Origin of the sequence: Neokomagataea thailandica NBRC 106555 (assembly GCF_001598495.1) — a bacterium.
GTDB lineage: Bacteria > Pseudomonadota > Alphaproteobacteria > Acetobacterales > Acetobacteraceae > Gluconobacter > Gluconobacter thailandicus_A.
The window spans coordinates 1-81,822 of record NZ_BCZB01000017.1 but is presented as its reverse complement, the minus strand read 5'-3'; the positions used below and the strand labels follow the sequence as shown (position 1 = coordinate 81,822).

At 53.9% G+C, this 81,822-nt stretch carries 69 protein-coding genes and 1 tRNA gene; 29 read left to right on the top strand and 41 right to left on the bottom strand.

Annotated elements, in window-relative coordinates; genetic code table 11:
• Nucleotides 1–13: 13 nt before the first annotated feature.
• Together clpB and NTH01S_RS07410 are read right to left on the bottom strand one after the other, a co-directional pair.
• On the bottom strand, nt 14–2,611 hold the full coding sequence (clpB, locus tag NTH01S_RS07415) for an ATP-dependent chaperone ClpB (RefSeq protein ID WP_068171800.1): 2,598 nt from the start codon (nt 2,609–2,611) through the stop codon (nt 14–16).
• 89 nt (nt 2,612–2,700) lie between these two features.
• On the bottom strand, nt 2,701–3,780 hold the full coding sequence (locus NTH01S_RS07410; RefSeq protein WP_068171797.1) for an aldo/keto reductase: 1,080 nt from the start codon (nt 3,778–3,780) through the stop codon (nt 2,701–2,703).
• A gap of 171 nt (nt 3,781–3,951) precedes the next feature.
• Here NTH01S_RS07410 and NTH01S_RS07405 point away from each other — a divergent pair, with 171 nt between their 5' ends.
• Nucleotides 3,952–4,866, top strand: a complete 915-nt coding sequence (locus NTH01S_RS07405) for a hypothetical protein (protein ID WP_068171793.1) — start codon at nt 3,952–3,954, stop codon at nt 4,864–4,866.
• 95 nt (nt 4,867–4,961) lie between these two features.
• Nucleotides 4,962–6,398 carry a DUF2252 domain-containing protein gene (locus NTH01S_RS07400; protein WP_068171791.1) on the top strand — a complete coding sequence of 479 codons (1,437 nt, stop codon included), beginning with the start codon at nt 4,962–4,964 and terminating at the stop codon, nt 6,396–6,398.
• Between the two features lie 78 nt (nt 6,399–6,476).
• Here NTH01S_RS07400 and NTH01S_RS07395 read toward each other — a convergent pair whose 3' ends face one another.
• The 5 genes from NTH01S_RS07395 to NTH01S_RS07375 form a co-directional block, all read right to left on the bottom strand.
• Complete coding sequence (locus tag NTH01S_RS07395; RefSeq protein WP_068171789.1) at nt 6,477–7,811, bottom strand: histidine kinase dimerization/phospho-acceptor domain-containing protein; 1,335 nt, start codon at nt 7,809–7,811, stop codon at nt 6,477–6,479.
• The gene (locus tag NTH01S_RS07390) at nt 7,808–8,479 is read right to left on the bottom strand and encodes a response regulator (protein WP_068171785.1); all 672 of its coding nucleotides are present in this window, start codon (nt 8,477–8,479) and stop codon (nt 7,808–7,810) included. The genes NTH01S_RS07395 and NTH01S_RS07390 overlap by 4 nt, the downstream gene beginning before the upstream one ends.
• A gap of 294 nt (nt 8,480–8,773) precedes the next feature.
• Nucleotides 8,774–11,830, bottom strand: a complete 3,057-nt coding sequence (locus NTH01S_RS07385) for an efflux RND transporter permease subunit (RefSeq protein WP_068171781.1) — start codon at nt 11,828–11,830, stop codon at nt 8,774–8,776.
• 2 nt (nt 11,831–11,832) lie between these two features.
• Nucleotides 11,833–13,005, bottom strand: coding sequence for an efflux RND transporter periplasmic adaptor subunit (locus NTH01S_RS07380; protein ID WP_068171778.1), 1,173 nt, complete (start codon nt 13,003–13,005; stop codon nt 11,833–11,835).
• Entirely contained in the window at nt 13,002–14,264 is a 1,263-nt protein-coding gene (locus NTH01S_RS07375) for a TolC family protein (protein ID WP_068171775.1), read from the bottom strand. Before NTH01S_RS07375 ends, NTH01S_RS07380 begins: the two co-directional genes overlap by 4 nt.
• A 141-nt stretch (nt 14,265–14,405) precedes the next feature.
• Between NTH01S_RS07375 and NTH01S_RS07370 the strand changes: the two genes are divergently transcribed.
• The 10 genes from NTH01S_RS07370 (at nt 14,406) to hflX (ending at nt 27,390) form a co-directional block, all read left to right on the top strand.
• A complete protein-coding gene (locus tag NTH01S_RS07370; protein ID WP_068171772.1) occupies nt 14,406–16,139 on the top strand; it encodes a DUF885 domain-containing protein in 1,734 nt (577 codons plus the stop codon).
• 23 nt (nt 16,140–16,162) lie between these two features.
• Nucleotides 16,163–17,509 carry an anthranilate synthase component I family protein gene (locus NTH01S_RS07365; RefSeq protein WP_068171768.1) on the top strand — a complete coding sequence of 449 codons (1,347 nt, stop codon included), beginning with the start codon at nt 16,163–16,165 and terminating at the stop codon, nt 17,507–17,509.
• A complete protein-coding gene (locus tag NTH01S_RS07360; RefSeq protein ID WP_068171765.1) occupies nt 17,506–18,303 on the top strand; it encodes an aminotransferase class IV in 798 nt (265 codons plus the stop codon). Before NTH01S_RS07365 ends, NTH01S_RS07360 begins: the two co-directional genes overlap by 4 nt.
• A gap of 105 nt (nt 18,304–18,408) precedes the next feature.
• The gene (locus NTH01S_RS07355; protein ID WP_068171762.1) at nt 18,409–20,109 is read left to right on the top strand and encodes an EAL domain-containing protein; all 1,701 of its coding nucleotides are present in this window, start codon (nt 18,409–18,411) and stop codon (nt 20,107–20,109) included.
• A 41-nt stretch (nt 20,110–20,150) separates the two neighbouring features.
• A complete protein-coding gene (gene dusB, locus NTH01S_RS07350) occupies nt 20,151–21,245 on the top strand; it encodes a tRNA dihydrouridine synthase DusB (protein ID WP_068171760.1) in 1,095 nt (364 codons plus the stop codon).
• Between the two features lie 32 nt (nt 21,246–21,277).
• Nucleotides 21,278–22,024 carry a helix-turn-helix domain-containing protein gene (locus NTH01S_RS07345; RefSeq protein ID WP_245642261.1) on the top strand — a complete coding sequence of 249 codons (747 nt, stop codon included), beginning with the start codon at nt 21,278–21,280 and terminating at the stop codon, nt 22,022–22,024.
• Complete coding sequence (locus NTH01S_RS07340; RefSeq protein ID WP_068171753.1) at nt 22,021–24,405, top strand: sensor histidine kinase NtrY-like; 2,385 nt, start codon at nt 22,021–22,023, stop codon at nt 24,403–24,405. The genes NTH01S_RS07345 and NTH01S_RS07340 overlap by 4 nt, the downstream gene beginning before the upstream one ends.
• Nucleotides 24,406–24,414: 9 nt before the next feature.
• A complete protein-coding gene (ntrX, locus tag NTH01S_RS07335) occupies nt 24,415–25,815 on the top strand; it encodes a nitrogen assimilation response regulator NtrX (RefSeq protein ID WP_068171750.1) in 1,401 nt (466 codons plus the stop codon).
• A 28-nt stretch (nt 25,816–25,843) separates the two neighbouring features.
• Nucleotides 25,844–26,086 carry an RNA chaperone Hfq gene (hfq, locus tag NTH01S_RS07330; protein ID WP_068171747.1) on the top strand — a complete coding sequence of 81 codons (243 nt, stop codon included), beginning with the start codon at nt 25,844–25,846 and terminating at the stop codon, nt 26,084–26,086.
• Entirely contained in the window at nt 26,083–27,390 is a 1,308-nt protein-coding gene (hflX, locus tag NTH01S_RS07325) for a GTPase HflX (RefSeq protein WP_068171744.1), read from the top strand. Before hfq ends, hflX begins: the two co-directional genes overlap by 4 nt.
• A 63-nt stretch (nt 27,391–27,453) precedes the next feature.
• On the opposite strand, the gene NTH01S_RS07320 is transcribed toward hflX, so the two are convergent.
• A complete protein-coding gene (locus tag NTH01S_RS07320) occupies nt 27,454–27,669 on the bottom strand; it encodes a helix-turn-helix domain-containing protein (protein WP_068171743.1) in 216 nt (71 codons plus the stop codon).
• A 125-nt stretch (nt 27,670–27,794) separates the two neighbouring features.
• Between NTH01S_RS07320 and NTH01S_RS07315 the strand changes: the two genes are divergently transcribed.
• The gene (locus NTH01S_RS07315) at nt 27,795–28,865 is read left to right on the top strand and encodes a quinone-dependent dihydroorotate dehydrogenase (protein WP_068171740.1); all 1,071 of its coding nucleotides are present in this window, start codon (nt 27,795–27,797) and stop codon (nt 28,863–28,865) included.
• Between the two features lie 55 nt (nt 28,866–28,920).
• Here NTH01S_RS07315 and NTH01S_RS07310 read toward each other — a convergent pair whose 3' ends face one another.
• Nucleotides 28,921–29,148: a hypothetical protein gene (locus NTH01S_RS07310; RefSeq protein WP_068171737.1), complete on the bottom strand. Its 228-nt coding sequence runs from the start codon at nt 29,146–29,148 to the stop codon at nt 28,921–28,923.
• Between the two features lie 7 nt (nt 29,149–29,155).
• Nucleotides 29,156–29,854 carry a histidine phosphatase family protein gene (locus NTH01S_RS07305; protein ID WP_068171734.1) on the bottom strand — a complete coding sequence of 233 codons (699 nt, stop codon included), beginning with the start codon at nt 29,852–29,854 and terminating at the stop codon, nt 29,156–29,158.
• A gap of 295 nt (nt 29,855–30,149) precedes the next feature.
• On the opposite strand from NTH01S_RS07305, the gene rfbB reads away from it, so the two are divergent.
• The 6 genes from rfbB to NTH01S_RS11880 all read left to right on the top strand — a co-directional run bounded on the left by rfbB (nt 30,150) and on the right by NTH01S_RS11880 (nt 34,949).
• A complete protein-coding gene (gene rfbB, locus NTH01S_RS07300; RefSeq protein WP_068171731.1) occupies nt 30,150–31,205 on the top strand; it encodes a dTDP-glucose 4,6-dehydratase in 1,056 nt (351 codons plus the stop codon).
• Nucleotides 31,202–32,098, top strand: coding sequence for a glucose-1-phosphate thymidylyltransferase RfbA (rfbA, locus tag NTH01S_RS07295; protein ID WP_068171728.1), 897 nt, complete (start codon nt 31,202–31,204; stop codon nt 32,096–32,098). Before rfbB ends, rfbA begins: the two co-directional genes overlap by 4 nt.
• Nucleotides 32,099–32,216: 118 nt before the next feature.
• The gene (gene rfbC, locus NTH01S_RS07290) at nt 32,217–32,780 is read left to right on the top strand and encodes a dTDP-4-dehydrorhamnose 3,5-epimerase (protein ID WP_068171726.1); all 564 of its coding nucleotides are present in this window, start codon (nt 32,217–32,219) and stop codon (nt 32,778–32,780) included.
• Nucleotides 32,781–32,788: 8 nt separating this feature from the next.
• Nucleotides 32,789–33,673 carry a dTDP-4-dehydrorhamnose reductase gene (gene rfbD / locus NTH01S_RS07285; protein WP_068171723.1) on the top strand — a complete coding sequence of 295 codons (885 nt, stop codon included), beginning with the start codon at nt 32,789–32,791 and terminating at the stop codon, nt 33,671–33,673.
• A 60-nt stretch (nt 33,674–33,733) separates the two neighbouring features.
• Nucleotides 33,734–34,726, top strand: coding sequence for a glycosyltransferase (locus NTH01S_RS07280; RefSeq protein ID WP_068171721.1), 993 nt, complete (start codon nt 33,734–33,736; stop codon nt 34,724–34,726).
• A gap of 76 nt (nt 34,727–34,802) precedes the next feature.
• Complete coding sequence (locus NTH01S_RS11880; protein ID WP_169802059.1) at nt 34,803–34,949, top strand: hypothetical protein; 147 nt, start codon at nt 34,803–34,805, stop codon at nt 34,947–34,949.
• Here NTH01S_RS11880 and NTH01S_RS07275 read toward each other — a convergent pair.
• From NTH01S_RS07275 to NTH01S_RS07260, 4 genes are all read right to left on the bottom strand, one after another.
• Nucleotides 34,946–35,407, bottom strand: coding sequence for a hypothetical protein (locus NTH01S_RS07275; protein WP_157070905.1), 462 nt, complete (start codon nt 35,405–35,407; stop codon nt 34,946–34,948). The genes NTH01S_RS11880 and NTH01S_RS07275 overlap by 4 nt on opposite strands.
• 74 nt (nt 35,408–35,481) lie before the next feature.
• On the bottom strand, nt 35,482–36,300 hold the full coding sequence (locus NTH01S_RS07270; RefSeq protein WP_068171715.1) for a metal ABC transporter permease: 819 nt from the start codon (nt 36,298–36,300) through the stop codon (nt 35,482–35,484).
• On the bottom strand, nt 36,287–37,003 hold the full coding sequence (locus NTH01S_RS07265; protein ID WP_068171711.1) for a metal ABC transporter ATP-binding protein: 717 nt from the start codon (nt 37,001–37,003) through the stop codon (nt 36,287–36,289). Before NTH01S_RS07265 ends, NTH01S_RS07270 begins: the two co-directional genes overlap by 14 nt.
• On the bottom strand, nt 36,987–37,766 hold the full coding sequence (locus NTH01S_RS07260) for a metal ABC transporter solute-binding protein, Zn/Mn family (protein ID WP_169802058.1): 780 nt from the start codon (nt 37,764–37,766) through the stop codon (nt 36,987–36,989). Before NTH01S_RS07260 ends, NTH01S_RS07265 begins: the two co-directional genes overlap by 17 nt.
• Nucleotides 37,767–38,010: 244 nt before the next feature.
• Here NTH01S_RS07260 and NTH01S_RS07255 point away from each other — a divergent pair, with 244 nt between their 5' ends.
• Complete coding sequence (locus tag NTH01S_RS07255; protein WP_068171706.1) at nt 38,011–38,496, top strand: aminoacyl-tRNA deacylase; 486 nt, start codon at nt 38,011–38,013, stop codon at nt 38,494–38,496.
• Here NTH01S_RS07255 and NTH01S_RS07250 read toward each other — a convergent pair whose 3' ends face one another.
• From NTH01S_RS07250 to tauD, 6 genes are all read right to left on the bottom strand, one after another.
• A complete protein-coding gene (locus tag NTH01S_RS07250; protein ID WP_068171704.1) occupies nt 38,497–38,946 on the bottom strand; it encodes a MarR family winged helix-turn-helix transcriptional regulator in 450 nt (149 codons plus the stop codon).
• A 13-nt stretch (nt 38,947–38,959) separates the two neighbouring features.
• Nucleotides 38,960–40,531, bottom strand: a complete 1,572-nt coding sequence (locus tag NTH01S_RS07245; protein ID WP_169802057.1) for a TolC family protein — start codon at nt 40,529–40,531, stop codon at nt 38,960–38,962.
• A 13-nt stretch (nt 40,532–40,544) separates the two neighbouring features.
• On the bottom strand, nt 40,545–42,758 hold the full coding sequence (locus tag NTH01S_RS07240; protein WP_068171697.1) for an FUSC family protein: 2,214 nt from the start codon (nt 42,756–42,758) through the stop codon (nt 40,545–40,547).
• Nucleotides 42,755–43,813: an HlyD family efflux transporter periplasmic adaptor subunit gene (locus tag NTH01S_RS07235; protein WP_084367117.1), complete on the bottom strand. Its 1,059-nt coding sequence runs from the start codon at nt 43,811–43,813 to the stop codon at nt 42,755–42,757. The genes NTH01S_RS07240 and NTH01S_RS07235 overlap by 4 nt, the downstream gene beginning before the upstream one ends.
• Nucleotides 43,789–44,082 carry a YtcA family lipoprotein gene (locus tag NTH01S_RS07230; RefSeq protein WP_068171694.1) on the bottom strand — a complete coding sequence of 98 codons (294 nt, stop codon included), beginning with the start codon at nt 44,080–44,082 and terminating at the stop codon, nt 43,789–43,791. The genes NTH01S_RS07235 and NTH01S_RS07230 overlap by 25 nt, the downstream gene beginning before the upstream one ends.
• 338 nt (nt 44,083–44,420) lie before the next feature.
• Nucleotides 44,421–45,365, bottom strand: coding sequence for a taurine dioxygenase (gene tauD / locus NTH01S_RS07225; protein WP_370664312.1), 945 nt, complete (start codon nt 45,363–45,365; stop codon nt 44,421–44,423).
• Between the two features lie 118 nt (nt 45,366–45,483).
• On the opposite strand from tauD, the gene NTH01S_RS07220 reads away from it, so the two are divergent.
• Together NTH01S_RS07220 and NTH01S_RS07215 are read left to right on the top strand one after the other, a co-directional pair.
• Nucleotides 45,484–47,913, top strand: coding sequence for a TonB-dependent receptor (locus tag NTH01S_RS07220; protein WP_068171691.1), 2,430 nt, complete (start codon nt 45,484–45,486; stop codon nt 47,911–47,913).
• A 186-nt stretch (nt 47,914–48,099) separates the two neighbouring features.
• Nucleotides 48,100–50,361, top strand: coding sequence for a TonB-dependent receptor (locus NTH01S_RS07215; protein WP_157070904.1), 2,262 nt, complete (start codon nt 48,100–48,102; stop codon nt 50,359–50,361).
• 183 nt (nt 50,362–50,544) lie between these two features.
• On the opposite strand, the gene NTH01S_RS07210 is transcribed toward NTH01S_RS07215, so the two are convergent.
• The 5 genes from NTH01S_RS07210 to NTH01S_RS07190 form a co-directional block, all read right to left on the bottom strand.
• Nucleotides 50,545–50,620: transfer RNA gene (locus NTH01S_RS07210), tRNA-Ala, on the bottom strand.
• A gap of 112 nt (nt 50,621–50,732) precedes the next feature.
• Nucleotides 50,733–51,338 (bottom strand): Maf family protein, encoded by a 606-nt coding sequence (locus tag NTH01S_RS07205; protein WP_306307472.1) that lies wholly within the window; start codon nt 51,336–51,338, stop codon nt 50,733–50,735.
• Between the two features lie 108 nt (nt 51,339–51,446).
• Complete coding sequence (locus NTH01S_RS07200; RefSeq protein ID WP_068171688.1) at nt 51,447–51,884, bottom strand: hypothetical protein; 438 nt, start codon at nt 51,882–51,884, stop codon at nt 51,447–51,449.
• Nucleotides 51,881–53,083, bottom strand: a complete 1,203-nt coding sequence (locus NTH01S_RS07195; protein ID WP_068171809.1) for a nicotinate phosphoribosyltransferase — start codon at nt 53,081–53,083, stop codon at nt 51,881–51,883. Before NTH01S_RS07195 ends, NTH01S_RS07200 begins: the two co-directional genes overlap by 4 nt.
• Nucleotides 53,084–53,217: 134 nt before the next feature.
• Nucleotides 53,218–54,600 carry a class II 3-deoxy-7-phosphoheptulonate synthase gene (locus NTH01S_RS07190; RefSeq protein WP_068171684.1) on the bottom strand — a complete coding sequence of 461 codons (1,383 nt, stop codon included), beginning with the start codon at nt 54,598–54,600 and terminating at the stop codon, nt 53,218–53,220.
• 438 nt (nt 54,601–55,038) lie between these two features.
• On the opposite strand from NTH01S_RS07190, the gene NTH01S_RS07185 reads away from it, so the two are divergent.
• The gene (locus NTH01S_RS07185) at nt 55,039–55,446 is read left to right on the top strand and encodes a hypothetical protein (protein WP_068171682.1); all 408 of its coding nucleotides are present in this window, start codon (nt 55,039–55,041) and stop codon (nt 55,444–55,446) included.
• A gap of 52 nt (nt 55,447–55,498) precedes the next feature.
• Here the strand turns inward: NTH01S_RS07185 and NTH01S_RS07180 are convergent, their stop codons facing one another.
• The 3 genes from NTH01S_RS07180 to NTH01S_RS07170 all read right to left on the bottom strand — a co-directional run bounded on the left by NTH01S_RS07180 (nt 55,499) and on the right by NTH01S_RS07170 (nt 58,673).
• The gene (locus tag NTH01S_RS07180; RefSeq protein ID WP_068171678.1) at nt 55,499–56,107 is read right to left on the bottom strand and encodes a YceI family protein; all 609 of its coding nucleotides are present in this window, start codon (nt 56,105–56,107) and stop codon (nt 55,499–55,501) included.
• A 216-nt stretch (nt 56,108–56,323) separates the two neighbouring features.
• Complete coding sequence (gene gorA / locus NTH01S_RS07175) at nt 56,324–57,715, bottom strand: glutathione-disulfide reductase (RefSeq protein WP_068171676.1); 1,392 nt, start codon at nt 57,713–57,715, stop codon at nt 56,324–56,326.
• Nucleotides 57,716–57,785: 70 nt separating this feature from the next.
• Nucleotides 57,786–58,673: a ferredoxin--NADP reductase gene (locus tag NTH01S_RS07170; protein WP_068171673.1), complete on the bottom strand. Its 888-nt coding sequence runs from the start codon at nt 58,671–58,673 to the stop codon at nt 57,786–57,788.
• A 204-nt stretch (nt 58,674–58,877) separates the two neighbouring features.
• Between NTH01S_RS07170 and NTH01S_RS07165 the strand changes: the two genes are divergently transcribed.
• Together NTH01S_RS07165 and NTH01S_RS07160 are read left to right on the top strand one after the other, a co-directional pair.
• Entirely contained in the window at nt 58,878–61,346 is a 2,469-nt protein-coding gene (locus tag NTH01S_RS07165) for a helicase-related protein (RefSeq protein ID WP_068171670.1), read from the top strand.
• A gap of 12 nt (nt 61,347–61,358) precedes the next feature.
• On the top strand, nt 61,359–61,553 hold the full coding sequence (locus NTH01S_RS07160) for a DUF1737 domain-containing protein (protein ID WP_068171667.1): 195 nt from the start codon (nt 61,359–61,361) through the stop codon (nt 61,551–61,553).
• A gap of 34 nt (nt 61,554–61,587) precedes the next feature.
• Here NTH01S_RS07160 and NTH01S_RS07155 read toward each other — a convergent pair whose 3' ends face one another.
• The 7 genes from NTH01S_RS07155 to tsaE form a co-directional block, all read right to left on the bottom strand.
• Entirely contained in the window at nt 61,588–61,980 is a 393-nt protein-coding gene (locus NTH01S_RS07155; RefSeq protein WP_245642259.1) for a helix-turn-helix domain-containing protein, read from the bottom strand.
• An 880-nt stretch (nt 61,981–62,860) separates the two neighbouring features.
• Entirely contained in the window at nt 62,861–63,559 is a 699-nt protein-coding gene (locus NTH01S_RS07150; protein ID WP_068171661.1) for a GcrA family cell cycle regulator, read from the bottom strand.
• A gap of 157 nt (nt 63,560–63,716) precedes the next feature.
• Nucleotides 63,717–64,934, bottom strand: coding sequence for a ribonuclease D (gene rnd, locus NTH01S_RS07145; protein WP_068171658.1), 1,218 nt, complete (start codon nt 64,932–64,934; stop codon nt 63,717–63,719).
• A 106-nt stretch (nt 64,935–65,040) separates the two neighbouring features.
• A complete protein-coding gene (gene trxA / locus NTH01S_RS07140; RefSeq protein WP_068171654.1) occupies nt 65,041–65,367 on the bottom strand; it encodes a thioredoxin TrxA in 327 nt (108 codons plus the stop codon).
• Between the two features lie 63 nt (nt 65,368–65,430).
• A complete protein-coding gene (addA, locus tag NTH01S_RS07135) occupies nt 65,431–69,051 on the bottom strand; it encodes a double-strand break repair helicase AddA (RefSeq protein WP_068171652.1) in 3,621 nt (1,206 codons plus the stop codon).
• Nucleotides 69,048–72,188, bottom strand: coding sequence for a double-strand break repair protein AddB (gene addB / locus NTH01S_RS07130; RefSeq protein ID WP_068171649.1), 3,141 nt, complete (start codon nt 72,186–72,188; stop codon nt 69,048–69,050). Before addB ends, addA begins: the two co-directional genes overlap by 4 nt.
• 5 nt (nt 72,189–72,193) lie before the next feature.
• Nucleotides 72,194–72,643, bottom strand: a complete 450-nt coding sequence (gene tsaE, locus NTH01S_RS07125; protein WP_068171647.1) for a tRNA (adenosine(37)-N6)-threonylcarbamoyltransferase complex ATPase subunit type 1 TsaE — start codon at nt 72,641–72,643, stop codon at nt 72,194–72,196.
• A gap of 159 nt (nt 72,644–72,802) precedes the next feature.
• Here tsaE and NTH01S_RS07120 point away from each other — a divergent pair, with 159 nt between their 5' ends.
• The gene (locus NTH01S_RS07120; protein ID WP_068171644.1) at nt 72,803–73,267 is read left to right on the top strand and encodes a DUF2147 domain-containing protein; all 465 of its coding nucleotides are present in this window, start codon (nt 72,803–72,805) and stop codon (nt 73,265–73,267) included.
• A 106-nt stretch (nt 73,268–73,373) separates the two neighbouring features.
• Here the strand turns inward: NTH01S_RS07120 and NTH01S_RS07115 are convergent, their stop codons facing one another.
• Nucleotides 73,374–74,459, bottom strand: a complete 1,086-nt coding sequence (locus NTH01S_RS07115; protein ID WP_068171641.1) for a glycosyltransferase family 4 protein — start codon at nt 74,457–74,459, stop codon at nt 73,374–73,376.
• A gap of 45 nt (nt 74,460–74,504) precedes the next feature.
• On the opposite strand from NTH01S_RS07115, the gene NTH01S_RS07110 reads away from it, so the two are divergent.
• Together NTH01S_RS07110 and NTH01S_RS07105 are read left to right on the top strand one after the other, a co-directional pair.
• Entirely contained in the window at nt 74,505–75,527 is a 1,023-nt protein-coding gene (locus NTH01S_RS07110) for an NAD(P)/FAD-dependent oxidoreductase (protein WP_068171807.1), read from the top strand.
• 204 nt (nt 75,528–75,731) lie between these two features.
• Complete coding sequence (locus NTH01S_RS07105; protein WP_068171637.1) at nt 75,732–76,985, top strand: D-amino acid dehydrogenase; 1,254 nt, start codon at nt 75,732–75,734, stop codon at nt 76,983–76,985.
• Nucleotides 76,986–77,030: 45 nt separating this feature from the next.
• Here the strand turns inward: NTH01S_RS07105 and NTH01S_RS07100 are convergent, their stop codons facing one another.
• The 5 genes from NTH01S_RS07100 to NTH01S_RS07080 form a co-directional block, all read right to left on the bottom strand.
• Nucleotides 77,031–77,837: a hypothetical protein gene (locus tag NTH01S_RS07100; protein ID WP_157070903.1), complete on the bottom strand. Its 807-nt coding sequence runs from the start codon at nt 77,835–77,837 to the stop codon at nt 77,031–77,033.
• Nucleotides 77,838–78,519: 682 nt separating this feature from the next.
• Nucleotides 78,520–78,873 (bottom strand): DUF3147 family protein, encoded by a 354-nt coding sequence (locus NTH01S_RS07095; RefSeq protein WP_068171802.1) that lies wholly within the window; start codon nt 78,871–78,873, stop codon nt 78,520–78,522.
• A gap of 100 nt (nt 78,874–78,973) precedes the next feature.
• A complete protein-coding gene (groL, locus tag NTH01S_RS07090; RefSeq protein WP_068171631.1) occupies nt 78,974–80,614 on the bottom strand; it encodes a chaperonin GroEL in 1,641 nt (546 codons plus the stop codon).
• Between the two features lie 52 nt (nt 80,615–80,666).
• Entirely contained in the window at nt 80,667–80,957 is a 291-nt protein-coding gene (locus tag NTH01S_RS07085) for a co-chaperone GroES (RefSeq protein WP_068171628.1), read from the bottom strand.
• 127 nt (nt 80,958–81,084) lie between these two features.
• A complete protein-coding gene (locus NTH01S_RS07080; RefSeq protein WP_068171624.1) occupies nt 81,085–81,279 on the bottom strand; it encodes a DUF4169 family protein in 195 nt (64 codons plus the stop codon).
• 106 nt (nt 81,280–81,385) lie between these two features.
• Between NTH01S_RS07080 and NTH01S_RS07070 the strand changes: the two genes are divergently transcribed.
• Nucleotides 81,386–81,822: SDR family oxidoreductase (locus tag NTH01S_RS07070; protein WP_157070902.1), on the top strand; the 437-nt coding region annotated here is incomplete at its 3' end.

Here is an 81,822-nt window from a genome sequence, read left to right as displayed (position 1 = left end):
TTTGCCTCACGGGTCAACCGCTAATGGAAACCCCATCAAGCGTCAGCCCCTTCTCATCCGCAGAAACGGCGAGAGTATCACCATCGTGAATTTTGCCTTCCAACAAAAGACCCGCCAGTGGGTTCTGCAAACTACGCTGAATAACCCGCTTCAATGGCCGCGCACCATAAACAGGGTCATAACCAGCCTCAGCCAACCACTCCGTACCTTTCTCATCCAAAGTGAGATTAACCTTCCGATCTTCCAGTAGCTTCCGCAGTCGCTCCAACTGGATATCGACAATCCGGCCCATATCCACACGCTGCAAACGCGAGAACAGAATGATTTCATCCAAACGGTTCAAGAATTCCGGACGGAAATGCGCCCGCACAACCTGCATCACCTGATCTTGCACAGCTTCTGGTGTTTCACCATCCGACTGATTAGCCAAAACATCAGAGCCCAAATTGCTTGTCAGCACGATGATGGTATTGCGGAAATCCACCACTCGCCCCTGACCATCCGTCAGACGCCCATCATCCAGCACTTGAAGCAGGATATTGAAAATATCCTCATGCGCCTTCTCAACTTCGTCAAACAGAATGACCTGATAAGGGCGACGGCGCACCGCTTCGGTCAGCACACCACCTTCATCATAACCAACATAGCCCGGAGGAGCGCCGATCAAGCGTGATACAGCATGCTTCTCCATGAACTCACTCATGTCGATCCGCAGCAAGGCACGCTCATCATCGAACAAGAACTGCGCCAAAGCCTTGGTCAATTCCGTCTTACCAACACCCGTAGGACCTAAGAAGAGGAACGAACCAATTGGGCGGTTCGGATCTTGCAAGCCCGCACGTGCACGCCGCACAGCATTGGAGACCGCCACCAGAGCCTGCTCTTGCCCGACAACACGATCACGCAACACGCTTTCCATGCGCAGCAGCTTCGCACGCTCGCCTTCAAGCATCCGGTCAACCGGCACACCCGTCCAGCGCGACACAACCGACGCAATACCCTGATCCGTCACGCTATCCGCAAAAAGCCCTTGCTTTGAAGCAACAGCTTCTTCCTGCTGCGCCTTCGCAATCTCAGCTTCCAGCTTAGGGATAGCGCTGTACATCAGTTCAGACGCACGGCCCAAATCCCCCTTACGCTGCGCAATCTCAACATCAGAACGCGCCACATCCAATTGCTCTTTAAGCTTCTGAATAGCGTTCACACGGTCTTTCTCAGCATGCCAAGACGCACTCATCGCGTCCGACCGCTCTTCCAGATCCGCCAATTCTGCTTCCAGAACCTCCAAACGCTGCTTAGATGCTGCATCTTCTTCTTTGCGGATCGCCTCACGCTCAATTTTCAACTGGATAATCCGACGATCCAACTCATCCAGCGCTTCCGGCTTGCTATCAATCTGCATCCGCAAACGGCTTGATGCCTCATCGATCAGATCAATCGCTTTATCCGGCAAGAAACGGTCCGTGATGTAGCGGTTCGATAATGTCGCGGCCGCAACCAGCGCATTATCCGTAATCCGCACACCATGGTGCAGCTCATACTTTTCTTTAATACCGCGCAGAATTGAGATCGTATCCGCCACCGTTGGTTCACCAACGAACACCGGCTGAAAACGACGGGCCAAAGCCGCATCTTTCTCAATATACTTACGATACTCATCCAGCGTTGTCGCACCCACGCAATGCAGCGTTCCACGCGCCAATTCTGGCTTAATCAAGTTCGACGCATCCATCGCACCGTCAGAGCGCCCTGCCCCAACCAGCGTATGCATCTCATCAATAAAGAGAATGATCTCTCCCTCAGCCGTCTCAATTTCTTTGAGCACAGCCTTCAGACGTTCTTCAAACTCACCCCGATATTTGGCGCCCGCGACCAATGCGCCCAAATCCAAAGACATCAGCTTCTTATTACGCAAAGCTTCCGGCACATCGCCGTTCACAATACGCAGCGCCAAACCCTCAACAATGGCCGTTTTACCAACACCCGGCTCACCGATCAGGACAGGATTGTTCTTACTCCGGCGCGCCAAAACCTGAATGGCCCGACGAATTTCTTCATCACGCCCAATCACCGGGTCCAACTTGCCGGCTTGCGCAACAGCCGTCACATCACGCGCATATTTCTTCAGCGCATCAAACGTGCTTTCAGCCGAGGCACTATCAACCGTCCGCCCTTTACGGATTTGCGCAACAGCACTTTCCAGAGCCTTCGCCGTAGCTTTCCCTTCGGCCAAAGCTTTACCTGCAGGCGTAGAGCTACCAGCAATCGCAACCAACAAACGGTCTTGTGCTACAAAACTATCGCCCGAAGCCGTCGCGGCTGACTGCGCCGCATCAAGCACGCGCACTAAGTCAGAAGTCGTTTGCGGCTGACCTGCACCACCACCCTGCACCTTTGGCAACTTCGCCAAAGCAGCGTCATTGGCCGTCTGTACAACTTTCGGATCACCACCCGCAGCACGGATCAGCCCAGAGGCTGCCCCCTGCTCATCATCCAACAGCGCCTTAAGCAAATGTTCTGGCGTTAATTGCTGATGGTAATCACGCAGCGCAATCGTTGAGGCTGCTTGTAAAAAACCCTGACTACGTTCGGTAAATTTTTGAATATCCATGATACTTAACCCTTTCATGCCCCTGTCAAAGGCGACATTCCGTATTCAACCGCCCCCGAAGGCAGCGGCTGTACAAAAGATGTAAGCGTTCACTTTGTCTTTTCAAGAGCCTGACGTGCACGTTGCGCCGGTCCATGCAGCACTAAATCCGCAGGTGATAAACGCTCAAACGCAGCGCGCTGCTGATGCCAATAGGGATAAATCAACGCCGGGGCACTCACACGCTCCAACGCCTCAACTTGCTCATCCGTCAAATGCACATCAACAGCCGCCAAATTATCCAAAAGCTGGCTCTCTTTACGTGCCCCCAGCACAACCGACGTCACGCCAGAACGCCCCAACAACCACGCCAGCGCAACACGCGCAGCAGAAACACCATGCTCCTCCCCAACGCGCACCAAGACTTCAACCGTATCGTACAATTTTTCACTATCGCGCACTTCAGGCTCACTCCACCCTTCAACGCGCCGCGTATCTTCTGGAGCAGCCTGATTACGGCGGAATTTCCCGGATAAAAGCCCACACGCCAGCGGACTCCAAACCTGCACCCCCAACCCTTGATCAACCGCCAAAGGCAGAAGCTCATATTCCGCATCTCGGGCTTCCAGCGAATAATAAATCTGCTGGCTCACCGGCGCTATCAAGCGATCCCGCTCCGCCACCGATAATACTTTCATCGCTTGCCAACCTGAGAAATTGGAAATCCCCGCATAACGGATCTTCCCCTGCTGCCGCAGCGTCTGCAGCGCTTCTAGCGTCTCATCAACAGACGTCAGCCCATCCCATTCATGCAAATAATACAGATCAATATGGTCACGCCCCAAACGCCGCAAACTATCCTCACAAGCATTTAAGATATGATGCCGGGACAACCCCTGTTCATTCGGCCCCTCCCCCGTCGGGAAGCGCACCTTACTCGTTACCAACAATTCACGGCTGCGGCCCTGTAAGGCTTTCCCCAAAATCTCTTCGGCCACGCCCGCAGAATACGCATCCGCCGTATCAAACATGTTCACACCATGCTCAACACATATATCCACCATACGGGCTGCTGCGGAAACATCCGTATTCCCTGTGGACGCAAATCCCCCCTGCCCCCCAAACGTCACAGACCCAAAATTAAAGGCTGAAACCCGCAACCCTGAACGCCCAAGCTGACGATACTGCATGACAAACGTACTCCCCTGTCACTGCGTGGCTCCCCTCACTACGCCACAAAGACCCGACAAGTTCACGCCCTGATCTCTACACGCCGCATATTGTGAAGTTCCCTCGCCCCCTTCGACAGATGCTGCACTCTGTTTTATGCTCAACATTCCTGCCATTGACCGGGGGCTTCAATGCGCCGCTTTTTACCGCTTCTGTTACCGATCGCACTCTCTGGCTGCTTTGACATGCCACACCCCTTTTCCAATCCGGGTGACCAAGCCAAATATCTTGCCGCGACGAACCTGCCCCCGTCCCGGTTAGATGTTCCTGCCCCCAACCTTGCAGGTCTTACCAGCGCTTCATCCACTATTCTCGCGCATGAACTCGCCACAGCCATGGTCAGCCAATCAGTGCCTGCCATTGCCCAAACACCCCGCCCCGGTGACTGGTGGGTTCAAATCACAGCAACCCCACAAGGCGGCAGCATCATCCCCCATTATACCCTCATGACACCCAAGGGAGAGGCACGAGCAGAGCGCGATGGCACTCCCATCAGCGCCGCAAATTGGACGCAAAACGACCCATTGCTAATGAAAACAATGGCAACTGAAGCCGCCCCAGCCATCACAGACCTACTTACTGGCATCCAAGCTTCTCTCATGGCGCAAGATCCCAATAGCCTCATGCACCGCCCCGCCAAAACATGCTTTGAAGGCGTACAAGGTGCACCCGGTGACGGAAACGTTGCCCTTGGCCGTGCCTTCTACTCCGCCTTCCCAAACAATACGGATACAATCCAAACCGATTGTTCAAAAGTCGATTTCATTATTCGTGGCGTTGCCAAACTCACCGCGCTCAAAACGCCACCTTCAACAGAGCAAATCGAAATTGCATGGCGCGTACGCACCCCTAAAGGCGAAGAACTCGGTGCTGCAACACAGCTCCATGCTGTTCCGGCTCATTCGCTTGATGGCGCTTGGGGCGATACCGCCATCGCCGCAGCCTCAGAAGCGGCCGATGCCGTACATACCATCATCACAAACTATTCAGGCCGCGAACACACACCGCTACCCAGCACCAATACCACCCCATCCAAGGGCTCTTAACACCCACCACTTGTCATATATCGGCACCACCTTCAGGATACTCCAATAATAAGCCGATATGTTTAGCTCCTTTTTCTACTTCATGAGGTACCTCAATGTCCGAACAACCCCCTGTAAAAGACGCCACATCTTCCATCAAAACCCGTACCGAAAGCCATAATAGGGGCGTCAATCTCCGCAAACGCCTCCCACGCTCCGCACAAGCCGAATGGCGCGCCCCCGAAGGCCGCCGTTCCGCTGTTGAGATCTTGGCTGAACAAGGCGAAAATCGCATCGCTGAACTCGTTCCCGTTCGCTACGAACGGATGCGCGTTTCCCCCTTCACCTTCTTGCGCGGCGCAGCAGCCGTCATGGCCGCAGACTTAGCCAACACCCCAAGCGCTGGCCCGCGCGTTCAGTCCTGTGGTGACTGCCACTTGGCCAATTTCGGCACCTATGCCTCCCCAGAAGGCGTGCCTGTTTTTGACATTAATGACTTTGACGAAACACTCGAAGCCCCCTTCGAATGGGACGTGAAACGCCTTGGCGCCTCCCTGATCCTCGCCGGTGAAGATGGCGGCCTTTCTCCAAAAGCATCCCGTGCACTCGCTGAGAATATGACGCTCAGCTATGCCCAACACATGACGCGCTTGGCCGATAAAAGCCCGCTCGAAATTTGGGCAGACCGCATTGATTTCCGTGATGCTATTGCTGACTTTGATGATAAAAAAGTCCGCGCACGCGCAGAAAAGCTGTTGTCTCAGCGCCTCAGCGCCGCCAAGGGCTATTTCGGCCTTATCCTCGGTGACGAAAGCGCACCGAAGCTGAAAGAAAAGCCTCCTCTGGTCATGCGCATTCCGGGCCGCGAAGATATTATTCGCAAAGCCTTTGACCGCTACCTGAAATCCCAGCCACCAGAACGTGCTATCCTCCTGCGCCGCTACGCGCTGAAGGACGTCATGTTCAAAGTCGTCGGCGTCGGCAGTGTCGGGACTTTCTGTGCAATCGGCCTGTTCGCCACGCCAGATGGCGAATACCTGCTGCTGCAAATTAAAGAAGCACAAACCTCCGTCCTCGCACCCTTCGCCGGCGCATCCCCGTTCAAAAACCAAGGCGAGCGCGTCGTCACCGGTCAGCGCGTCATGCAGGCCGTCACAGATGTCTTCTTGGGCTGGACACACACCAAGGCAGACCCCACAACAGACGCACCGGACCTCACAGGCAGCGGGCGTCAGTTCTATGTGCGCCGCCTGAAAGATGGCCGCTTGGCCGATATCGGTGCCGATGTCGCACAAGAAGGCTTGGCCGATTACGCCAAACTCTGCGGCCGTACTCTCGCACGTGCCCATGCTCGTTCCGGCGATGTCAGCCAGATTGCGGGTTACCTCGGCAAAGGCAAAGCCTTCGCAGATGCCATTACCACCTTCTCCGAGGCATACGCCGCACAAACACACGCGGATTGGGAATTGTTCACCGCAGCACTCGATAGCGGCGCCCTCAAAGGCCCCAGCACCGACAGCACAGGAACAGACGATAAGCCAGCCAGCGAATAAACTCTGGCCCTTTAAAAGGTTGATGGTGCCGCCACGGTGGCACCATCACACCACGGTTCAACACAACATACACAGCAATCAGCGCTGAAACTGCACACACACGCGCACTGGCTCCGCCGTATGCAGCGTAGGAGCGCGGAAATCCACTTCCGCATTCATCTGACGCGCTACCCCCATCACAATCGCCAGCCCGAGGCCACTCCCCTCAACATCACTCACACCACGCACAAAAGGCCGTGTGAGTTGCTCAAAGCACGGTATCTCCGCGCCCTCATAACCATTTTCAACCGTCAACAAGGCCTCAGTACTCACCCTAATCAGCACATCTGATCCGGTAGGGCTGTAATGCAGAGCATTTTCAAAAATATTGCGCACCAAAATACCAGCAGCATCAATATCCCCTTGCGCCATCACACACTCAGGCACATCCCCCACAAAAATGAGGCGCTCACGCTCCGGAATTTCAGCCCGCACAAGCGAGACCAAACCAACAAGGTCAAACACGCCACTGCTAAACGCCACCCCCGATGATACACGAGAGAACTGTAATAGCTTATCCGTTGTCCGGCCAATACGCCGCGCCTGTTGCACTAAACCCGCCACGCTCTCCGCATGTTCAGTTCCCTCAACACCCAACTGCAATAGCTGGGCTTGCGCTAAAAGAGAGGCAATCGGGTTGCGCAATTCATGCGCCGCATTGGCCGCAAAAGCCCTTTCCGTCGCAAGAGCCATCGTCAAACGCTCCAACAATGAATTCACAGCACTATGAATAACGGCGAGTTCCGGCGGCAACGCCAAGGGACGTACAGGCGTCAAATTCCGCCCACCACGCGCGGCAATCTCACTTTGCAGCACAGCCATGGGACGCAATGAGCGCCGCACAATCAGCCGCACCATCAACCAAATCACCGGAAACAACACCAAAAGCGGCGCAATCGAAAAAGCCACCGCCCGCGCAACCGCTTCTGAACGATGAAACGCTGGCTCACCCACCAAAATCACATACCGCCCAGAGAGCGATAACGTCACATACACCCGAAATCCGGCGCTATCATACAGCCCATTAGACAATGCCACATCAAAACACGTCTCCGGCGCATTTTGTGAGCGCACCAAAACCCGCCGATCCAATGTCACAATCTGATAGGCTAAAGTACGCTGCCCTGCATGGGCCAACCACGCCACCTCAGGCGCTTTCTCCGTAGGCTTCCCACCAGCATGAACATCCAAACGCTCATAGGTTGAAACCACAAACTCAAGCCGCTCAGCCACTTCCTGCAAGGAATTATCCAGCCGTTCTGTCACCTCAAAATGAGTAAAAGACCCAAGCCATAACCCCAATAACAATAACCCGATGGACACACCGCCCATCACCCCCGCAACAATGCGCGAGGCTAAACGCCGCTGCCTCATCCTGTTTTACCATCCATCGATAAAACATACCCACGCCCACGCACTGTACGAATACTCTCCGCACCAATTTTTTTGCGTATACGGCTCACATATACTTCAATCGCATTGCTCTCTATCGCTTCACCCAGCGTATAGAGCGCATCCTCTATGTGCTCACGTGAGCATACAGCACCCGGCCGCCGCGCCATCAATTCCAAAACAGCCCATTCCCGCGCCGTCAAAACGACCTCGTCCTCACCACGCAGCACCTGAGAACGCCCCAAATCAATCTGGACCTCCCCCACGGCCAACATCGTCTCCGGCAATGCCACATACCGACGGGCCACTGCATCAACCCGAGCCATCAGTTCATCCAAATCAAAGGGTTTGACGATATAATCATCCGCCCCATCCGATAGCCCCGCAATACGATCACTCACCTGATCAAATGCCGTCGTAATCAAAACAGCGGTTGGCCAACCCTGCGCTCGAATTTCGCGCAGGAGCTCTCGCCCATGGCCATCTCTCAGACCCAAGTCCAATAAAACGAAATCATACCGCGCCACATGCAGCGCCGCACGCGCATCCGCAAGCGTAGTAAACCAATCGGTCACATGCCCCGCACGCTGCACCCGCGCCTTCACGGCCGATCCGAGCCCCTTCTCATCTTCCACGATCAGAATACGCATCGTCTCTTCCTTTTACACAGCATCACCTAAACACAGAGTAACAGCGCACTCCACCATACAGGCTCATGAACATCTGCCCCAAAGGGATCTGTGTAAACAGTACGCTCATAGCTCCCTATGGAAAGGAAGGAGCATGTTTTTCCAGCGTATATAATAGCCCGTCATCACCACGAGTTGTGGGCGCATAAAGTAACCCGCCCTATCTGCGCTCACATCAAGAAGCGAATAGCCGCCTCAACACGAAGAGAACAGAGCGCCCACCCGTCCTAAATGCTAACACAACACCTCTCGACTTTATTTTTTCCGCCCGAAGAACAGCGCATACACACTCGGCAAAACCAAAAGAGTCAGCAAAGTCGACGAAATCAATCCACCAATCACAACACTCGCCAAAGGCCGCTCAACTTCCGCACCAGCCCCTCCCGAAAAGGCCATCGGGAAAAATCCTAAAGTCGCAACCAAGGCCGTCGCCATAACAGGGCGAAAGCGTGACCGTGCAGCGGCAAAAGCAGCCTCCCCTGCTAGCATACCCGCCTGGCGATACACACCAATCTGACTAACCAGCACCACGCCATTCAAAATGGCCACGCCAAACAAAGCAATAAACCCAATGCCCGCCGCAATACTAAACGGCAAACCCCGTAAGGCGAGCATAAGCACCCCACCTGTGGCAGCCGCAGGCAAATTCCCAAACACCAACGCCGCAGCCCCCGGCGACCCCAGCGCGACCACTAACAAAACATAAATCAACGCCAGCGCGATCGGCACTACCACACCCAAACGGTGCATAGCAGATTCCAAATTCCGGAACTGCCCGGCCCAACTCATGCGGTAGCCATGTGGCAAAACCACACCGCGGCCCACCGCCTGCTGCGCATCATGCACGAAAGAAGCCACGTCCCGTCCACGTACATTCGCTTGCACAATGACACGACGGCTCAACCCATCATGATCAATTCGCGGCGGCCCATCCACAGCGTGGATCTGCGCCACTTCACCCAGCAAGACCCAACCTTGCCCATCCGCGCGCCGCACCTGCAAACGAGCAATCTTTTCCGGCGTTTCTGTCGCACTACTGACAAACTGCGCTTGCGTAGGAATAATCGCCCCCCGCTGCGTCACTGGCTTACCAATATGACCGCCAACAGCTTCGACCTCTGCCAAAATATCCGAGACAGATACCCCAAGCCGTGATGCTGCATCGCGGTTCACATCAATCCGTAAGAAAGACACATCACCATCCCCCTGCACCGCCACATCCGCCGCACCGGGAATATGTTTCAACACAGCCGCCGTGTGATCCGCCAAACGCATAATCTGCCCAAGGTCATCACCATAAACCGAGATGGCCACTTGGCTCCGCACACCAGCCAGCAAATCATCCATGCGCATCTGAATAGGCTGAGACCATGAATAATCCGCATCTGGCAAATCATGCAGCAGCGCCGCATTCATGGCCTGCACCAAACGCTCTTGCGTTTGACCCGGCCGCCACTGATCACGCGGCTTCAAGAAAATAAAGCTATCCGTCTCAGACGTTCCCATCGGATCCGTCGGAATAGCCGATGTGCCCGTATTACTCACAACCGTCTGTACTTCTGGAAAGCGCCGCAAAATTTTCTCTTGCTGCGTCACCCCCTGCAAAACCGTTTCTAAAGACGCACTCGGCAGCCGCATAGACGTAACAATGAGCGCCCCTTCTTCCAACTGAGGCACAAACTCTCCGCCCAGACGGGACGCAACAACAGCCGAAAGCATTAAGGCGCCCAGCACCACCATCAACACCAAACGAACCTTTTGGCCACACCAAGCTAATGCCCGCTCATAATAACGGCGAAGCCACGCGATAAGCCGCGTTTCCCGCTCCTCCGGGCTGCGGCGCAACATCAAAGCTGCGACCACCGGCATCCCTAACAGCCCGTATAATAAGGATACCACCAAGGCCATGATGACGGTCTGCGCCATCGGGCGGAACATTTTCCCTTCAATGCCCTGAAGCGTCAAAATAGGCAGATACACCATAATAATCACCGTGATCGCAAAGATCACAGGCCGCGCAACAAGGCGCACAGTTTCTGCCGCCATCCGTGGGAGTGCCGCAGGGTCACGGTTCCTTTTGCGCTCCACCATCAAGTGCTCCACAATCACCAGAGCACCATCCACAATCATGCCAAAATCAATCGCCCCAAGGCTCAGCAAATTGGCAGAGACCCCAAAAAAGCGCATCCCCACCATCGCACAGACCAACGAAACCGGTATCACACTGACAATCGCCAGTGACGCCCGCCAATCCCCCAGCACGACAAGCAAAACACCAAAAACCAATACCGCGCCCAGCGCCAAATTCTCTTTAATGGTCCCTAATGTCTGCCCCGTTAAAGTCGCACGACTATAAAATGGATCTAACGTCACACCCGGCGGCAAAGCCTGCTGTATGCCCGGCAGTGCCCCCCGAATAGCCGCCAAAGTCGCGTTCGAGCTGGCACCAATTTGCATCAGCACAACGCCATTAACAATTTCACCCTTACCATCACGCGTTACAGCCCCTAACCGGGTCCGCGCTGCATGTGAAATCTCCCCAAGGTCGCGCAAACGCACCACATGCCCAGCCGCCCCCATCTTCACGGGGATAGACCCAAACACATCCAAGCTCGTCACCAGTGCGCGGCCCACCACCACTTGGCTCTCCGCTTGCCGGGCAATCCACCCACCACCAGACGCGGCATTATTTGCTTCCAGCGCCTGATCTACATCCGCCACCGTGACGTTAAAAGCCCGCAATCGCTCCGGCCGGAGCGCCACATTAAAGGTTTCCTCCGCGCCGCCATTCACGTTCACATCAGCCACACCCGGCACGAGCCGCAGCATCGGCGCAACAGTCCATGTCATCATGCGATTAAGCGCCATGGGAGAATACCCATCGCCCTTAATCTCAAGTTGCATGATCTCGCTCATACCCGTCGCACGTGGGCCAATATGAATTTCCGCCCCCGGCAACGTAATAGCGGACCGCAAACCAGACATCCGCTCGACAACCCGCGCCCGGTCCAAGTCAATATCGGTAGCATCTGCAAATTGCAGATAAACCGCACTCACCCCCGTGCGTGAGACAGACCGTACATCTTCCAGCCCCGGAATACCCGTAAACGCCGCCTCAACGGGTACCGTCACCAATGTCTCAATTTCTTCCGTCGCCAGCCCCGGCACCGTCACAGACACCATCACCTGCTGTGGCGAAATATCCGGCACAGGCTCCACTGGCAGCCCCGGTATCAACGCCGTCCCCGCCACCACTACAGCAATGATAAAGCCCAGAACCAAAAAGCGATTTTTTTGCAATACACCCAGCATGCTTAGTTCTCACCACCGTCAGACATCGCCAAAAGCGCCTTCAGTGCCAAGCTGCCCTGCGCCATCACGCTTTCCCCAGCCGTAAGCCCCCCCGTGACCACAGCACCATCTGCCGTCTGCAACGCCACCTGCACCACGCGCGGTTCAAACTGCTCAGCCCCATGCCGTACAAAGACCACATCATGCCCAGACACATGCTGTATTGCTGCCAAAGGCACCCGCAGTCCTGTTGCTTTGCGGGTCGTGTCTAATGCCGCGTCTAACATCATGCCCGGCGGCATGTTTTTCCCTTCCCCCGCAGGAAACTCCCCAATCACACGCACCAGCCCAGTCTGGGGATCAGCCATCGGATCAATCGTAGTCAAACGCGCATCCATAAAATGCGCCTCTGGCCGCCCAGCGGGACGAACCCGCATATGCCCACCGACAACCAACTGCTCCGCATCATCTGGCAGAACATCTGCCGTGACCCACGCAGAAGATGTATCCACCAAATCAATGGCCACCGTATTGGAATCAATATCCATCGCCGTCCCAACATGGACAGCCCGCACCACGGCATCCATTGGCGCAATCAGTACTGAGCTTTCCTCATGCTCAATCCGTTCCGAGACCGAGTTGAACTCTTCTTTCAAACGATGCTCCAACATCCCTAAAGATGCTTCCCGCGATGCCACCAAATCCCGAGCTTCAAACATCGCAGCCCGCCGCCGGTCCACCTCACCTTGCGCAAGAGCCGCCCCAGCCAATACCACACCACGCCGATAGGCCGCGCTCGCTTCCGCCAATGACGCCCGCGCAGCATCGAGACCGACCTGAGCCTGCCTCAAATCCAACGACAAACCATGCAAAGAATGGTCCACATAACGCAGCAAAATTTGCCCACGCTGCACACGCTGCCCCGGCGTCACCAATACCGCGTCCACCTTACCCTCGCCCCGTGGGCGTAAAGCGGTCTCATGCGCCACATTCACATCCACACGCGCCAGAGCAGACACGCTCTCAACAAGGCTTCCTTCTGTTACAGGAGCAAAGACAGCCCCTTCAGCCTGCTGAGCATCACGTGACATGCTCAGCATCTTCAGCGCATCAGCCGCATCCGCACAGCCACCCGATATCACGCCAAAAGCCGCAAAAGCCGCCATCACAGAATATCTAAAAATCCGACGGCTCATGGTGTTTCTCCACCCGAAATCATCAAGCGCACAATCGCGCCATGCCAAGAAATTTCTGCATTTTTCAAAGCCAAACACGCCCCCAGCGCCCCTTGCCTGGCCCGCAGGACCTCAACCAGCGCACTCTCCCCAACACGCCAAGCACGCGTGACTTGCTCCGCTCGGTCTGACTGTGCCGCACATTGATCACGTGTCGTACTCACCACCGCTAAAGACGTCTGTAAGCGCATCAACGTATGAGTGTATTCATCCTCAACAATACGCCGAGCTTGCTCATGATCCCGCGCAGCATTCGCCTGCACGCGCACTTGCTGCATCAAACGCGGCGTGTATTGCGCAGAACTCGGCAATTGCACCGTCGCCTGCACACCAACTGAAGTATCCCACAACGCTTCAAATTGCTTCTGACGGATCACCTGCACACCAGCCGTTGGGGTTGGCATCCAAGAATGACGCACAACATCAAGCTCCGCCCCTGATGCTTTTTCTACCGCATCCGCATAAATCACGCGGGGATCACGCTCGACAATCAACTGACTTTGTAACCGCCCAAGCCGAGCAAGATCACGCCCATCAATACCTTCAATATCCGGCACTTGGCGCGTCCCCGTTAACCGCAGCATATCTGCCTGATACCCCGCCAGATTTTCAACGATTTCAGCGCGTTGCTGGTGCAACTGCCCGACAAAACCAACCAACGCATCATGCTCCGTGCGCGGCTCTTCCCCCACGCGCAACCGCCGGACCGATTGCCCTAACAATGCCTCTGCCGCCTGCGCTTCTTCTTGCACGACGACAAACTGCTTTTGGGCAATAGCGGCTCCAACCGTCACATCCAAAAGCTGCATGGCCTGCGCCATACGCTCCATATCACTATTAGCCCGCGCCACACCCGCATCCGCCAAGGCACGCCGCTCCGTTGCGCGCCCTTGCCCCGGCAACCAAAACGGCATGGAGAACTGCCCCTGATAGGTCGTATAACCTTGATTGCTGCCAATAAAATGATCATCCGTATATTGCGCGTTCACCACCATCCCCGCAGGAAACCATGAGCGCGCCGCATAGGCTTCTGATAAGGACGAACGCTCCGCCGTATGTAATGCTGTTTGTGCCGGGTCCCGCTCCCAAGCAGACCGTACCGCGTCATGGAAAGACCACTCACCCGCCCAAGCCACGCCAGACTGAAACACCGCCAAAAGAGCGACAACACCAAACACAGTTTGTTTGGTACGTTGGTTGATTAATTCATGTTTCAGCATCGCTCTGCCCTACATTACTGCATCACTTTAGACAGGCCCTTTACGCCACAAAGCTGACAGCAACCTGAACGCCACAAAGACAAGTGTTGCTCATTAGGATAAAAATTGCCGCCCGCCTCACCATGTCGTAACGTGTGCAATATGAAAAAAGCGACCTCATCCCTTCGCCACGCCCTCCTCTTCGGAGCCGCCATAACCTGCGGTGCCCTTGCTGCTTCTTCAGCGCATGCACAAGACGCAGAAACGCGCCTCAGCGCACTCGAAACAGCGCATTTCCACGCTGAATGGGCCGCCAGCCCAGTCGGTGCCACAGCCCTAGGCATCCACAGCGCCGATGGCGCCCTCGACGATATGTCGACCAAGGCCATCGCCGCGCAAACAGCACGCTTGCACCAAGAACAAACAGCACTTCAAACATTAGACGTTTCATCCCTGCCCCAACGCCGCCGCGATGACCGAGACATCCTACTCTCTAGCATCAGCGAAGAACTTCTCGCTAATGAGCGTATTCAAGGGTTCAAACATAACCCAGACACATATATTTCCTTCGCAACCGAAGCACTCTACAGCCTCATCGAACGGGACTTTGCTCCCGCCGAAGAGCGCATGAAAGATGCTATCTCCCGTGAACGGCAAATCCCCGCCATGCTCGCCACAGGGCAACAGCAACTCACAACCGTCCCCGCCATCTTCCTCGAAGTCTCCAAAGAAGACCTCGATGGCGCCATTAGCTTCGTCAAAGACACCATTCCCGAAGCCTTTGCTTCCGTCAAAGATGCCGCACTACAAGCCCAACTCCGCACCACCACCGCGCAAACCCTGAAAGCGCTGAATGCTTTCAAAAAGACCCTCAACCACACCAAGCCCCACGGCAGCTTCGCTCTTGGCGCTGATACTTTCCGTGCCATGCTCGCCGCAGATATGGTGGATGAACCGATTGATCACATCATTGCCGCAGGCCGTGCGCAATTGGCCAAAGATCAAACAGCCTTTGACGCAGTCGCCCACAGCATTGACCCTACACACCCCGAAAATGCCTTAGCCGAAAACCGGAAAGACCATGTCGGCGCAGACGGTCTGATCACCCTCATTCGTGATCAATTAAAAGACGCCCAAAGCTACGTCCTCACCCACCAACTAATCACGCTGCCATCCAACAGCCTACCACTTGTCACGGAAACACCTCCGTTCCAGCGTTCACTCATCACAGCCGCCACAGAATGGCCCGGCGCCTTTGAAACAAAAGCGACAACATCATTTTATTACATCACGCCAGTAGACCCAAAATGGAACGCCAAGCAGGTTCAAACCTTCTTGGAAGATTCCAACACGCCAACCATCCTCAATATCACCGTCCATGAAGCCATGCCGGGTCACTTCGTGCAGGGCCTCTATCTGCGCGCAAACCCACAATGGAGCCTGACACGTAAAGGCGCACAATCTTACGCGACAACCGAGGGCTGGGCACATTACACCGAACAAATGATGGTAGAGCAAGGCTTCCATCAGCAGGACCAACATCTGCACCTCGCCCAGCTCCAAGATGCTCTTTTGCGCGATTGCCGTCTTCTGGCCTCTTTTGGTATGCATACCCAAGGTATGACGCTCCAACAGGCAACAGACCTCATGGTCCATTCCTGTCACCAATCGCCTATGATGGGGTATAAGGAAGCACGCCGAGGCACGGCAGACCCAGGATATTACTCGTATCTCTTGGGAAAATTGATGATTTTACACCTGCGGGATGACCTCAAGACCCAACAAGGCCCTAATTTCTCTCTCCGCGCGTTCCATGACGCACTCCTCGGCTCCGGCCTTGTCCCCCTCAAAATTATTCGCCGGGAACTCACCGGCAAGGATGCACCCCTCCTCTGACACAGCCCGCTTCCCTCTCAACCGTGGCCTCTCCTTCTGAGGCCACGGATCCACTCATCCAAGAACTTCCTTGGCATGACCCTAGCCATGCGCTCCCCTTACTGCATGATCACCCTTGGGGAACCATGCTCGATAGTGGTGGCGAAGATACGACGGACCGCGCCCGCTGGTCCTGGGTCTGCTTCTCCCCAAGCGATACACTCATCGTAACCGGCACGCAGGTTGAGCATAACGGCCATGTCGTCTCAGACGATGCGTGGACAGCACTCCACAAAATGCAGCGCCCACCCAGCCCTGCCGAACGTATTTTACAAGCTCAAACTCACATCCCCTTCACCGGCGGCCTGATCGGCATCGCATCCTATGAAGCCGGATTACGCCTTGAAGGACTGCACAGTCGGCACACCCAACGCGCGCCCGAACTCATCGCCGCACGTTTTCATAATATCTTAGCGTTCGATCGCCTGACACAGCGCTGCTGGTGGATTAGCCATAATAGGACCCCTCCCCCACCTATTCCCGCTATAGTCATACCCCCCACCTGCCCCAAGCTAACCTTTACAGCAGATTTCACACGAGAAGAGTGGATCAAAGCCGTCGAGACTATCCGCCAGCATATCAGCCAAGGCGATATTTTTCAGGCTAACCTCACCACCCGATATACCGCACCACTCCCCCCCTCATTCGATGAAATCGGCGCTTACGCACAGTTGCGCCAATCCTCACCCGCACCCTTCAGCGCCTATTTTAAATCTCCACCGCTCTCTCTTCTCAGCGCATCCGTCGAGCGTTTCTTAGCCCTATCCGCCTCTGGAGCGGTTGAAACCCGCCCCATTAAAGGCACCGCCCCCGCCACAGATAACATCACACACACTGCCGAACTCTTAAAAGCCGATACGAAAGAAAACGCTGAAAACCTCATGATCACGGACCTCATGCGCCATGACCTCGGGCGCATCTGCACATTAGGCTCAATCAACGTCCCACAACTCTGCGGCGTAGAGCGCTTTGCTCACGTACTGCACCTTGTCTCCAGCGTCCGTGGACAATTACCCGCCCATCTCAGCGCAGCGAACCTGTTACAAGCCACCCTCCCCCCCGGCTCAGTAACCGGCGCCCCCAAGCATAAAGCACTCCAGCTGATTGACCAGATCGAGCGCTCCTCGCGCGGTGCCTATTGCGGAACCGTCTTCCGTATCGGTCACGATGGCAGTATGGATAGCTCCGTTATTATCCGAAGCGCAGAACGCAGCGCCGGTCGCCTAACTATTGGTGCCGGCGGCGGCATCACATGGCCCTCTGACCCCGCCAAAGAATACGATGAAACCACCCTCAAAGCCGCCGCATTGCTCCGGAGCTTCAGCGCATGAGCACTTCTCTTTGGCTCAATAACGCCCTCATCCCCAGCGAAAACGCACATATTGCTCCGACAGACCGTGGCTTTCTCCTTGCCGATGGCCTGTTCGAAACGTTACGCATCACACGCGGGACCCTCCCCCATTTTGCACTCCACATGAAGCGCTTCACCGCCGGGTGTCATACACTACGCTTACCGCCGCCAGATCCTTTATACATAAGGCGGGCCTGCGAATGCGTTTTACAAGCCAATCAGCATACAGAAGGGTCCCTCCGCATTACCTTGACACGCGGCCCCGGCCCCCGTGGGCTAGCGCCGTCCCCAACACCACACCCCACTCTTCTCATCACAAGCGCACCACAGCCCCACACAACACCAGCCGATGTCACACTCCATATAAGCCGCTATACACGCCCCCCTCTATCCCCCCTTTCTGCGGTCAAATCTCTTTCTTACCTTCCCTCTATTATGGCCCGAATAGAGGCGACAGACGCCGGCTATGATGACGCCCTTATGCTGTGTCCACAAGGACAATACGTAGCCTCTGGTACAAGCGGAACACTCATCATTGAGCTCAGGAACAGACTTTATACCCCCCCTTTACAGAGCGGCGCACTGCCAGGAATATCTCGTTCAAGAATAATAAAAAGCGGTTTATGTGCAGAGAAAAATATTACCCCAGAAGATTATAGAGAATCATCATCTGCATATCTCATTAATAGCTTAAGCATAACATCCATAAGTAAAAAATTAACAAACCATAACACCGATAAAAAAGATCTTATTGGAGATTTTTTATTTCTATAATGATTAAAAATCATATAAATTTTTAATAAAATTTAAAACTTATTTTCTCATAGATACTTTTATGGTAGCCACAATGTAGAGACACATAAATAAGGCTATAGTCTTTTGGAAAGTGGCCCCCCTACCGCAACAGCCCCCTCCCCCATTGAGACTAAGTACGCTCAAATCGTACTGCACGCTCTTGGCCATACTGCTGGGATTATCATAATAGACTTACATGGAAAAATTCTTTATAGAAATGAAAAGATTTTAAACATACTTCATACACAAGGCGACAAATACGAAAATTGTGATATTATAGAAAAAATAAAAAAAATATCCCAAAATAAAATACCATGGAATGGTGATATTTTTTATAAAACCCATGATGGAATTCATTTATGGACCAACATAACAATCACCCCATACTTTGATAAAAAGAAAAACATAACATATTATATTGCTACATGCTTTGATGTAACCGCACAAAAAAGTACGGAAGATCATCTACGTGCTGGCAAAAATATGCTCCAAAAAGCCCTCACGATTGACCCTTTAACGGGGTTACCCAATCGCCTTGCTTTCTCCAACCATATAAAAAGCATCTCTCAAAACAAGGATGATCCCCCCTTAATCTGTATTTATATGATTGATATTGATGCGTTCAAAATTGCCAATGACACCCTCGGCCACAAAGCCGGCGATAAGCTCTTAAAGAAAATATCCAAACAGCTTAGACTTCTCGAAGACAACAACACATTCGTTGCTCGCATGGCTGGTGATGAATTTTCGCTTATTACGACAGGGTCTTCTGAAGAGTATTTTGTTCAACAATCTGCCCATATTCTAAAATCTCTAAATTTTTTATTTTCATTTAATGGTATTTTACACCACACAACCGCAAGTATTGGTTATGCTATAACCAATAAAAGAAATTCAGATATCTATAATACACTTTATTTATCTGATATTGCTTTATACCATTCAAAATCAGTAGGTGGAAATTGTGCTCACGCCTATAACTCAGAACTAAAAAAGAAACATGATGAGCGAAACATATTAAGAAATACTATCTTAAAAAATCTTAACGATAAATTTTTTCACATAAAATACAATCCAATCATAGATATATCATCCAATACCATTACGGGAATAACAACAGTATTATTATTACGCCACAATTATATTCCAGAAATAAAAAAGGAAATTAATGACCTGCATGATATGATAGGGGACATCACAGTTGAAAGAGCACTATATCAAATATCAATTAACAACATACTAAATAACACTCAAAAAATAAATGGGATACACTTCACAACCATAGCAGTTCCCAACATAAATATTGCACAAACACAGATAATATCAGGTATATTTGATAAATTAAAAGAATACCCCCTTAACCCCCAAAATATAGCGTTACAAATAGATAATAGCTTCATCACCCATAGTAAAAAAAGCATTATCCAACGCGACCTCGCCTCGCTACGCCAAATAGGCGTCAAAATTATCCTAAGCGGCTTTGGAAAAGAGAGTACTTATCTCATGTCGTTACGAAACATTGAATACGATTATGCCAAAATTGACTCCTCACTAATAAAAGACCTCTCCTCTTCCACTATAAACCAAACAATAACCAAAAGCCTCATAGACATCGCCCACAGCATGGGAAAACACGTCATTGCTGAAGGTGTGGAAACCGCTCAATGCGCCGATATTTTAACCCAATTAGGCTGTGATTTTGCACAGGGAAGCTTTTACTCCCCACCACTCAGCCTACAGGAGCTAGAAAAAAAATTGCAGACAAGCACCACTCCCTTTCGGTAACTGCATTTGCGTCAAACAGACCCGAGCAGTAAATTACCCGCATGTCCGACCCTGTAGAATCACCCGCCCCACCAAACCGCGTTCTTGCGCCTATTGATCTAGGTTGCGGCGTAGTCATTGATGACCCCGTTATTCTCGCCCCACTTTCCGGCGTGACCGACCTCCCCTTCCGCCAACTCGCCCGTGAGTTAGGTGCAGGCCTTGTCGTCTCTGAAATGATCGCCTCATGGGCCATGATCCGTGAGAATGAAAATACCATGCGCATGGCACGCTCTGCATCCGGCGGTATCAACGCCGTGCAACTCGCTGGTTGCGAGCCCGACGCCATGGCTCAAGCCGCTAAAATTTCCGTTGATGGCGGCGCAAACCTCGTCGATATCAACTTTGGCTGCCCCGTTAAAAAAGTCGCCATCGGCCAAATGGCAGGCTCTGCGCTCATGCGTGATGAGGTCCAAGCTGGCCGCCTTCTTGAAGCAACCGTTAAAGCCGTCAATGTCCCCGTCACGCTCAAAATGCGTATGGGCTGGGACCACAGTAACCTTAATGCTCCGCGCCTTGCCAAAATCGCAGAAGAAAGCGGCATTAAAATGGTCACCGTCCACGGCCGAACCCGCCAAATGTTCTATAATGGTGAGGCCGATTGGCGCTTTGTTCAAACCGTAAAAGACGCTGTTTCTCTGCCCGTTATCGTAAATGGTGACGTCACCACCATTCGTAAAGCGCGTGAAGCCCTACATCAGTCCGGCGCAGATGGGGTCATGATTGGTCGCGGCTGCTACGGGCGCCCTTGGTTCATCGCACAGGTCGCCGGCTCTCTCAAAACAGGCCAAGATATCCCTGACCCTGATTTAGCAACAGAAAAAACCATTGTGCTGAAACATTACCGCATGATGTTAGAGCATTTTGGCGAACGTCCCGGCCTACGCCTCGCGCGCAAACACGTTTCTTGGTACTCTGCAGGCCTCCCCGGTTCCGCCACGTTCCGCTCAACCATTAACCGTATCGATAATGCGCCTGAAGCCATTCAGCTTCTGGAAGACTTTTACAACCGGCACCTTGACTCTGGCATCACCCGTGACCGTGAAACCGGCCCCGCCGCAAGCCTCCCAGCGGATGCAGGCCATACAACCTGCTAATGCACCGTTAAGACATTGTGACGAGATAAACTGTGACGCAACCGTCTCTCAGAGCCTCCGTGCTTACCGTTGAAGACCCAACCATGCGGCCTCTGTTTTTATACGGCGCCACCCGTCTTGACCGCCAAGACGTGGCACGCCGTCTGCATAATGCGGGCCCTCGTGCAAAGGCCCCTTTTGTCGTCGCCACACTCACCGCTACCCCCCGAGCACTCCGCCCCGTCGCATTGTTCGGCAATGGGGAAGAACAAGCTGGATGGATCAGAGAAGCACGCGGCGGCACCCTCCTTCTGGATGAAATTGACTGCCTCTGGCCCGATATTCAACGCACCCTCATCCAACATCTTCAAGCCGAAAATGCGAGCTTTCGTCTCCTCATTGGTAGCCGCTATGATGCCACCTCTCTGCTGCGCCACGGCGGATTAGACGAACACTTCCACGCATGGCTCTCAGGCCTCAATACCGTGCAGAAACTCGGGCCTGAGCGTATCAGCGCCATATGCCGCCAAGTGGGCTCTGAACGCGCACAGCTTCGCGGTTTAGCCCGCGCACTTGAACGACCATTAAGCGAGTTCTTTGAAACCGGTGCTGGGCATGATAGCGGCGACTTACACGCCTGTGTCGTCGCGGAAATCGAACGCCCCCTGATTGATAAGGTCCTACGCCGCACAGGCGGCAATCAAATCCGCGCCGCAGCCATTCTGGGGCTCAACCGAAACACCTTACGTAAAAAGATTCGTGAGTTGGACATCATTGTGACCAAAGGAAGCGACGATTGACTCAAAACCGGTCACGCACGGGGCGCAAGCGCTTTCGTGAGTATTTATCAAGCGCAAATGGCGTCGTCCTGCTGACGGTTATGGCGCTCATCCTTGCGTTTATGACCTTTGTTGTCCTCGCTGGCGGCCTCTCCATCACACATCGCCCGGTCATTCAGGCGATGATTTTCTTACTCGACTTCCTGATGCTGATGCTCATCAGCGCTGCCGCGGTCTCTCAGGTCGGGCGCATGCTCGCAGAGCGCCGTTTAGGGTTTGCAGGAGCCCGCCTTCATGCACGCCTCATCACACTGTTCGGCATTGTTGCCGTCGCCCCCACAATTGTTGTCGGTGCCGTCGCAACACTATTTTTCCATTACGGCGTAGAAATTTGGTTCTCCAACCGCGTCAATAATGCCCTGACAGAAGCCCGCTCCGTCGCCGCAGGCTACTTACAAGAACATAACGATAATATCCGCACCGCAGCGTATTCTTTAGCCAACACCCTTATCCTTGTTCAAAATGATGAGCTTTTTGCTCATGGGGTTGACCTCCTCCATAACCCCGAACGTCTGCGCGAGCTCCTCGATGATGAAGTCTATGAACGCGGCCTCACCGATGCCGAAGTTTTTGACCCTCTCACAAACCGTATTTTAGCAACCGGTGGCGTGCTCGGCTCCGCCGATATGGCCCCGCCCCCCTTACCTCCCAAATCAGTCATCGAAATGGCCCGTACAGATGTCGCCATTTTAGACCGACCCGACCAACGCTTTATCCGCGCCGTTGTATCCCTTGGCGATAATTCAGGCTTGATGCTGGTCATCACTCGCCCTGTGGACCCGCAAGTCCTTGAGCATATGCACCGCACAGATGAATTGGTGCAGGACTACAAACGCATGCTCGCCAATCGCGGCAAGACACAAGTCACCTTCGTCATGATCTTCATGTTGATGGGCTTACTCGTTCTAGCCGTCGGCATGCTCACAGGGCTGGCCTTGGCAAACCGTATCGCCAATCCACTCGGCCTGCTCATTCTTGCCGCCACACGCATTTCTCAGGGCGATCTCGCTGTGCGTGTCCCCGTCCCAGACAACTCATCACGGCGCCCCATGTTCCGCGATGACGAAGTCACCGGTCTATCACGCGCCTTCAACCGCATGACTGACCAGCTTGAAGCCCAACGCTCCGAGCTAATGGTCGCTTATGATCAAATCAATGAACGCCGCCGCTTTACCGAAACCGTACTCTCCGGCGTGTCTGCCGGTGTCATTGGCCTCGACAAGCGGCAAGTCATTGAACTCCCCAATCGCGCAGCCTCCAACGTGCTGCAAAAAGATCTCATGCCGGCAGTCGGGCACAACCTTGTCGAAACCGTCCCTGAATTTGCCCCCCTCCTTACAGCTGCCCGCGAAGCACCCGAGCGGGTCCATACCGCTGAAATACAAGTCGATACTGATGGCGCCCAACGCCCCGGCGGCCCCGGTGATGGCGGCGGAGCTGGCGCTGGACGGACGCTCCTCGTGCGGATCGTCGCAGAATTGCGCGGCTCAGAGGTTGCTGGTTATGTCGTTACCTTCGATGACATAACGGCCCTCCAATCAGCACAGCGTAAAGCAGCTTGGGCTGATGTTGCACGTCGCGTCGCCCATGAAATCAAAAACCCCCTCACCCCCATCCAACTCGCGTCAGAACGGTTAAAACGCCGATTCCTGAAAGAAATTCAGTCAGACCCGGAAACATACACACAACTGGTCGACACAATTGTGCGGCAGGTTAGTGATATTGGCCGCATGGTTGATGAGTTCTCAGCCTTTGCCCGCATGCCTCAACCCGTGATCCAAACGGAAGATTTCTCACGTTTATGCCGAGAAGCCCTTGTGCTTCAGAAAAACGCAAACCCCGATATTGTGTATGAGACACATAATCTACCACCCTCCGGCCCAACAGTACGGTGTGACCGGCGCTTAATTGGGCAAGCTCTTACCAATTTGCTCCAAAATGCCGCAGACGCTATTCATATGACCGAGCGCGCCAAACAGCGTGAAACGGACGAAACAGGTGCTTTGTTGCCAATTGGCCATATTGTGATGGGGTTGCACATCCGCGACGGTCATGCCCAATTAGTCATTGACGATGACGGGATCGGCCTCCCGCAGGGAGAACGCCACCGTTTGACGGAACCTTATGTGACCCATAAGGCTAAGGGAACGGGGCTTGGCCTCGCCATTGTCAAAAAGATTATGGAAGATCACGCTGGTGCATTAACACTCGCAGATCGTAAGCAGTCGGATAGTATCTGCGAGGCAGAAGGAGAGACCGGACACGTGCGTGGTACGCAAGTCACACTGGTGCTCCCCCTTGCAGAAGATGACGCCTCGCGTAACAAGGGGGGCGGCGTATGAGGATAACAGATGGAACATGAGATTCTGATCGTCGATGACGAGCCGGATATCCGGTTTCTCATCGAGGGCATACTCAACGATGAGGGCTACAGAACGCGCACAGCGTCTAGCGCAGAACAAGCGCTGGCAATGTTTCGTGCCACACGTCCGTCACTGGTCATTCTGGACATCTGGCTACAGGGCTCCAAAATGGACGGGATTGAAGTGCTCAAGCACATGCAATCTGAGGAACCCGGCTTACCAACACTGATGATTTCAGGGCACGGCACCATTGAAACGGCCGTAGCCAGCCTCAAACACGGGGCGTATGACTTTATCGAAAAGCCCTTCCAGTCTGACCGCTTACTTGTCGTCGTTCAACGCGCACTTGAAGCAGCACGCCTCAAGCAAGAAAACGCAGAACTACGTTTACGCGCGGGTAATGACACTACCCTTTTCGGGGAAGGTACCGCCATCGCAACCGTTCGCGGGCAAATTGAGCGTGTCGCACCGACGAACTCACGCGTGCTGATCACCGGCCCTGCTGGTGCTGGCAAAGAAGTCGCTGCGCGCATGATCCATGCCCGCTCCCGCCGCCCCGAAGGCCCGTTTATCGCTCTTAACTGCGCGGTACTCGCACCGAACCGGTTCGAAGAAGAACTATTTGGGCTGGAAGGTACCGCCGATCAACCCATGCGACGCGGCGTACTCGAACGCGCCAACCGTGGCACCCTTCTTCTTGATGAAGTCGGGGATATGCCATTGGAGACGCAAGGCAAGATCGTCCGCGCCCTGCAAGATCAATCTTTTGAACGCATCGGCGGCACAACCCGCGTCAAGGTTGATGTGCGTGTCATCGCCACCACCAACCGGGATTTACAGGCCGAAATCGCCGCGCATCGCTTCCGGGAAGATCTATACTACCGCCTCGCGGTTGTCCCACTGCGCGTTCCCTCCCTGCGTGAACGCCGGGAAGATGTTCCTGCTCTTGCACGGCATTTCTTGGAACGGTGTGCTCTGTCTTCCGGCTTGCCCGTGCGTGAACTCTCTGTCGATGCCCTCGCCGCCCTGCAAACCTACGATTGGCCGGGCAATGCGCGTGAGCTGCGTAACCTCATGGAGCGCCTACTCATCATGATGCCCGGTGGTGGCAATGACCCCATCCGGGCCGATATGCTCCCAGCCAATATCAGCCAAGGCGCCCCTTCCATGACCCGGTTGAACGCTGGAGCGGATGTCATGAGCTTGCCACTCCGGGAAGCACGAGACCTTTTCGAAACACAATACCTACAGGTTCAGTTGACCCGGTTTGGCGGAAATATCAGCCGAACAGCCAATTTCGTCTGTATGGAGCGTAGTGCGTTGCACCGCAAACTCAAGCAGTTAGGCGTAACAATGCAAGACGACAAAGCTCCGAGCACTGCCTCGTGAGCGATAACCTCTTGGAGTCGATATTCGCGTGACGTCTTCTGCTTCGTTCCCTGCCATTCAGGAACGTTTTCTGGACCATATCAGCAAGACAGAAAGCCCGGTCACGGTCTTTCTCGTTAACGGTGTCAAACTACAGGGCGTTGTCACCCAGTTTGACCCAGAAACCCTCCTGCTGCGCCGTGATGGACACATTCAGCTTGTTTACAAACACGCTGTCAGCACCATCATGCCATCAGGCCCAATGCCCCATTTTTCGGATGAGACAATTTGAGCGGACACGATACGCGCAAACCCGCTACACGCGCTGCTGTTATTTTGCCGTGGGAGCGCTCAGCTGCCACGGATGATGTCCGGGCGGCTGATGCCCGGCTAGAGGAAGCCGTCGGTTTGGCTGCCTCCATCGGGCTCGTGATCGTACGGCAAGTGGCCTTCCTACTCCGTGCACGCCGCCCAGCAACACTCTTAGGCACAGGTCAGGTCGAACAACTCGCCGATGCTGTCAAACAAGATGACGTCGACGTTGTCGTGGTGGATGCACGCCTTTCACCGGGCCAACAGCGCAACCTTGAAAAGATTTTGGGCTGTAAGGTCGTCGACCGAACCGGCTTAATCCTTGATATTTTCGGTGCACGTGCCGCAACGCGTGAGGGCGTGCTTCAAGTCGAACTCGCTCACCTTGAGTATCAACGCTCACGCCTCGTCCGTCTCTGGACCCACTTGGAACGTCAGCGCGGCGGCTTCGGCTTCCTTGGCGGCCCAGGTGAAACCCAGATGGAAGCGGATCGTCGTATGCTCGCAGAGCGGATTAGCAAAATCCGTAAAGAGCTTGAGCAAGTCCGCCGCACCCGCGGCCTGCACCGTGATGCCCGTAAACGCGTACCATTTCCGGTCGTCGCCCTGGTCGGCTATACGAATGCTGGTAAATCAACTCTCTTTAATGCTCTCACCGGCGCCACCGTACACGCACAAGATCAGCTTTTCGCGACCCTCGACCCGACAATGCGCGGCGTCACCCTTCCTTCCGGCCGGAAAGTCATTCTGTCGGATACAGTAGGCTTCATCAGTGAACTGCCGACAGAACTGATCGCGGCCTTCCGCGCCACTCTTGAAGAAGTCTCTCAAGCAGACGTTATTTTACACGTACGAGACATCGCCCACCCCGATTCAACAGCCCAACACGCCGATGTGCTGAATGTTCTTGATGGCATGGTGCGCGATGGAATGCTTGATTCAAGCTGGCCTGATCGGACAATCGAAGTCCTCAACAAAGCCGATCTTATGGGAGGCGTCGCCTCTGTGCCACGCCGGGACGGTGCCGTAGCGATCTCCGCCATTACGGGCGATGGCATTCCTGACCTGTTTGAAATTCTTGATCAACACATGACACGCTCCATGCGCCATGCTCATGCCCATATCGCACCAGAAGATGGTGCTGCTCTGGCATGGCTGTACCAGCATGGTGAAGTCGTCGAACGCTTAGACCGGGAAGATGCCATCGTCGTAGACGTACGCCTCTTCCCTGCGGATGAAGAACGCTTTGCTGAAGCCTTCCCGGGCCGCCTACGTCAAGACTAAAGCACCTAAATCACCAGCGTACTCGAAAGATGTTCCTACTCTTTCGAGTGCAGGGTGCCCCACCTAACCAAGCGGGCCAATTTCCGTCCGGTGCCGCTCCCGGCCGCTTTCGGTCAGAACAAAACGCCCATCTTCGCGGCGCACCACAAAGCCCATTGCCTCCAAACGCTCAAGGCAAGGCTGGTCTTTAAGACCTTCAGGCCGCCCAACATCCCCACACAGCAACAAGCGATGCAAGGTCGAGCGACAACACGTTTCAAGATAGGGTTCGTCCCACATATTCTTGGTCGTATCCTGTCCCACGCGTCAGGCCAACCCCTGCACAACACTGCTGTGCAAGAAATCGTATCAGAATCGCGCTAAAATTTCCCACACACCTTACTTTTGGAGTACCCTTCCGGCTCATGATCGACATGGATAAAATCGCCACCGCGTTCCTGCATCGCTTTGATCCGGAACCCGCTCATGAACTCGCCATTACGGCAATGGCTCTCGGCCTTACGCCTAAAGCGCCCAAAGATGACCCGGCGCTTGCCGTAGAGTGCTTAGGCTTACGCTTCCCGAACCCGATTGGCCTCGCCGCAGGTTTTGACAAAAATGCCCGCGCTGCCCGCCCACTCACCCGTATGGGATTCGGGCATGTTGAAGTCGGCACCGTGACGCCTCGTCCACAACCCGGCAATCCACAACCGCGCCTTTTCCGCCTGCCAGAAGACGGCGCCATCATTAACCGTATGGGCTTTAATGGCTGCGGCATTGACCGTTTCTGCCGCAATCTAGCACGCTTACACCGCCCACAACCCAATGGTCGTCGCCGTGGTCCCATTGCTCCTCTCGGTGCAAATCTTGGCATTAACAAAACAGGATCAGACCCCCTGCGGGATTATCCTGAGCTTGTCGCTCGTGTACGACCCTATGCTGATTATGTGACGATTAACCTCTCATCGCCCAACACCCCGGGCCTGCGTGACCTCCAATCCGCCGATATTTTGGCAAAGTTGCTTGAAGCCATCGCAACACGTAACCCTGAGCGCCCTCCCCTCTTAGTCAAACTCGCGCCCGATATGAGCGATGATGCCTATGAGCCCGTACTCAACGCCGCGCTTCAGGGTGGTGCCCAAGGCCTCATCCTCACCAATACCACCATTGCCCGCCCAGAGGGCCTTAGCAGCCCTCATGCACATGAAAGTGGCGGCCTCTCCGGTCGACCTTTGGCACCCCGTGCACGGGATGTCCTGCGCCATGTTGCACAACTCAATAAAGGGCGCCTCACCCTCATTTCTGCAGGCGGCATTGAAAGCGGCCGAGATGTGCTGGACCGTATCCGCCTCGGTGCCAGCATGGTGCAGCTCTACACATCCTTCATTCTGGAAGGCGCATCTCTTCTGCCCCGTATTAAAACAGAACTACTCGACAGCATGCGCCAAGACGGCATCGCGTCTTTACATGATGCTCACGGCCTAGACTTAGCGTAAAACACTCATGGCGACCTGCCTATCACGCAGCAGGTCGCAGCTTATAGAATGCGCCCTATGATAAGCCTATGTGATACATAAAAACACAGGCCCAAAAAAAGGCGATCACCAACATCCACCAATTTGTATGGATATGGTTTTGCGCATCCATCGTCGTCGTAACGCAGGCAATACCCAAAAAGACGAGGAACAAAGCAAAACCTGCCGTCATTCCCACAATACGAATAACCAACTTACGCTGACGGCGCTTATCCTCAGCATCCATCACTACGTTGTCAGACATGCGGTTTTCACTCCCTAAAATCTGGCAGCTCATTCACTTTAACGACCCGCCACAGCCCATCAATGCGCTCAATAATCGATAATGACAAATTCTGAATTGAGAAACGCAGCGCCGTCTCCGGATGAACTTGCAAAGCATGCGCCAACGCCGCCCGAATAGCGCCACCATGGCTCACAATCACCGTATCACGCCCAGCATGTGCCGAGGCCCGCTCTTCTAGAGCACGACCAACGCGCGCCCCGACATCCACCATGCTTTCGCCAGAAGGTGGCGTTTCTGTCGCGGCCAAGGACCAAAACGGATTAGGCGGCAAAGACAACAAAGAGGGAAATTCCGCATGTGGGGTGCCATGCCAGTCACCAATGGACTGCTCAATAAAACGCTCATCAAGGCGAAGCGGCTCTTGCTCATGTCCAGATGCCCGCCTTAACGCCTGAGCCGTCTCTTGTGCACGCATTAACGGTGAACTGACCCATAATGCCCCCTGCGGCAACCGCCGCGCTAAAGAATGATAGCCCGCTTTTTGCTTCACCATCGTTTCAGCACAAAGCGCCACATCCAAAGCACCGTACATCACCTTGCGTGCTTCAGCTTCAACAACAGCGTGACGTATCAACCAAAAACGCGTTACCCCACCCGGCAAGTCTGGTTCATCCAAAAAATGTCCATGTGTTTCATTCGCAACTTTCCCCGAAGCATCAGACATCTTCTTCTTCCATTCCTAGCTCTGCCAGATGTCATGATAATTACATAATTTTATGACTATTTTTACCTGTGTTTTCATAATTTTTTTACAACGCATTCAGCACCTTAGAATCGGTCTAATATGGCTTTTTTCCTCATTACTCCGCTCTTTTTGCGGGCTTATACACTATGCTTTTTCATCCTGCCTTAAATCAGCAGTGTAATTTGCGCTTCTTGCGCGATACTGTAGGGTATGCTTTGCCTAATGTGCTTTGATATTTCATGCTCGGGATGTCGACCATGACCAAGGGGAAAAGATGCGTATTCTATTAACTGGCGGTTGTGGATTTATCGGTTCAGCCGTCATTCGGTACCTGATCAACAATACCGAACATCATGTGCTCAACATTGACTGCATGACCTATGCCGCCTCAGCAGATACCGTCGCTGAGGTCGCGTCCAACCCACGCTACCGCCACGCGGATGCTAGCATTGTCAATAGCGTTGAACTGCAACGCATCTTCGAAGATTACCAGCCTGATGCCGTCATGCATCTAGCAGCCGAGAGCCACGTTGATCGCTCGATTGATGGCCCGGGTGTATTCATCCAGACGAATATAGTGGGTACCTACGCTCTACTTGAGGCCGCCCGCAAGTATTGGACCGCGCTGGATTCTGAGCAAAAAAAAGCATTCCGTTTTCATCACATTTCTACAGATGAAGTCTTCGGCCACCTTGAACCGAATGACCCACCCTTTACAGAAACAACGCCATACGATCCACGAAGCCCATACTCCGCCTCAAAGGCCGCCTCAGACCATTTGGTGCGCGCATGGTTCCATACATATGGCCTACCAACTTTCGTGACCAACACGACCAATAATTATGGCGTATGGCATTTCCCAGAAAAACTCATTCCACTTGTCACCATTAACGCCATCGAAGGCAAAGAACTGCCCGTATATGGCAAAGGTGATAACGTTCGTGACTGGCTATTCGTCGAAGATCACGCGGAAGCACTCGTCCGCGCGGTCGAACGTGGGGAACCCGGTGAGACATACGCCATCGGTGCACGCCAACCACGCCGCAACATTGACGTGGTAAAAGCCATCTGTGCGGTTCTTGATGAACTCGTGCCCGATCCCGAAGGCCCGCGTGAACGCCTCATTCGCTATGTCACAGACCGCCCCGGACACGACTTCCGCTATGAAATCGATCCAACCCACGCAGAAACTGCATTGGACTGGAAAGCAAAACACGATTTCGAAACCGGCATCCGTAAAACTGTCCAGTGGTATCTCGATAACCGCTCATGGTGGGAAGGCATCCGCGCCAAACGTTATACCGGACAGCGCTTGGGAAAAAGCTCATGACACAAACTATCAGCACCCCCATGAAAGGCATTATCCTCGCAGGCGGGTCTGGCACACGCCTACACCCGATGACGCTGGCGTCTTCGAAGCAACTACTGCCCGTCTACGACAAGCCAATGGTCTATTACCCGCTCTCCACGCTCATGCTCGCGGGGATCAGGGACATCATGATCATCACCACCCCGCACGACCTACCGCAGTTCAAGCGTTTACTCGGGGATGGCTCACAATACGGCGTCACATTCACCTACCGGGAACAGCCCTCCCCTGACGGTCTGGCACAAGCGTTTCTCATCGCTGAAGACTGGATTCAAGGCGCACCTTGCGCTCTGGCTTTGGGCGATAACCTCATTTTCTCCGAAAATCTTGGTGTTATGCTGCGCGCAGCAGCAAAACGCCCGGAAGGTGCCACTGTCTTTGCTTATCAAGTCCGTGACCCCGAGCGCTACGGCGTTGTCCTGTTTGATGATAGCGGCAAAGCACTAGAGGTCGAAGAAAAGCCTGTTGACCCGAAATCTCACTGGGCCATCACAGGTCTGTATTTTTATGATCACCGCGTCGTTGAGTTTGCCAAAAAGGTTAAACCTAGCGAACGTGGCGAACTCGAAATCACAGACCTGAACCGCATGTACCTCGAAGAAGGCACATTGCAGGTTGATCGTTTAGGTCGTGGCTGTGCATGGCTGGATGCGGGTGTACCTGATAGCCTGATGCAAGCTGGAACATTTGTGCAAACCATTCAATCCCGTCAGGGCATGCTGGTCGGCTCACCTGCTGAAGTCGCATTCCGTAACGGCTTCATCACTGCCGAGCAATTGCGTGATTACGCGCAAAAAATGCGCAAGACAGAGCTCGGCCGCCTCCTCATCGAGCTTGCTGACCACGGCCACTAAAGCCCTTGGTGACGTGATCTTTAGACAAAGGTCACGTCACCAAGAACCTCAATTAGAACGTTAATCATGCGTTGTTCTGCACACCTAGCGTATACGCCTCTACCAAAAGGAAGACACCATGAAGGTCGAACGCCTCGCCATTCCAGACGTCATTTTGGTAACCCCGCCGCGCTTCGGTGATAATCGCGGTTTCTTCTCAGAAACGTATAATTTTGACCGCATGACGGATGCTGGGATTGATCTGCCATTCGTGCAAGACAACCAAAGCCTCTCACGCCAAAAAGGCGTCGTTCGCGGCCTCCACTGCCAGCTAGCCCCATATGCGCAAGGCAAGCTCGTTCGCGTGACGCGCGGCGCAATTTGGGATGTCGCGGTAGATGCCCGGACAGGCTCTCCTACATATGGCAAATGGGTTGGTGCAGAACTCTCTGCTGAAAACTGGTCCCAACTTTGGATTCCACCCGGCTTCCTACATGGCTTCGTAACACTCGAAGAAGATACCGAAGTTCAATACAAATGCACCAGCTTGTACGACAAAGCATCGGAGCGTGCCGTTATCTGGAACTGCCCTGAACTAAAAATTGACTGGCCCCTCGCTGAGGCTGACGCTGTTTTGTCTGATAAAGACAAAATTGCACCGCACTTCTCAGAAGCCAAAGACTGGTTCCAGTACAATAAGTGAGCAGTATCATGACTGAAGCACAGACCATCCTCGTCACTGGCGGTAGCGGTCAACTCGCAACCTCTCTTGTCAACCTTGGTGGCGCACGTATTCACCGCGTCGGTCGCCCCGAGTTTGATTTTGATCGCCCTGAAGACATTGCTGAACTCGTCCGCAGCATCAAGCCTGTCGCCGTTATTAACGGTGCAGCATGGACCGCAGTCGACCTTGCCGAAACCGAGGCAGAAGGAGCAAAACGCGGCAACCATACCGGCCCCGAAGCACTCGCCAAAGCTTGCGCTGAAACGGACATCCCCTTCATCCACGTCTCAACGGATTATGTTTTTTCAGGAGATAAAGGCACTCCTTACCTAGAGACAGATCCTACAACACCTCAAACAGTCTATGGTCGTACCAAAGCGGAAGGTGAGCAGGCTGCACTCGCAGCAAACCCTAAAACCATCATCCTGCGTACGGCATGGGTCTACTCAGCACATGGTAAAAATTTCGTAAAAACCATGATTAACGCTGGCGCAAAAAACCCTGCCTTAAAAGTCGTCGGGGATCAACGCGGCAACCCAACTAGTTCAGACGATCTGGCTGATGCCATTTTGGCCATCATCGGCAAAATTGAAACAACTGGCTGGCAGGCTGAATACGCTGGCATTTACCATGCTGCAGGTACGGGTGAAACAACATGGCATGGACTTGCCGTAGCAGCACTTGATGCGGCTGCAGAACATGGCCAAGCTAAGCCTACAGTGTCCGCCATTCGTACAGAAGATTGGCCAACACCGGCAAAACGCCCCCAAGACTCACGCCTTGATTGCTCTAAACTGGAACGTGTTTTTGGCGTCCGCCTTCCTGCTTGGCAAGACAGCGTCAAACAAACCGTAGCACGCCTTTTTGCTTAATATGCGTATGCCCAGCCCATGCTGGGCATACATAATACCTCGTTTCGTCGCTAGGATCGCATGCCCACTTCCCCTTCCAGATCGGAGACAGTCTGGACATCTGAGGCCACCGATAGACATGCTCGCCCGACCATCGCGATCCTCCTCTCCATATATAATGGTGAGGCCTATCTGGCTGAACAACTCGCCAGTTTTTTAATCCAATCACATACAGAATGGCACCTATACTGGCGTGACGACGGCTCCGAAGATAACAGCCGCGCCATTATGGAAACCTTCATCCGTACAGATGGTATTGGGCGGTGTACAGAAATCCCCACCCCTCGCAAACGGCTAGGGACCACTGAATCATTCATGACGCTGCTCCGCGCCGCACCTAAAGCACACTACTATGCTTTTGCCGATCAAGATGATGTCTGGCTACCACACAAACTCACATGGGCCGTGCAGACACTCTCCCAAACACCACGAGGCGAGCCGCATCTTTATTTTGCACGCCAATTATTAACGGATGAACACCTAAACGTTACTGGAAAATCATTATACATAAAAAATAAGCCGAGCATTTATAATGCCTTAACACAAAACATATCAAGCGGAATGAGCATTGTACTCAACGAAACCCTCCAAAAAAAAATAAATAATTTTCATAAAGTTCCGCCCAATACTTTTCATGACTGGTGGGTTTTACTCATAACATGCGCCACAGGCAGTCATATAACTGCTGATAAACGCTGTGTATTACTTTATCGCCAACACAACAACAACTCCATTGGTGCGCGTACGTCTTTAAGAAAACGAGCCATTGCCGCCATAAAACGCGGCCCTTCTGCCTTTTTAGACACGTTTGAAGCGAATATCGCCATGCTACAGCAATATCCTTCCGATTATCTTACCCTCGAAAGCCGCACGCTTCTCACCGATCTTTCCCAAGCACACTCTTTCATCAAGCGTCTCACCCTCCTCCGCCGTTATCCAGCCTTACGGCGGCAAGCCTTTTTAGAAAATATCATTTTCCGTTTGTGGTATCTGCAAGGAGGCCGTCGCTACTAGCTTTCATCAAGAAGGCTAGCCTATTCTTTCATTTTTCTGCTATTATCCAATCACTACTACTCTGTGGAGCTGTATCATGGGCCTTCCTTTTGATCTCAATTTTGACAAGCCAGAAGATGCCAATGTCATCACCCTCAAATGGCTCATCATTCTACATATCGCACTGATTGCCTTTATTATCTTCATCCATGTATTGCTTACAAATATGCTGAGTTCATTTTAAAAATATCGTTCACTCTGCAAAACATTGAACGCACGGCGCAGGAAATCTGCGCTTCGTGTAAACACCTGCGAATCATGAGAAGATTGACGAACAACCCAATCAATCGCAGCCAAGGCATGGAAATGCCCATAAAATATTACCTGTTCATAATGCACATCGAGATGCGCATGTTCCCGCCAAGCACGCATAAAACATGCGATGGCACCGCGATCTTCAAATACGCCATCCACCCATATAATCTTCCCCAAATCAAAACGCGCATCACCGATTAACGCAGCCCCAACATGCTCTATACCAGACCCCAGCAAAGCAGGCGTTAACCCACTACCTGCCATGACAGTATAGGCATGCCGCTCCCTCTCTCTCTTTTTTAGGCTTGAATACGTCTTACGGATTATCTCTTTTGGCTGACCTGCACGCCTATAGCGCGTAATCGCGGCCCCACTCCAAGACATCATTGCCCCTATTGCTTGCCGCCTAATACTGACAACTCATATCACATTATAGCCTTTTGCCCTGAAGCACTCAAAAACTAAGGCGCTCGTACCCGCAGCCCCACAAACCTCATGACCCCACCGGCAGCTAAATAAAGTGCTAAAGCGCCAGCCCCAATCCAAAACGGCACCGGAACATCTGTCTGCCATGACAGGGCAAGCCCCCCTAAAGACAAGGCCAACGCCATGACAACAGACGACACCATGCCCCATAACGGTGACAAGCCAAGACGCAGCGCTGTCGCCGCAGGGCCAACCATCAAGCTAAAAGAGAGCAATGCCCCTGCAATCTCCGAGCACACAGCACATGCCAAAGCCGAAACAAGCATCAAGGCGACAGAAAGCCCCCGAACAGGAACACCACGCGCCAAAGCCATTTCAGGGTTTAAACTCGCAAACAATAATGGTCGCCCAAACACTGCCAAGGCCGCACAGCACAGCAACGTCACCCCAATCAACACCTGGAGTGACGCCCAGCTTAACCCCAAAACATCACCAAAGAGCAGCGTTGTTACCATGCTCGATGCACCATTTGAGAGATGCAAAAACAACATTCCCAGCCCCAAACTGGCCGATAATACCAACCCCGTCACACCGTCTCGGTTCAAAGGGTTCCGCCCCTGCTGCCTTTCATACCCCAAAACAAGACCGGCAATAAGACTAAACGCCCCCATCCCCATGAGTGGCGAACATCCGAGCCAGACCGCTCCTGCCGCACCACTAAATCCAACATGCGTTAAACTATGCGCCGCAAAAGCCTGCCCGCGTAACAACAAAAACCAACCCACCAGCCCCGCTAAAAGAGAGACCAGCACACAGCCTAAAGCCGCATGGCGCATAAATTCAAACGCAAACATGCAGCGTTTCTTCCATAAGGGTCACATTACGAGACATCATACCAGCCAACCCCGCCATATCATGCGATGTCAGCACAACCGATGTGCCCGCAGATGTTAAATCGGCCAATAACGCCAAAAGCGCATCACGCCCCGCCGTATCCAAAGCGGCAAGAGGTTCATCCAACAATACAATAGCCCGTTCAAGATTTTGCAAAGGCGCCAAGGCCTGCGCCAAAGCAACACGCTGCCTCTCCCCCCCCGAAAGCTGGCCTAATGGCCTATGCACATAACTCCGGGGGCCATTTGGAATGCCAACCCGCGCCAATACGGCTTCTAACGCGTCTTTATCGTTCCGAGATGACGCCCATATACCCCAGCGCTGGCCATAGAGCGCCGCTCGAATATGCGCCAGAGCCGGAATAGCCAACGCGCCTTCTGTTCGGCCGGGCATTTCACTGCGCCCTTGCGGCATATACCCAAAACGTGCCTTCCCCTGCTCAACAGGGGTACCATCCAGCAGTAAAGCCCCATGAACAGGCCGCACCACCCCCAGCAGAGCTTGTAAAAACGTTGACTTCCCCGCGCCATTACGTCCACTCAGCAGCGTCATACCAGAGAGCGGCACATCACAACTACAAGACCGCACAACAACATGCGTGCCGTGAGCAAGCGTCACATCCCGTAAAGACAGAACGGGCGCAGTATTAGAGATGGGCTGCATTGAGCGCCTTATCCGTTTGATCCAAAATCTGCATCACCCATGCCTGCCACGATATCCCCTGCGGCAATGTTTCCCCCACTTCAATAACCGGCACACCACCCTCTTGAGCGAGTGCCTTTAAATGCTCAATCTGCGGAGCCTGCACCGATGGGTTAACAACAAAAAAAGCAACCTTATGCGCTTGCAGCGCTAATTCTAAGGACGCTTCATCATGCGGTGCAGGCCCCGTATGCTGCGCGATGGCTTGTGCATAGCGCCGGTCCATTAATTGAAAGCCCGCCTGAGCCAATAATGCCGTGCCCTGCGTTTCCGTCGCGGCATAAACCACATGATTATGTGCCAGACGCAACGCCTCTAAACGCTGCTGAACATGATCAACCTCTGACAAGAACGTACGTAATCCTGACGAGAAATCCGCCATATTCTGCGGAGAACGACGCTGTAAAAACTCCGTAACCCTTTGCGCAACACGCCGCACAATCTGCGGGTCAAGAAACATATGCGCATCAGCACCCGGCACCCACCCTGTCTCTTCTGCTATATTCAAATGCACAGGCGCTTGCGTCAAAAATGGTGCTGCCCAGTCATCATATGTTGCACCGTTCATAAGAGAAAAATCGGCCTGAGCAAGCACGCGCGCCATAGCAGGCGTTGGGTTCAGCTCATGCGGATCAATACCGACCGTACCAATAATAGCATCCGTTTGTACGTGCTCACGGCCTATCTGCGCGACGATATTGCACCACACAGATTCAACACACACCACCCGTATGGGCGTCTCGGCCGCATAACCATGCGAACAGAAACCCCCCCATAAACATAAGGCGCATATTACAGCATATCGTGACAAAACAGACATGAAACCAGCAGAACAAAACAGAAGAGTGCCTGTTATAGTGTAACAGGCACTCTTTGGCTACGCTTCTCTCCTTCTGGATAGTGCAAAGGCCCTTCGGCTCGAAGCACACACCCTTTATCGTCATCATAACACCCTAAAGAATGGCCCTATGACCACGCACCAAACCCCCGCGACATTATGGCTTGATGCCCTCTCCATCCCCTATACTCTTCACACATACGCCTATGATTCATCCGTTGACCGCCTTGGCATTGCCGCAGCACAAGCTTTAAACGCCGACCCCAAAGCCGTGCTCAAAACACTTATGGTCAAAGTTGATGGCATACCGGCCTGCATCGTCTTGCCCGTCGAATATGACATGAATTTCACACGCATCGCCCAGGCACTCAACGGCCGGAAAGCCAAAATGATGCAGCGTGCTGATGCGGAATCCCATACAGGATACACCATTGGCGGCGTCAGTCCCTTCGGCCAAAAACGCCCCTGCCGCGTGGTCTTTGATCAACGCGCAATCAAAGAGCAGCACCCCCACCTCATCATAAACGCAGGTGCACGCGGCCTCCTCCTGAGCATTTCCCCTACAGATGCGCTCTCTGCCAGTAATGCACTGGTCGCGGATGTCACATCTCCCTAACTAACCCCCTGCTTTTTGATCAATCCGGTGCATAATAACACCCAGAACCCTACGGGTTGTCTTAAGCTCTTCAGGCGTTACGCCCGCCAATAACTCTTCCTCCATTTGCCCCGATAGGCGGTAAATTTCACTCACCCTCTGCCGCCCTTCCTCCGTCAAACTCACTGCTCGCGCCCGCCTATCCCGACTATCCGGCACACGCCGCACTAAGCCGCGCCGCTCCAGCGTAGACAGCACACGCACAACTGCCGAATTATCAACCCCCAGAGATGCAGCAATATCTTTTTGATGCATCGGCTCCACCGCTCTATCGAGCTCCAAAAGCGGAAGCCACATGGCATCCGTTACGCCGTAGGGCTGCAAACGCGCATCAATCATTTGCCGCCAGCGGCGGGCAATGCGTCCAATCATGCGCCCCAGCGGAGGAACGTCTTGCTCATTCCCTTGCATACAACACCTAAACTTACGGACTTACCGCATCATCACGAAATGCCGCGGTCATAGCAGACGAAGACACCAAACGGCCCGTAGCATGCGCCAACACAGCAGCATTCGTGAAAGCCTGCGCTTCACTCACAGCGAGAGAAGCCTGTGCCTGATAAAGCGCAGTCGCAGCGTTAGAAGCATCCGTTAATGTCCCAACACCCTGCACATAAGCCGCAGAAGCCCCGCTAAACGCCGTTTGTGCGGCAGTACAAAGCACGCGTGCGGAGCGTAATTGTGCCAAAGTCGTGCTCAACTCATCCTGCCCATCCGCCACCTCACGCTCGACCGCAATGCGATCTTGCGCGAGCGCCGCCTCCGCTTGTTGACGGCGCGATTCCGCCAAATGAATACTATTGGCCCGTGCACCACCTTGATAGAGTGGCCAGTTCATTTGCAAAAATGCACTTCCCTCGGGCTGCGCAATCGTCGCTGCCGGGGCCGATTGCTGCGTGCCATAGGTTTTCAAGGCCCCCATATAGCCCTGCATAATACCTGCCACAGCAATCCGTGGCGCAAGACTGGCTTTCGCCGCCGCCACTGCGGCATCAGCCGCTCTTAACTTCGCCAAATCCGCAAGAACATCTGGCCGTGCCTGTAATGCCTGATTAATCAAACCCTGTACGTTGCTGGGCAAAGTATTGGGCAAATGCTGCCCATCCATCTTTTGAACCGTTAAATCCATTGTTGCAGGCAATCCCATCGCCGCCAGCAAAGCATGCTTTGCTTCATGCTCGCCATCTTGCGCCCGCTCATGATCAAACACAGCCTGCGCCGCATTACGCTGCGCTATTGCCACATCAACAACCGTCGCTTCACCATGCGCATGTCGCGCCTGTGCCGCCCGCAATAGTAACGCGGCATTTTTTTCTGCACTCTGTGCAGCCTGCACCATATTCTGCGCCGATTGATACGCATAATACGCTTTCGTAACGGTCAAAATCAGCGTCTGGTGAACCTGCGTAAAGCCATAATCTGCCGCGAGCGCCCCTTGCTGAGCTTCCTGAATCTGAGCGCGCGTCTGCCCAAAATCAAACAACAAATAATCCAGCTCTAACTTCGGATAAAATGCCTCTCCATTCGAGGTCAAATACCCACGCTGTGATAAATAACTCGGCAACGGAAACGCCATGCGCTGAAAGCCCCCCATCGCCGAAAATGTCAGTTGCGGCAATAAAGCAGCCCGAGACAAACCAACACCTATCGCCGCCTGACGCGCAGCCTCCCACGCCATGCGCGTCTGAGGATTTGTCCGCTCCGCCACATCAATCAATTCAACCAGGGATAGCGGCGCTCCACCGCCATCAAAACGTTCAACATGTGCCTGCAAAAGGGCTTTACTTCCCACCTCACGCGGCGCGGCAAAGCCCTGCTGTCCCGGCGGCATCACCAAACCATTATGCGCCATCACCGCCAAAGAAGGCTGCCAAGGCTGGTCTGCCCGCTCGGGTGCAAGATCACGCGTGTCATTACACGCAGCCAACGACAAACCCCACGCAGCGCATAGCACGAAGGAACTCCGCTTCATCATATCTGTACTCTTCTTTACCATGCCCTGCCCTCGCTTATGCTGACAGCACCGTGTGGTGGTGCTCACCCTGCGGCGCAGTGGCCGGCAAAAGTTCATCCAAAATCGCCCGAATACGTTCATCCAACACAGCGAACCAAAATCCACGCTCTGGGTCGTGCGGGAGTTCAGGCGGCACGGGCAAAGCATCCCGCAGAGATTCACCATCCTGCCCATTCAGAACCCAGCGCCCAAAATGCTCTAGCCAAGTCTTCATGGCTTCCGTATGTGCGCCAACATCTTCACTTGGCTCTTGATGAGCATCCGCGATAATCGCAACCGGAATGGCCAACATCTGGATTTCCGTCACAATCCGCGCATCAACTTTCCGATGTCCGCGCCGCGTATTGACCCGCGCGGCTTCCAAGGGCTCATTGATGACGGAGCTCCGTACCGCCGCAATGGCCCGGCCAAAAGCCTCACGCAGCCGCTCTTGCCCGACCTCCACCAGCGCATAACGGTCATGGCGGCGATACACAGCCAAGTCCCCTAAAACATGCAGCGCACTGACTACATGTTTACGGGCGATAGACGCTACACTCACAGGCCATAATGATGTGGAAATCACATACACAACGACATTGCCGATGAAGATACCCACCACACGATCACGTGCTGTCGCCATATCTAGCGTTGGGCCATATCCCTGCAAAACCGTTAAAAAATATGCCATGGAGGTTTGCACCCCGGCATAAGCAATCCGCTCACTGCCGCTCTTCACCCAACCGGCCAATAACGTCACGGGCAATACCACTAAGATGAGGTCCGTTATATCCGTCAGATACGGCATCACCCACAAAATCGTGCCGATCCCTAACGCCGCGCCGACTAAAGCACCGACCAAACGCAACGTCATTTTATGGACTGTATCACCAACCGTCCCCTGAGACACAAGGAAGCACGTCACCACGCATGTGCTAATGCTCGGCCATTGTGTGAAACGTGTAATCCCATAACAAATGACCACGGAAAGCGCGAGTTTGATCGCCGCCTGCACATAACCCGGATTACGAAACGCATCAGGCTTAAACCAGCCTTGTGTCTGCGCCGTAATATCATAAACAAAACCATGCGCCTGTGCATCGGGCTTCAGCAATAATGCTCGGATAACCGTCAAAGTCCGCGCCAACTCAACGCCCAGCGGATAGCGCGCAGCATCGCCCTTCATTTTATCCGCTAACGCTTCAAGATGTGTCGTATCAGCCTCTAACGCATCCTGCGCGCCGGGACGCTTTAACAAAACAGCCGCACAACGCTGTGCCATCCGGCCCGAAGCCTTTAACAGACCAGAGCCACCATCCCCTTCCAAGCGTGTCCATGCCGCCGCGATCATCACCAAGCGCGTCATACTACGGATCATCGCAAGACCTGCACGATGCCTCGGCAATTCTGGATGCAATTGAGCAGCCAAATCATGGAAGCGGCGTAACCCAACCGTCCCTTGTTCCGCCAAAGCGTAAACTTTTCGGGCCTCTGGCGCTTCAGACAAGCAATCCATCTCAAACAGATTGGCTACCGCACATAAGCGGTCCACCAGCCCCTTACGCAGCATAATAATCGGATCATGCCCTGCAATACGATTAGCCGCCACCATGGCCACCAACGCAATCACAAAAATCCCACCGGTCCACAGCATGAGATGCAATAAAGCCTCTTCAGGCGGCAAAAAATCAGCGTCCGGAAGAATGCTCTCCGTCGTATTACCGACAAAGGCCCCAATGCCATACCCGACCGTCTGAAGCGTATCTGCGTTCAACATCATATAGACGGTCCAGAACAGCAGAATATTCACAAACGGCCCAAGGGTCATCGCTTGAGCAAAAAAACCTGCGCCAAGCGTCAACAGCAGCATGAAAGGTAAGCGCAACCCCGGCTCAGACAGGGTAAACATCAAGAAAATGATCGTCAGCCCTGTGCCAAGGAGAATAACCCCTCCGCCCATCACTGCACTTTTAATGGTCGAGGCCGTGTCGTTCCCAGAGAGGAAAAAACAAATAAAGACCATGACTGCCAATTGAGGAATGCGAAACACCTCCCCAATCACAAGCATCACAATCACTTGCGCCGTTAACAAAAGCGTATTGCGCCACCGCCCAGGAACAGAGGCCATCTCAGCCCATAACGCCCGCAACCCATTCGGTGGATCCCCCTCATCAATAAGAGGAGGCGCAAAGCGATGATCGTTTGGGCGTTTCAGGGCCGTCCAGCTCATCGGCTCACCACAACCACGGCGGTACCACCAATACGCATCAAAGATGATGGTGGGTTATGCAGCAAAATACGCACCGGGAAGCGCTGTGCAATGCGTACCCAATTCAAAGAACGCGGCACCTTCGGCAAGCCGCCAGCACTCATACCTTCATCCGGTACAACACCCGCATTCAAACTCTCCACTACCCCAGAGATCGCCTGCTTAGGCTGCGCCATCGCATAAACCTGTACCGCTTGTCCCGGCTGCAAGGCAGCGAGTTGCGTCTCGCGGAAATTCGCAACAACCCACCAATGCTCATCGTCAATCACGGTAAAAACAGGCCGCCCAACACCCGCATACTCACCAGCAGCAACGGTTAGGTCGGTCACAATCCCATCACACGGAGCACGGACACTCGTTAAGCGCAAATCGCGCTGCGCCTCACGCAGAACAGCTTGCGCAGCGGCCAGATCAGCCCGCAACGGTGCAACGCTGCGTACAGCTTGCTTAGCGCCCAAGGCCGATTGCAGCGCTTGCTGCAACGCAACTTCCGCATTTTGTGTCGTTGTGCGGGCCTGGTCCAATGCCTCCCGCGTGACAAAACCTTGTTTCGCCAGTGGCTCTAACCGTGCTTGCGTGGCTTGCGCCAATGCGAGACGTGCTCGCGCACCGCTTACACCCGTCGCGGCAGCACCCGCCTGAGACATTTGTGAACTGACCTGATTGGTCTGCACATCCAACTGCGCTTGCAAACCATCCACCTGTGCCTGCGCTTGCTGCACCCGGTACTCATAGGGCTCCGGGTCAATAATGAACAGGAGCTGCCCTCGATGCACATGCTGATTATCCCGCACCGGCAAGGACACAATGCGGCCACTTACTTCTGGTGCAAGATGCACGATGTCCGCCGTAATATAGGCGTCTTCTGTTCGTGGTTTTGTGTGCAGCCGATCCAGCACAGCAACCCCCAAAACCGCACAAGCAACCAACGATAAAACGAGTATGCTCAAACCGCCGATACGACGTGGCTCAACACTCATCATGACCCCACTCAATGCCCGAAAAACAACAGCCACACGGCGAATGTCACCGCCACAGTAAAGGCCAGATACGTCACAATCGGCGCAGGAATAGCCTGATCCCACCGGCACATACCGAGCAGAACGCGTAACAAAGCTGCACAGGCACTCCCCACCGTTAAACACAGCATCCATGACGGGAAGAAAGACCCTAAAACATCCTGAAGCGGCGCACGGGTACAGCCCCCCAGAACCAATGCCAAAGCCGGAGCACCACGTACCAGTTGCCCCCCTCTTCCCCGCGAGGATCGTAAATACTGCGTCATATCACCTGCTCTGTCATGAGCGCCGAAAAACGGCGACAAAACGCCCTTAACGTATTTATAGTTGATATGTCATCTATTTTTTTAACATTTCTATAACCCGCTTTATAAAAGCCATCATGACCGTTGCTCCAAAGCGGAAAGTAAAAAACAATCGCGCACCAACAATGATGCCCCACTCGCTAAAGAGAGGCACCACATCAGCGCAGACCATGCCTATTAACAATCGCTCACACCGCTCAGGACGTCGTGATTATCCACGCCTCGTCGCAGACACTCCCCTTCAGCCTCCTCACAGAGGCTAAAGAAAAATCCCAACCACAAATCCGGTAATTGTAAGCCTACGCGCTACGACCACCCGGCCCAAAAGGCCGGTCACCCACGATTGTCACGCGGTGCATAATCCGGCGGTGCGGCCGATAATCATCAACCGCATAATGCTGCGTCGTACGATTATCCCAAAAAGCAACATCACCTTCCTGCCAAGACCAGCGGATCTGAAACTCCGGCTTAGTAACATGACGGAACAAATAACCCAGCAAAGCAGCGCTCTCATCGCCTTCTAACCCGCAAATTTCCGTCGTGAAGCCTTCATTGACGAAAATAGCCCGACGCCCACTTTCAGGATGCACCCGAATAACAGGATGCTCCACCGGAGGGTGCTTATCCCGTGCGGCCTTCCACCGCGCGACCGCTTCCGACGTCTTGCCGTAACGAGCCAACGGAAAAGAGCGCGTAAAATCATGCAGCGCCGTCAGCCCCTCCAAATGCACCTTCATTGAAGGGGAAAGCGCCTCATACGCCGCAACGCCACTGGCCCACAGCGTATCCCCACCGCAAGGCGGCACATGACGCGCCGCCAAAATCGCCCCCAAAGGTGGCGTTTCAGAAAACGTTACATCCGTATGCCACAGCGCGTTATCCTTAAGATCTTGCTGTTGCGTATCCAACACCATGACCTCCGGAATAGCCGGTACAGATGGGAACACTGGATGGATATGCAGCGTTCCAAAGGCTGCCCCCAAAGCACGATGCTGCTGAGGCGACATGGTCTGACGCCGAAAAAACAGAACCTCATGCTTCAGCAATAACTGACGCAGCGCCGTTAACGACGCATCTGCCAAAGGGGTAGAAAGATCCACACCATGAATGACGGCTCCCAACCCCGGAGACAAACGCTCTACCTGCCACCCTTCAGGCATGGAAACCGCAATGGAAACCGCAGCAGCCTGCGCAGAGACTGCTTCAACAACCTGAAGATCTTGATGACGGAGAGGATAAGCCATGAACGCACCATATTCCGATTTGATAGCGTTGTTTTAGTCTTTTAATCATACATATCCTGATATAAAAGCGTTATAACTTTCTTTGTTGGTTGTTTTTCACTTTATAAGGTCACACGCCATGCCGCCTTATCGTCGTACCTTTTTATTCACGGCCTCCAGCCTTGCCCTCACCGGAAGCGCCCTCGCCGCTCCCACCCCTCTTACTGACCACAAATCCCATAAAACCGCTGCCACACACCGTCAGCCTACCGCCATTCGCGCAGCACAAGATGAGAGCATCTCTGTCAGTACACATCACCGCGCTCACGGGAACCAAGTCACACTCTCCCACCACCTTCTAGAGCAGCAAGTAGCGGGCACGAATCCACTCAAAACACTCGCACAGATACCGGGCGTACAATTCCAGTCCGATGACCCACAGGGCATCGACACATATTCTGTGCAGCTTTTCGTTCATGGCTTCGTGCAAAATGAAATTGGCATGACGCTTGATGGCATCCCTTTGGGTGAGCCGACATTCCGTAATTATAACGGCTTAAATCCTCTCCAAGCCGTTTCATCAGAAAACGTAGAGCGCATCGATGTCACCCAAGGGGCCGGCGCAGAATCAGCCGCCAGCACCAACAATCTCGGTGGCTCTATCAATTACGTCGTATCACGCCCGCATGATCACACAGGCGGCACCATCGCCCAAACCTTTGGGAGCAACGCACTCTACCACTCTTTCTTCCGTTTTGACTCCGGCCGCCTCAACCCCACAGGCACACGGTTTTTCGTCTCTTATATGCGAAACCAAACCGGGAAATGGAAAGGCGGTGGGGACCAATTCATGCAGCAGGTCAATGCGCGCATTGTACAGCCTGTACGTTCCAGCAGTGAAATCAGCGCCTATTTCAACTGGGATGCGCTGAATATGGTCAACTACCAAGACTACACCCCCAACTGGCTGCAAAATAACGGTCCTAATCTGGATAATTTTTACGGCCTGCCCAACGCATGGACAAACGCCTATAACGCCTCCCGTGGCATTTTCCCGGCAGGCTACAACAACATCGCTGACCCCAAAGATATTTCCTACTATGAGAGCACCGCCTCTTCCGCAGATCTCTTCGGCGGCATCACAGCAGACTTAGCCCTAACAGACCGCCTGCGCTGGAAAACCACATTCTACGGCCATGAAGAAACCGGTCACGGCACCTATGCCAGCCCATATGCCTGCAAAGACCCTTCCGCCATACGCTGCCCTGCCTCTGCCGATACATTACAACTCAATGGAGGCCGTATTTTTGAACAAGTCCGCCGTCCATATGTCGAACGCTTCGGCGGCACAACAGCACTGGAATATACACTCAACCATCACGCAATCTCTGCTGGCCTCTGGTATGAAAATAACCGCTACGACACCCGCGCTCTAGGCTACCAAGAACCCATTTTAGGCGAAGGCAACCCCATCAATCCCTTTGGAAGTTATGCTGGAATTCCTTACCGCACCCTATGGCACCAAAGTTATAACACCAACACCTTCTCAGCCTATGTGCAGGATACCTACCATATCCGCCCGTCACTAACCCTGCACGCGGGTTTCAAATCCCTTCTCAACACCACGCATGTAGGGGATGCCTCCAATTGGGCACTCCGCTTCCCCGCACAAACCAGTGGCGAAAGCCTGACCACAGCCAGCGCGTTCTTACCCCACCTCTCCGCAGACTGGAATTTCCTACCACAACACGAACTCTTCGTAGATATTTCAGAAAATATCCACGCTTACCCACAATCTGGATATAACTCGAGCAACGCACCGCTCGCCGTGTCTCAAGCGGCCTATAACAGCATCCGAGGTACCCTACGCCCGGAAACTGCTTGGACCTTTGCCGGAGGGTACCGCTATAATGGCTCTTGGGCACAAGCAAATGTTTACGGCTACCACACCAACTTTCGTAACCGCTTACAACAGATCCTCGCCAGCCCAACCGGTGGCTCTTTGCTGACGAACACCACCGCAACAGTACAAAATGTTGGCGGCGTCACCATGAACGGCGTTGACGCAGGCCTTACACTTACACCACTACGCGGCCTCTCCTTTTTCAACAGCATCAGCTATAATCACGCTGTTTATGACCAAAATATCCTCAGCAGTGGCACACTCTACCACACCAAGGGACAACAAGTGGTGGGCTACCCCAGCTTTATGTACAAAACCCGCCTCGCCTATAACTGGAAAAACCTCGAAACATTTATTGACGCACAATATTATAGCGCACGCAGCTTTGACTATGTCGGTGACTACAAAATTGCTCCTTACTGGATGAGTGATCTCGGGGTTTCTTATACGCTGCATAACATTGCTTTAGGCGGGAGCCGGTCCCCACGCGTCAACCGCATGCTCTTCTCGTTCAACATTTATAACCTTGCCAACACAACCTATGTCTCAACCATGGGCCAAAATGGCTTTACTATGAACAACCAAGATGGCGCAGCCTTTAACAATCAGTCCATTCTGATTGGTGCCCCCCGGCAATTCTTCGGTTCCGTACGCGCTGAATTTTAAGCGTGTTACGCCTTCTTCTGTCCATTCCCGGCAGGAGAAGGCGTATGTCCGTCACATCGCAACGCTTTGTCATGTTGTTTCTCAGCGCAAAACGGATCTTCTGCTTTCAAGCCCACTTTATTAAGGATATATCCCGCCTCCATTTTATGTTTCTAAAAGCCTTTATTATTCCAAGGAGAGCATCGGTTGGCGCGCTTTATATCTGTACGCACCCTCAGCCTGATCAGCACGGCATTACTTGGTGGTCAGCTACCGCTCCTCCACGCCGCGACACAGCCCAACCACCCCACCCAAACCTCAGATGATACCGCGCTCGAACACATTACCGTTACGTCTGAACACCGTAAGCAAAACCCTCAAAAAATCGGCTCTTCCCTCAGCACACTCTCCGGGCACGACCTCACCGCGCGCAACGTCAATACCGTTTTTGACCTACAATACCTCACCCCATCACTACAGGTGACCCCCCAATTCGGTAGTGGACAGCCAGATTTTGAAATTCGTGGCGTGGGCCATCAAGATTATGGCTCTTCAAATGTCTCCCCCGTCGGGCTGTATACAGACGGCGTAGCCACCCCGGTTCCTTGGGCCAGTAATGGGCAGATGTTTGACATTGACCGCGTGGAAGTTCTGCGCGGCCCACAGGGCACATTATACGGCCGCAACACAACAGGCGGCGCCATTAATTACGTTATCAACCAACCCACAGAAGCCTTCAAAGCAGGCACGAATGTACAAGTTGGATCATTTAGTGCGCAAAAATATGATGGCTACCTGTCCGGCAGCGTCGCCCCAGGCATACGCATGCGCCTCTCTGGCGAAAGCCAACAAGGCGGAGCATGGCAGTATAACGACGCCGGAGCACATCTCGGAAACGTAAATCGTACATCTTTACGCCTCCTCACCAACATCACGCTCACCTCGCACCTCACACTACAGGCGAACCTCCACGGCAGCCTCGATCACTCTGATGGCGCCGGCATGCACCTTTTTGCACCACTCACAACGATCGCGGCCTATCACCCCGGCGCAGCCATCCAGCCCGCCGATACGGATCGCTTCATCACACATTGGGGCACCTCCCCCTCCTTCGCGAAACTTATTGGCATTACCCCGGATCAAAAACCCTATCGCCACATCAAGACCGGCGGCGGCAGTATCCGTGCCGATCAAAAATTCTCCTTCGCCACCCTCAGCAATCTCCTGAGCTATGATGTCTCAAACCGCCGAGAATACGATAATTTTGACGCATCATCACAACCCGTTGCCGATGTCGCCTTCAACAGCCGCGCCAATGTTCTACAAGATGAATTACGCCTAATATCCAACGGCGAGCATCGCTTTAATTGGATCACCGGACTGTATTACGGAAACGAGTACCTCGCCGATCAGTATTTTTCTGGTTTTATGGCCGCTACCGGGCTGAACCGTAGCGTCATGTATAGCCAGTCCGTCAATACGGTCAGTGGTTTCGGGCAAGGCACTTACAAAATTACCCCGTCTCTGCACCTCACAGGCGGCATACGCCTTGAACATGAAAGCCGGGACCTCTCCAATTATCGTGCCTTTTCTTATAATGCTGACCAAATACTCTTAAATCCTAATAACTGGGTCGCAAAACGTTCACTAAACTACACACTGCCTTCATGGAAAATAGAGGCACAATACTTCATTTCATCCCACGATATGGCGTACGCATCCCTGTCACGCGGCATTAATTCGGGCGGATTTACAACATACAACACCGTCAATGCTCGCGCCTCCTCCAACCCATACCAACCCGAGAAACTCCTCGCTTACGAAATTGGCAATAAGCTCGATATTCCCGCAGCCCATTTACGCCTAAACCTGTCTGCTTTTTATTATGATTACCACGACCAGCAGGTCCTCTCTGCCACAGTAGACCGCCAAACCGGCCTGATTGGCACCCTTGTAAATGCACCGCGCTCACATCTTGCGGGTGGTGAATTCGAAGCGGATTGGAGCCCCCTTCACGGCCTACTCCTCACCCAATCTGGCGGATGGGCCATAGGCCAATTTGACCGTTTCCAGTCCGTTTATACCACACAGCGTATAAATGGCGGCTTTTACCCCATTTACGCCAATAAACGCGGCACGGCTCTTCCAGCCCCCAAACTCACCTTAAATGGCTCCGCACTGTATCGCTGGACGATGGGGCGGTACGATGCGAGCCTATCTCTTAATTATAGCTTGCGCTCTACCTATCATTCACTCTTTGGCCGCTTATATGATGTATCCGGCTATACATTATGGGGTGCCAATGCCTCTTTCGGGCCGCATAATGGCTTTTGGAGCATAAGCGCTTTCGGCAATAACATTTTGAACAAACACTATGATGTCACGAGAAATTTCTTCCTCGCGGGCGATAATATCGCTTTATCCGGCATGCCAAGCATCTATGGCGTGAGTGTTCACCTCACCCGTTGAGCCCCAAGACGCTCCGTGCATAAGCCTTATAGCGGCACGGAGCCAGACATGAGGCACCACAGCATAGGCCATAACAGCTAGGCACAAAAAAACGCCGAGAAGGCGCCTTAAAGTAGAGTGTCTTTTTTATAAGAAAAAACCTTATTTCCAAGGTTTTTAAAGCACCATATTATACATGAAATATGGTGGAGCCAGACGGGATCGAACCGACGACCTCCTGAATGCCATCCAGGCGCTCTCCCAGCTGAGCTATGGCCCCTTACTGCAACGCACTGGTAACAGCGCTGCGGTGAGGACGGATATACTGTTATGTCTGAAAGATGACAACCCCCAAAAAGCAGAAAAAACACTTTCCAACGTTTATTTTCACCCTATTGCGGCAATACCCCTGCCCGCCGTAACGCCTCCATCAAGCCCAAACGCGGCAAACCCAATACCGCATCATGGGCACCATCAAGAGATGCAAATAACTGTATCCCCAAGCCCTCAAGACGATAAGCTCCAACGCAAGACAAAAGCGCCTCACCTTCTTGTGCCAAATACATCTCCAAAAACGCATCCGAAAAATGCCGCATCGTTAAACATGGCGCAGCAACCTCATGCCACATAGATGCGCCATCGCGCATCAATACAACGGCTGTTTGCAGCACATGCGCCTTCCCGCGTAACCGACGCAACTGCGCTTTTGCTTGCTCTAAATCCAGAGGTTTCGCAAAAGCTTCACCATTCAAATCAAGGATCTGATCCGCACCGATCACCCAAGACCCCGCCGGAACCTGCTGACACGCCAAACGCGCCTTCGCTTCCGCCAAGGCCAGCGCTGTATCGTGCAAGCTCTCACCGCGCTCTTGGCACGCCAGCCGGATTTTTTCTTCATCCAGTGCGACAGGATGACAATGATGCGGCACACCACTTGCTTCTAGCAAAGCACGCCGCGCTGAAGAGCCACTCGCTAAAACAAGTGATGATACCATCATAAACCTCGTCAAAATCACCCTTTATCAGGTGATTCCCGAAACATATTCTCCACCATGAAGCACTCCCTCTTCAGGACAGCGCCTCACGAAAAATATCAACAGACCTGATTAATGAGGAACAACCGAGGACATATCCTCATCATCCCAATCGGCGTCATCTTCCGCTTCCGATGGCCCTGCAATCTCGTCATCATCAACCAAACGGCGCGGGTCAATAGAGCGCCAATCACGCTCCAAAAGCGTGGCGGGGTTCGCCGCAAAATCTTCCAATTCAGTTGATGACTTCCATGCATCATCGCCAGCATCAAGAACTTCCGCATTTTCTCCAAATGCAAACCAGCTCTCAAGCACTTCTTTATTGGTCGCACCCGGCACACGGCAGCGCTCAATGCTGTCACGCACATATGCCCGCGCATACGCATTAGCATGCGCCAAATCCATGAAGTCCTTTACCTCTTCAACGGTATCTCCTTCAGAGGCACCCGAATGGTCAATAATCCGAACATTCCACCCTTGTGCCACTGGCTTATCCGTTGCTTCACTCATAATGTCTCCTTACCGGCCTGCACTTTCCCCAAAAGGAACTCACGACCGATCTTCACGCGCAGATCGCCATTATAAGACACGATGTCTGCTGTCGCATATGTTTCTGACCAATGGTTAGGAATAAAGGAGCCCGTTCCCACAACGTCAATAGGAGCGTGCGCCTCATGCATGGCCGTACATTTATCAACGTTGAACCCTGATGAGACAACAATCTTCACCTTCGGGAAGCCCGCCTCATTCAATGCCTCACGCATCCGCCAGATCGCGGCGGCAGAAACGCCCGTTCCCACCAAATCACGCAACTCCCGGTCCGAACGGTACCGCCGAATAGTCCCGGGCGTATAACGCTCTAAAACCGCATATGAACTTTGAGGGTCAAGCCCCTCTAAAAAGCGGCCGCCATGCGTATCCAGCCGAACACTCAACCGCCCCTGCGCGGCGTGTTCCGGGAAACGACGACAGACCTCCAAACTATCTGTAATTTCTTGCCCAAAATAATCTACCAACACCGTCAGCGGATCATTCGGGAAGACCTCGGCATACATCTCCGCAGCACGCAGCGTTGATCCCGCATACCCAATCAACGCATGCGGCATTGTCCCAAGCCCACGCTCCAAACCGAAGAAACCCGCCGTAGCATCATTGGCATTACCGACAAAACCGCGCGCACCTTCACGCTGCGCAGCACGTGAGCCCACACCGGCTGCGTATCCCATTTGCTCCTGCATTTCATAACCGGAGCAATGACGCGCCTCCATAGCCAGAAATGGAACCTCAGGCAGGGCCAAACACATCTGATACGCGTTATGCGCCGCCACACAAGCGGCCCCCAATTTTTGTAACAATAACGTTTCCAAAGGCGCTAAATGCGTAAAAGGCCCAGTAAGGTACAAAAGCGGCTCCCCCGCCCCAACCCATTCACCCTCAGCATAAACCTCCCGGCACTCCAGCGAAAAACCCTGCTCTTGCGCAACATTTTTCAACCACGTGACCGCCAAGCCGCATGCCGCAATGACCGGTCGCCGAATAAACACAGCATAGGTGACCTCACAGTCCCCAAAATGCTCCACGATCTGGCGCGTACGTCCAAAATACGCATCGGCGCGGCTCAGGATCGTATCTTTATCCCGTGGCCCCGCAACCCCATAAGCACGCGCTAACGTCTCAGACGCTTTGCTCGGTGTTTTAGTCGTATTCATGAACATCCGCCTCCTGATCGCGGCCCGTGTAGAGCCAGTTACACACCAGCCCCTACACTCATGACGTACGGGCTTACCTATTCACAAAAGCCCGTACGCTGCGTTAGCCCTAACACACAAGACCGTGGGTCACATTACCCTTGGCGCGCTGTCAGTTCATGCGCCAACAAGAACGCCATTTCGAGCGATTGTTCCGCATTCAAGCGTGGGTCACAGAAGGTCTCATAACGATCCCCCAAATCTGCTTCCGTCAAGCACTGAGCGCCACCAATGCATTCCGTGACATCCTGACCGGTCATCTCCAAGTGAATACCACCGGGGCGGCGCCCCGCTTGTGCGAATACATCAAAAAAGCCCAAAACTTCGCCCAGAATATTTTCAAAAGCGCGTGTCTTAATCTTATTGCTCGTCGTCGTCGTGTTGCCATGCATTGGGTCACACAACCACGTCACCGTACGACCTGTACGGTCCACAGCTTCCAGCAAAGGCGGCAGCAGATCACGCACCTTGTCTTTACCCATACGTGAAATCAGCGAGATACGCCCCGGCTCATCATTCGGGTTCAGAATATCAAGCAGACGCTCAAGGTCATTCACCGTCGTTGTCGGCCCAACCTTAATACCAATCGGGTTTTGAACGCCACGTAAGAACTCAACATGCGCACCATCTGGCTGGCGCGTCCGATCCCCAATCCACAGGAAATGCGCTGAGCAATCATAATAATCACCGCTCAGGCTATCAACGCGCGTCAACGCTTGCTCATACGGCAAGAGCAGTGCTTCATGAGACGTAAAGAACTCCGTCTCATCAATCTGCGCTGATGCACCGTCAATGCCACATGCACGCAAGAAAGACAGAGTCTCGTCTATACGCTGCGCAATATCCCGGTAACGCGCAGAAAGCGGTGAACGCTCCACAAAACCCAGATTCCAACGGTGCACTTCATGCAAATTCGCATAGCCGCCATGCGCAAATGCGCGCAGCAGATTCATGACACCGGCAGATTGAAAGTAGCCTGTTTCCATCCGGGTCGGGTCAGCATAGCGCGCCTCTGGCGTGAATGCTGGACCATTGATGATGTCACCACGATAACATGGGAGTGTGACACCATCTTTCGTTTCCGTCGCCGAAGAGCGAGGCTTTGCATATTGCCCAGCCATACGCCCGATTTTTACAACCGGAACCTTAGCTGCGTAGGTCAGAACCACAGCCATTTGTAACAACACGCGGAACGTATCGCGCACGATATCTGCCGTGAACTCATCAAAGCTTTCAGCACATGCACCGCCCTGCAACACAAAGGCTTCACCGCGCGATGCTGCCGCCAAACGCTTCTTCAAGCGGCGTGCTTCACCAGCAAAGACCAAAGGTGGATATCGGTGCAGGCGTTCCTCAACAGCAGCAAGCGCAGCCCCATCCTCATAGGACGGTGCTTGGACGATCGGTTTTGAACGCCAGCTTGTAGGTGACCATAACGTCTTAGTGTCAGGCGTTGAGGTCGGTGTCGAGGGGTGCATGAAAAGCCCTCCCAATAGGAGTTAATGAATGAAACAGGCCGCGTTTATGAACGAAAAGTTTTCGTAACGATAGCATGAAAGGTAAGATTATAACGCAGATCACCCGTTAAAGGGCGATATGCAGACCATAACAGCTTCATTCCATACTACGCCAAACGTGATCAAGGACCCAGAGAACGGCATACTCACGCCCTCATTCAAGAGGCCGAACCCGACCTTATTTACTTACCTCGCATATAATGAAGCATGCCCCCAAAGAACAACAAGACAAAGGGCGCCACCCCTCCCCGAGCATTCCCGTGTTCACAAAGCCGCAAAAAAACGCCCAGCACTCTCTCCACGGCAAAAAATACCTTTTATCACGTAATCGCTGCTTGAACCCAACGGCACTCACCCCGATTATGCATCACAGACCCTATGATGTGAGGAAGAACCATCATGACTCGCCTTTTCCGGTACGCTGCTACCGTTGCACTTTTCTCCGGCTTAGCAACCGGTCAGGTCATGGCACAGAGCACAAGCTTCAACGCCCCCTACACAGGCGCGCCAACGCAAACCCCAAAAGCACCGGCAGACCCGACGGACGATCACAAAATGCATGGTGGTGAGCACTTCCACGCACGTGGGCACCGCACACCACCTCCGGGTTATCAAGACACCCCATCCACAGACTTCCAGCACGGCCCAGACCCGGACCATGAAGCTGGCGTACAGCGTGACAGCGTAACAGGCGCTAATCTATCAAAATTCGGATCCGCTTATCAGAGCGGTAGTAATGTCCAGTCTGGACAACTTGGGGACGCCACCGGCAATGGCTGGGTCGCCCCCAAGGGCAATGGCTGGTAAGCACAAGCCCCACTCCGCCAGCACAACAGGCTGGCGGAGCATTGTAAAAGCCTTAGTCTTGCTTTTCAAAAGCACCAGCAATGTGCAACTGCACCTCGTCACTGACGTAAGGGACGTACATTTTCACACCAAAATCGCTGCGCTTGATCGTACCGGTCACCTCAAAACCAACCGTATATTTCTTATCCAGCGGGTTCACGCCAGCGCCAACGAAATGAACCTTCAGCGTTTCTGGCTTAGTCACGCCATGCAGGGTTAAGTCCCCTGTCACCACAGCATCGTTATGCCCAACGCGGCGTACTTGCTTAGAGACGAACGTAGCGTTCGCATATTGTGTCGCATCAAACCATTGCGGGCTTTTCAACTCATCCGTCAGCTTTGCACTGGTCGTCTGCACAGACGCGACAGGAATCGTCACAGACAACGCAGATGCAGATGGCGTCTTATCGTTCAAATCCAGCGTACCTGACACGCCAGAGAACGTACCCTGATACCGCGTAAAGCCAAAATGCAGCACCGAAAAACCAACCTGTGTATGCCCCGGTTCCACAGCATAATGACCAGCCTGCACCTTCCCCGCATCGGTAACGGCCTGAGCCTTCACAGCCGGAGCGGACAAAACCAACGCAACAGATGCGACGAGACCAAAAGTCTTGTTCATGACAACATGCCTTTCATTTTATCGGAAACATTGCGCTTCCTCACTGCGGCACGATGCACCGCCTTGCTCTCAACACGTTACGCACAGGCCCGCATCCAATAAAAGAACAACAATAGAAACGCTTTGTTTCCATTTCCGCACCATAAAATTATGGCCGCTCCTTCATAGGGAGCGGCCATGCCTCATCACGCTGCAATGATTTTAACGCTGGCAAACTTACCGCGCAGACGTACCCACTTGCCGGGTCGGCACACGCATCGTCACGAATTCCTCCGCGCTGGTTGGGTGCAAGCCAATCGTCCGATCAACATCACGCTTGGTCAAACCCGCCGTGACAACAATCGCCAAGCCCTGAATAATCTCAGCAGCTTCAGGCCCTGCCATATGCGCCCCCAGCACAACCTGACTTTCAGCATCCACCACCAACTTCATGAATGCGCGCTCTTCACGCCCGGACAATGTCTGGCGCATCGGCCGGAAACGTGATGTGTAAATATCAACCTTATGATGTTGTGATGCTTCTTCTTCCGTCAGCCCAACAGACGCTAAAGGCTGAGAGAAGAACACGGCTTTAGGCGTTGTCGCAAAGGACCACTCACGCCCTTCTTGCCCGAACAAACGCTCTGCCAGCAAATGCCCTTCTGCAATCGCCGTCGGCGTCAAATTATAGGCCGCCGTGACATCACCAATGGCATAAATACCGGGCACGTTCGTCGCAGAATTCACAATCCGTGCTGGAATACATCCATCCCGCACAAACACACCCGCTTGCTCAAGGTTAAGCGTCTCAATGCGCGGATGCCTGCCCGTCGCGAAGAAAACACAATCTGTCTCGATCGTCTTCCCGCCGCTTACATGCACCACATAACCCGTAGCCGTCTTTTCAATACGCTCCGGCGTGGTGCCCGCATGCGCCGTAATACCGAAATGAGGGAACTGCTCCGTTAAATGCGTGCGCAATTCTTCATCAAAACCACGTAGCGGCTGATCTTGACGGTAAATCAGATCAACTTTGGAGCCTAAACCTGCAAAAATCCCTGCAAATTCAACGCCAATATACCCACTGCCAATAATCGCCACACGCTGCGGGCGCTCCGCCAAATGAAACGCTTCATCGGACACAATGCCGTGTTCTGCGCCGGGAATATCTGGGCGCGTCGGGGCAGAGCCCGTCGCAATCACGATATTCTTAGCACGTACCACCCGCGTTTCTGCCGTTGGGTCCAACGGCGATGGCCCGATTTCCAGCGTTTCCGCATCTAAAAAGCGTGCATCCCCCGTATAAAGATCAACACCTGCTTTCTCGAGCAACGAGACATAAATCCCGTTCAATCGGCCAATTTCTTTATCTTTCGCTGCGATGAAAGAGGCCCAGTCATGCCCATGCTCCTGAGCATCCCACCCATAATGGCGGGCATCCTCAATCGCGTGACCATACTCAGCCGCGTACACCATTAATTTCTTGGGCACACAGCCAAGGTTCACACAGGTTCCACCCCAATGGCGACGCTCAACAATACCAACCCGCGCACCATTCTGAGCCGCGATCCGCGCACAGCGCACACCGCCCGATCCACCACCAATGACGAAAAGATCGTATTCCTGCATGTTCCGGCCTCTCTTTTTGTCGGCCTCAAAACACTATGAGACCGACCACCACAGTAGTTTGTTTTAGGCCTTAGCGCTCTGCAAAGGCTTTTTCGACAACGTAAGAACCCTGACGGTTCATATTGCCTTCTTCAAAACCGCGCTCTTCAAGAAGTTTCTCCGTGTCTGCCAACATCTCTGGAGAACCACAAATCATCACACGATCGTGCTCTGGGTCTAGTTCATCAATGTTGAGATCACGGAAAATCTGACCGTTCTTGATCAGCGTGGTGATCCGATCCGTCACAGCATATTCTTCACGCGTCACTGCGGGGTAATAACGCAGCTTCCCGTCCAGCATTTCTCCCAAGAATTCATGCTTCGGCAGTTCATGGCGGATATGGTTTTCATAAGCCAGCTCACCCGAAATACGGACCGTATGGCTCAGAATCACATTCTCATAACGCTCATAAGCTTCTGGGTCTTTAATAAGCGCCATGAACGGCGCAAGACCCGTACCCGTGGACAAGAAGTACAGGTTACGACCCGGCTTAAGGTTATCCAGCAACAGCGTACCCACTGGCTTACGGCCGATCAGCACCGTATCCCCAACCTTCACATGGCGTAAACGTGATGTCAGAGGGCCATCTTCCACAGCAATGGAAAGGAACTCCAGATTATCTTCATAATTTGCAGACGCGATGGAATACGCACGCAGCAAAGGCTTGCCTTCCACTTCGATCCCGATCATCGCGAACTGGCCATTCTCAAAGCGCAGCCCCGGATCACGCGTCGTCGTGAAGCTGAACAAACGATCCGTCCAGTGATGAACAGTCAGAACCTTCGCAGGGTACAGATGCCCGTATTCCTTCGTTGGGTCCGCAAGGCGATACTGCCGTGGATGCCCTTCATACGGCACCAGACCCGTCAGGGCCTCATCAATTTCAGGCGTCGGTGCGGAAGGCAACGGCTGGGACATGAGGAAACTCCCTCTTCAGAAATTATAGCGCAAAAGACAGGCTCAACCTTCAACAGGTCAGCCTGATAGGGGCGAGTGTTGTAGCCTAAAGAATCATTATGAGAAAACCCCGCCCGCCATCGGGAATACGTTTTACAATCGTGAAAACACGAAGTGATGGGTTTGAGATTGAACGAAGGCCGGGAATGACGCACAAATCAACACATGACCGATGATATCATGCCCGACGCCCCGCTTTCTCCTGCTGAACGCGCTCTCGCCGCGGCTGAAGCCCTTTTTGGCGACTCGCTGGCGATCACTCCCAAAGAACGCCCCAACCTTTTAAGGCAGGCCTCCCGCCGCCTCGATGCCGAGAATAACCTCTCCGCAGACGCCCTATTAGAAGCGCTCTGCGTCGTGCGTCGCAAGAACTGGGCCTCCCAGTTGATGAATACGGCCCGCCGTGCCGGTGAAGTCTGGGTCACCAAAGCGGACACTCAAGATGCCGTCGCTGGCGTCACAGACCCACGCGCTGATGCCGATACACTCCGCCAAGCCCTGAACGACACGCTCATGGCCCGCTGGCAGGAAATGGGCGATACCCCTCGTCAGGTTTTGGAAGATGTCCGCGCAGACCTGACTGATACGGGCCTCATCCTCTCTGCACGACAGTTTGACACGCTCTCCCGCTCCATTGCCCATGCGTTCGGCAGTGTTGACCTCGGCTTCGAAGATGATTTGCGCCTTGCGGAAGAACGCCGCGCCCGTGAACAAGCCGATATTGAGGCCCGCGCAGAAGAACGCCGCGCCCTCGAAATGTCGCGCCTACGAGCATGGGAAGAAAGCCTCGTCGGCTTTGACGAACTCCCTGCCATATTGCATTGCTCACGCCGCGAAGCTTTGCGCTGGGTGGCTGAAAACCGTCTACCGATTGCCCGCCGTGAAACCCGCAATGATGGCATTGAACTCTTCTTCTTCGACCCTATCGAACTGAAGAAACTGCGCGGTAAACTGCCTGAATGGCGCGGCAAATCCACAGGCCGCCCCGAAGTACTGGATCTTGGTAATAAAGCAGGCAACGCCGCCATTGCCCGCGTTGCCGCGCTGGACCGTTTCGCCGGGCATTTCCGCACGGCACGCGCCCTCAAGCGCCGCATCACGCTCGTCACCGGCCCGACAAACTCCGGCAAGTCCTATACGGCGCTCAACGCCCTTGCTGCGGCTGAAAGCGGCCTCGCTCTGGCCCCCCTACGCTTGCTAGCCCATGAGTTCCGCGAAACCTTGCTCAATCGTGGCGTACCAGCATCCCTCGCCACGGGTGAAGAGCGCATCGAGGTCCCCGGCGCGCGTCATCTCGCGGCCACGGTTGAAATGTGCCCCTTCCATAAGCCCGTCGATGTTGCCGTCATTGACGAGGCCCAAATGCTGGCAGACCCAGATCGTGGCGCCGCATGGACCGCCGCCATTATGGGCGTCCCCGCACGACACGTCTTCATCCTCGGCGCACCAGACTGCATTCCCTTGGTTAAGCGCATTGCCGAGCTTTGCGATGACCCCGTGGATGAAATCCATCTCGAGCGTAAAAGCCCCCTCAAAACCGGCGCACCGCTTGCCCTGTCTGAGCTTACCACGGGCGATGCACTCATTGCGTTCTCACGTCGTGAAGTGCTGGACCTGCGTGCTGAACTCATGGCCCAAGGCCGCCGCGTCGCCGTAGTCTATGGCGCATTAAGTCCGGAAGTCCGCCGCGCGGAAGCCGCCCGCTTCAACGAAGGCAAAGCAGATATTATCATTGCGACTGACGCTATTGGGATGGGCCTTAACCTCTCCATCCGCCGCGTCATTTTCAGCGCTTTGCGTAAGTTTGATGGCCGCCAAACCCGCGACCTGACCTCACAAGAGGTGAAGCAAATTGGCGGACGCGCCGGTCGATACGGCAAACATGAAGAAGGCTTTGTCTGTGTCCTCGCAGGAGCCGGAAGCCCCAATTTTGTCCGGCAAATGCTTGCAGCCCCACCAGAGCCTGTCACAGAGCTGCGCCCTCTCGTCCAACCGGATTCAGACATTGTCCGTGTCGTTGCTGAGGAAATTGAGTCCGACAGCCTTTATGGTGTTCTGACCCGTATTAAACGGGCTGTTCTACGCCCAGATGACCCCAATTACCGCCTTGCAGATATGGAGCAATCACTGGAAATTGCTGCATCCCTCGAAGGCGTGGAAGGACTAGACCTGTCCTCACGCTGGACCTATGCAATGTGCCCGATTGATGAGCGCGATAACGGTATTCAACGCCTTACCGGCTGGGCCGCAGACCACGCCGCAGGCCGCCCCGTTCCACCACCCGGCACAGGCCGCCTACCGCACCCAGAGCAAGCCAGCCGTGAAGAACTCGAGCGCGCCGAGAAACGGCATAAACGCCTCGTCGCATGGCGCTGGCTGGCTTTACGTTTCCCCGAAGCTTACCCCGCGCGTGAAAATGCAGAAATCAATACAGCCATTCTCAATGACTGGATTGAACAAGTTCTGCGTACACAAAGCCGTATGCGTGAGAGTCAAAAGCAGCAGCGTAACCGTGGCTTCTCACGAGCACCATCGCGCACGGAGGACGGCCCCAAGCATTACCCCACCGCGAAAAAAGGGCGCAAAACCCTTTCCCTCGGGCAAAAACCTGCGAAACGCTCACGCCGGAAATAAAGGAACTTCACCATGGCTACTCTGCCGCCAGATGACAAACCAATCTATCGACTGATCACAGGCAAAGATGACGCCAATTTTTGCCGCCGCATTTCAGAGGCTCTCGCCTCTGGATACCGTCTGCACGGTTCTCCCTCCTGCACATTCAACGGCAAAGACGTCATTGTCGCACAGGCCGTTCTCTGGCCACAGGCTGATCAAACATAAAAAATGGCCGGATTTCCCCGGCCATTCTCTCCCCTCATATCTGGGAAAGATCCGGCTTTTTAATTTCCTTAACCCGCCGTTCGATCCATTTCTGAGTTTGCAGTTTAATCAACGGATCTAACTGACGATACATCCTCAATAAAGTATCTTCATCAGGGGTGAGCACGGCTGGAATGTCTTTTTCCGCCATCCCCGTCAACAACACTTTCGGCTCAACACCCAGAACTGTTGCTAACAGCCCTAAATGCTTACCGACATGACCAGCTCTACCGGTTTCCCAAAAAGCTACCGCAGAGCGAGAAATCCCAACTTTCTGCGCAAGCTGCATTTGGCTCAGCCCAGCCATCTCACGCAACAATCGAATACGGCGCCCCAAGTCCAGCCCTGGCGATAACGCGGCATTATCAATTGGTCGAACTTCACTCATCAACGCCCCCCCCCTTTTGTAAGTAGCCACGATCAACGCCCTCACCCTCAACAACATTCATAGACACGTACATATTATATTAACGACCTGTCACTTAATGTCATAATTCGATAAAAACAAAACTAAAATTGTAACAGGCTGTTGCTTCAAGCCATTGAAGAAAAAACATTTTTTCTAAGCGTCCTTCTGACATAACGTTCCTTAGAACGAACGACTTGGATCCTAGTTTTATATTTTATAAAAAAAATTATAAACTGAAACATTTGATTTTTCTTCTCTAAAAAACATGGGTGCTTGTCAAAATTGCTAACATCACGTAAAAATATCTTGCGTGTCTGCGTAGCTCAGTAGGATAGAGCACAGGATTCCTAGTATTTAATTGGGCGCCATGCTTGGAAACTACATGGTGGATTTGCTCAAATTCGGGGAACGCTCTGGCCTTATTCTTGAGGTCGTGCCAATCCCGAGCCAAGCTTCCTAACACAGGAAGAAGGTGTAGAGACTGTACGGGCAACACCTTAGTCATATGACTGTGGTGAAGAGACAGTCCAGACCACAAACAAGCACGCTAGCCGTGCTCGGCGGCGAAAGCCGAAGTGGTACGAATCCTGGGGCCGAAGGTTCGAATCCTTCCGTGGACACCACTTATTCTAAAATATCCCAGAAAACAGCCACTTTTTACTCTAATTTGACAATTCTGGGTTTAATTTAACCGTCGCAAACTCGACACGACGCTGTTCACCCTACATTTCCGAAACAATACAAAATTTCTGTAAATTACATGTATTTTTATCTTACCGGGTCACAGCAGCGCCCAATACATGCCGTTTTGTGCCATAATTCACAAACACACGATCGAACGCTGCTCAAACAACCGCTTTTAATCGCGGCGATCCCGAATTTTAACGTAAGCGATAGCAGCATGTTCCGCACAATAAGGCTTACCCGAAAGCGGGCGCGCACCACAGAAGTGAAAACCCGGCGTTCCTGGATCTCCAAAAGGCCAGCAGCATGAAGGCCCACGCCGTACAGGGCGGTCAATCGCCGGAGCCATACGCGGCGCCCCAGAATGTCCAACGACAGACGACAAAGCGCGCTTTGGCTCTTCATCCTTGGCCGGAATGACCGGCCCAGCCTTCTGCTTCTCCGCCCCTGGCTGCGCAGCACTCTGCGCCACAGCCTCTATTTTCTTGGAAACATTACCCGGGGCTGCTGCAATATTTTTCTGCGGCTGAGGCACCTTCACGGCATCAGATGGCGCAGCCACCTTTGCCGAAACTTTAGCAGCCGGCTTTTTATCAGCCTCCGCCAAAAGCGATCCCTGCTCCGAAGCCGCAGCCTTAGGCTTCGCCTTGGAGCGCGTCGGTGGCTTACGCTTAGGAACCTCTACCGTGCCATCCGCCGCAATAACAGGCTTCCGATTACGGATCGGTGACGGACGGGGGGGCAACCCAAGACGATGCGCTTTGCCAACAACCGCATTCTTGGTAATTTCTAACTGACGTCCGATCTCAGCCGTTGAAAGACCCTGATCCCACAATTCACGAAGTCTGGCGATCGTCTCGTCCGTCCAGTCCATAAATCGGCTTCCCTTGTCCCGAATTAACACCCGCACCCCCGGCAAACCTTTCGCCGCTTAAGTCAGGCATCTCCGCACACCACACTCATATCTCTAGCAGAAACTTCCCCAAAGGTCGAAGTCACTGCCTAAGACACACTCTTACCCAACCCTATTCTCATACATCATGTCCAGAGGCAGGCTTGGAAAAACTCTCTATTTCAAAGGGGCGAAGAACAACACGCCCTTCCACAACAGCCAAAGCAATCTCCCCCTTTACCAAAGCAAGCGCATCGATGCCAAAAAGCTCTTTGCGCCACCCTTTTAACGGAGACACCTCTTTTTCGCCTATGGCGATACGGTCCAAATCATCAGCCGTCGCAACAAGTTTTGGTGCTACACCGTGTTCTTCACATTTTGCCGCCAGCAATACACGCAGCATCGCTACCAAAGCCGAAGAAGGGCGCGGCTTATCGGATTTGGATGCAGGCTTCGGCAGTGCATCTTCGGGCAAGTCTAGCCCAATGCCTACAGCATCCAGAAGCCCCGCCCCCATACGCCCTTCTGCAAAACCGCGCGTCACTCCACGCACACGGCTTAAGGCATCAGCATCGGTCGGGCGGATCGCCGCAATTTCCAGCAAGCTTTCATCACGGATCAAACGCTGCCGAGGAATGTTCGCTTCTTGGGCTGCGCCTTCACGCCACGCCGCCACTTCACGCAGCACACCCAACATCCGTCGATTACTGGTGCGAGCCTTTAATTTTTCCCACAACCGCCGAGGGTCCGGCCGAAAGGTTTTTTCTTCTGTCAGAACAGCTTGCTCAGCATCAGCCCAGCGCAAACGCCCTTCTTCTTTCAGTTGGGCGTGCAAGCTTTCATACACGACGCGTAAATACGTCACATCGGCTGCTGCGTAGGCAATTTGTGCGGGCGTTAATGGCCGTGCAGACCAATCACTAAAGCGATGCGCTTTATCGATAGCTTTACCGGTAATGGACCCAACCAAGCTGTCATAACCAACCTGATCGCCAAATCCAGCCACCATGGCCGCAACCTGCGTATCAAAAATTGACCGAGGCAGACGGTCAAATAAATGCAGGAAAATTTCTAAATCCTGCCGCGCTGCATGAAAAACCTTAATACAGTCCGGCGCATCCAGAAGCTCCGCCAAAGGCGTCAAATCCAAGCCCGGCGCTAAGGTATCAATGAGAACAACATCATCTATACCGCCTAACTGGACAAGACACAGCTCCGGCCAATACGTTTTCTCACGCACGAATTCTGTATCAATCGTGACGTAAGGCTCCTGGCGGAGCTTAGCGCAAATCTGCGCGACATCGTCCGTCGTCGTCAGCAGAACGGGGGCAGGAAAATCAAACTTTTTCGCACACATGCCGCCACCCTACACGAACGAAAGCTGCCTGACTACGCGACTCTGCTCATATCTTTAAACTGGCTCCTACCCTTTCACACGGCACGAGCCAGACCATCTGATCAAATCAGATGGATTTTTCAACCCATGCCTTCAACTGGCTCTTTGGCATCGCACCAAGCTGCTGCGCTACCGGCTTACCATCTTTGAAGACAATCAATGTCGGGATGCTACGAACGCCAAATTGCGTCGGTGCTTCTGGGTTCGAGTCAATATTGACCTTAGCCACCTTCACACGCCCTTGGAATTCTGCACCAATTTCTTCCAGCGCAGGCGCAATCATTTTGCACGGGCCACACCATTCCGCCCAAAAATCAACCAGAACGGGACCTTCTGCCTTCAATACGTCTTGCTCGAAGCTGCTATCGGTCACTGCTACCGTGTTCGCGCTCATGCTTTTCTTCCTTGTCCTAAGGCCATTTATTTTTACAGGACTGATATTGTCCTGTTCCAAACATCATGCAAGCCCCTCTTGCCAAACACTCTCCAACAAGGATTGGGGCAAAACATGAACCTGCGCCCCCTCCGTCCACACCAGAACACAGCGTATCGCAGCGTTAGGATAAAGCTGGGCTAAAACATCTCGATACGCCGCCATCTGCCTCACATACGCAATCGGCGTACGCTCAACCCGCGATGGCGGCATACGGTTTGTTTTGTAATCACATACCCAAACTTCATCAGGACCAACCCACAAACGGTCCACCTGCCCTAAAACAACACGCCCACGACTTACCCCTGATATAGGCTGCTCTGCACGGCTGCCATGCAGAAAAAGCGGCGCCAAACGAGCATCATCCAACACCGCCAAGACTTGCTGTACCACATGATCAATCTCACCGGCCTCCAACCCTAAAGCAGCCCGCCCCAACCACTGCGCAGCCACATCCGACCGTTCCACCGGGGCAACATCTGGCAAAAGCTGCAAAAGACGGTGGATCATCGTCCCCCGCCGCATAGCCTGACGCCGCACTTGCACAGCCTCACCAATACTCTGCACAGTTTTACGCCGCGCCAAATGCTCCAGAGGAGACCGTACCGCCACTTGCGGTCCATACTCTGCCCCATCAGGACGGCTTGGCGCTAAGGGGCGCGTCATAGCATCTTCACGCTCTGCTGGCGTTGCCACCCAGTACGGCGCGCGCCCCATCCATGCAGGCACAACAGGCGCGCTCACCGCCTCATGCGAAGGTGATGCAGGCACGACCCGGTCATCCGAGCCATCACTCTGCTCATCCAGCACCCAACGTTCACCACCCCACGGCAAATCATCACAGGATTCTTTCCGTGCACGTTCACCCAACGCTTCGAAACCTGCCTCACACTGCCGATACCAACTCGTCTCCGGTATACCCTTCTTGGGCATGGCCCCACACACCACCAGCCAATCGCTGGCCCGTGTCAGCGCCACATATAACAACCGATTACGCTCCGCCTCCGCCCGCGCTTTCTGCTCATCCGCCAGCACAGACGATGCCCGCACCGCCGCATCCACCCGTGGCACCATCAGCGGCAATTCAACGCCCTCTGCCTCAGACCAATACAGATTTTCCGTTTTTTGCCCCGAAGCCACAGTATCCGGCATCACAACCAAGCGCGCCTGTAAGCCTTTAGAGCCATGCACGGTCATCACGCGCACAGCATCGCCGCCGCTTTCAGCCTCACGCTTAGATTCAATGTTACTTGCCTCCAGCCAGTGCAAAAACCCCTGCAAAGACGGTGGATGCAAACCCTCATACCGCAGCGCCGCACTGAGCAATTCATCCACTGGTTCGACCGCTTCTTCACCCAAACGCTGCAACAGCCGCGCCCGCCCGCTATACTGCCCCAACGCCTCCGACAGGAGCCGATACGGAGTGGCATAATCCACACGCGTATAAAGCCCTGACAACATGCGCCATGCGGCCCGCCAGTCTTCACGCTCCTGATGCCGCCCCCGCAGGACCGTCCATAACGGCTGTCCCCCTTTGCCCAGCGCCGGGCCGCGTCCATCCTTCGTCGCTAAAGCCATCAAAGACTCATCCGTCAGGCCGCCCAAAGGCGAGGTCAGCACAGAGGCCAGCATCAAATCATCCTGCGGAAGCAATAAAGCTGCACACAAGGTCATCAAGTCACGGACCGCAACCGTCTCCGTCAGCCCAACGCGCACCATTGTAGCAACGGGAACATTCTTCCCTTTCAACGAACGAATAAGCGCCCGCAAAAATGACGAACGACGCGGCACCAAAATCAGGATTTCTCCGGCCTTCAGCGGCGCCTTACCCGGCTGCGGTGAGCGGCCTATCTGCTGGGCAACCCATGCCCCCAAACTCTCAGCCAAACGCTGCTGCGCACTCCTCTGACCATAATTGCGCGAGGGCGGCTCCCATGATGAGGGTGCCTCAACCTCTCCGTCACTCTCATCATCCACAGGAACCAAAGGCCATAACTCAACGCGCCCCCCCTCCCCAGAACGCGCAGAAATATGCGGAAGCAACGTGCTGTCTTCACCTTCACGCAGCCCCTTCGCAGCATCTGGCAGCGAAAACACAACATCCACAAAGTTCAGAACTGGCGCGACAGAGCGGAACGACACATTCAATTCCGGGTCCCGCCACAACAGCCCCGCAGCCCTCACCCGCCGTGCAAATTCACCGCGCCAATAATGGAACTGATCCGGATCAGCCCCTTGGAAGCCATAAATCGACTGTTTGTAATCCCCCACGGCAAAAATCGTTCGCGGACGCAGCCCTGCATCTCGCGCTGCCTCACCCGCAAAGAATTCAGATGTTAACGCCCCCGCAATCTCCCACTGAACGCCTGAATTATCTTGCACTTCATCCAGCAGAAGATGATCAATCCCGCCATCTAATTTATACAAAACCCACGCGGCACCGGGATCATCGAGCAAATTCCGCGTCTCTCGGATCAGGTCCCCATAATCCACCAACCCACGCGCAGCCTTCCCGTCCCGAAAGCCCTGCAAAATCGACGTAGCCAACGCCATAATCGCCTGATTAATCGCTGACAGGGCCACCGCACGCATACGTTCAGACAGCGCAACCAAACGCTGCGCTTCACGGTCCAAACGAGCTTCCAACTCCGGCGCAGAAAGCTTTACCTTTGCACCCACCAAATGGCTCCACTTTGCGCGGATCTCACCTTTTTGCGTTAGGAAATGCGTTTGCCAATCCGCCGTCGAACGATCTTCCGGATAGCTCCCTAACCACCCCAAAGCATCGTTAAGCTTCTTCTTCGCCGCATCAGAGGACGCATCATAAATCGTGTTAAATTCACGCCGAAACGCATCCGCCTCAGGCGGAGCTTTAATCATCGCCTCCAGTTCTTCCACACTCTCAGAACCAGCCTCAACCGCGGCATTATAGAACTGCTTCAACCGCTCCGGCTGCGCCGCTAAGGCCGCCAGCAAAGGCTCCAGACGGTTCCCCGCATTATTCAGCGTTTGGAGCGTTTTGAAAAAAACTTCTAAACCAATATTCCCCGCCAGTTCCGCCACACGCTGCGGAGAACGCGCCAACTCATCCTCCATCGCCGCACGCAACGCCATGAGCGTGTCCGTCTCTTCCATCAGGTCAAAATGTGGATCAATGGAGGCTTCCAAAGGAAAACGTCGCAGCAAAGATTGGCAAAAGGCATGGATGGTCTCAATCCGTAACCCACCCGGCAGGTCGAGAACCTTTAGGAACAACCCCCGCGCCGCGGCCCGCGTTTCCGGCAAATTCGGCACGGACAACCCCGCCAATTCCGCCCCCAACGCATCATCGGACAAAGACACCCACGCACCCAGCTTCGCCTGCAAACGATGCGCCATTTCCGCCGCCGCAGCTTTCGTATAGGTCAAGCACACAATACGCGACGGATTTGCGCCCTCCACCACGACAGACACACCATCTGGCCCATTCACCTCCAGCGGCAGCATCAAACGCAACAAACGGTCAATAAGCAGCTTTGTCTTACCTGACCCCGCAGAGGCCGACACAAACACAGATGCCATCGGGTCAGAGGCCAAGCTTTGCGTTTTATTCGCCTGCGCTTTTGCTGCCGCAGCAGTATGGTGCTCTACCGTCATCCCGGTCATGCCTCAGCCCCTTCATCATCCTGTGAGGCCGCTTTCCACTCCGGCACCCGTGCCAATAAGGCATAATCCGTATAACGCATCTCCTTGCCCGCCCATGGCTCAGAACGATACGCTTGTTGCGGGTCTTCATACTTCACAATCAAACTGCGCAATTGATCCATAACGTTCGAAATCAAATCCTGCGGCGTAACCTTACTCTTTGCACTCGGCACGCGCTTTTCTTCCCCCGGCTTCGCATTACCGCTCAAATGCCAGTATAAAAGCGCCTTCGTTTCCGCAACCGGCACTTTAGAAAACGCCCCAGCCGCCAATAACGCCCCTTCCAACACCAGTTGGATGGACCAACCTTCCTCAACACTCGTGCCCGATGGCGGTGTCCCGGTTTTATAGTCAAACACCGTCGCACCACTTTCCGCGTCAATATCGACCCGATCCGCACGGCCTGTCACAGCAAAGGGCCCCAGCTCCGTCATTAACTGATACAGAGCATCAACCTCCACATAGCGCGCTGCCCCCGGCTCAACGGAACGGCGCTCCTTTTCCTGCTCTGACACCCACTCCGCAATACGCATCAGGCGCGGTCGCCACCAATTCGCCAAAGCAGGCCGGACAGCCGCCTTATCAAGCGCCGTCAAGAAAGCCTGCCGAACATACGTTAAAGCATTATCCGGCCAATTTTGCGGAAACTGCTTCAGCACATCTTCCATGGCATCATGCACAATCATACCAAAATCCGCATGCTCCACCCCTTCTTCAAGCGGCGGCAAAGCCCGTAATTTCAAAATATGCTTGGCATAAATAGAATACGGATCCAGCTTTAAGGTCTCGATATCCGTAATGCTCAGTTTGCGCGGCCTTAAAGCCACCGGTGGGCGCGGCATTGGCGGCGCCAAAAGCGTTACATATTCCGCAGGCTGATGGTCCAACTCCGCTTGCCACCCCAGCGCATCATGCACAGGCAAAGTCTGGCCGCGCCCTTTCAAAAACGCCTCCATCCGCACCAACCAGCGCGCGGGCGTGCCAGGGGCCCCATCGCGCCGCACAGCATTGGAAAAGACAACCTCGCCCCCCGCCAAAATGGCAGAGACAAAATCATGCGCACTAATACCCGTCTGACGCTCTGGCGGGGCCAACCCAACCCGCGCGCGCATCGGGCGACTCAGCCACGGCCCAGAATCCGCTGCGGGCGGCCAAACCGTCTCATTCAACCCACCCAACACCACGACATCAAACGCCTGCAACCGCGCTTCCAGAACACCAAGGATCGACACACGCGGATGCGCCAATTCTTCGCCACCACGGTACGCGCGCGCACCCGTCAGTGTCTCACCCGATAACGCTGTATTCAGAAAGGAGTCCAAATGCCCCAGACGCTGCGGCGGCAACAGCGCCGTATGCTCCATCAACCCCGCCAAGTGCTGGGCCAAGGCCTCGCCTTCTTCCCCCACCCACAGGCGAGAGGCCCCATCATCTGACGCTTTAATCTCAGCACCCATATCGGGCGCTTCCACAGCAGCCAGGGCCTCCGCAGACTGGATCAACGCCCCCAAAAGCTCCGGCAATGGTACCGTGCCTGTAATCTCCAAAAGCGGTGCCAAACACTGCTCCAAACGCTCCACAAACCCGAGCGGACCTTCCGCAACATCCGGCGCATCCGCACTCAAACCGGGGTCACGCTCCAACCGTTCTTGATCCAGCGCATGAAGGGCCGCACGCAACCCTGCAATCCCCGGCACAGGCGCCGGCCCACGTAACACCAACCGCTCCAAACGCCGGGCCGATGCACGACACACACCGGGCGACTGCCCCATAGCGGCCAATGGATGCTTCACCATCGCCAATAGCGCCACGGGTGAGAGTTCTGCCTCCACCGCCTGCGCGATCAGACGCAGAAACACCGCTTGCGGCGCCTCCGCCAAACTCATACCCGCACTATCATCTGCCACCACGCCAAAACGCTGTAGCTCTGTCCCAACACGGCGCGCCAAACTCCGATCCGGGGTAATCAAAGCCGCCGTTTTCCCCGACACTTCCACCGCATCACGCAACACCAGCGCAATCGCCTGCGCCTCCTGCTGCTGATCCTGCGCGGGCAAACGATACAACCCCGTCACATCACGCGGCGTCAGATCCTGCCCCCACACAGCAATGCCACGCTCCGGCAGCATCACATCACGCATCACCGCTTCACGTACACGTTGCCGGGCACCACCTGCCGATACAGCAAAACCCCATTCCTCAACATCACCACGCGCCACACCCAGCGTATCAATAATCTCTCTCAAACCCGCCTGTGGATGCGCCGGCGGCAACGCCTCCCACAATTCTTCATCCAACGCCAAATCGACACCCGGCAACACCACACAGCCTTGAGGCATACGCGCCACCGCCGCCAACACATCCACAACTGCCGCAGAACCATCCGCAAACCCGACCGCCCAAACCGGCGTTTGTGGCGGCTGCTCATCCCATAATACCGCCTGCGCCTTCAAACGCGCCACCTGCCGGGCTACCGGGTTCATCAACCCCGCTTCCTGCAACCATTGCGGCCAAACAGAAGTCACAATGTCCAAAAATTTAAGTGTTTGCTGCCAATGCTCAGAAAACTGCTCTTCCACAGCCTCCGGCAGAGAGGTCGCCAGATCAACGCCTGAACGCTCGGCCTCATCCATTAACTCGGCCAAAGCCTTGGCCAAAGGCCACGCCCGATCAATGCCCTTGGTACGGTCCATGCCAAGACTGACAATCGGCGTCTGTAAAATCAAATAAGACAACACTGCCAAACGCTGCTGCTTATCCACCGCAGGCGGTAACTCCGCCTCCACACCGCCTGACAGCCCTAACCCGCTCTCATCCACGTCATTCATCGCCACAACACGCGGCAATAACGCAGCCTGACCGTCCAAAACGCGCAAAAAAGCTTCCATGAGTGCACGCCCCGCACGGCGGCTTGGCACAAGAATCAGCCCCGGCCCAGCATCTCCCGCCACGCTATGCCCCGGCTGATCATGCCCTGACTGACCACACCTTGACTGAGCGTGGTGCCCTCCCCCTGAACCGCCAACATCCTGCGCGAGCCACTCCCGCACAACACGGTCCAAAAAGGGCAAGCCCGGCGCCACACTCACAATTGTCACGATACTTAAACCCCCAGCCCCATCAAACGCGCATCAGACCACCCAACAAGAGAGACCTCACGCTCATCATCAGTTCCCCCTTGCTCCAAGGTCAGATGAAGCGCGCCATCCGGCAATAGATCTTCAGCCCGCTCCGGCCACTCCACCAACATGATGCCTTCACATGCGGCATCCCAGTCGAGTTCATCCAGCGCATCAGGCCCTTCCAAACGCCATAAATCATAATGAAACACCGGACCACGCGGCGTGTCGTAAGTCAGCAAAATGGGAAAACTCGGGCTCGGCACATCCAACGCAGCATCCCCTGTCAACGCACGGAGAAACGCCCGGGCAAATGTACTTTTGCCCATGCCGTAAGACCCATTCAAAGCAATGCAATCTCCCGGCACGCACAAAGCGGCCAAAGAAATACCCAAAGCTTCCGTCTCGGACTGATTTTTAAGAAATAAACGCATTCTCTACTTGTGCCGCCTCCAGATACTTTACGGCAAGGACCTTCTTTCAAACTATGTCATATTTCAAAGAAACACCGCCCTTATTTAATCTTTGTCACCCGCCCTATTCCGCTCTATCGCTATACGTCTATCGGCAACCCTTGAGAGGATACTCATCTCATGCTGAAGCGCTTCTTCACCCATTCATGCGCTGCTCTCGCTCTCTGCTGCGCCACTCTTTTCTATGCACCAGCATATGCTGCGGATGAAGGCTCCCCCGTAGGGTTCTGGCAATCCACGGATGAACACACCAATACACCGAAAGCCATCATCCAAATCTATAAGAACGCTGACGGCAGCCTCTCAGGGAAAATTGTTAAAAAACTCGTCCCAGCAGGCGGCGATACATGCGGCAACTGCAAAGGCCCCTTGCATAATGCCCCTTTCGTCGGCCTCCCTATTTTGTCCGACATGAAAGCCGTTAAAAACACATGGGAGGGCGGCTCCATTATCGATCCCGCCAACGGCCAGACTTATCATTGCCATATGCAGCTTTTTCACGACAAAATGCTCGAAGTCCGCGGTTATGTCGGCATGCCTATGTTCGGCCGTAGCCAAATCTGGAAACGCGTTTCCGCGCCATAAATACCGCTCACACGGCTCAAGGCTATGCCACATACACAAACAGGCATAGCCTCACTCAACGACAAGACACACCACTCCTAACGTGCTGACATCCACCACATACAGACTAGCCGCGCTCTTTATCCCACGTGGCACCCAATAATGCCCCCCACCGCGCCATAATCGCTCCTTCTTGGAACGCAAGCGCACGCTGCTTTACCGCCACAGCCATGTCGACACGCCGCTCCCCGTCACGCATCAACGCGGCCAAACTCTCCGCAAGCGCTGACACATCCTCCGGCGGAACCAATAACCCCGACACACCCTGCTCAACAATTTCCGCCGGCCCCGTCACACAATCAAACGACACAATCGGCACACCCGCAGCCGCCGCTTCAAGCAAAACCATCGGCAGCCCTTCATAGCGCGAAGAACACACATACAGCGCAGCCCGCGCATAATCCTGCGCGATCCCCTCCGTCGCGGGCGCTAGTACCACACGCGGTAGACCTTCCATTTGCTCCATCAATGCTGCTTTGTCCGGCCCATCCCCTCGGATCAACAAAGACCACTCCGCCGCTTCATCACGCTCAACCAACTGCGCCCATGCCTGCAACAAAAGATCATATCCCTTTTGCTCCGTCAGACGACCAGCCGTCAGTATCATGCGAGATTCTGAGTCATACTTATCCACTCGGACGGGCGGCGCCATATTCGGTACCACCGTCACACAAGCTTTAGGTGCGGCGTGACATTGCCATAATGCGGCATCAGCCTCCGTCAAAACCACAACATCATCCGCCCAACGCGCAGCAACCTTACGTCCCCACGCACGCTTCCGACGGTTCAATGTCACCGTATAATTAAAATGTTCCCACACCACGCAGCGCACACCCGCCAAACGCGCAGCCGCAACACCATAAAGAGCGTGAGTCGCCTCCACCACCACCAATGTTTCGATAGCGTTCTCACGTAAATACCGTGCCAACCGCCGCACAATACTGAACCATGCATTAAAAATTTTCACAGGGCGCTCAAACAGAGAGGTCACCGCCACCGAAGATTCGAGCGGATACGTCGAATCCCCCCGCCCCACCAATTCGATCAAATGAACCACCTCACCCCTTCGGGCGAGACCATTCATCACGGCACAGGCTGAACGCTCTGTTCCACCAAGGGCATTAATATGCTGAATTACAAAGGCACAACGCATACCCCCATCTACCCCATCACGCGTAAAACGCCTATGACGGAAGACATGACGACAGCATCTCAAACCCTCCATACCGACGTCGCCATCGTCGGCGCAGGCCCCACGGCCCTGTTTGCCGCTTTCGAATGCGGCATGCTGAAACTGCAAAGCGTACTGATCGACGCCCTCGATAGCGTCGGTGGCCAATGCGCAGCGCTCTATCCGGAAAAGCCGATTTATGACATCCCGGCTCACCCCGCGATCGAAGGTGGCGCGTTAATTGAAGCGCTTGAGCAACAAATTGCGCCCTTCAACGTGCCACGCCTCCTTGGCTCACGCGTTGAATCCCTCACCGGCACACGCGGGCACTTCACGCTTAAAACAGGTCGTGGCGATACCATTCACGCCAAAGCCGTGATCATCGCAGCAGGTGCAGGCGCATTCGGCCCCAACCGCCCCCCCTTGGCCGATCTTGAGGCATTTGAGCGCACAGGCTCCGTCCAGTATTACGTCAAAAAGCGTGCCGATTTCGCAGGCAAGCGCATCGTCGTAGCCGGCGGTGGTGACTCTGCTCTCGACTGGGCCTTGTCCCTCTCGGACATCGCAGAACACGTCTATCTCCTGCACCGCCGTGACCGCTTCCGTGGCGCACCAGAAACCCTCTCACGCATCGAAGCACAAATCAGCGCCGGTAAGATCGAAAAAGTCGTGCCTTACCAACTCCATGCCCTGCATGGTGATAATGGCCAACTGAGCGCCGTTGAAGTCTCCACCATGTCCGGAGAAACACGCAAGCTAGAAGCCGATACGCTCCTGCCCTTCTATGGCCTGTCCACCGATCTCGGCCCCGTCGCCCTTTGGGGGATCGACACGCAGCGCAACACAATTCCCGTTGCACCAGCATCGCTTGAGACCAGCACACCCGGCATTTTTGCCATCGGGGACGTTGCCACCTATCCCGGCAAGCTGAAACTTATTCTCCAAGGCTTCTCGGAAGGCGCGATGGCAGCACACGCCATCCACCCCATCGTGCACCCGGAAACAGCCCTGCACTTTGAATACTCCACCAGCAAGGGCACCCCTGGCTGATCAATTTTTTTAGCATTTAGTCAGAAAATGAGCCCGGCCAACTCTTGTTGTGCCGGGCTTTTTTATCACACACCGTACCCAAACACGCTTTGACACGGGGACTAGACAACCCACCCTCATGGTGCTGATCTTCACGACATCAAAACGAGTCGATATAACCGGGCCACATTTTAGTTCGGTTTCGGATCGATTAGAGAGGCAGACATGAAGATCATCATTCTGGGCGCAGGTGTTATCGGCGTCACCACCGCATGGTATTTGGCCCAAGAAGGCCATGAGGTCGAAGTAATTGACCGTCAACCAGGCGTCGGTTTGGAAACATCCTTCGCGAATGCTGGCCAGATTTCTCCGGGCTACTCCACGCCGTGGGCCATGCCGGGCCTGCCCCTCAAAGCGGCCAAGTGGATGATGAGCCGCCACAGCCCCCTCGTCGTCCGCCCTCGTATCGACACGGATATGTTCCGCTTCATGGGCGAACTTCTCGCCAACTGCACGGAAAAAGCCTACGATATCAATAAAGGCCGCATGCTGCGCATCGCAGAATACGCACGTGACCGGATGGACACCCTGCGTGCCGAAACCGGCATCACCTATGACGGCGAGCAAAAAGGCCTGATCCAACTTTTCCGTACCGCAGCACAGGTTGAGCACGCCGCCGAAGACATGCGCCTGCTTTCAGAGAGCGGCATTGACCATAAACTCTTAAACGTCGATGAAATCATCGCACGTGAACCCGGCTTGGCCCATGCCCGCCAACGCCTCCAAGGCGGCCTCTACCTCCCCGGCGATCAAACCGGTGATGCCCACCTCTTCACCCGTCGCCTCGCCGCAATGGCCGCCGAAAAAGGCGTCAAGTTCCGCCTCTCCACACGCATTGAGGCCATTGAAGCCGCCAATGACAGCATTCTCGGCGTCCGCACCAGCGCTGGCCGCCTCACCGCTGACCGCTACATCCTCGCGCTCGGCAGCTATTCCGCACGCTTCCTCAAACCACTCGAACTGCGCCTGCCCATCTACCCGGTGAAGGGCTACTCCCTCACCATGCCTATCACGGATGAAAGCCGCGCCCCCACCTCCACCGTGAATGACGAAACCTATAAAGTCGCCATCACGCGCCTCGGGGACCGCATCCGCATCGGCGGCACAGCCGAACTCACAGGATACCGTTTACGCCTCAGCCCAGACCGCCGCGAAACGCTGGAGCTGTCCTTTAACGAAATGTATGGCGGCGGTGACCTCTCCTCCGCGCAATACTGGACCGGCCTGCGCCCCTGCACCCCCGATGGCACCCCCATCGTCGGCCGTGCACCGCGCTATAAAAACCTCTGGCTTAACACCGGCCACGGCACCCTCGGCTGGACCATGGCCGCGGGCTCCGGCAAAATCGTCTCCGATCAAATTTCGGGCCGCGAGACCGAAATCCCATCTCTGGACCTCTCGCTAGATCGTTATAAATAAACACTCATGGTTTGCTTATGAAGCCCTCGTAAGCAAACCACTCCATTACGGACTACGCGGGTGAATATTCTCCAAAACTTTATCCGCCATATAACTCACCGCCTCACGCGCATCCGTAGCACCATCCGTATTATATAACGCCGCTAACAAAGCCTTATCATACGGCGTCATATACCCTGTCGGACCTTGTAAAACGGGGCCATTATTCCCCCCTAACAACGTCATATCATCATAATGTGCAGACAGGTTTGGCCCCATATACGCAACGAGAGCGATAAGGTCAGACAGCATACCCCACGGCTCATCTTTAATCCGATTAATATCCACGATAATGATCGAGAGCGTAAAATCCCGCCGTGCCGTATCATGCAACATGGAAGGATCATCTTCCTGCACAGCCTGTATCGGACCCCAAGGGGTCGATATCGTTAAAGGCGGCATATTATCATGACTTCTCAAAGTCGTAGACGTCAACCAGCGCACCGCCCGACTTTTTAAAAACGCATTTTTCTCATCATCTGTCGGTTCATCCAGCGTCTCCTTAAATTGCGGATCTGCATCGTACCCCCTAAACATCGAAGGGTTTTGCTGCTCTATCTGACGTGCCACGTCATCAGACTGATCAGTAAACAGTATCAAAACATTCCCGACCGAACAGGTATCACTCACATTCAGCGATAAATCTTGCCCGACACTCTTCATTTTATGAATAATAGAATCTTTAAACGTATCATTAAGACCAAAAACATTCAGGCAAACATGGCTGCTCCACTTAGGGATATGCCCAACCCGCTGAACATAAATTTCTTTCGTGATATTCTTCTCAAGAACAGTCGAGTTTACACCATGCACGACTATATTTTCTTGCCCACCAGCCCAACACAGGGTCGGGAAAAGCCCTAAAATAATGCCTATCTTTCGAAGAAATTTTTTTATATCAAACACTACCCCAAAAGGCGAAATAAGCATGAAATTAAGTCGTATCTTTCAATTAATTGAAATAGAATAAAATAGAAAAATAAATTCATAATACATTATAATTATCTGCACATTTATTCGGATAGAATCATGCCATTACACTCCAAAACATATCTCGAACTCACATGCTCAAACTGCAATCACAGGCGTTTCAGCACCCAATACGGAGATGTCTATAGGTTTTCAAAAACGTGCACATCATGCAAATCACGCGACATCACCACCAAAACCGTTAGCCGCTCTTATATTCTTACAAAAAATCCGAGCTTTTTTATTTTCCCACAAAAACCGTTTTAAACTCTTTCTCTCACTATAATGACCCACACAAGCTGGCCATGCCCTTTTATGAAGCAAGAACACTTCATCTCACCATGAGCATCGCTGACAGTGAATCATAAGTAGGCGGCTTACATAACACCACGCGGGCCCATTATAACCGCACGCCAATACCCACTACGCGCCTTTAATCTCACAGCGCCGAACCATCTGGGAACCCTTCACACGCAAGCCAAAAGCATGCCCCGCCGCAATGCTCACGAAGCCATGCATGACATCCTCACAAACGCACACCAAAACGCGGCCCCAACCACGTAACACCCGTATAAAGAACCACGGTCAGCGCACAGCCTAGAAACAGCGACAGCCAGAACCCGACACCACTGCGCAGTAAAAATGGAATAACCAAAAACATCGGCAAAGATGGCAGCACGTACCAAAATGTCGCCCCAGCATGAGCCGCCATATTGTCTACATCAGGCTTCTCAAGCCAAAGCCAAATCATGCCCATTACAGACACTAACGGCAAAGACGCGACCAAAGCCCCAATACCGGGATAACGTTTCGCCAAAGTCGAGGCCAAAGCAATCAGCACACCTGAAATCGCCGCCTTAAGAAAAAATTGAATACTCATACCACCCCCAAAACAAAACCGCCCCACGGGAAGCCCATGGAGCGGTTTCGTCAACTCATTAAAACGGGTCCGGCCCCAAAAGGAGCCGGTGTTCCATGGATTAGAAATCCATGTCACCCATGCCGCCCATGCCACCAGCAGGAGCAGCCGGAGCCTTCTTCTCTGGACGCTCAGCAACCATAGCTTCCGTCGTGATCAACAGACCACCAACAGATGCTGCGGCTTCCAGAGCCGTACGCACAACCTTGGTCGGGTCGATAATACCCGTAGCAACAAGGTCCTTGTACTCAGCGTTCTGAGCGTCAAAGCCGAAGTGATACGTATCGTTCTCAAGAACCTTACCAGCAATGACCGCACCGTCTTCACCAGCGTTCTCAGCGATCTGACGCAGAGGAGCTTGCAGAGCACGACGAACAATCTCACCGCCAATGCGCTGATCATCGTTCGCGAACTCAAGACCCTTCAGAGCCAGAGATGCACGTGCCAGAGCCGTACCACCGCCCGGAACGATACCTTCTTCAACAGCTGCACGCGTTGCATGCAGAGCATCGTCCACGCGGTCCTTACGTTCCTTCACCTCAACCTCGGTGCTACCACCGACGCGGATAACGGCAACGCCACCAGCCAGCTTAGCAAGACGCTCTTGCAGCTTTTCACGGTCGTAGTCCGAAGTTGTTTCTTCGATCTGCGCACGGATCTGGTTGCAACGGCCCTTGATGTCGTCAGCAGCGCCAACGCCCTCAACGATCGTGGTGTTTTCCTTCTCGATGTGAACCTTCTTAGCGCGGCCCAGCATGTCGAGGGTAACAGATTCCAGCTTAATGCCGATATCTTCAGAAATAACTTGACCACCCGTCAGGATCGCGATGTCTTCCAGCATCGCCTTACGACGATCACCAAAGCCCGGAGCCTTAACAGCAGCAATCTTCAGACCGCCACGCAGCTTGTTCACAACCAGCGTTGCCAGTGCTTCGCCGTCAACGTCTTCAGCGATGATCATCAGCGGACGACCGGACTGAACAACGCTTTCCAGCAGTGGCAGCATTGGCTGCAGTGAGGACAGCTTCTTTTCGTGAATCAGGATGAAAGGCTCATCCAGATCAGCCGTCATCTTTTCAGAGTTCGTCACGAAGTATGGTGAGATATAACCGCGATCGAACTGCATGCCCTCAACAACGTCGAGTTCCGTGTGCAGGCCCTTCGCTTCTTCAACCGTGATCACGCCTTCTGAGCCGACCTTCTGCATCGCAGAAGAAATCATCTCACCGACTTCCGTCTCACCATTTGCAGAGATCGTGCCAACTTGCGCGATTTCAGCCGGGGACGTCATCTTACGCGTGTTGCTTTGCAGTTCAGCAACAACCACACCAACAGCCTTGTCGATGCCGCGCTTCAGGTCCATCGGGTTCATGCCCGCTGCAACAGCCTTCACACCTTCACGGATGATCGCCTGTGCCAGAACCGTTGACGTCGTCGTGCCGTCACCAGCCTTGTCGTTCGTCTTGGAAGCAACTTCACGCACCATCTGCGCGCCCATGTTCTCGAACTTGTCAGCCAGTTCGATTTCCTTGGCGACAGATACACCGTCCTTCGTGATGCGCGGTGCGCCGAAGCTCTTATCGAGAACAACGTTACGACCCTTCGGGCCCAGCGTTACCTTGACAGCGTTTGCAAGAATATCAACGCCACGCAGCATGCGGTCACGTGCGTCGGCACCGAACTTTACGTCCTTAGCAGCCATTTAACTTACTCCAATGTGAGGTTTTATATGAAAGCAAAAATGGGGCCGGCAATTAGCCGATCACACCCATGATGTCGCTTTCCTTCATGATCAACAGGTCTTCACCGTCGATCTTCACCTCAGTGCCGGACCACTTACCGAACAGCACCTTGTCACCAGCCTTAACATCCAGAGCCACAATTTGACCCTGTTCGTTACGTGCACCCGGGCCAGCAGAAACGACTTCACCTTCGGTCGGCTTGTCTTGTGCGGTGTCCGGAATGATGATGCCACCAACGGTCTTTTCTGCGCTGGTCAGGCGACGAACCACAACACGGTCGTGCAGGGGACGAAATGTCGTCATGGATCTCTCCAGTTTAAGCCACGCCCTAAAAAGAAGCGACGTGACAGGTTACGCGCTCAATAATAGCAGCGCTGTTAGCACTCCCCATTGAGGAGTGCCAAAGAGATAGTATTTCCTCCCTAAAAAGTCAAGATGACGCCCCCTCAGAGTCGTCTCGCTTTTTGCCATCCAGCATCTTAGAAAAACGTTCTTTTTCTAAGGCAGACTGCTGTTTTGCACCTCGACTACGCCCATAAAATAAACGATTGGCGTCAGCTTTTTTCACATCTTCTTCACGTAAACGCCGCTTCCGCTCCCGGCGCAGATTCACCACATTTGTCATAGCCTCAATCCATTTACCTTACCGCCCCAACTTGCAGGTTCCACTCACCCGCACCACCTACCTTACTGGAACCCACATAAGCCTTATCAGAAAGAGTGTATTCACCATGGATAATATTGCTGGAAAAGTCGTCCTCATCACCGGCGGCAGCAGCGGCCTTGGCGAAGCGACCGCGCGTCACCTTGCCGAACAAGGCGCACGTGTCGCTCTCGCCGCACGCCGCCGTGACAAACTCGACACTATTGTGAACGATCTCACAGCAAAAGGCCTAGATGCCCGCGCCTACACGCTGGATGTCACAAGCCGCGAAGCCGTGCAAACGACAGTCGATAGCGTCGTTGCAGACTTCGGAAAATTAGATGTTATCATCAATAATGCTGGCCTCATGGCCATTGCCCCTATGGCCAACACATTGGTCGATGAATGGGACCGCATGATTGATATTAATATCAAAGGCGTTCTCTACGGCATCGCTGCAGCATTACCGATCTTCACCAAGCAGCAGAGCGGTCACATCATCAACCTCTCATCCGTTGCTGGCAT

Bases quoted from the DNA above. Each gene is read 5' to 3' on its own strand.
- clpB (WP_068171800.1), bottom strand. From the start codon at position 2,611: ATGGATATTCAAAAATTTACCGAACGTAGTCAGGGTTTTTTACAAGCA.
- NTH01S_RS07410 (WP_068171797.1), bottom strand. From the start codon at position 3,780: ATGCAGTATCGTCAGCTTGGGCGTTCAGGGTTGCGGGTTTCAGCCTTT.
- NTH01S_RS07405 (WP_068171793.1), top strand. From the start codon at position 3,952: ATGCGCCGCTTTTTACCGCTTCTGTTACCGATCGCACTCTCTGGCTGC.
- NTH01S_RS07400 (WP_068171791.1), top strand. From the start codon at position 4,962: ATGTCCGAACAACCCCCTGTAAAAGACGCCACATCTTCCATCAAAACC.
- NTH01S_RS07395 (WP_068171789.1), bottom strand. From the start codon at position 7,811: ATGAGGCAGCGGCGTTTAGCCTCGCGCATTGTTGCGGGGGTGATGGGC.
- NTH01S_RS07390 (WP_068171785.1), bottom strand. From the start codon at position 8,479: ATGCGTATTCTGATCGTGGAAGATGAGAAGGGGCTCGGATCGGCCGTG.
- NTH01S_RS07385 (WP_068171781.1), bottom strand. From the start codon at position 11,830: ATGCTGGGTGTATTGCAAAAAAATCGCTTTTTGGTTCTGGGCTTTATC.
- NTH01S_RS07380 (WP_068171778.1), bottom strand. From the start codon at position 13,005: ATGAGCCGTCGGATTTTTAGATATTCTGTGATGGCGGCTTTTGCGGCT.
- NTH01S_RS07375 (WP_068171775.1), bottom strand. From the start codon at position 14,264: ATGCTGAAACATGAATTAATCAACCAACGTACCAAACAAACTGTGTTT.
- NTH01S_RS07370 (WP_068171772.1), top strand. From the start codon at position 14,406: ATGAAAAAAGCGACCTCATCCCTTCGCCACGCCCTCCTCTTCGGAGCC.
- NTH01S_RS07360 (WP_068171765.1), top strand. From the start codon at position 17,506: ATGAGCACTTCTCTTTGGCTCAATAACGCCCTCATCCCCAGCGAAAAC.
- dusB (WP_068171760.1), top strand. From the start codon at position 20,151: ATGTCCGACCCTGTAGAATCACCCGCCCCACCAAACCGCGTTCTTGCG.
- ntrX (WP_068171750.1), top strand. From the start codon at position 24,415: ATGGAACATGAGATTCTGATCGTCGATGACGAGCCGGATATCCGGTTT.
- NTH01S_RS07320 (WP_068171743.1), bottom strand. From the start codon at position 27,669: ATGTGGGACGAACCCTATCTTGAAACGTGTTGTCGCTCGACCTTGCAT.
- NTH01S_RS07315 (WP_068171740.1), top strand. From the start codon at position 27,795: ATGATCGACATGGATAAAATCGCCACCGCGTTCCTGCATCGCTTTGAT.
- NTH01S_RS07310 (WP_068171737.1), bottom strand. From the start codon at position 29,148: ATGTCTGACAACGTAGTGATGGATGCTGAGGATAAGCGCCGTCAGCGT.
- NTH01S_RS07305 (WP_068171734.1), bottom strand. From the start codon at position 29,854: ATGTCTGATGCTTCGGGGAAAGTTGCGAATGAAACACATGGACATTTT.
- rfbB (WP_068171731.1), top strand. From the start codon at position 30,150: ATGCGTATTCTATTAACTGGCGGTTGTGGATTTATCGGTTCAGCCGTC.
- rfbA (WP_068171728.1), top strand. From the start codon at position 31,202: ATGACACAAACTATCAGCACCCCCATGAAAGGCATTATCCTCGCAGGC.
- rfbC (WP_068171726.1), top strand. From the start codon at position 32,217: ATGAAGGTCGAACGCCTCGCCATTCCAGACGTCATTTTGGTAACCCCG.
- rfbD (WP_068171723.1), top strand. From the start codon at position 32,789: ATGACTGAAGCACAGACCATCCTCGTCACTGGCGGTAGCGGTCAACTC.
- NTH01S_RS07280 (WP_068171721.1), top strand. From the start codon at position 33,734: ATGCCCACTTCCCCTTCCAGATCGGAGACAGTCTGGACATCTGAGGCC.
- NTH01S_RS11880 (WP_169802059.1), top strand. From the start codon at position 34,803: ATGGGCCTTCCTTTTGATCTCAATTTTGACAAGCCAGAAGATGCCAAT.
- NTH01S_RS07275 (WP_157070905.1), bottom strand. From the start codon at position 35,407: ATGATGTCTTGGAGTGGGGCCGCGATTACGCGCTATAGGCGTGCAGGT.
- NTH01S_RS07270 (WP_068171715.1), bottom strand. From the start codon at position 36,300: ATGTTTGCGTTTGAATTTATGCGCCATGCGGCTTTAGGCTGTGTGCTG.
- NTH01S_RS07265 (WP_068171711.1), bottom strand. From the start codon at position 37,003: ATGCAGCCCATCTCTAATACTGCGCCCGTTCTGTCTTTACGGGATGTG.
- NTH01S_RS07255 (WP_068171706.1), top strand. From the start codon at position 38,011: ATGACCACGCACCAAACCCCCGCGACATTATGGCTTGATGCCCTCTCC.
- NTH01S_RS07250 (WP_068171704.1), bottom strand. From the start codon at position 38,946: ATGCAAGGGAATGAGCAAGACGTTCCTCCGCTGGGGCGCATGATTGGA.
- NTH01S_RS07245 (WP_169802057.1), bottom strand. From the start codon at position 40,531: ATGGTAAAGAAGAGTACAGATATGATGAAGCGGAGTTCCTTCGTGCTA.
- NTH01S_RS07240 (WP_068171697.1), bottom strand. From the start codon at position 42,758: ATGAGCTGGACGGCCCTGAAACGCCCAAACGATCATCGCTTTGCGCCT.
- NTH01S_RS07230 (WP_068171694.1), bottom strand. From the start codon at position 44,082: ATGACGCAGTATTTACGATCCTCGCGGGGAAGAGGGGGGCAACTGGTA.
- tauD (WP_370664312.1), bottom strand. From the start codon at position 45,365: ATGGCTTATCCTCTCCGTCATCAAGATCTTCAGGTTGTTGAAGCAGTC.
- NTH01S_RS07220 (WP_068171691.1), top strand. From the start codon at position 45,484: ATGCCGCCTTATCGTCGTACCTTTTTATTCACGGCCTCCAGCCTTGCC.
- NTH01S_RS07205 (WP_306307472.1), bottom strand. From the start codon at position 51,338: ATGATGGTATCATCACTTGTTTTAGCGAGTGGCTCTTCAGCGCGGCGT.
- NTH01S_RS07200 (WP_068171688.1), bottom strand. From the start codon at position 51,884: ATGAGTGAAGCAACGGATAAGCCAGTGGCACAAGGGTGGAATGTTCGG.
- NTH01S_RS07195 (WP_068171809.1), bottom strand. From the start codon at position 53,083: ATGAATACGACTAAAACACCGAGCAAAGCGTCTGAGACGTTAGCGCGT.
- NTH01S_RS07190 (WP_068171684.1), bottom strand. From the start codon at position 54,600: ATGCACCCCTCGACACCGACCTCAACGCCTGACACTAAGACGTTATGG.
- NTH01S_RS07185 (WP_068171682.1), top strand. From the start codon at position 55,039: ATGACTCGCCTTTTCCGGTACGCTGCTACCGTTGCACTTTTCTCCGGC.
- NTH01S_RS07180 (WP_068171678.1), bottom strand. From the start codon at position 56,107: ATGAACAAGACTTTTGGTCTCGTCGCATCTGTTGCGTTGGTTTTGTCC.
- gorA (WP_068171676.1), bottom strand. From the start codon at position 57,715: ATGCAGGAATACGATCTTTTCGTCATTGGTGGTGGATCGGGCGGTGTG.
- NTH01S_RS07170 (WP_068171673.1), bottom strand. From the start codon at position 58,673: ATGTCCCAGCCGTTGCCTTCCGCACCGACGCCTGAAATTGATGAGGCC.
- NTH01S_RS07165 (WP_068171670.1), top strand. From the start codon at position 58,878: ATGACCGATGATATCATGCCCGACGCCCCGCTTTCTCCTGCTGAACGC.
- NTH01S_RS07160 (WP_068171667.1), top strand. From the start codon at position 61,359: ATGGCTACTCTGCCGCCAGATGACAAACCAATCTATCGACTGATCACA.
- NTH01S_RS07155 (WP_245642259.1), bottom strand. From the start codon at position 61,980: ATGAGTGAAGTTCGACCAATTGATAATGCCGCGTTATCGCCAGGGCTG.
- NTH01S_RS07150 (WP_068171661.1), bottom strand. From the start codon at position 63,559: ATGGACTGGACGGACGAGACGATCGCCAGACTTCGTGAATTGTGGGAT.
- rnd (WP_068171658.1), bottom strand. From the start codon at position 64,934: ATGTGTGCGAAAAAGTTTGATTTTCCTGCCCCCGTTCTGCTGACGACG.
- trxA (WP_068171654.1), bottom strand. From the start codon at position 65,367: ATGAGCGCGAACACGGTAGCAGTGACCGATAGCAGCTTCGAGCAAGAC.
- addA (WP_068171652.1), bottom strand. From the start codon at position 69,051: ATGACCGGGATGACGGTAGAGCACCATACTGCTGCGGCAGCAAAAGCG.
- tsaE (WP_068171647.1), bottom strand. From the start codon at position 72,643: ATGCGTTTATTTCTTAAAAATCAGTCCGAGACGGAAGCTTTGGGTATT.
- NTH01S_RS07120 (WP_068171644.1), top strand. From the start codon at position 72,803: ATGCTGAAGCGCTTCTTCACCCATTCATGCGCTGCTCTCGCTCTCTGC.
- NTH01S_RS07115 (WP_068171641.1), bottom strand. From the start codon at position 74,459: ATGCGTTGTGCCTTTGTAATTCAGCATATTAATGCCCTTGGTGGAACA.
- NTH01S_RS07110 (WP_068171807.1), top strand. From the start codon at position 74,505: ATGACGACAGCATCTCAAACCCTCCATACCGACGTCGCCATCGTCGGC.
- NTH01S_RS07105 (WP_068171637.1), top strand. From the start codon at position 75,732: ATGAAGATCATCATTCTGGGCGCAGGTGTTATCGGCGTCACCACCGCA.
- NTH01S_RS07095 (WP_068171802.1), bottom strand. From the start codon at position 78,873: ATGAGTATTCAATTTTTTCTTAAGGCGGCGATTTCAGGTGTGCTGATT.
- groL (WP_068171631.1), bottom strand. From the start codon at position 80,614: ATGGCTGCTAAGGACGTAAAGTTCGGTGCCGACGCACGTGACCGCATG.
- NTH01S_RS07085 (WP_068171628.1), bottom strand. From the start codon at position 80,957: ATGACGACATTTCGTCCCCTGCACGACCGTGTTGTGGTTCGTCGCCTG.
- NTH01S_RS07080 (WP_068171624.1), bottom strand. From the start codon at position 81,279: ATGACAAATGTGGTGAATCTGCGCCGGGAGCGGAAGCGGCGTTTACGT.